Genomic DNA, 114,779 nt, shown 5'->3' on the forward strand with positions numbered 1-114,779 from the left:
ATACTGCGGCGAATGGCGACGCGGTCGTCAATGCGGTGCTGGCCACCCAGAAGTAACAGACTGAAAACTGGCGAAAAGAAAGGGCGCATAATCAGCGCCCTTTTTTCATGCCGTTACGGGCTCGATTGGCGACGCATCAAGATGGGTTCAAGAGCAATGGTCGCGGGGCCTGCCTGCGTGCCATCGAGAACATCAAGGATGAGCTCGGCCGCGCGCTTGCCGATTTCACGGGGCAGCGGGTTTATGGTGGTGAGCGACGGCACGCAGATCCCGGCGATCTCGTAGTCGCCGAAGCCGGCGACAGCGATCTGACCGGGGACATTCACACCGCGCCTCTGACATTCTGTGAGTGCGCCAAAGGCTGAAAGGTCGGACACGCAGATGACGGCTTGTGTGTCCGGCAGCGTGTCCAACAATCGGCCCATGGCGTCGGCGCCTTCCCGCATGGAGATGGGAGGTGTGCCTGCCGCGATCAGTCGATCGGGATCCAGACCGTGTGCCTGCATGGCCGCGATGAAGCCGGCCCGGCGATCCGTGCCACGGGTGTCGCGATCGGCATCGCCGCCGATGAAGGCAATTCGGGTAATCCCGACCGATACGAAGTGGTCGACCATGGAGCGAACCGCTGCCGCGTTGGAGAAGCCGACGACATGACCGACGGGATTATCGGGCAGATCCCATGTCTCGATGACAGGTATGCCTGCATTTTCCAGCAGACGCCGCGTCCGTGGGGTGTGGCGCCCGCCCGTCAGGACGATCGCTTCCGGGCGGCGGCGCAGCAGTTGTTCGACCAGTCGCTCTTCTTCCTGGATGTCATAATCCGTATAGCCGAGCAGGATCTGCAGGCCGCGCTCCTTCAGCCCCTCGGACAGGCCGCGCACGGTATCGGCGAAGTTGGCATTGTTGATCGAGGGGATCGTCACGGCAACGAAATCGGTGCGCTGCGAACGCAGGTTTGAAGCGGTGCTGTCGAAGACGTATCCGAGCGTGTCGGCGGCTTCTAGGATGGCACTGCGCGTCGCATCGCTCACCGAGGCGTCACGCTTGAACGCCCGGCTCACCGTCATGGGCGACACCCCCGCGAGACGGGCGACATCGGCCATGGTCGGTGTTTTGCGGGGCGTGCTCATACCATTTTGTTATCGTTATCTCTGGCGAAAATCCAGTCTCTGCAGGGTTAGCTCACAGGGGCGCGTATTCATGCGCCGTTGTGACGTGATGATGGATCGAGCCAGTGAAGAAGCGCGCCAGGACGGACTCGGTCGCGGCTCTCGCCTCGGTCCGAACGGGGCTGGCAAGGGCAGCGTCCACGCTTGGCAGGTCAGGATAGCTGATGGCGAGGATCATCGGATATTCCGGTGCGCCCTCATCGCGGCTTTCGGCAAAGGTGACGCGAACGGAGAGGGCGCCGGGGAACTGGCGCCACTTTGGCAGGATTTCGGCGAGGACGGCGGCGCGGAAAGCCTCCGTCTGTCCTTCATGGATCTTGCCATCGAACAGTGCGTAGCGGGTGATCATGGGGCAATCTCCTTGTTGGGTCCCTTGAAATATTCCATCAGTGCGGCCTGATCCTCGCCGCCGAGGCCGGCGGCCGTCAGCATGCGGTGGACTTCGGCGCAAATCGCCGTCAGTGGCATCGAGGTGTGGGTGAGCCGTGCCAGATCCTGTGCGGCGTTGAGGTCCTTGACCATGTTGTCGATCCGGCCAGTGCGGCGGTAATCCCTGTTGGCGAAGCGCGGCATATACTCCTGCAGCAGTGCGCTGTCGGCGCGGCCACCCTTGAGCGCCTGCGGGATCTTCTCGACATCGACGCCGGCTGCTTCGGCAAGGGCGGTTGCCTCGGCCACAGCGAGGAAGCCGAGCCCGCAAAGCACCTGGTTGATCATCTTGGTTGTCTGCCCCGCACCCGGGCCACCCATATGGGTCTGGTTGCCGGCAAGCTTTGACAGGATGCTTTGCGTTTCCTGCACATCGGTCTGTGTACCGCCCTGCATTAGGGTTAGCTGTCCAATGGCTGCCTTGGGGATACCACCGGACAGAGGGCTGTCCACCCAGCGCAAGCCACGGGTCGCGCCTTCGGTCGCGAGCGCCTTGGTCGTCTCCGGGTCGATCGACGACATGTCGATGATCAGCGTGCCAGGCTTAGCCCCTTCGGCAACGCCCTGTGGCCCGAAGACAGCGGCGCGGACGATGGCTGCGGAATTGAGCGACAGGATGACGGCCTTTGCCTGGCTTGCCGCATCTGCGGCGGACGAGGCCGCCACTGCGCCCTTGGCGACAAGGGCGGCGATTTTTTCGGGGTCACGATCGTAGACGATCAGATCCGTTCCCGTTTCGGCGAGGCGTGCGCCGATGGCACCGCCCATGGCACCGGCCCCGATCAGGGCGATCTTGTTTGTCACTGTGGGTTTCCTCCAAGATGGGACAGGACCTGTCCGACGATGGCGTCCATCGATTGGTCTATCGTCACTTCGATCGCTTCGTCCGGTCCCGGTCGCTCCAGGGTGGCGAACTGGCTGTCGAGCAGTGACAGGGGCATGTAATGGCCGGCTCGCGTTGCCATGCGAGAGGCGATGAGGTCGCGATCGCCTGCGAGGTGAACGAATGTCACGGGGCCGCCAGATCCTGCGCGGATGCGGTCTCGGTAGCTGCGGCGCAGTGCCGAGCATCCGATGATCAGCGGCGCGTCACTCTTGAGCGTATTGGCGATCCGATCCAGCCAAGGCCAGCGGTCGTCATCGTCAAGCGGAATACCTGCCCGCATCTTCTCGACGGCTTCGGCGCTGTGCAGATCGTCGCCGTCCCGGTAGGGAATTTGGAGCTGTTCGGACAGAGCCGCGCCGACGGTCGACTTGCCGCAGCCCGCGACGCCCATGATGACCAGACGCAAGCTCATAGCGATGCCGTGATCCCGCCGTCGACATAGAGGATATGTCCGTTGACGAAGCTGGATGCGTCGGAAGCGAGGAAGATGCAGGCGCCCTGCAGCTCCTCGACCTTGCCCCAGCGGCCGGCCGGCGTGCGTTTTTCGAGCCACGCGGAGAAGGTGGGGTCGGCAACCAGGGCGGCATTCAGCGGCGTGTCGAAGTAGCCGGGCGCAATCGCGTTGCAGTTCAGGCCGTGCTTGGCCCAGTCGGTGGCCATGCCCTTGGTCAGGTTGCCGACCGCGCCCTTGGTCGCGGTGTAAGGCGCAATCGAGGGGCGGGCGAGGGCAGTCTGCACGCTGGCGATATTGATGATCTTGCCGCGACCACGCGCGATCATGTGGCGGGCAACCGCCTGGCCGACATGGAAGACACTGGCGATATTCGTCTGCAGCAGACGCTCGAATGCATCGGCGGGGAAGTCTTCGAGCGGCGCGCGATGCTGCATGCCGGCATTGTTGACGAGGATGTCGATTGCCTTGCCGGAGGCCTCGTAGGCGTCGACAGCCGCGCGTACGGCTTCATGGTCGGTCGCGTCGAAGGCGAGCTGGTCTGTGCCCTCGATCCGTGCGGCCGCATCCTTGAGTTTCGTCGCGTCTCGACCGTTGAGGACGATCTCAGCACCGGCGGCCTTCAGACCCTCTGCCAGCGCAAAGCCGATCCCTTGCGAGGATCCCGTGATCAGGGCGCGCTTGCCCTTCAGGTCGAACAGGTTCAGTGCCACGGTTTACTCCCTTCAGTTTCGCTCTCGACAAGCGTCAGATGATTTGTATATGTTATCGATAACAATCGAAAGTCAAGCATCCCTGGGGAGAGACATCATGACCAAGCCCGACATCCTGCAGATGGGCCCGTATCCGGACTGGGATCAGGTGCCGCTGGAGCAAAGCTTCCATATGCATCGCTACTTTGAGGCCGCCGACAAGGCCGCATTCCTGGCTGATCTCGGTCCGAAGGTCCGGGGTATAGCAACCCGTGGCGAGCTTGGAGCGAACGCTTCTGTTATCGCTGCCTGCCCCAATCTTGAAGTCATCTCGGTCTATGGCGTCGGCTTCGATGCGGTTGATCTTGGCGCCTGCCGGGAGCGCGGCATCCGCGTCACCAACACGCCCGACGTGCTGACGAACGATGTCGCCGATCTCGGCGTCGCCATGATGCTCGTGCAGTCGCGTGGCATGATTGGTGCTGAAACCTGGGTGAAGGACGGGTCCTGGGCGGCCAAGGGGCTTTACCCCTTGAAGCGTAAAGTCTGGGGCCGCAGGGCAGGGGTGCTTGGCCTTGGGCGGATCGGTTTCGAGGTTGCCAAACGCCTTGCCGGCTTCGATATGGAGATCGCCTATAGCGATGTCTCGGCCAAGGATTTCGCCAAGGATTGGGAATTCATCGCCGATCCTGTGACGCTCGCTCAGCGTTCGGACTTCCTCTTTGTGACGCTGGCTGCTTCCGCTGCGACCCGGCATATCGTCGGTGCCAAGGTGATCGAGGCGCTGGGGCCCGAGGGCATGTTGATCAATATCAGCCGTGCCTCCAACATCGATGAGGAAGCCCTGCTGGAAGCGCTTGAGACGGGCAAGCTCGGCTCGGCTGCCCTCGATGTCTTCGAAGGTGAGCCCAATCTCAATCCGCGCTTCCTGTCGCTGCCGAATGTGCTGCTCCAGCCCCATCATGCCAGCGGCACCATCGAGACCCGCAAGGCGATGGGCAAGCTTGTCCGCGATAATCTCACCGCGCATTTTGCCGGTGAAGCTCTCCTCACTCCGGTGCTCTGATGAAAGCCATCGTCATCCATGCTGCCCGTGATCTGCGGATCGAAGACCGCCCGGTGGAAGATCCTCAAGCCGGCCAGCTGCGGCTCAGCCTTGCGACCGGCGGGATCTGCGGGTCGGACCTGCACTATTACAATCACGGCGGCTTCGGCGCGGTGCGGCTGAAGGAACCCATGATCCTTGGCCATGAAGTCTCGGCCCGGGTCGAGGCCATCGGGCCCGGTGTCTCGGGCTTCGAGATCGGTCAGCTTGTGGCCGTTTCGCCCTCTCGGCCCTGCGGTCAGTGCCGCTATTGCGGCGAGGGGCTGCAGAACCAGTGCCTCAACATGCGCTTTTACGGCAGTGCCATGCCCTTCCCTCATATCCAGGGCGCTTTCCGTGAAAGCCTGGTGGCAGAGGCGTATCAATGCGTCGACGCCACGGGACTGTCCGCTGGCGAGGCGGCGATGGCCGAACCACTGGCGGTAACCCTGCATGCCACGACGCGGGCGGGCAGCCTGTTCGGCAAGCGCGTTCTCGTCACCGGCTGCGGACCGATCGGCGTACTCTCGATCCTGTCGGCACGACGCGCCGGTGCTGCCGAGATCGTTGCCACCGATCTCTCTGATTTCACGCTGGCGCTCGCCGCAAAAGTCGGCGCTGACAGGGTGATCAACACGGCCAAGGAGCCGGATGCACTCGCGGCCTATGGGAGCGACAAGGGCACCTTCGATGTGCTCTATGAGTGCACGGGTGTTGCCGCAGCACTGGCCGGCGCCATTCCGGCGCTTAGGCCGCGTGGTATCATCCTGCAGCTCGGACTGGGCGGCGACATGACGCTGCCGATGATGGCGATCACGGCCAAGGAACTCGAACTCAGAGGCTCCTTCCGGTTCCATCAGGAATTTGCCATCGGGGTCGAATTGATGCGCAAGGGGCTAATCGACGTAAAGCCGCTGATCACGCATACCGTATCGCTGGCCGATGCCGAGAAGGGTTTCCTGCTCGCATCGGATCGGAGCCAGGCAATGAAGGCGCAGATCGCGTTTTCGGCCTGAGTGGCGCCACGGTTTTGGGAGGAGCCTTAAGCATGTCGTTTTTCGAAGTCATCGACCCGGTGTTCGCCACCTATGTGCTCGGCAATGCGCCGGTGAAGCGGCTGGCGACTGGGTTTGACTGGGCGGAAGGGCCGGTATGGTTCGGCGATGCCGGCTGCCTCCTGTTTTCCGACATTCCCAACAACCGCATCGTCCGCTGGAGCGAGGATGGCGTGACCACCTATCGCCAGCCCTCGAACTATGCGAACGGCCATACACGGGACCGGCAAGGTCGGCTCGTCACCTGTGAGCATGGAACGCGTCGGGTCACCCGCACCGAATGGGATGGATCGATCACGGTCATCGCCGACAGTTTTCAGGGCAAGCGCCTTAACAGTCCGAACGACGTCATCGTTGCGCCTGACGGTGCGATCTGGTTCAGCGATCCGCATTACGGGATCATGACGGATTACGAGGGGGCAAAGGCGGAGCAGGAGTTGCCGTGCTCTGTCTATCGCGTTTCGCCGGATGGTGGGATCGAGGCCGTCATCACCGACATGCAGGGACCGAATGGTCTCGCCTTCAGCCCGGATGGCAGCCACCTCTATGTTGCCGATACGGGGCGGATGTTCTCCGCCGATCCGCAGCATATCCGTGTTTTCGACATGGTCGATGGCTGGCCGGAGAATGGTCGGGTCTTCCACGTCATCACGCCCGGCTGCGCCGATGGCATGCGGGTCGATAGCGACGGGAACCTGTGGTCCTCAGCGGCCGATGGCGTTCACTGCATCGCGCCCGACGGGCATCTGATGGGCAAGATCCTGGTTCCGGAGATGGTGTCGAATATCTGCTTTGGTGACCACTCGAAGCATCGGTTGTTCATCACGGCGACCACGAGTGTCTATTCGGTCGTGCTGAATCGGCGCGGCATCCAGGCCCCTTGAGGCGGGCTTGGTGCCTTACACCGTCTCGCCGGGCACCAGGCGTGTCGGAACAAAGGTGACGGTCTGGACGGGCTCGCCCTTTAGCTTTGCGACAAGCGCTTCGGCGGCTGCCTTGCCGATGCTCGTCGTCGGCACGACGGTCGTCGTCAAACGCTTCTGCAGGATGGATGCTGCCTCCATCCCACCCCAGCCGGCGATGCCGATATCCTCGGGCACACTCAAGCCGCGCGACTGGCAGAAGGCCAGGCCGCCGATCGCCATCTCGTCATTGTGGAAATAGACGACATCGAAATCATTCTTTCGGCTGAGCAGGGTCTCCAGCCCATAATAGCCGGCATAGAAGCCCGGCGCGTCGTGCAGCATCTCGGCATCGACGAGCGGATGGCCGGCACGGGCGAGAGCGTCGCGGAACCCTTCGAACCGCGCTTGTCCCATCACGTCAGAGCGGGCGAGTGCGCCGACATAACCGGCCTTGCGACGGCCACGCGCGAGAAGATGCCGGGCCATCTCGGCGCCGCAATCGGCATGGGAAAAACCGACGGCCATATCGATCGGGCTCGTTGTCAGGTCCCAGATCTCGACAACTGGAATTGCCGCACTTCTGAGAAGCTCTATCGTGCCCGGCGTATGGTGGCGACCTGAGAGAATGAGGCCCGCCGGACGCCAGCTCACCACTTGCCGGATCCAGGCTTCCTCTTCGATCATCGAATGATCGTTGGCGCCGATGATCAACTGATAGCCGAGACGTCCAAGCGCCCGGTCGACGCCATCCAGCACATGGCCGAACAGGCCTGATGTCAGGCGCGGGACACACATGCCGACCAGCGTTTCTGCCTGATCCGAGCCGAAGGCGGCGGCAAGCCGGTTCGGGACATAGCCCAGTTGTGCGGCGATCTCCATGACCTTCCGGCGCGTCTGGTCGGAGAAGCCGGACCCGTCGCGCAGGACGCGACTGACCGTCATCTTTGATACGCCAGCGGCACGGGCGATGTCTTCGAGATTGGCCTTCATCGGGGCTTCTGCCCCAACGATACAGGGCGGTGAACACGCGGCATGTTATCGATAACTTTTTTCTTGACTCGGCAAATGATGCAAGTACGTTAGTTACGTTACCGGTAAACCTGACGCAAGATCTGGATCCGGCATGGGAGGAGACATAGTATGCAACCGTCCGCAGACGGCCTGCTTTTCGATCGCATCGTGAAGTCCTTTGGTGGCACGCAGGCCCTCAAAGGTGTTTCGCTGAAGGTCGAGCGTGGCGAAATCGTCGCCCTGCTCGGCGAGAACGGAGCCGGCAAATCGACGCTCATCAAGGTCCTCGGCGGCATCCACCGCCCCGGCGAGGGCGGCGTCTTCATCGATGGCGTGCCCTACGCCCATGAGGCCGGCAAGGCCGGCGGCCAGAAGGTCGCCTTCATTCACCAGGATCTCGGTCTGATCGAGTGGATGAGTGTTGCCGAAAACATTGCCCTTTCGCTTGGCTATGTGAAGAAGGGCCGTCGGATCGACTGGTCTGCGACCGAAGCTCTGGCCGACAAGGCGCTGGCATTGGTCGAAGCCGATTTTTCGGCAACCGCGCGGGTTTCCAGTCTCACCCGCACACAGAAGTCTCTTGTTGCCATCGCCCGTGCGCTTGCTGCGGATTGCGACTACCTCGTTCTCGACGAGCCGACCGCCAGCTTGCCCGCCGATGAGGTGGAGCGGCTGTTCGCCGCCCTTCGCCCGCTGAAGGCGCGTGGCGTCGGCATGATCTATGTCAGCCACCGGCTGGATGAGATTTTCCGCATCGCCGATCGGGTCGCCGTGTTGCGCGACGGACAAATGGTCGGGATGCGCGCAATCGAACATACGACGCCGGAGGAGCTGGTCGGTCTGATCGTCGGCCGAAAGGCGCGTGAAATTGCCCGGCCTGCCATTCTCGAGGGACCGGCGATCCTCAAAGTCTCAGGTCTCGCAACCGGTGCTGTCGGCCCTGTCAGCTTCGAGATCAAGCGCGGCGAGCTGCTCGGTCTCGCAGGACTTCGCGGGGCCGGTCACGAGGATGTCGGTCGAGCCCTTTTCGGCCTCATCCCGCATGCGGGCAAGATTGCGCTGAACGGGGTCGCGCCGGACTTGAAAGATGCTGGTGCCGCAATGCGGTCGGGCATCGGTCTTGTAGCACGCGATCGGGTCGCCGAAAGTGTCGCGCCCGGCCTCTCCATCCGAGAAAACGCGTTTCTTAATCCGTCGGCCACGGGGCGACGCCTTCTGAGCCTGCTTTCGCCGAAGGCGGAAGATGAACTTGCCCATGAACTCGGCCGCAGGGTGGGCTTGTCACCCAATGATCCGACACTCGCCATCGAGGCGCTTTCGGGTGGCAATCAGCAGAAGGTCGTCGTCGGACGCTGGCTTGATTCCGGCCGCCGCCTGCTGATTGCGGAAGATCCGACCGCCGGCGTCGATGTTGGTGCCAAGGCCGAGATCTACCATCTTCTCTACCAGGCTCTTGCAAGCGGCATGGGCGTCCTCGTGGTGTCCACCGATTTCGAAGAGACCGCCAATATCTGCCATCGCGCCATCGTCTTCAGCCGCGGCCTGCCAGTGGCCGAGCTGAGTGGCGTTGAACTGTCAACCGAATCCCTGATCCAGGCCGCATCGGCCGGTGAAGCCGCCTGAGGACCGCCATGCCCGGTATCCAATCCAACGCCGTCGAACCCACCAAGGACGAATTGCGGGGTCTGTCGCCCGGTCGCAAGATCGTGCGCCTCGCGCCGACCTATGGTCTCGTCATCCTGATGTTCGGCCTGATCCTGCTGTTCTCGATCCTGCTGCCGACCACATTCCCGACCATGCTCAATGTCAGGGCCATCCTGTCCGACAAGGCGATCATTGCGCTTCTGTCGCTCGCGGCGATGATCCCGATGGTCGCCGGCCGTATCGATCTGACGGTCGGTTACGGCATCGTGCTCTGGCATATTCTGGCGATCAGCCTGCAGACGCTCTACGGCTTCCCCTGGCCTGTGGCCGTTGCCATTGTGCTCGTGCTGGGTGTTCTGATCGGCGCGCTGAATGGTCTCCTGGTCGAAGTCGCCCGCATCGACAGCTTCATCGCAACCCTTGGCACCGGCACGATCCTGTACGCCCTCGCGCTCTGGCATACCGGCGGCCGACAGATGGTCGGCGCGCTTCCAGATGCGTTCTATGCGATCAACGGCACCTTCGTCTTCGGACTGCCGATCACCGCGATCTACGTGCTGGTCATCACTGTCGTGCTCTGGGTCGCGTTGGAATACACCCCGATCGGTCGGTATCTCTACGCGATCGGCGCCAATCAGCGGGCTGCCGAACTCAACGGTATTCCGACGCGAAAGTTCGTTATCGGCGCGTTTGTCACATCCGGCCTGATGACGGCACTCGCAGGTGTCCTGCTCGCTTCAAAACTGCGCATCGGCCAGGCCTCGGTCGGTCTGGAATTCCTGCTGCCGGCGCTTGTCGGCGCCTTCCTCGGCTCCACCACCATCAAACCCGGACGCGTCAATGTCTGGGGTACCATCGTCGGCGTGATGATCCTCGCCGTCGGTATTTCCGGCATCCAGCAATTCGGCGGCAGCTTCTGGGTCGAGCCCCTGTTCAACGGCACGACCTTGCTGATCGCCATCGGGATCGCCGGTTACGCGCAAAGAAAGAAAGGCGCGAAGTCCAAATAAGTGCATTCAGCTATTTTGGGAGGAAACCATGCTGAAAAGAGCCCTAGCCGTATCAATCCTGGCGCTGACGGCCGCCATGCCTGCCCATGCCGACGCGATTTCGGACGCAATGGCAGAAGTCCAGAAGTATGCCGGTGAAAAGACCACCTGGGATGGTCCGACCACTGGTCCGACTGCGGCCGCTGCCAAGAAGGTCGTCGTGCTTGCAGCCGACATGAAGAATGGCGGTATTCTCGGCGTCACCAACGGCATCCAGGAAGCTGCTGCCAAGATCGGTTGGGAGGTTACCGTTCTTGATGGCGCTGGTTCCGTGCAGAGCCGCGCCGGCGCCTTTGGCCAGGCGCTTGCGCTGAAGCCAGATGGCATCATCATCAATGGTTTCGATGCCGTCGAGCAGCAGGCCGCCTTGAAGCAGGCCTGCGATGCAGGGATCCCGATGGTGAGCTGGCATGCTGGTCCGGTCATCGGCCCCGATCCGGCCAATTGCCTGTTCGCCAATGTCTCGACCGATGCCATGGAAGTCTCGGCCGCTGCCGGGAAATGGGCCTTTGCGGACGCCGGTGGCAAGCCGGGCGTCGTGATCTTCACGGACTCGACCTATGCAATCGCGATTGCCAAGGCCGACAAGATCAAGGAGACGATCGAGAAGCTCGGCGGCACGGTGCTCGAATATGTCGACACCCCGATTGCCGACACCTCGAACCGCATGCCGACGCTGACGACGTCGCTTCTGCAGAAGTATGGTGCAAGCTGGACGCATGCGCTGGCGATCAACGACATCTACTTCGACTTCATGGGGCCGAGCTTGGCCGCAGCCGGCATTGCCGGTGACGGCGCACCGAAGGCTGTTGCTGCCGGCGACGGGTCCGAGTCCGCCTATCAGCGTATCCGTTCCGGCCAGTATCAGGCCGTCACTGTCGCCGAGCCCCTCAACCTGCAGGGTTGGCAGCTGATCGACGAACTGAACCGTGCCGTGAGCAAGGTCGAATGGTCGGGCTACACCTCGCCGCTGCATGTCGTCACCAAGGCGAACATCAGCTCCGACGGTGGTGACAAGAACATCTTCGATCCGGGCAATGGTTATCGCGACCAGTATGCTAAGATCTGGGGCAAATAAGACTTGCTCCTTCGCGGCCGGTGCAAACTCCTCCGCGCCGGCCGCGATTACTTCACAATGAGATCGGGAAAGAGCCCATGAGCAGCTTCTTTGAGCCTTCGGCGCAACTGACGGACAAGGGCGTGCTCGCCATGCTGCAGGCGTCGATCGATACGGCCTCGGCGATGGGCCAGCCGCAATGCATCGTTGTCGTCGACCAGAGCGGCGTCGTGCTCGGCTCCTTTCGGATGAAGGGGGCGCGCTTTCTTTCCTTGAAGAGTGCTCTTGCCAAGGCTCGGACCGCTGCGTCCATCAATGCACCTTCGACGGCTATTCCAGAACAGGCACGGCTTCTGATTTCTGGTGCGACCCAGGGCGAGGTGACAGGACTGAAGGGTGGTCTACCCATTCGCTTTGGCGGGGTGCTCGTCGGCGGTATTGGCGTTGGTTCGGGGAGTGGCGATCAGGACGAGGATGTGGCACATGCAGCGCTCAAAGCTATCGGAGCTGATGCAAACACGCCGTGATTTGGCTTCGCGAACGTCGCCGACCTTCAGTATAGATTAGACACAGAATGGTTGTGCCGGACACTGGATGCGCGGGCGGGATAGACTGCGCTGCTGGTTCTTCTAGGAGATTAATCTGGTTATGGGTACTCCTCGCCGCCTCCACCCCATTCCGTTGAAATGAAGAAACGCCGGCGATCGACTTTATCCGGCTAAGCGCTGTGTCACATATGATATGGACTTCACCAAGTGAGATCTCTTAAACGCGTGTTTTAAACCACCTATCTTTAGATGTTAAAACGAGCTGCTGGTAGTAGGCTCGCTTCTCCACAGGCGAAGACACTGACAAGACATACTTGAGCCAGCTTCTCTCACGCCGGTCCCTCCGCGAAAATTACGTGCTGCGGCGAAGCACGACCTTTGGCGGGAAGAGAACATGCTGCGCTTCTTCACGGCCTTCTATGCGACTAAGCAGCAATTCGCTTGCCCTGGCGCCGAGTTCCAACGGATCCTGGTTAACGCTGGAGAGGCTGACGGCCGGCTGTCCGGCGAGCGAACAGTCGTCGTAGCCGATGACGGCGAGTGTGCCGGGGACCTCGATCGCCAATTCGTGACAGGCCGCGAGAAGCGGAATGGCATCGAGATCGGACCAGGCGAAGATCGCCCGCGGCCTGTCTTCCGAAGAGAGCAAGGCTGCCAGTTCGTTCGTCCTTGATTCGCTCGGATGGGGATGGCGGATGATCCGCGTCTTGTCTTCCAATCCGATCGCAGCCATGGCCGCCTTGTAACCCGCCTCACGCTGCACCGCTACGACCGAACTGGGGCTGTCCGACCGGTCATAGCTCAGCATGGCGATGTCGCTGTAGCCCCGCGATGCCAGCGCTTCGACAGCCATCTGTGCCCCCGCGAAATCGTCCGAATTGACAGTGTCGTACAAGGTCGCCTGGGGTTCGTGATGGGCAATGGCGACGATGGGGATCTGTTTCGCATAGTGCGCTACCACGCTTCCCGAGATCTGCGGCCCGATCAGGACCAGGCCATCCATCCTGGTGTCTATCATCGACTCGATCATCGATGTCTCAAGCTTGGAGGCCGCGCGGCCGACGCCGACCATAGCCTTGTAATTGGCCTTCTCGAGCCCGGCGTCGATTCCTTCCAGCAGAACAGGGACGAACGGGTTGGTCAGTTCCACGACCAATATGCCAACGGTGTAAGTCCTGCCACGCATGGCGCGCGCTGCCGTCGACGGACGATACTTTAGAAGGTCGATGGCGTTTTCGACCTTGGTCCGCAGAGCCTCTGAGACCCCGTAGGCATTGCGCAGAACCTTGGATACGGCGGCCACCGAGACGCCTGCATGCTCGGCGACATGGCGGATCGTCACGCGATCCGTCGGTAGGCCAAGCTTCTGTTTTTCCATGGGTAATCCCGTCTGCGCATCATCCTTGCATCTACTATATGCAAAAAGCGCTTGCGCGGCAAACGAGTTTGTAGAATGATATACATAGAACGATACACAAAATGACCGGTGCGGCCTGATGGGTATGCGCCGGCGGGAGTAGAGACACCATGGACAGGCCCTCTCTGGCAGGCTCGATTTTAGCATCCAGCAGTCAACCGTTTGCGCGGGCTGAGATGATTGCTCCCGAGATCGACAAGGGGCAGGGGGCAGCCGGCACCTTCGTACAGACGTCCTGGCAGGTGGATGGCCTCCCCTCGACGGCAACCTTGAGGATTTCTGCGCTCGGTCTCTACCGCGCCTTCATCAACGGCAAGCGCGTCGGTGAGGATCTGCTGACACCCGGCTGGACCTGCTATGACGACCGGATCGCCTATCAGGCCTACGAGGTGTCCGAGCTTCTTCAGGTCGGTGAAAACAGAATTGAGATCTGGCTTGGCGATGGCTGGTATCGCAGCCAGCTTCTCTGGGCCTCCAACCCGATCTTCAATTGCTGGGGTGACCGCGTTGCGGCCATCGCCGAAATCGAGGCTGACGGCGCAGCACTGCTGATCACAGATACAAGTTGGAAGAGCGGTCTATCCCCGGTGACGCGCAACGGGATCTATTTCGGCGAAGACTATGATGCTCGGATTACGCCTCGCGCCGAAGCCGGCGTAGACCAGCTCGATTTCGACAAAGGCTTGCTTGTGCCGCACGAGGCGGACGCAGTGAAGGAACTCGCACCGATCGCGCCGATCGATCAGTGGCAGGATGCCGAAGGCAGACGCCTCTATGATTTCGGTCAGAATGCCGGTGCATACATTCGGCTCCGCGTCAGCGGAAAGCCGGGCGCTTCGGTCCGCGTCGAGCACTCGGAGATCCTTGGGCCGGACAAGGCCTTCGACAACCGAAACTATCGCAGCGCTCGCGCCGAGCTGCGTTACATCCTGTCTGGCAAAGGCGAGGAAACTTATGCCCCGCTTTTTACCTTCATGGGCTTTCGCTATGCCCGAGTGACGCTTGAAGGAGACGTCAGCCTCCTTTCCATCGAGATGGTGCCGATCAGCTCGGTACCGGTCGCTACCGGTGGATTCACCACAGGTGTTGCCGCGGTCAATCGGCTCGTCGAAAACACCATCTGGTCGCAGCGTTCGAACTTCATCGAAATTCCGACGGACTGCCCGCAGCGCGATGAACGCCTCGGCTGGACGGGGGACGCCCAGGTCTTCGCAGGCACCGCCTGCTGGCTTGCCGACAGCGAACGTTTCCTGATCAAGTATCTGCGTGATGTCATGCATGACCAGCGGGAGAATGGTGCGGTTCCGCACTTCTCGCCCGACCCGACGCGGCTGCATCCGATCGATGCGCGCGGCGACTGGGCCGGCTCGACCGGTTGGGGCGATGCGATCGTCATCATCCCCTGGCAGCTCTACCTGCATTACGGCAACCGGGAGGTCCTAGCGGAGTGCTTCCCGGCCATGATCAAATGGCTCGACTATCTCTGGGGCATTTCCAACGGCCCGATCATCCGCCCGCCGGCCGAGTGGGGCGCGCATGGCTTCACCTTCGGTGACTGGCTTCAGCCTGTCGGCGACAACCGTAAGCCGCGACCGACCGTCGCTGACGATTGTGCCGCCACGCTCTACCATTTCATCTCGACGCAGCTCGCGGCGCGTATCGCTCGCCTCCTCGGCCGTGACGAGGAGGCGCGCCGCCTGGACGAGCGTGTAAATGCAATCCGCGCCGCCTTCCGCACGGAGTTCTTTTCGCCCTCCGGTCGAATCGCGCACAACGATCAGACGTCCTGGGCGCTCGCCTTCCTGCATGATCTCGTTCCCGATGACTACAAGGAGGCGGGCAAGGTCTATTTCCGCCGCGTGGTCGAGGAAACCGATGGCGTCATCGGTACAGGCTTTATCGGCACGCCAGCACTTCTGCCGGCCCTCACGCAGCTCGGCATGGTCGAACTCGCCGAAAAGGTATTCCTCAATCGCAAGGTGCCGGGCTGGCTCTATCAGGTCGAACGTGGCGCGACCTCCATTTGGGAGCGCTGGGACGCGGTGGCCGAGGATGGCTCGATCTACGATCCGGACATGAACAGCTACAACCATTATGCCTATGGCGCCGTCTGCCAGTGGTTGTTTGAAGATGTTGCCGGCTTGAAGCTGACACCTGAAGGTGCGGGCTTCAAGCACCTCAAGCTCGATCCAGCCATCCTGCCCGCGCTGTCGCCCGTCAAGGCATGGCACGATGTCAGCCAGGGCCGCATTGAAGTCGAGTGGACAGTCGAAGGCGATCAGGTGACCTATCGTGTCGTCCTGCCCGAAGGTGTAACGGCTGATTTCCAAGCTACGCCAGCGCGCAAGAACGCCGTCGTAGACGGAAGGCAGGTCTCCGCAGGAGCCACGACGGAGATGGGGGCGGGGGAGCACCTCATCACCTTCCACATCTGAGTTTCCTCGGGAGAGGGGCCCGGGGGTCTGTGAAAATCGAATGGTCCAAACAGGAGGAAAAGACCATGAGAATGACGCATAAGCTTGCCTTGACTGCAACGCTCGCCACGCTGATGGCCAGCAGCGCTCTGGCAGACACCACGTTGAGCGTATTGCTCGACACCAATCCGGAAAGCATTGTGTCCTTCGAGGCGCTCATGGCGGCCTATAAGGAAAAGCGGCCGGATATTTCCTTTGATGTTGAAAACCGCCCGGGAGGTTCGGAGGGCGATAACATCGTCAAGACCCGCCTCGCCACGGGCGAAATGGCAGACATCTTTCAGTACAACTCGGGATCCCTTTTCCTGGCTCTGAAGCCTGAGCAGACGCTCGCCGACCTTTCCGATCTTCCTGGCAACGAAAACATCCTCGACAGTTACCGGCCGGTCGTCACTGCCACCGATGGCAGCCTGCGAGGCGTGCCCTTCGGGCCCGCGATGGGCGGTGGCATCTTCTACAACAGGAAGATCTATTCGGACCTTGGCCTTGAAGTTCCCAAGACATGGGCCGCGTTCATGGCCAACAACGAGAAGATCAAGGCTGCCGGTCAAGTAGCGATCGCCCAGACCTACGGCGATACCTGGACGTCACAGCTCTTCGTCCTGGCCGACTTTTACAACGTCAATGTCGCCGTGCCAGACTTCGCCAAGGACTACACCGAGAACAAGGCGAAGTATGCGACGACGCCTGCCGCCGCTAAAGGATTCGAGCGGCTTGAACAGGCTGCGAAGGCTCAAATATTCAACGCCGATTTCGGTGCCGCCAAGCTCGACGACGGCATGCGGATGGTCGCCACGGGTGAAGCTGCGCACTATCCGATGTTGACCTTCGCGATTGGCAACGTGGCACAGAACTACCCCGACAACCTTGACGATTTCGGGTTCTTTGCCCAACCCGGTGACGAAGAGGGCAAAAACGGTCTGACGACCTGGATGCCAACGGGTCTCTTTATCCCGGCTCAAGCTGAAAACATGGAAGAGGCACGCAAGTTCGTTGAGTGGATCGCGACCAAGGAAGCCTGCGAGATCATGGCGAAGGCCGTTCCCTCGGGTCCTTATCTGATCAAGGACTGCCAGCTCCCGGCGAACGTGCCGCAGGCTGTCAAGGACATGCTGCCCTATTTCGAAACGAGCGGTCGCACCGCCCCGGCGCTCGAATTCTTGTCGCCGATCAAAGGGCCGGCCCTGGAGCAGATCACTGTCGAGGTCGGTACCGGCATACGTTCTGCAGCAGAGGCAGTCGCTCTCTATGACCAGGATGTCGAAAAGCAGGCCAAGCAACTCGGCCTGCCGAACTGGTAACCTCCCGCCAGTCGAGCCCCGTCCGGTCTCCCAGGTCCGGGCGGGGTCAGCATCGGAGAAGAGACATGGTCACGCAGAAATCCCCCTATCCCTATTGGTTCGTGCTGCCGGCTGCCGTCGTGTTTTCAGTGCTGTTCCTCGCGCCGACATTCGCGTCCTTTTGGTTCAGTCTGACGCGGTGGGACCTGTTCTCGGCTGAATTCATCGGCTTGGAGAACTACCGGCAATTCCTGCGGGAGCCTTTCCTGATCCAAGGCACGGTCAACACGCTGATCTATGCGATCGCAACGTCGGCCACCAAATCCGTCCTGGGCTTGCTGCTCGCCGTACTTTTGACATCGGGAATATGGGCTCAGGGGTTCTTGCGAACTGTCGTCTTCTTTCCCGTCCTCGTATCGACGATCGGGATCGGGATCACCTTTGCAGTTCTGATGCATCCGACCAACGGCATGATCAATGTGGCGCTAAATGCCATCGGACTTCCAGGTCCTGGATGGCTGACCGATCCTTCGCTGGCGCTCTACTCGGTCATCCTTGTCGATCTCTGGAAAGGGGTCGGCCTTGCGACGCTGATCTATATTGCCGGTCTCGCAACAATCAGCCAGGACTACTACGAGGCTGCACGGATCGACGGCGCCACTCGAACGCAGATGTTTTTTCGCGTCACGGTGCCCCTGGTGCGCCCAGCGACCGTTACCGTGGTGACGCTGTCTCTGATCGGCGGCCTTCGCAGCTTCGATCTGATCTGGGCCATGACCCGGGGCGGCCCAGGCTTTTCCTCGGATGTGCTCGCAAGCGTTATCTACAAGCAGTACCAGGCCGGCTTCTATGGTCTTTCAACGGCGGGTAACGTGATCCTCTTCCTGCTGATTGCGCTGATCATCCTGCCGCTCACAGCGTGGTTCAATCGTCGGGAGGTGGATCTATGACCCGCCGTCAACTCTACTCAGGCATCGTCTCGCTCGCCCTTGCGTCCATCATCTTCATCCTGCCCTTCGTCTTCATTTTCCTGACGGCAGCAAAAAACCGTCAGGACGCCTCGCGCCTGACCTTCACCTGGCCTGTTGAATGGCAATTGTGGGAGAATTTCCTGCAAGTGCTGGAGACCCGCAACTATCTGCTGCTGCTCGCCTATTTCAATTCGACCGTCATCACGGTCTTTGCGGTGACACTGCTCGTTCTCTTCGGCGCAATGGTCGGCTATGTCCTGCAGCGCCGTCCCTCGCGCTGGAACAAGGTGATCTACGGTTTCGTGCTGGCCGGTCTGATGATCCCACCGGCAGTGGTGCCGACAATCTGGGTGCTGCAGTCGATAGGTCTCTTCAAGACGATCACCGGCATGATCTTCATCCAGGTTGCCTATGGCCTCGCTTTCTCGGTTCTCCTGTTCCGCAGCTTCATCGCGACCATCCCCCGCGACCTTGATGAGGCGGCGCTGATCGACGGGGCCACGCCCTTGCAGATCTTCTTCCGGGTCATCCTGCCACTCTTGAAGCCGGTAACCGTGACCGTCATCGTCGTGCAGTCGATCACCATCTTCAACGACTTCACCAACCCGCTCTACTATCTGCCGGGCCGGGAAAACGTGACGGTGCAGCTCACGCTCTATAACTTCCAGGGTCAGTTCCAGACGCAGTTCAATCTGCTCTTCATGAACATCCTGCTCGTCACCATCCCACCGCTTATCGTCTACATCTTCTTCAACCGACAGATCGTGGCCGGCATGACCGCCGGTGCCGTCAAAGGATAGTCGCATGACCAGTGTCGTTCTCAAGGACATCCGCAAGAGCTTCGGCAGCCTCGAGGTCATCAAGGGCATCGATCTGACGGTGGAGAAAGGCGAGTTCTGCGTCTTTGTCGGCCCTTCCGGCTGCGGCAAGTCCACGCTGCTCCGGATGATTTCGGGGCTGGAAACGTCGAGTTCGGGCCAGATCTTGATCGATGGTGAGGACGTAACCCATGCCGAGCCGTCGAAGCGCGGCATCGCCATGGTCTTCCAGTCCTATGCGCTCTATCCGCATCTGACGGTGCGGGAGAACATTGGCTTCGGCCTGTCGCTCGCAGGTCGTCCGAAGAGCGAGATCGCCGAGAAGGTCGAAAAGACGGCGGAAAGCCTGCAACTCACCCATCTCCTCGACCGTAAGCCGAAGGCTCTGTCAGGGGGGCAGCGTCAGCGGGTGGCGATCGGGCGTGCGATCATCCGCAATCCCAAGGTTTTCCTGTTCGACGAGCCGCTCTCCAACCTCGATGCAGCGCTTCGCTCACAGATGCGTATGGAGCTGACAGACCTGCACGCTAACCTCGGCGCCACCATGATCTACGTCACGCACGACCAGGTCGAGGCGATGACCATGGCCGACAAGATCGTCGTCCTGAATGCAGGACACATCGAGCAGGTCGGCTCGCCAATGGATCTCTACAACAATCCGGTCAGCCCATTCGTCGCTGGCTTCATCGGGTCACCGAAGATGAACCTCTACGATGGCGAGGTCGCCGCCGCAGAAGGCTGCGCCACCTACGGCATCCGCCCCGAGCACCTTGTCCTGTCGAAGAGCGATGGCAAATGGCAGGGGCAGGTCCGCCATATCGAGCGGCTTGGCGCAGACACCGTCGTCTACCTCGACCACCCCACGCTGAAGCAGATCGTCGCCCGCGTGCCCGGTGATTTCGAGATCGCATCCGGAGACCTTGTACGCGCGTCCCCGATGAGCGGCAAGGAGCACAGGTTCGACTAGGCGACATGTCTAATACTACTAATAGCAAATTCTAGCAGTCATCTGCGGCTTCCGCGTTAAAATGCTTTCTTTATTGATATCGGCAACGCTCCAAAATCCGCCTCTTCGGTTGAACCGGGCGCCGAGAAGCAGATGGGGCAGTTCCATAATCTAATCTTGCGTCTAGAACGCCCGTGTTCGCGCCACTAAAGCGAGTTTTGTACAAGTCTCTATGCAATCAGGCCGCCGCAACCAAGATCAGATCTAGAACGCTACAGTCGCTTCGACACAGTCGAGACAGTTATTGCATTCCTGGGCGCTGATCTGGCGGATGTACGGTTTGGATGTCTGTGCGGTGGCGGGCGGCCCTTGCGAGCCGCCTCGTTCTTGTCTCTGCGGCGACCGCTACTTCGAAAGCGTGGCCTTGATTTCTGACACTGCCTCGGATTCCATCTGGCCCACGGTCGTCACTTCTCCGTCGGTGATCTTCCAGAGGCGGAAGGGGCCGGTGATGTCGCCGTACTGGTCGAAGCTCACAGGGCCGATGACGCCTTCATATTTGATCGGCTTGCCGTCCTTGAGCAGGCCGAGCGCCTTCTCGAATTCCGCCTTGCCGGCGTAGATCGGCGTGCCGCCGGGTGCTGTGACTTCCGAAATCGCCGTCTTGATCGCGTCCTTGTCGGCCTTGCCAGCCTTGGCGATGGCGAGGGCGACGATGGCACCGGCATCGTAGGATCGATCGGCTGCCGGGGCCGACGGTTCAATGCCACCGGAGAATTCGGCGTAGTTGGCGTTGAAGTATTCGGTCGAGGCCGTCGGCGTGGTTCCGGACGAGGTGCCGTAGGCTTCGTTCAGATATTGCGGGCCAACGCTTGCGATGAAGTCCTTGGAGTTCATGCCGTCGTTGAACAGAAATTTCTGCACGCCGCCGCCAGAGATCCAGGCGCGGGCAATCGTTGCACCGTCGACCGGTGTCGAGACGAGGTAAAGCGCATCGGGTTCGCCTTCCATGGCGACCGATGCTTCGGAAGAATAGCTTGCCTGCTTCTCGTTATAGGGGGTCGTCGAGGTGATCGTTCCGCCGAGCTTGGTGTAGGCGGCCGTGAACTCCTGCATCAGATTGTTGCCGAAGTCGTTGTTGACGTGAATGATGGCGATCTTCTTCATGCCCTGGTCGAGCGCATATTTGGCGGCTGCCGTTCCCTGCAGCGCATCCGAGGTGATGGTGCGGAAGAAGACACCATTGGTCTTGCCGTCGCGGCCGAGTGCCGTCAGCGTCGGGGATGATGATGCCGGAGACACCTGAACGACGCCTGCCGGTGCCGTGACGGAGGTGAGGATCGGGATCGAGACCGACGAGATGATGCCGCCGATGATAACAGGCACCTTCTTGATGTTGACGAGCTGTGTTGCCTGATCGACGGCGACGTTGCCCTGGCTCTGGCTGTCGCGGGTGTCCATGACCAGCTTGCAGCCGCCGACGCCACCTGCGTCGTTGAAGTCACGGAAGGCCATTTCGACGGATTTCGCGCCGGCCTTACCATATTCGCCGGCGGGGCCGGTCAATTCCATCACCACACCGACGGTGATGTCGCATTCTTGCGCATAGGCAGGTGCGGCACCGATCGCAAATCCCGCGAGCATGGTCGAAGCCAGGACGAGGCGTTTCATCTGATATCCCTTGTTCATGTCATTCCCCTTTGTTGAGATTATATTTCATGATGCTGCCGTGCCGCCCGGTGCGGTCCCGCTCGAGCGTATAGACGTCGCCTTCCAGTTCGCGTGCACCAGCGAGGGCAGTCTCGATCTCCGCCAGGTCGGCGTCTGAGAGGACGACATTGGAGATGGCGAGGTTGGAGGCGAGGTGATCGCGATTGCGCGCGCCGACAATCACTGCCGTCACGCCTGGCCGGCGGAGCATGGCGGCGCTCGCGATCGTTGCGATGTCGGTTGCATGGCGGTCCGCCACCTTGCGAAGCGTTGCAAGCAATGCCTGGAACAGATCCCAGCCACCGAGGTCATCGATGATCAGCTTGTACTTGGTCAGCGAGCGGTTCTCGAGCGGATGCTCCGGTTCGGGTTTGCCGAGCCAGCGGTCGGAGAGGAAGCCGCCGGCGACCGTGCCGTAGCAGAACAGCGCGAAGTCGTGGCGAGCCGCCAGGTCGACCATGCGCTTTTCCGGGCGCCGGTCGAGCAGCGAATATTGCAGTTGCAGCGAGGTCAGCGGGATACCGCCGTCGAGGGTCGCCGTGATATGGTCGCTGTCGAAATTCGTTGCACTGATCTTGTCGATCTGACCATCTTGCTGAAGCTCCTTCAGCCAGCCGAGCGTCTCCAGCCAGGCAGGTATCTCATAGTCCCACCAGTGAAACTGAACGAGATCCAGCCGTTCCATGTTGAGCCGCTTGCGCGACGTGTCGATTACGCCTTCCACATAGGCCTTGGTGATCGTCGGCAGGACGCCGAGATCGGGTACGAACTTCGTATGGACGCGAATGCGATCGAGGGCCGCCTGGCCCTGCATGCCACGGTAACGTAGACGGAAGCGCCCGATCAGGTCCTCCACGCCGGTGTAGATGTCCGCGCAGTCGAAGGTGGTGATGCCGGCCTCGGCGAAGGCCACCATGTCTTCGATGGCCGTCTCTTCATCGATGGCGCCATGGCCGCCGGCAAGCTGCCATCCGCCGCGGATGACGCGGGAGATTTCGTAACCGGGGGCGATGGAGATGCGCTGCATGTTACTCTTTTCCTTCGAGGGGCACGGCTGTCGTTGCGGTATGGCTGAAGCGGCGAAGTCCTGTGCGCCGAATTCGCAATCGGGTGGAGCAGTTAGGATCCGGACAGGCGATGTCCGCATCCGTCGTCATCCAGTCATGCGCATGGGTCGGGCGCTGCTTGGCGGCCAGAAGGGGAAGGACGGAGGCGAGCGAGTAGATCGACAGTCCCTGTCCCGGCGGAAGATAGAGCATCTCACCCTGAAGCTCGAAATAGTCGCCGGGCTTGGCGCCGCAGTAGACGGCGCCATTTTCAGGGATCACCACCTCGACACGCAGGTCAAAGAGCTCGAATGTGTCGTCGTTACCGCTCATCGATGCTTTCCCTCACGCCGCTTGTTCGCCGGCGTCGAGACGCCCGCGCACGAGATCGAACGAGCGCCCGATGTCATTGGAAAGCGCGTTGACCGCAGCCTCTCCATCGCGCGCCTCGAGTGCGTCGATGAGCGTCCAGTGGTGGTTGGTTGCGGCAAGACCGCCTTGTTCGTCGTGGATATGGGCGGCGGCGCGGACCACCGGGCCGGACTGGAGCCAGAGGCTTTCGACCATCGGGATGAGGACACGCGAGGAGGCGGCCCGATAGATCTGGAAATGGAAACGATGATTGATTTCAGACGTGACGGGGCCGACGTCCTGGCCATGCCGCTCAAAAGCTGCCTCGCAATTCCGGTTGATCTGTTTCAGGCTTTCAATGTCTTCCGCCGTCAGTCGATGACAGGCGAGCGCCACCAGGCGCCCCTCGATCAGGATGCGGGCACGCTCCAGATCATCGAGGCGTTCGCGGGTGATCAGCGGCACGCGGACGGAGCGATTTGGCAGGGCCTCCAGCGCCTGTTCTGAGACAAGTCGTCCGAGCGCCTCTCGCACAGGCATGGTGCTCGTCTTCAGCCGATCGGCCATGTCGACGATCCGCAGCATGTCGCCTGCGGCAAAGCCGCCATTGATCAATGTGCGGCGCAACTGGTCATAGACGCGATCCTGCAAGGTTTCCCGGCCGACAGGCGTGAGGAAGTCGTCGGATTGGCCAATCGTGTCCGTCATCCCGCCTCCAAGCCTCCCGGAAATATCGGTTGATTTTCGCGTCCACGTAAAGTTTGATCAAACATCACGGATCAAATCAAGGCTCATTTTTGAAGATGGCTGCCGCCCATTCCCAACCATCACGATCGTTTCAGAGTGCCGCAGCACCGCCTGCCATCGAAGCACGGCATCTGACGAAACATTTCGATGGGCTGACCGTGGTCTCCGACATGTCGTTACAGCTCGCCCGTGGCGAGATCCTGGGCCTGATCGGCCCGAATGGTGCGGGCAAGACCACCATGTTCAATCTGCTGGCAGGCAGCCTCAAGCCCAGTTCCGGCGAGATCTGGGTCGAGGGACGGGAAGTCTCGAGCCAAGCGCCGGAAAAGCGGATCGCCCATGGGGTCGCTCGGACCTTTCAGATCCCACGGCCTTTTCTAGAAATGAGCGTGCTTGAGAACCTGCTGGTTGGGGCGCAAAAGCAGACGGGCGAAGGCCTGTTTGCCAATTTCCTGAAAGCTGGGCTGGTGCGCCGCGAAGAAAAGGCAGCGCTTGAGAAAGCGCATGCGATCCTGGAATTCGTCACGCTGTCGCAACTGGCCCATGAACCCGCACGCGTGCTGTCCGGTGGGCAGCGCAAGCTTCTGGAACTCGCGCGCGTGCTCATGGCGGACCCGCAAGTGATCCTGCTCGATGAGCCGGCGGCCGGGGTGAACCCGGCTTTGCTCGAAGTGATCATGGAGCGGGTGATGGCGTTGAATGCTGAGGGCAAGTCTATCCTGCTCATCGAGCACAACATGGACATGGTATCGAGGCTGTGCTCGCGGGTGGTGGCCATGGCGCTCGGCAAACTGCTTGCCGAGGGAGCGCCGGCAGATGTGGCCGCCAATCCTGCCGTCATCGAAGCCTATCTTGGCGGTGGCGCATGACCGATACCGTCCTTGCAACCTCTGCGCTGATCGCGGGCTATGAGCCGGACCTTCCGATTGTTCGCGGCGTGGATTTTTCCGTCGCACAGGGCGAACTCGTCATCCTCTTGGGTCCGAACGGCGCTGGCAAATCCACTTTCGTCAAGGCGATCGCCGGCATGGTGCCGGTGCATTCGGGTCGGATTCATCTGGCAGGCCGGGACATCACGGATGTCGCTCCTCACCGCAAACTGGCCGAAGGTCTGGCCTTTGTGCCGCAGACGGAGAATGTCTTTGCCAGCATGAGCATTCTGGAGAACCTCCAGATCGCCGTGGCGCTCCTGCCGAAATCGCAACGTAACCTCGCTATCGAGACGATGCTGACGCGCTTTCCGGATCTTGCCGTCAAGCCGAAGCGCCTAGCAGGCGCGCTTTCCGGCGGCCAGCGACAGATGCTGGCCGTGGCGCGCGCGCTGGCGCTCAATCCACCGGTGCTCATCCTTGACGAACCATCCGCCGGCCTGTCGCCAAAGATCGTTGGCGAGGTCTTTTCCATGCTCAAGCGCATCAATGGCGAGGGTGTGACGATCGTTCTGGTCGAGCAGAACGTCAAGGCGGCCATGGCGATTGCCGATCGCGCCGTCATTCTGGCCGAAGGGCAGATCCGCCACGAGGGGACGCCTGCCGATCTCGCCGATGATCCACTCATCGGCAAGATCTATCTTGGCACGACCGGGCGCGCAGCCAGTGAGGTGGTGCCATGAACCCGCAATTTCTGATGGACGGGCTGATTGCAGGCGCGATTATCGGACTGGGCGCGGTCGGCGTGACGCTCACCTATTCGATCCTGCGTTTCTCCAATTTTGCGCATGGTGAGCTTCTGTCCTGGGGCGCCTATCTTGCACTCGGCATCAGCAGTGCGCTTGGCGTTCTGGCAGCAGGGCTTACCACGCCGATTGGGCCGTTCTCCTTTGGGTGGTCGCTCCCGATCGCAGCGGTGCTCGCCGTCGCATTGACGGGGCTTCTGGCGCTGGCCGTGGATGCCGCGCTGTTTTCGAGCTTCCGGCGACGCGGCAGCGCGATCATCATCATGGTCATGGCAAGCTTCGGCGCATCGCTTGCACTGCGCAGTCTGCTCGAATTCCTGTTTACCTCGAAGCCTGCCTATTTCAGCCAGGCGCTGCAGATTGCGATGAAGCTGGGACTTGGTCTCAGAGCAACGCCCGACCAGTTGGCCATGCTGGCTGTCGCGCTGGTCTCTGTCGTCACCGTGCATCTCGTCATGACGCGGACGGATATCGGCCGGGCCATGCGCGCGGTCAGCGAAAACCCCGGACTTGCCGGTATCGCCGGCATCGATGTTCGCCGGGTCATCCGAACCGCCTGGTTTCTGGGCGCCGCACTCGCCTGCATCGCAGGCATCATGAGCGGCCTGATCATCCAGATCCGTCCCTATCTCGGGCACGACCTTCTGTTGCCCCTGTTTGCGGCCGCCATTCTCGGTGGCATCGGTTCGGTTCCGGGCGCCATGATCGCGGGCCTGTTCATCGGCCTTTCCGAAGCCTTCACGGTCCAGATAATTGGAGCCGAATGGCGGGCGGCGGTGTCCTTTGCCATCCTGATTGCGGTTCTTCTCGTCCGCCCCCGCGGCCTGTTCGGAAAAGCGACATGAGCATCGATCTTATCGCCTATGGCGCCTTCTTCCTCACCATGGCTTTCACCTACGCGATCATCTGCCTCGGTCTGAATGTTCAGTGGGGCATGACAGGACTGTTCAATGTCGGCATCGCCGCTTTCGTCGCGGTCGGCGCCTACACATCGGCGATCCTCACCACGCCGGAAACTGCGGAGCGCTTTGGCGGCTTCGACATGCCGATTGCGATTGGCTGGCTGGGGGCTGCTGTAGTCTCTGGATTGCTTTCCTGGGCCGTCGGCGCGCTGACGATCCGGCTGAGATCCGATTACCTTGCCATCGCAACCTTCGGCGTCGCCGTTACTGTCCAGCTCTGCATGCTCAACCTGCAGAGCATCACTGGCGGGGCCTTCGGGATCGGCTTCATTCCGCGCCCCTTCGCCGATCTGCAGGGTGATGCCTTGATTTTCAGTCTGGCGAATTGTGGTCTCATGGCCTTGGTCGTGCTGGTGCTCTATCTCGGACTCCAGCACCTGTCGCGCAGTCCCTGGGGACGTGTCTTGCGCGCGATCCGCGAAGATGAGGCCGCCGCGCAGGCACTCGGCAAACGGCCTGTCCGCTTTCGCCTGCAGGCCCTTACCCTCGGTGGCGCCATCATGGGCCTTGCAGGGGCCGCCCAGGCACACTTCATCGGCTTTATCGCGCCCGACAACTATATGCCGGTTCTGACTTTCCAGGTCTGGGCCATGTTGATCGTCGGCGGCTCCGGCAACAATCGCGGTGCGATCGCCGGCGCGATTCTTGTCTGGGGGCTCTGGGCTCTCACGGCCGCCGCCGTCTCCGCCTTCGTTCCGCCTGAGGAACAGGCGCGGGCGGCCGCTTTGCAGATTGTCGCCATTGGCGTCGGGCTCTGCCTCATGCTCCTGCTGCGTCCGCGTGGCCTCTTCGGCGAGGTGAGCCCACTCGCGCGCCTCAGCCGCAACAAACAATCCTGACCATCGAGGAATGATCTCCGTGTCCCAGCATCCTGAACGCATCAATCTAACCCCGGACCTGTCGATCAGCCGTCTCGTTTGCGGCCTCTGGCAGGTTGCCGACATCGAAAAGAACGGCGCCACGGTCGATCCGGAGCAGGGGGCTGATGCGCTTCAGGCTTACGCGGAGGCCGGGTTCGACAGTTTCGACATGGCCGATCACTATGGATCGGCAGAGATCATCACCGGCCATCTCCTGAAGCGTTATTCCGCTGGCGAAAAGCGACCGGTGGCCTTCACCAAATGGTGCCCTGAACCTGGTCCGATGACGCGCGATGTGGTGCGCCGTGGTGTGGAGGACAGACTTGCCCGCCTTGGCGTCGACAAGGTCGACCTTCTGCAATTCCATTGGTGGACATTCGAACATCCGGCCTGGCTCGATGCCCTGCATGAAATGCAGGCGATGAAGGAGGAGGGGCTGATCGGTGCCCTCGGCCTCACCAATTTCGATGCTGCCCATCTCAATCTTGCACTGTCAGACGGGATCGAGATCGCCAGCAACCAGGTCTCCTTCTCCCTGATCGACAGGCGCGCTGCTGGCGATTTGTCGTCCCTTTGCCTCAAGCGCGGCGTGAAGCTTCTGGCCTATGGCACGCTGTGCGGCGGCTTCCTGTCGGAGAAGTGGCTCGGTCAGCCGGAGCCTGCGTCGATCCCCGACTGGAGCCGCTCGAAATACAAACGCTTCATCGATACGGCCGGCGGATGGAGCGTCTATCAGGGTATTCTCAGGGCGGCATCCACCATCGCCCGCAAGCACGGGGTCTCGATCTCCAACGTCGCCAGCCGCTGGGTCCTCGAACATCCGGCCGTTGCCGCGACGATCATCGGGGCACGGCTCGGTGAAAACGAGCACCGCAACGACAACCTGAAGGTCTTTACCTTCGAACTGGATGCGGGTGATCAGGCTCTGCTCGACAACGCCTTTACTGAGGCCACACCCATTCCCGGCGATTGCGGCGATGAGTATCGCAAGCCGCCCTTCCTCACGGCATCCGGCGACCTCAGTCATCACCTCGATGCGATCCCGTCCGTCTACACGGCGGTGCCGGTGCCGGGGCGCGCAGATCGCCTGCAGGTCTCCTCCGGCAGCATCTGGGAGCCGCTGGCGGGTTACAGCCGAGCCGTGCGGGTCGGTGACCGGATCCTGGTATCCGGCACGACGGCGACCCACGGCAGTAACCGTTGTGTGGCACCCGGCGATCCGGGCGCGCAGGCGACATATATTCTCGACAAGATCGCAGCTTCCATCTCGGCTCTCGGAGGAAAGATGGAGGATGTCGTGCGCACCCGCATCTATCTCAAGGATGCATCACAGTGGGAGCCTGTCTCGCGTGCCCATGGCCGCTTCTTTTGCGAGGTCTTGCCGGCGAATACCTTGATCGAAGCCGGTGCCCTTGTCGGCGAGTATGAAGTCGAGATTGAAGCGGAAGCCGTGGTTTAGGTTTTCTTGGCGGGCTGCTTCAGAGCGCTGCCTGTCTCTCTAGGGCCTCGCTGAGGCGCCCGAATTGGTGTCCGCAATCAGGTTCGAGCGCTTGCGGCTCTGATACTGTCCTTGTCCGGCATCGACGACAGAGCCGCGTTCCATGATCGTCTGGCCGCGAACGAGCAGACGTACCGGCCAACCCTGAATTTCCTGGCCTTCATAGGGGGTGTAGTCGGCACCGTGCTGGAGGATCTCGTTGGTCAGGGTCACGCGCTCCCGCGGGTCCCAGAGCGCGATGTCTGCATCCGAACCGATCGCGATCGTGCCCTTTTGCGGGTACATGCCGTAGAGCTTCGCGTGGTTGGTCGATGTGACCGCGACGAAGCGGTTGATGTCGATCCGGCCCTTCATCACGCCTTCGGAAAAGAGGATCGGCAGGCGGGTTGCGACGCCCGGAATGCCGTTCGGAATCCAGCGGAAATGGCGTTTGCCCTTTTCGTTGAGCTTCCCCTCGGGATCGTCGAAGCGGAAGGGGCAGTGGTCCGAGGAGAAAAGGTCGAAGACACCCTGCTCGATGCCTTCCCAGCAGGCGTCCTGGCTCGCCTTGTCGCGCGGTGGGGGAGAGCAGACGAATTTCGCGCCATCCATGCCTTCAAGATCAAGGTCGTCGGCGGTCAGCATCAGATATTGCGGGCAGGTCTCGCCGGCGATCTTCTGGCCGCGCTGACGAGCTCTGCGGATTTCCTCCATCGCCTCGCGGTTCGAGACATGGACGATGACGATCGGCACATCGACGATTTCGGCGAGTGACAGCGCCCGGTGGGTTGCTTCGCGCTCAGCGGCCACGGGGCGGGTGGTGGCATGGTATTTCGGCGCGAACTTGCCCTCTTCCTCATGCCTGCCAATCAGGTAGCGGATTGCATCTTCGTTTTCGCAATGGACCATGACCAGGGCGCCGGTGCGACGCGCGGTATCGAGGGTTGCCAGGATCTCGTCGTCGCGCAGACGCAGGCCCTCATAGGTCATGAAGACCTTGAGCGAGGTGTAGCCGTCCTCCACCAGGGCCGGCAGTTCCTGGCCGAGCACTTCAGCCGTCGGATCCGTGATCACCAGGTGGAAGGAAACGTCGACATGGCATTTTCCGTCTGCCTTGGCGTGGTAGATCTTCAGTGCTTCGCGCAGGGACTGACCCTTTTCCTGCATGCAGAAGGCCAAGACAGTGCTGTTGCCGCCGATCGCGGCTGACCGCGTGCCGCTGTCGAAATCATCGGCCATGACGATGCCGTCGCCCGAGGGCTGGTCGAGATGCACATGGCTGTCGATGCCGCCGGGCAGTACAAACAGGCCGGTCGCGTCGATGACCTCATCGGCTTCTGTCAGGTCTGCTCCCAGCGCAACGATCCGGCCGTCCCGGATGCCGACATCGCTGACGAATGTGTCGCTTGCCGTCACCACTGTTCCGTTGCGGATCACCGTATCGAAGCGCATCAGTCAGTCCCTTTTCGTTTGGTTTCAGCTCGCCTTGGCGAGGCCGGCCTCACCGGCGAGGATGGTGTCGAGAGCGGTGGTGAAGCGGTCGACTTCCTCGATCGTGTTGTAATGCACCATCGAGACACGCAGCATGCCGCCATGGTCGGTCAGTCCAAGATATTCGGCAAGCCGACGTGAATGGAAGTCTCCGAAGCGCATGGCGATCTTCTCGGCATCCATGGCCTTGCAGAGGTCGGCCGCCTCGCGTCCATCGAAGCGGAAGGCGATGGTGGGGACGCGTTTGCTGTCGCGGTTCACGGACTGGCCGACGATCATGCAGTCGTTGCGTGACCGCAGATAGGTGAGCAGGCGTTCGGTCAGCGCGTCTTCCTGTGCGGTGATCGCGCCATAGGCCGCTTCGATCTTCTGCCGGATCGTTCCAGTTTCGCCGGCCTGTTCGCCGAGTGAGACGAGATAGTCGACGATGCCGCATGTGGAATAGGCGAGCTCATAGTTCGGATTGCCCGGCTCCAGTTTGCCCGGCACTTTGTCGCGGCCGTAGAAGTAGTGGTAGAGCGTGTCGAGCTCGAGCAGCAGGTCGTATTTGCCGTACATCAGCGCGTAATGCGGACCGTAGGTCTTGTAGAGGCTGAAGACATAGTAGTCGACGTCGAAGGCCTGAACGTCAACGGCCCGGTGGGGGGCGTAGGCGACCGCATCGACGCAGATCTTGGCGCCGCGGGCATGGACGAAATCGGCGATCTCGCGGATCGGGTTGATAGAGCCAAGGATGTTCGAGCAATGGGTGACGCAGACGAGCTTCGTGCGCTCGCTCATCAGGGGCGCCAGATCGGCGAGGTCGAGTGCCAGCGTTTCCTTGTTCAGCGGCCAGATCTTCAAGATCACGCCGCGTTCCTGCAGCCGGTCCCAAGGGCCGATGTTGGACTCGTGATCCGAGATGGTGATGATGATTTCGTCGCCCGCCGTCAGCTGGCTGTGCATGGCGCGGGCAAGATTCTGCAAGAGCGCCGTCGTTGAATTGCCGAACACGATCTCTTCCGGACGGTTCGCATTGACGAGATGCATGGCGGCGGTTCGCGACTCCAAGAGGGCTGCTGCGGCAGCTTGGGAGACCTCGTACGAGCCGCCGATCTGGACATTCTTGTCGAAGAGGAAGGTGTTGATCCGCTCGACGGCACTTTTGAGGATCTGGGAGCCGCCCGCATTGTCGAAGAAGGTCCAGCCGCGGGCGAGGCCCGGGAACTGGGTGCGCACATAGTCGAGATCAAGCGGCTTGGCGGAAGGGGCTGGCATTGCGGGGGTGTCCTCCAGTGTTTTTTCTTGTTCAGTGATTGAGGACTGCGCGAAGGAAGCCGCGCGTCCGCTCGTGTTTCGGGCCGTCGAAAATCTCCACCGGCGTGCCGCTTTCGACCAGGCGTCCGCCATCCATGAAGATCACACGGTCGGCAACCTGGCGGGCAAAGCCCATTTCATGCGTGACAACCACCATGGTGACGCCGGAGCCTGCCAGCTTGCGCATGACGTCCAGCACCTCGCCCACCATTTCCGGGTCGAGCGCTGAGGTTGGCTCGTCGAAGAGCAGGACGCGCGGCTCCATCGCAAGCGCCCTGGCGATCGCTACGCGCTGTTGCTGGCCGCCCGAGAGCTGGCCTGGAAACTTCTCGGCTTGCTCAGAGATGCCGACGCGGGCCAGCAGTTCGCGGGCTTTTCGCTCCGCTTCCGCCACGGATGTGCCGCGTACGCGCATCGGGGCGAGCATGACGTTCTTTAGAACGGTCATATGCGGAAAGAGGTTGAAGGACTGGAAGACCATGCCGACTTCGGCGCGCACCTTGGCAAGCGCCGGGCCGGGCTCGACGCGAATGCCGTCGACCGTGATCCGGCTTTCGGGTGCAAAGGCTTCGAGATGGTTGATGCACCGGATCAGCGTGGACTTGCCCGAACCAGAGGGGCCGATGACGCAGACCACTTCGCCTTCGGCAATGTCGAGGTCGATGTCGTGCAGAACGGTGAAGGTGCCATAGGCCTTGGTCAGCCCACGGATCGAGATGAGGGGCGCAGTGGTTCCGGTCATCAGCGCTTCCCCCGGCTGAAATGTTTCTCGAGGCGCGAGACGATCGCGACCATCGGCCAGAGGAGCGCGATGTAGATGAGCGCTGCGCCGATGAGGGGCGTGGGATTGGCTGCGAGTGCCTGGGCCTGGGTCGCCTGCTTCAAGAGGTCGGGCATTGCGACAACGGAAGCGAGCGCCGTATCCTTCATGACGTTGATGCAGTTGTTGGTGAGCGGTGGGATGACGATGCGGATCGCCTGGGGCAGGATCACGTCGACCATGGTGTGGCGATTGGAAAGTCCGAGCGCTGCGGAGGCCTCGAACTGGCCATGCGGGATGGCCTCGATGCCGGCGCGAAAGATCTCTGCCGTATAGGCTGCCGATACCAGGGACAGAGCCGTGACTGCCGAGAAGAAAGGCGAGAGCCGGATGCCAACGAAGGGCAGTGCGTAATAGACGACGATCAGAAGCACCAGAAGCGGGATCGACCGGAAGATGTCGATATAGACTCGTATCAGAACCTTGAAGAAACCCGGTGCGTAGAGGCGCGCAACTGCCAGGAAAAGGCCGCCGGCGAGGCCGACGAGAATGCTCGTCACCCCGATCTGTAGCGTGACCAGCAGCCCCCAGAGCAGAGCGGGAAGGCTGTCAGCGAGGACGTCGAGATTGAAGAAGGTATTGATGAGTGTCATGCCGCATCGGCTCCCGTGGCAGGCCGGCGGAACAAGGGTGTCCCGCCGGTTGCGTTTCGAGCTTTACATGGCCTTTGGCATGTCGAGCACCGTGACGGTCGAGGTGGTGTCCTCGGCCTTCGCGCCGAACCAGGTTTCATGCAGCTTTGCGATGAAGCCTTCCTGCTTTAGCGCGGTGATGACGGTGTTGACCTCGGTTGCGAGCGGATCGTTCTTGTTGAACATGATCGAGTATTTCTCGCCGGTCGGGATGCGCTCGACCACTTTCAGTTCCGGCTTGTCCTTCACGTAGTAGAGAAGGGCCGGAATGTCGGAGATGTAGCCGTCGACGCGGCCGGCGACGAGGTCGAGCATGGCCGGCTGCAGGCCTTCGAAGCGGCGGATCTCGCCGAGCTTGTATTCACCCTTGTTGGCATCGGCCCACATGTCGCCGGTCGAGCCGGTGTCGACACCGACGACCTTCTCGCCCATGTCCTTCAAGCCCGTGATGCCGGAGGCGGCGGTCACGGTCAGGGACTGGTCGCTGTCATAATAGGGCTGCGCGAAAGAGACGGATTCGAGGCGCTTCTCGGTGATGGTGATCGACGAGATCGCCATGTTGATGCGGCCCGACTGGACCGCCGGGAAGAGGCCGTTGAACGGCGTGTTGACGAATTCGACAGTCTTGCCGAGGCGCTTGGCGATCTCGTTGACGAGATCGACCTCGAAGCCCGCGACCTTGCCGCTGGCGTCTTCGAATTCCCACGGGACGTTGCCGATATTGGCGCCGACGGTCAGGTCTGCGGCATGGGCGGAGGTGCCGAATGCGGCAAGCAGGCCCGCGAAGATGGATGCTTTAAATGTGGTTGAACGTGTCATGAGAGTTCCCCTTGTTTTTTGAACATGACTCAATCTACATTGGTCTAACTGGTCAGACCAGTCAGACCAAACAAGCATGCTGCTTTGTGCTTGGCAAGAGGATGGCGAAAAAAATAGATTGCGCGTTGAAGTACGCCGCCAGGGAAGGGACTGCATGTTCAACAAGACGCTCGTTCCGCAGTCCGTGGCACGCGAAATCCAGGGTATGATTCAGTCCGGACAGCTGAAGCCGGGCGAGAAGATCCCCTCCCAGCGGGAGTTTTCCCAGAAGTTCGGCATTAGCCGGGCCTCGCTGCGCGAAGCACTGCTGACGCTGGAAACGCTGGGGCTTTTGAAGACCGAAGCTGGGCGAGGCACCTTCGTTGCAAACCCTTCTGCGCCCAGCTCGGGTGCGGCCGGTCACATGGCGCCCTGGCGCTATTCCGACAGCTATTCCGTCTTCGATGTCTTCCAGACGCGCATCCTGCTGGAGGGGGAGATCGCCCGGCTGGCGGCGGGCCGTCTGACCCAGTTGCAGCTCGACAAGATGGAGCAGGCGACCCGGACGATGGAAGAGTGCTGGGCGAACCAGGATCTGCTCGCGAATGTCGAGGCGGACCTTGAGTTTCACGGCACCATCGTGTCTGCCTGCTCGAACGCCATGCTGAAGGCGCTGTATCAGACGGTGCGTGACCAGGTGACCGAGACGCAACGTCAGCCGATCCCGATCACCGACCCGGAGCGTATGCGGGAATCGATCGGCGAGCACCGCAAGATCATCGCGGCGCTCAGGGCCAATGACGGGGCACGGGCGAAACTCGAGATGGAGACCCATATCCGCAACACCGCGCGCTGCGCCGGGTTGGAACCGTAAGGCGCGGCTGCCAGTCAACTTGTCAGGCAGACCTTACGGCACCGCCATCCACGCGGATCTTGGCCCCCGTCAGTCGTTGCCCCCCCTCGACTCAGGATGCTCCTGCGATGAGCCGCGCTTGATCGCGATATTGCCTTGGATCCGGAACGGGGACTGCTGCCATTAGCGCCCGGGTATAGTCATCGCTCGCATTTTCGAAGACCGCGCGGCGGGTGCCGATCTCGACGATCTCGCCGCCTCGCATGACGGCGACATGGTGTGACATCTTTTCGATGACGGCCATGTCGTGGGAGATGAACAGATAGGCGAGCCCCATCTGTTCCTGCAATTCGAGCATCAGGTCGAGAACTCTGGCGCGCACGGAGACATCAAGCGCTGCGACGCTTTCATCCGCCACGATCAGCTTTGGCTCAAGGGCAAGCGCCCGGGCGATGCAGATGCGTTGCCGCTGGCCACCTGAGAACTCGTGGGGATAGCGTTCGGCGGCATCCGGCGTGAGGCCGACGCGTTTGAGCAACTCCGCAACGCGATCTCGGTGTTCGGTGCTGTCGCCGATACCGTGGATGACCAGGGGTTCGGCGATTGCGGCCCCAATGCTCATGCGTGGGTCAAGCGACGCATAGGGATCCTGGAAGATCATCTGGGCGGCGCGGCGGATCGGGCGCATGATGGCGCTTGATGAGGGCATGACCTCCTGGCCTGCGATCCGGACGCTTCCCTCAAAGGGGATGAGCCCGAGGACGGCCTTGCCGGTGGTGGACTTGCCGGAGCCGCTTTCACCAACGAGCCCCAGCGTTTCCCCGGCCTTGAGCTTGAAGCTCACATTCTTGACCGTCGGCTCCGGTTGTGGCCCGCGCCGGAGCCAACCGGTTTTCCGGCCGTAGGTCACGCTGAGGTCGGCAACGTCCAGAATGGGGCTTGGTACAGCAGGGGCCACCTGGGAGACCGCGGTTACCCGCGGTGGTATGTCCGTGCCGGCATGGGCTCCTAGGCGGGGGACGGCCGCCAGCAATTGTTGGGTATAGGGATCGGAAGGACGTTCGAAGATATCGATCGATGTCCCCTGCTCGACAATCCTGCCTGACTTCATGATCGCCACGCGGTCGGCCATTTCCGCGACCACGCCCATGTCATGGGTGATCATCAGGATCGAGGTCTGAAACTCGTGGCGCAGTTCGCGCATCAGTTTCAGGATCTGCGCCTGGACGGTCACATCGAGCGCGGTGGTGGGTTCGTCGGCGATCAGCACTTTCGGGCGGCATGAGAGTGCCATGGCGATCATCACGCGCTGGCGCATGCCGCCGGAGAGTTCATGCGGATATTGCGTCAGTCGGCGGGCCGGATCGCTCATCTGCACGGCATCGAGCATCTGGCGGGCAAGGCTTTCAGGACTTTCGGTCAGATTTTTCCGGTGTTCCCGGATCGCTTCCGTCAGTTGGGCGCCGACAGTCATCACCGGATTGAGGGATGTCATCGGCTCCTGGAAGATCATCGCGATATCGCCGCCTCGGATGCTGCGCATCATCCTCTCGGACTTGCGGGTCAACTCCGACCGGCCAAGAAGGATTTCGCCTGAGGTGACGCGCAGCGACGCCTTGGGCAAGAGGCCCATGATGGCGAGCGAGGTCACCGACTTGCCGGAACCGGACTCTCCGGCCAGGCACAGCGTTTCCCCGGCAGCCAGATCGAAGGACACCCGGTCGAGGATGCGCTTCAGGCCGGTTGGGGTCCGGGCGTCGACCGAGAGTTCCTTGACGGAGATGACCGGACCCTGGTCCTGACTTTGCTCGGTCACGAAAGAACGATCCTCGGGAAGTAGAAGGAGACAACCCAGTTGGGCATGTCGACGATTTCGCTGATCCTGAGGTCTCCGCAGACCGAGCAGAGCATGTAGGCGTCGACCGGGTTCATGCCGTGTTCGGCCGTGAGCAGATCGATCATCCGCATGACCGCTTCCTGCGCACCGGTCATCAGGTCGGGGCCGATGCCGGTGGTCACTTCGTAGCCAGCGCCATCGAGATGGCGGGTGACGGGTTCGGTCGTCGTGAAGCGCGGTGACTTCAGATTGGCGCCTTTGACCAGATCAAGCGTCAGTTCGACGTTCATCTGGCTTTCGATTGCGGTTCCGCAGACTTCGCCATCGCCCTGGGCGGCATGCGTGTCGCCGACCGAAAAGAGTGCGCCCTGCACTTCGATCGGAAGATAGAGCGTCACGCCCGAGGTCAGGTCGCGGATGTCCATGTTGCCGCCAACGCGACGGGGCGGGACGACCGAGTGAAGCCCTGCCTCTGCCGGTGCGACGCCGATCGTGCCGGTGAAGGGCTTGAGCGGCACCTTGCCGCCGGGGCCATAGGCGGCCGGGGCCATCGAGGCGGTGTCGTAGGACCAGACATGCAGCGCCGGATCCTTGAACTGGTCTGCAAGAAGACCGAAGCCCGGGATATTCGCAGTCCAGCCATGGCCGGATGGATGGAATTTGCGGATCGTCACCTTCAGGGCGTCGCCCGGCTCTGCGCCCTCGACATAGACGGGACCCGAAACCGGATTGATCTTGCCGAAATCCAGGTTGGCGAGCGTGTCGAGTGTCGCGTCGGCTCCGAGCTGTCCGCCGGAGGAATCCAGGCATTCGAACAGGATTGTTTCGCCCGGCTTGGCGACGAGGGCAGGGGAGAAGTCCTTGTTCCAGCCAAAGTTATGCTGGGCCCGGTGAATGGTGTGGTTGCAGGCGACGCACATGATGATGCCTCAAGTGTTTTTCGTGTGTTTCCTCAGGCGCTGCCCCCTCGATCAGGAGGGGGCAGCAAGGGCAGTTGCGTTACTGCTTCACGAAGATCGCGTCGTAATTGATGACGCGGGTCGGATCGATGTAGATGTTGTCAGGGCCGCCCATGCGTGCCGACTTGGCAACGACACGGCGTTCGTTGATGACTGGCACCCAGGGCGCATCCGCCATGATGTCGGTGAAGATCTTGCCCCAGGCCGCCTGACGTTCGGCAACCTTGGCCGGATCGGACATCGAGTCGGCTTCGATCGCCCGCTTGTCGAGCGCCTCGTTGCAATACCAGGACCAGTTCCAGCCGCCCTGGACCGCGCCACCGCAGCCGAGGATCGGGCCGTAGAAGTTGGACGGATCCGGGAAGTCGGCGATCCATGCCATGCCGCCGGACCAGATCATCGGGGCTTCGCCTTCGGTGCCGCCGGCCGCGATGACATTGCCCTGCGCCAGTGCACGGACTTCTGCCTTGACGCCGATGGCCGCCAGATCCTGCTGGATCGCCTGAGCGATACGGGGCTGCGGATCGGTGTTGGTGGAGTAGAGCACCGTTTCGAAGCCGTCGGGGAAGCCGGCTTCGGCCAGCAGGGCCTTTGCCTTCTCAACGTCGAAGGCATAGCCGGTGAAGGCCTTGTCATAACCCGGCATCAGCGGCGGCAGGGGCTGGTTTGCCGGTGTCGCGCGACCGTTCAGGATGCGGGTGATGCGCTCCTTGTTGACGGCCATGTTGATCGCCTGGCGGACCTTCACGTCGTCGAGTGGCTTGATCTTGGTGTTGAGCGTCAGATAGCCGGTATGCAGCTGTTCGCCGTCGACGATCATCTGCGCGCCTTCAGCCGAGTTCTTGATCTCGAGGAACTTGGCCGGCGGAATACCGTCGCCGGCAATGTCTATCTCGCCCTGCTGCAGACGCAGGAGAGCGACGAGCGGCTCCTGGCCGACTTCGACGGTCACCTTGTCGATGTAGGGCAGATCCTTGTTGAAGTAGTCAGGATTGCGGTCGAAGACGAGCCGCTGGCCGATTGTCCAGTCCTTCAGAATGAAGGTGCCGGATCCGACCGGCTTCTTGCCGAAGTCGCCGGCTGCCGCTTCCACGGCTTCCTTCGGTACGACCGAGGCGAAGTTGATCGCCAGCACGTGCAGGAAGGTGGCATCCGGACGGGACAGCTTGAAGACCACCGTCATGTCATCAGGCGTTTCGATGCCCGACAGGGTTTCGGACGTACCGCCGGACACCGCATCAAAGCCGGTGATGGCACCGAAGAAGCCGGCGCCCGGGCCTTGCGTCTTCGGATTGACGGCACGTTCGATCGAATACTTGACGTCGGAGGCAATAACGGCGCGGCCGTTGGAGAACTTGACGCCCGGACGGAGCTTGAAGGTGTAGGTCAGGCCATCGGCAGAGACGTCGAAGCTTTCAGCGAGCGACGGCACGAGATTGGCGGTGCCAGGCTCATAATCCATGAGGCGGGAATAGAGGCTCTTGATCATCGACCAGTTAACCCAGTCATAGCCGATCGCCGGGTCGAGCGTCGTGATGTCGTCCTTGTAGGTGACGACGATGTCACCACCCTTTGCGGGCGTATCCTGGGCGCTGGCCGAAAACGGCATCAGCGCCATAAGGGCGGCGGCGGTTGAGTTGAGAAGCATACTTCTGAACATTGAACGTTCCCCTTTTGTCGTTAGGCTTCAGTGTGAGCGGATACGCGGGTCGATGACCGGCGCAATCAGGTCGGCAATCAGATTGCCGGTGATGATGGCGAGAGCGGAGGTGAGCGTGACGCCCATGATGATCGGGATGTCCACCTGCTGGATGGCCTGCCAGGCGAGCTGGCCGATGCCGGGCCAGCCATAGACGGCCTCGACCACCACCACGCCGCCCATGAACTGGCCGATATCGATGCCGATCATGGCGATGATCGGCAGGATGGCATTGGGCAGGACATGGCGGAGGATCACGCGGGCTCCGGACAGTCCCTTGGCGCGTGCGGTGCGGATATAGTCCTGGTTCAGCACGTCGATCATCGCCGAGCGCACCATGCGGGCATACCAGCCGGCTCCGAGCATGCCGAGCGTGACGGCCGGCAGGACCACATGGGCGGCGGTGCCATAGCCGGACATCGGAAACCAGCCGAGCGTGGCGGCAAAGACGTAGAGGAGCAGCAGGGCGACCACGAATTGCGGGGCCGACACCCCGACAAAGGCGGACATCATGACCGTACGGTCGAGAAGGCCGCCGCGATTGAGGGCTGCAATCGAGCCAAGGATCACGCCAAGCAATACCTCGAGGAATATGCCAGCGGCCATCAGTGTGAGCGTTGCCGGCAACCGGGCTGCAATGAGTGTCACCACCTCGGTCTTCTGGGCATAGGAACGGCCAAGATCTCCCTGGACCAAGCCGCCGACATATTGGGCAAACTGGACGGGCAGCGGCTGGTCGAGGCCGAGTTCGCGCCGGATGTTTTCGACCGTCTGGGCCGTGGCGCTCCGCCCGGCGAGCATGCGCGCGGGGTCTGCCGGGAGAGCGTAAAGCAGCACGAAGGTGATCGCTGCCACGCCGAACAGGATCAGCACGGATTGGACCAGACGTTGTCCCAAGACAGCCAACATCAGCCTCTTCCTCTCTGCGTCGGATCGAGGATGTCGCGCAGGGCGTCACCCACCAGATTGAAGGCGAGTGCCGTCATCAGGATCACGGCGCCTGGGAAGAAGACCAGCCAGGGGGCTGCCTGGAAATAGCTCTGGCTCTCGAAGATGATGTTGCCCCAGGACGGATCAGGCGGCTGAACGCCGATGCCGAGGAAGGAGAGCGTGGCCTCGAGAAGCACTGTCGTCGCGATCCCGAGCGTTCCCCAGACGATGGCAGTCGGCACCAGATGGGGCAGGATGTGCAGGAAGAGAATGCGGGCGTGACCGGCGCCCAGCGACCGTTCGGCCAGAATGAAGTCACGCTCCACCAGTCCGCGGGTCTCGGTGTAGACGATGCGCGCGACCTGAACCCAATTGACGAGCGCGATCACCAAAGCGACGATCCAGAGGCTGGGTTTCAGAAGGGCTGCGAGGACGATGGCGAGCAGCAGCGCCGGGAAGGCCATCATCAGATCGGTGAAGCGCATGATGAGATTGCCGGCCCAGCCGCGGAGATAGCCGGCCATGATGCCCACGAGAAGTCCGATCGAGACCGCGACGCCATTGGCAACGAGGCCGATGATCAGTGATGTCCGCGCGCCGAACAGCATGCGGGAGAGGAGATCGCGACCGAGCGTATCGGTCCCGAGCACGAACGGACCGCCAGGCGGCATGGGTGCGCCCTCGAGGGTCAGGCCGTCAAACATCTGCTCATTGGGGTCGAATGGGGCAAAGAGCGGTGCGCCGAGCGCCGCCAGGATAACCAGGGCGATGACGATCAGGCCGAACAGGGCCGCGGGCTGGCGACCGATTTCCTTGAAGATCCGCATCAGCCTGCCTCGCACAGTGTTTCGAGCCCGCCGACGAGGAGCGCTGCCAGTTGTTCAAGGGGAATGCGGCGTCGCATGGCGCAGGTTCTGAGCAGGACATAAGCCTGCTCGTCGTCGATCTGCCGTTCGGTCTTCAGGCGATTGACCGCTGCAAAGACAATGGGGCGCAGCTTCAGGCGCTCTTCAAGCCGGGCGATCCGCGCCTCATCCTCGAGGCGCTGCTCGTAAGCGCTGACGGCAAGCACGAGAGCCGGGTAAATGGTCGAGGCTGAAACGGGCTTTGGAATGAAGGAAGTCGCTCCGCAGTCGATTGCCCAGGCAATCCGTCCTGGTGCTTCCGAGCCCAGGAGGGCCGCAACCGGGCGGGCGGGTTTGCGCCGTGCCCAGGGCAGGAGTTCGTCCCAGCCGCGATCGGCGTCGACGATCACGAGATCGGGCAGATGCTCCTCCGCCAGAGGCAGCCACTGGAGAGACGAGGAAATCCCCAGCAGAGCAAGCTGCCGGCGCAGCTTTTCGGTGTTCGTGTCGTCCTCTGCGAGGATCACGACGCGCCAGCCTGTGAAGTTCGGCGTCTTGGCGATCATGACACCACCCTCAACAGAGGTTCACGACGCGTGCTGCCGCCGGTGAGGTAGGGATCGGCGGCCAAGGGTGGTCGCGAGGCAATCACGTCAAACCCGCGCTCGGCATTGATGCGGCCGAGCAGGAAGGGGAGGGCAGCGTGATTGGTGGCTGGATCGACGGTCATTGCGCCGAAGAGGCCCGGCCACGTCCGGCCGTGAACCTGTCGACGCACGGTCGCCGGGTCGCTGGCGGCCGATGCCTCGATGGCGGCGATGCACATGGTGACCGCCGTATAGGCGCTGGCGAAGATGCTGGAGACGCGCCGCGTCTCGGGCTTGAAGGCGCGAAGGTGTGCCTTGAAATCGCGGTTCTCGGCGCTGTCGAGCGTGTCGAAATAGGAGGCGGCGCAAAGCTGGCCGGTCGCAGCACCCGCTGCAACTTCATCCAGTTCGCTTTCCTGCAGGTCGCAGCTGGCCACGGGGCAATTCTCGGGCAGAAAGGCCGGGTCGCGTTTGCCGAGTTCGTGCATGGCCTCCAGGAAGGCATAGCTCGACGGGCCGATGAGATTGTTGAGGATGAAGCTCGGGCGCTTTTCCGCGATGTCGGCGATGATGCGCTCAACTGCCGTTTCCTCAAGCGGCAGGTAGCGCTCGCCGAGCACCGTGCCGCCGGCATTGGCGACAAGTTCGCGCGCCAGCCGGTTCATTTCCCAGCCCCAGACATAGTTTGCCCCAACGAGGTAGGGGCGGGTGCCGTAGCGGGGGACAAGATGTTCGAAGAGGGGGATCAGATGCTGGTTCGGACAGCCGCCGATATAGATGACGTTCTCATTGGCCTCGAAGCCTTCATAGGGGCACATGTACCACAAGAGGCCGTCGTGTTTCTCGACCAGTGGCAGCACTTCCTTGCGCGCGGCGGAGGTAATGGTGCCGATGATGTGTCGGCATCCGCTGTCGCGGATCAGGCTGCGTGCGCCTTCCAGATAAGCGGCAAGATCTGCATGGGGATCGAAGAAGACCGGCTGGACGCGCGTGCCGCCGGCATTTCTGTATTCATGGAAGGCGAATTCCACGCCGTCGAAAGCATCGCGGCCCATGGCCCCGTAAGGCCCGGTCGTCGAATAGAGTATGCCGATCTTCACTGGGTCCAGCATGTGCTTTCCAAACGCAAAAAAACCCACAACGCGGGTCCCGGCGATCGGGGCGTTGTGGGGCGATATTGCCCATTGACGGATGTCGTCGATTTGAGAATTCTTGGGCTCAATGCCCATATGGTGTGCATGATTAAAATATGCCCACCCGATCTTTGTCAAGCAGAGACAGGGCGCGCAAACTTGAAAATGCAGAGAGGCGCTGATTTGTCTCCCAGTGCCCCTGGTTTCCGCAGGATGTGGGGCGTTTGACTTTTCTTGGAGTAGGCGCCGTCATGCTGAGGCGGGTCGGTACGGCCTACGATACACGTCCGATACAGCGCTGGATCCGAGCGTCCCACACCATGCCGAGCAGAGCCTCAGGCGCTGGCAGAGGCGACTGGGTCAGGTAGAGCTGCCGATATCGCCTCACTCCTTTGCTGTCGGTCGTGCCATTCTCCTCCCCGGGGTGACTATTCAGATGGCCTTCGACCGCAGTTCCTCATCTGCGGCGAAGTGTGGCGTCCGTCTGTTTTCAGGCGGCTCGGTCAAGCTTGTGATCATGGGGATCAGCCCGGCTATCGAGTGCACCGGTTCGATCGCGGCGACATAGCGGTCGCGGCGCAGCAGGAGTGCCGTGTCGAGGCAATCGCGGAAAGGTTTTTCCGAAAAGAAGCGGCTGCTGTCGCGAACGATGGGGAATGGGGCCGAAGCAGGGTTCGTCCATTCTGGCGTCAGGCCGATGACCGCGCAGCCCAGCTTTTGCATGCGGTCCAGCATTTCCGGGTCGAGCCAGCGCTCGGGGGCTTCGGAAAAGATCAACATCACGGGTCGATCAGGAAGCAGCGTGTCGAGCAAGATCTGCTGGCGATCGATGGCGGTCACGAGCGGCTGCGGGATCATCCTGCCAATAGCCGCAGCGCCTGCAGCGTTCGGGCTCGGTCGGATCAGTCCGGCCGAAAATCTCGGCTTCGGCTTGTATTTCATCTGGGCAAAGTAGTCCCGGGCCGGGCCGTAGAGCCCGAGAAAACGGAAGCCCATACGGATCAGTCTGCCCCGTTGGACCGAGGCCGGCATCATGATCTTGCCCATACGAAGCGCCAGTTCGATCATCGACCACGCATGCGGTTTGCGTTCGGCCTCGTAGCTCTCCAGGAGATCTTCCGGGTCTGCCATTCGCAGCGCTTCATCCAGCTTCCAGGCAAGATTGTGCGCGTCGCGCAGGCCGCTGTTCATCCCCTGTCCGGCAAAGGGTGGCGTGAGATGCGCGGCATCGCCTGCCAGGAAGATGCGCCCCTGTCGCCAGCGGGCAGCGATCCGGGCGTGGAAGGTGTAGACCTTCTGGCGCCTGATGGGCTCGTCGCCATCTGGGCCGACTTCGGCCAGAAGCCTGCGGGCAAAGCTCTCTTCCTCGGCCTCCTCTGTGGTTTCGCCGGGGTTGAGCTTGAATTCGTAGCGGCGGATGCCGCCTGGGCCTGGCAGGGTGATGACCGAGCGGCGCGGATCGCAGAACACTTCCGTGTGGAAGCAGCGATTACGTGTCGAGTGCAGATCGACGATCAGCCAGGGTTCCTGGAAGGTCGAACCTTCGAGCTGTATGTTCAGTGCCTTGCGCACTGCGGATCGTCCGCCGTCGGCGGCCACCATATAGCGGGCCCGCAATTTTTGCGTCTGCCCGCCTGTCGTAATCTCGGCAAGCACATGGTCGCTGTCCTGATGGAAGGCTGACAACTCTGCCCCGAAGACGGCTGTCACGCTCGGGTGCCGCGTCAGGGCTTGTCGCAGCGTCGCTTCAAAGACTGGCTGTTCGAAGGCGTTGCGCTTGTCGAAGCCGTATTCCTTGACGTGCGGCTTTACCTCCGCAAAACGGCGTCCGTCCGGGCCGAGATAGATCGAGCCGTATCCCTTGACCGTAATGGCAGCGACCGTCTCTGCCAGTCCTGCCGCCTGCAGCGCGCGCAAGGACTCGTCGTCGATCGAGACGGCGCGGGGTTCCTGCACCGTCGTTTCGTTGCGTTCGACGAGCGTGGTCCTGACGCCCATGGAGCCGAGCAGGTTGGAGAGCAGAAGGCCTGTTGGACCTGCCCCGACCACCAGGACATCCGTCTCCTCCGGGATGCGCGCCATCACAAGAGGGCCGTTTCTGCGACGACGGTGTTGACCAGCCGGCCAAGTCGGCTGATTTCGACCTCGATCACGTCGCCTACCTTCATGTAGAGCGGTGGCTCGCGGCGGTCACCGACGCCGCCGGGGGTGCCGGTCAGAATGACATCGCCGGCTGAGAGCGGGGTGTAGGTTGAGATATAGGCAATGAGCCGCTCCACGGAGAAGATCAGGTCTGCCAGTGTTGCATCCTGCATGACCACGCCGTTCAGCCGTGTCTGGATTGTCAGGCGGCTGTAGTTTCCGACCTCATCCGGCGTGACCATGAAGGGGCCGAAGCCGCCGGTGCCGGGAAAGGTCTTGCCGGGGCCGAACTGGTGGGTGTGGCGCTGCCAGTCTCTGATTGTGCCGTCATTGTAGCAGGCATAACCTGCGACATGCTCCAGTGCCTGCTCCTCGGGGATGCAGCGTCCGCCACGGCCGATGATGACCGCCATCTCGCCCTCGAAGTCGAGCTTGTCCGACACGGCAGGCAGCAGCATCGGTTGCCCATGGGCAATCTGGCTGTCGGCATATCGCGAGAACATGGTCGGATGCTTGTTGTCGGGCCGCTTCGTCTCGGCACGGTGCGTCTCGTAGTTGAGGCCGACGCAGAGGATCTTTCCTGCATCCGGCACCACCGGCAGCAGCGTCACGTCCGAGAGCGCGAAGTCCGCAGGTCTTCCCCGTGCGAAGCTTGCTGCCGCCTTAAGCATGTCGGCTGCAATCAAGGCCTTGAGACTTGCCAATCCGGGGGCAAGCCGTTCCGTCAGATCGACGATGCCGTCATCCGCCAGAATACCGAAGCCGCATTTCCCAAGCCGCACAAAACTGATGAATTTCATGATCTCTCTCCCTTTTCCCGGCTCAGGATCGCAGAATTGCGTTGCCCCACTTGTTCAGCGTCCGGGGATGTTGCGGCCAGTCGATGACGTCGCGATCGTAGATCGTCTCCAGTTCAGCCGAGATCTCGATCCAGTTGCCGTCGGGGTCGGTGTAGAAGACGAAGAGATTGTTGCCCGGGCCATGACGCCCCGGGCCCCAGGTCAACAGCACGCCGTTGGCTGCGAAGCGGTCGCAGAACTTCTTGATGTTGTCGAAGGTGCCAGCCTCGTAGGAATGGTGATCGACACCCGTGCGGTCCGACTTGAAGCAGGCGATCGTGTGATGCTCGTTGTTCGTCGTCGTGAAGACCGTGGCGAGATCGCCATTGTCGTGAATGACGCGGTCGGACAGGAAGAAGCCGAGCTTGTCGACATAGAATTCCTTGAAGCCGGCGAGGTCCTGCGTGGCAAATGTCAGGTGCTGTGTCGGCGCATGGATGCCTTCGATGGCAGGCCGATAGGAGATGGTCGGCCTAAGCGCTACTCCGAAGCAGATGAGATGGCCGTCATTGTCCCGGACGCCGAAAGCGCCATCGGCAAAATAGGGCGAAACGCTCGGAAGAATGGGAACGCCGTTTGCAATGGCGCGTTGCCGCATGCCTTCCAAGACCTCTGAATTGCTGCAGGCAAGACCCGCATAGGCAAGCTTTTTGTTTTCGCCCTTGATGGCCACGAAGTGGCGGAGTGGGCCTTCGCACCGGAATTCATCCGGTGAGACTTCACTCACCTGCATGTCCATGTTGGCCGCGTAAAACTGAGCCAGCCGCTGAGGATCTTCGCTCTCGAAAGCGACGTGATGCAGGTAGGCGCCTGCGTGAACCGCAAAATTACTCATATGGATCCTCCACTGATTGTTTTCCGGTATAATTGCCGACAATCAAAAATTTGCAAGATATAAAATACATAAAATTATCGAATACCGATAAAAAGTGATAATTGCGACCGGTGGCGGCTTCTGCGGATCGTGAGTCTCGCGCAATTCAGTGGCCTGCGATCATGAGCTGCGATGTTTATCGCCATCCGGTAAGCGGTTGCAGCGGTCGGGATCTTTTTGCTACCACGTGGCAGCACGGCCTGGAGAATGCCCATGATGGGAATTACGCGTTACATTCGTATCCTGAAGCTCTTTGACGCGGACAAACCAAACTGGACGGTTGCGGAGATGGCCGAGGCGCTGGAGACTTCGGCCAGCACCTTGTATCGGCTCGTACGAGAGATGGTTGCGGTAGAGCTGCTCGAGAGCACGGTGGAATCGCGGTATCGGCTCGGTCCGATGTTCGTCGAGTACTACCGTCGGATCACGATGACCGATCCGCTGATCCGCTCAGGCGCGAAGTTCTTGGGTCCTCTCGCCGAGCAGGCGAGCATTCCTTGCGTGACCATTCTGGCACGACTGTATGGCAAGGACGTCATGTGCGTTGCAGAGCATCGCGGGCAGAATGCTCATTTCAAGACCAGCTACGAACTCGGGCGTCCCATGCCCCTGTTGCGGGGCGCAACGTCTCGGGCGGTTTTGTCAAACCTGACAAAACGAAACCTGATGTCACTCCTCAACGAGGAGCTCGGCGCGGATGCTGATCGCAAAGGTCAGCTGACCTCGGAGCTGGCAAGCCTGCGAAAGCTCGGCATTTGCGAAACCCGCGGTGAAGTCGATCAGGATCTCGTCGGGATCTCCGCGCCACTTCGAAATGCGTCGCTCGGGATCAGCGCTTCGGTTTCGGTCATCGTGGAGGCTCGCCTGCTGAACGACGACCTACGCCCTCGGATCTACGCAGCCGTCACTGCGACCGGCCGGATGATCGAAAGCTTCATGGCTGAAGTCTAGACCCACAGCGGAGCCGAGCAGGCCCGTGCATTCAGGGGCGATGGCTCTTGAGAAAGATGGCGCAAGCTGGCTCCACATTTTCCAGGATTTCAGTGTCGGTTGCTCCACTGCGGATCCCCCACAGGCACTGCTCGAATAAGCGCGCTTCGCAAAGCGATTTGAACCGCCACGCTTCCGCAATGGGGTCTTCGATCGTGAGTTCGCCCGTTTCTGCCGACTGTTGCAGGGTCGATGCGATGACGCCGATCACGCTTTTCGGGCCATTGTCGTAAAAGATCCTGCCGAGCTCGGGGAAACGACCGGCCTCGGCTATCACCAGCCGGTTGACCGACATGATTTCGCTGGAGAGCAGGAGCCGCAGGTAGCGACAGCCAAGGGCAACGAGTCTCGCCTCTATGCCGTTTGGCTGCTCTTCGAGGGCGATGAATTCCTGCCATCGTTGCTGTCCCGCGCTGACGACAAAAGCGGCAAACACCTCCTCCTTGGACGAGAAGTAGCCATAGAGCGTGCCTTTCGAGCCGCCGACAGCCGCGGCGATCGTTGCCATGGACACGGTGCCATAGCCTTGCGAGAGAAACAGTTCGCCGGCGATGGTAATGATTTCGTTTTTCTTTTTTTCGGTCTTTACGCGCATGGCGCCTTATAACCGTAAAGGTCCGTACTGTTAAGTTGACCGATCGCAATTCTCATAATAGTACTTATGTGTACGGTTATGAGGAGGTAATCGATGACCAGACTTTTCCCAGCGACGGCAGACTTCACGGGTGGACTCTACAAACCTGCGCGGTTTGAGGGCGAGATTTACGACCTTGAGGTCGATGGTACCGTGCCGGACGAGATTGATGGCACCTTCTTTCAGGTGGCTCCGGATCCGCAATATCCGCCGATGCTCGGCGACGACATCTTCTTCAATGGCGACGGCGCAATCACCGCTTTCACCTTCAAGAATGGGCATGTCGACTTCAAGCGACGCTATGTGATGACGGAGCGTCTCAAGGCGCAGCGGGCGGCCCGAGCGTCGCTTCACGGGATATATCGCAATCGCTACACAAACGATCCGAGTGTCAGCGAACTGAACAACAGCACGGCAAACACCAATGTCGTCGTGCATGGCGGCAAGCTGCTGGCGCTGAAGGAAGACAGTGTGCCCTATGCGCTTGATCCCGTGACGATGGAAACGATCGGGTTGTGGGATTTCAATGGCCAGCTGACCAGCGCGACCTTTACCGCCCATCCCAAGATCGATCCCGCCAACGGAGATCTGCTCTGTTTCGGCTACGAGGCGAGAGGCGAGGCGACGCCTGACATCGTCTATTACGAGATCGATGCCTCCGGTCGGAAGAAGCGCGAGACATGGATTGTCGCGCCCTATGCGGCGATGATTCACGATTTCGCGGTGACCGAAAACTACGTGATCTTCCCGTTGATGCCGCTGACCTCGGATCTTGATCGCATGAAGAATGGTGGGCGGCATTTCGAATGGCAGCCAGGGCTCGACCAGCTGTTCGGTGTGCTTCGCCGCGATGGTGATGGCCGGGATGTCCGGTGGTTCAAGGCGCCGAACGGTTTCCAGGGGCATACGCTCAACGCTTTTGATGACCGGGGCCGGATCTTTATCGACATGCCGATCACCAGCGGCAACATCTTCTATTTCTTCCCCCAGGCAGACGGGACTGTGCCGCCACCGGAAACGCTGGCGTCCAACATGATGCGTCTGACCATCGATATGAATTCCACCGCGAACGGTCTGGACATGACGCCCCTGACGCAGTTCCCTTGCGAATTCCCGCGGAGTGACGATCGCTATATGGGCCGGCATTACAGCCATGGATTTGTCATCGCCATGGACCCGAGCAAGCCCTTTAATGAAGCGCAGATCGGGCCGCGCCCGTTTCAGTTCTTCAATCAGCTGGCGCATATCAATGTTTCGACGGGGCGGATCAAGACGTGGTTTGCGGATGATCAGTCCTGCTTCCAGGAGCCGATCTTCGTCCCGAAAAGTGCCGATGCGGCCGAAGGGGAGGGCTATGTCATCGCCCTTCGCAACCGTCTGCTGGAGCAGGCGACCGACCTATTGATCCTTGATGCGCAGCACCTGGATGAGGGCCCAATCGCCACGGTGAAGCTGCCGATCCGGCTGCGCATGTCGCTGCATGGGAACTGGGTGCCAAGCTCTGCTTTGCGGGCCGGCTAAGATCCAAATATCCCGATTTCGCTCCGTCGGAGCAGATGACGGCAGGCGATCTGATGGTCGCGTAACCCCGCGGGCAGTGGCTTGCGGGGTTAAAGCGTCTTGATGCCGAAATAACGCACGAGCGCCAAATATCTTTTATCCAAATTATCATTTAACGATAATTTCGTCTTGAAGATCTGCAAATTTGTAGATTAGGCTTTTGTCCACGAGGAGGCGCGTCTGTCGCTGTGCCCATCCGCATCGAGAGATAATCGGTGACGGAGCGGGCGATGCCAGATGCCGCGAGAGGAGACCAAACCATGCAGCACCCAGTCGATCATTCCGTCTTCGTCCCGCGTCCCTATGACGGGTTCGCCGGACAGTTCATCGCCGGTCGTTGGCTGGCCGGCACGGCGGGTAAGACCGTTGTCGACCGTAACCCCTATGATGGTTCGGTTCTTGCGGAGATCGCCCAGGCAAGCATCAGCGATCTCGACCAGGCCTTCGATGTAGCCAAGGGCGCGCAGGTCGAATGGGCCTCCACGCTGCCGTCGGAGCGCACTGCCCTGTTCTTCCGGGCCGTCGCCATTCTCGATGCGCGCAAGGAAGAAATCATCCAATGGCTGATCCGGGAATCCGGCAGCACACGCATTAAGGCCGGGATAGAATGGGGTGCGGTGCGGGCCGGCATGCTGGAGGCCGCGACAATGCCCGCAGCCGCGCAGGGGCACATCATTCCCGTCGACAGACCCGGCAAGGAAGCGCGTGTCTACAAGAAGCCTGTCGGCGTCGTCGGCGTCATCAGCCCATGGAATTTTCCGCTGCATCTCTCCAACCGCTCGGTGGCACCAGCGCTCGCACTCGGCAATGCCGTCGTGCTGAAGCCATCGAACGACACGCCGGTCATGGGTGGATTGCTTCTGGCTAAAATCTATGAGGAGGCTGGCCTGCCGCCGGGTGTTCTCAATGTCGTGGTTGGCAGTTCCGACGTGATCGGGGACGCATTCTCGCGTCATCCCGTGCCGCGCGTGCTGACGTTTACGGGGTCCACGCCGGTCGGCCGCCACATCGCCCGCGTGGCAGCTGAATCGTCACTGCTGAAGCGCGTCGGGCTGGAGCTCGGCGGCAATGCGCCTCTCGTCGTGCTGGATGATGCCGATCTGGAAAAGGCTGTCGGAGCAGCGCTGATTGGACGGTTCATGCATCAGGGCCAGATCTGCATGAGCACCAACCGCATCATCGTCGATGCATCTCTCTATGATAGGTTTGTCGAGGCTTACACAGAGGCTGCAAAAGCCGTGAAGTTCGGAGATCCGAACGAGCCGGACACGCTGGTCGGGCCGCTCTGCAACGATAGCCAGGTGGGCAGCGTCTTGAGGAGCATCGCACTTGCCCGCGAAAGCGGCTTCCGGGAGTGCTTGTCCGGCGCAATCGAGGGCCGCGTCGTGCCTCCGCATGTCTTTGCGGACGTCGACAATGGTTCCGAGTTCGCCCGCAACGAGATCTTCGGACCCGTCGCTCCGATCATCCGGGCGGCCAATGAAAACGAGGCTCTCGCCTTTGCCAATGATACGGAATTCGGCTTGTCCAGCGCCGTGTTCACCCGCGACGAGGCAAGAGGCCTCGCCTTTGCCCAGCGCATCGAGGCGGGCATGACGCATATCAACGACATCACCATCCACGATTATCCTCATGTGATGTTCGGGGGTGAGAAAAACTCGGGGCTCGGCCGCTTCAACGGGAAGTGGATCATCGAAGAATTCACCACGGATCATTTCATATCGATCCAGAGGTAACGGCACTGGCGCTGCTCGAGGAGGGGCGCGCCATTCGATTTTGAAAGCAGGCGTGCCTCCGGTCGGGTTGGGCCGGTGGATGGATCATATCAGCAAAATCAAGGGAGCCACGGCACGTCTCGCGCGTGATCGCCGACGTGTGCCTGGAGGAGGAGGATGAAATGCAAACTATGACAGCGGGTACCCGTCACGGGCTGCTGCTGGTGGCGGCCGCATGGCTCGCCCCGATCGGGTCGACCCTGTTCGCGCCCGTCTTACCGCACATGATCGAGCATTTCGCGGATGTGCCGCACGCGTCCTTGCTGGCGCCGCTTGCGCTGGTCACGCCCGCTCTTTTCGTGGCGCTGCTGGCACCCGTTGCCGGTTTGCTCACCGACCGTTTCGGCCGGCGGAGCGTGTTGGTCTGGGCGCTCGGGCTTTATGCTGCCGCAGGCATCGCACCGTTCTGGCTCGACAATCTCTACGCCATCATCGCGACCCGCGCGGTCGTCGGTATCGCCGAGGCGGGCGTGATGACGGCGAGCACGGCGCTGATCTGCGATTACTTCACCGGGCAGCGGCGGGCTCACTGGCTTTCGGTACAGTTCGGTTCCGCAGCCCTCGTGGCAACGGTGTGCTTCGTCCTGGCTGGGTTTCTCGGCAACTACAACTGGCGCGCGCCCTTCCTCGTCTACGGTGCAACGGCGCTTTTCATTCCGCTGATCCTGGCGATCATCTTCGAGCCGGCACGTGGTGCCGTGGGCAAAGCTGCTGAGCCCGATGTTGCCGATAGCATTCGGAGCATCGTGGATCTTCGCTTTGTCGGCACACTCTCGGCGACGCTCATCTGCGGTGCGCTGTTCTACATCACGCCCGTGCATATCTCGCTGGTCCTCAGCGAACGCGGCTATTCCGACCCGAGCATGCTGGGGCTTGCCAGCGCCACGGGCTCCGTCGGTGTTGTCGCCGGCGCCGCGCTCTTTCGCTTTCAGTCAAGGCGGCCCGTCGGGGCACTGCTCGCCGGAGCGATGCTGACGCAAGCGGTTGGCTTTGCCGTTCTCTACACCCAGTCGTCGCTGGCCGGGGGTGTCGTGGGCATGTTCATCAACAATGTCGGGTGCGGCATTTCCCTGCCGCTCGTACTGGCCTTCACCATGAGCAAGCTGCCGGAAGGCTTCCGGGGCCGTGTCTCCGGTCTGTGGACGTCGATGTTCTTCATCGGCCAGTTCGTCTGCCCCATCGTGGTTGCCGGTGTCGCGGCACTTGGCGGGGGCATGGTTGCCGCAATGGCGGTCTTTGCCGGGTTTACGGCGCTGTGCGGGCTGCTTCTGCTGGCTGGATTTGCCTTCGGCCGAGCGCTTCGAGAGCCCGCCACGACGGGGAGCCCGGTCGTTCCGGTGCACTGAAATTCATCAAAGGGGGACTGAAATGGAGATTTCGATTTCGAATGGCAGGCTGGCATGGCTTGCGCTTGCTGGACTGACCTTTCTGCCGGACAATGCGGCACAGGCTGCAGAATTCTACCAGACCGTGACGCCTGGGGCGACGTCCGACATCAGGGCTGCCGAACTGCCGCCGGAGCCGGGCTTCTACGCGATCGGTGGGCTGTGGGGTAACCGGCGTGACCGCCTTAGCGATGCTCATGGTGGCGCGAAGTTTTCGGATACGGACGAGCAACTTCTTCAGGGCCAGTTGGGAGGGCTTTACGTCTATCCGGGCGAGCTGTTCGGCGGCCGAATGGCCTCGTCGCTGATCTTCGCATATGGCAAACACGACCTGACAATCACCGATACCTTGCCGGCGGATCTGAGCAGCAAGCATACCGGCCTCTTTGATGCTTATTCCGACCTCTTCTTCTGGTCGAAGAGCTGGTATGACGGTCCGCCGCCGGCAGCAGAAGGGCAGCCAAAGCCAACGGCCGACTTCGTGCCTCCGATGCCCGTCGGCTTTACGCTTGGCCTTGGCCTCGGCGTGACCATCCCGATCGGCAGCTACGATAACACTGCTGTCGGAAACCCGGGCTTCAACAGCTGGGTTCTGTCGCCGAATGTCGCCTTCACCTACCGGACGAAACCGATCTTCCTGGACGCGACCGAATTTTCCGGAAGGGTGTTCTATAACCACAACTTCGAACGGGAGGATGCGACGGGCGGCTTCACTTACCGTGACGGCGACTATCTCTCCGCCAACTTCGCGGTCACGGAGCGCTATAACCGTTTCCAGTTCGGCCTCGCAGGCAATATCAGCTGGCAGATCGAGGACGATACCGGCTCGCCTGCGGTGGCAGCCACCGACGGACAGAGGCACAAGTCGATCCGGCTCGGGCCGATTATTGCAGTCGATTTCCCCGACCAGCGCACGACGGTTTCCCTCAAATACCTGACCGATGTGTATAGCCGCAACGCATTCGATGGCGACTATCTGCAGCTCAGCTTCATCCGGAAGATCTGGTGACGCTGGGGTTGCTGCCACAGCCTGCTAAACGCCAGGTTCAGGCGGCCCCATAGCTAACCAGCAAGGCGTCGAACAAGCGTGCGACGGCACGATAGGCCGATCGTCAGGGTGCCGGCGTGGTGAATTGCGAAGAAAGGTGGGCGCTGCGAGCGGCCACCTTGATCCCACATACGGGTTTATGGGTTCGCTTGCGGCCCCGCGTGGGATCATTCGGCGTTTGATGCTTTTGTGTCCCGCGATCGAAACGCCTGATCGCAGAGCGGAGGGGTTACTCTGAGCGCAAGTAGCTCAGGACCGCATCGGCGATCATCTGTTGGTGGCGGGCGTAGAGAGAAGGTTCTGACAGGTCCCGCTCGAAGATTGTCCCGAAGGTATAGCGGTTGGAGACGCGGAAGAAGCAGAAGGCGCTGATCAGCATGTGCAGGTCAATCGCATCGACGCGGCGCTTGAAATGGTTGCCTTGCAGGCCGCGATCGATGATGTCCTGAAGCGTCCGGATGACCGATATGTTGAGGTCGGCGATCTCGCTCGAGCGTTTCATATGCATGGCGTGATGAATATTCTCGATGCTGACCAGGCGGACGAAGTCCGGGTTCTGTTCGTCGTGATCGAAGGTCGTATTGATCAGCCGCCGCAGAGCCTCGTCCGGTGGCAGTTCGGCAAGTTGAAGGTCTGCTTCCAAGGAGCGGATCTTGCGATAGGCGCGCTCGAGCACTGCAAGGTAAAGCCCTTCCTTGCTGCCATAGTAATAGTAGATCATCCGCTTGGATGTGCGCGTCTTTTCCGCGATCGAATCGACCCGCGCCCCGGACAGGCCGAATTCGGAAAATTCCTGGGTCGCCACCTCGAGGATGTTCTCCTTGGTGCCCTCAGGATCATTCCTGCGCGTGTCCCCGGCCGTCTTTGCCATGCTCCTCCCCCGTCGCGGCGCCTTTGAGTCCATTCCCTCGCCTGCCGAGCCTTCTGTTCATAATGCCGTCGAAAGGGCGCATCAACCTGTTTGACGTTGACACTAACTAGTTAGTACATTATTGATCATTGCCAGGTTGGGAGGCCTGCAGCGCAAGTGGATCTTGTGCTAGGGAAATGGGAGTGGTCATGCCCACGAAGCGGGACATCAGGCGAGCCGGATTGATCGGATTTGGGATCCAGCGATCGCTGACGCCTGCCATGCACATGCGTGAAGGGGCAGCGCTTGGGCTTGATTACCGTTACGAGCTGATCGATCTCAACGAGAGGAAGCTCACGCCCGATGCTCTGGAGAGCCTCGTCTTGGAGGCGGAAGAGCAGGGCCTTTGCGGCCTCAACATCACCTATCCCTGCAAGCAGAAGATCATCCCCCTGTTGTCCGACCTGTCGGATGATGCGCGCAAGCTGGGCGCCGTGAATACCGTGGTCCTTCGGGATGGCAAGCGGGTCGGCCACAATACCGACTGGTGGGGTTTTGCCGAGGGACTGCAGCGCCAGCTGCCGAATGCCGACTTGATGGATGTCGTCCAGATCGGTGCGGGTGGGGCCGGTGCAGCCACAGCCTTTGCCGTTTTGCAGCTCGGGGCGAAGGCGCTGACGATTTTCGATATTGATGAGGCACGCTCGGCAGAGCTTGCTTCCCTGATGGGCGAACTTTTTCCGCAGGCAGTTGTCCGTGCCGGACACGAGCTTGAGGGTGCCATGGCGAAGGCGACCGGTCTCGTGCATGCCACGCCCATGGGAATGGACAAGCATCCGGGCATGCCTTTGTCGGCAGATCTGCTGCATCCCTCTCTCTGGGTGGCCGAGATCGTGTATTTCCCGCTGGAGACCGCACTCGTGCAGGCGGCGCAGCAGCGTGGCTGCCGGGTTGCCAATGGCGGAGGCATGGCTGTCTTTCAGGCTGTCGGTGCGTTTTCGCTTTTCACCGGACTTCAGCCGGATGCAAGGCGCATGCTCGCGCATTTCCAGGAGCTTACGGGCTCGACGGTGAATGATCTGGCCCGACGGGCCTGAGAAGGAAAATGCAGGCCGGCACGGTGGGCCGGCAGCACAGGGTTTTTGGTCGATCGGCTCTGGCCGGTCAGGGAGAAGAAAGTTCCCAAGCCCGAGGAGGGGCGGGGACAAGAGGAGGAAGACATGATGATGGAATTCACACGCCGTATGTTTCTCGCAGGATCCGTCGCACTCGGAGCCGTGGCAGCCGTTTCAATTCCGGCCTATGCCCAGGAACCGGTCACGCTCAAGCTGTCGGCCGTGTTCTCCGAGCAGGACATTCGCGCAGGCATGGTCAAGATGTTCGCCGATGAGTTGAAGGACGGCTTCACGGTCGAGCCCTTCTTCGGCGGCACGCTGTTCAAGCAGGGCACGGAACTCGTGGCGCTCCAGCGCGGCAATCTGCAGATGGGCAATATCGCGCCGCAGGATATCGCCAAGCAGGTGCCTGAATGGTCGGTCCTGACCTCGGCCTATCTGTTCCGGGATGCCGCCCATGTCCGCGCCTTCTTCGCAAGCGACGTCGGCGCCGAGTTCAAGAAGATGGCCGAAGAAAAGGCTGGGGTCTACATCCTCGGACCGACCTATTTCGGCGCCCGCCAGGTGGGCCTGAAGAGCGACAAGAAGATTGCGACACCGGCCGATCTCTCGGGCGTGAAGCTGCGCATGCCGGGTGGCGATGCCTGGCAGTTCCTTGGCGAGGCGCTCGGTGCCAACCCGGTGCCGATGGCCTATGCCGAGGTCTATACCGGCCTCCAGACCGGTGCGATCGATGGTCAGGACAATCCACTGCCGAACGTCAAGAACATGAAGTTCTACGAAGTGATGTCGCAGATCGTCATGACCTCCCATCTGATCGGCTACGACCTGCTGACCATCTCTGCCGAAACCTGGAAGGCGCTCTCGCCGGAGCAGCAGGCCAAGGTGCAGGCAGCCGCCGACAAGGCGATGCAGTGGAGCGAAGAGCAGCATCTCGCACAGGAAAAGACACTGGTCGAGGAATTCAAGGCTGCCGGCCTTGAGATCTACGAACCGGATGTTGCAGCCTTCCGCAAGTTCGCCCAGGAAAAGTATCTGGCCTCCGATCTGGCGAAGTCCTGGCCCGAGGGTATCCTCGAAAAGGTCGGCGCACTCTGAGCCCATCCCCATGAGACCCGGGAGCCGGACAATCTCCGGCTCCCGGCCCATCAGAAAAGGCTCAGCCTATGGACAATCGATTTGCCACGATCGGGAGCTGGCTCAGGCATCGGGCAGAAAACCTGCTCGCCATGATGCTGCTGGCGATGTTCGTCATCTTCCTGCTGCAGATCTTCTCCCGCTATCTCTTCAATCTCTCGATTGGCTGGACACACGAAGCGAGCGTCGCTTTGTGGATCTGGATGGTGCTGTTCGGGTCTGCCTTCGTCGTGCGCGAAGTCGATGAGATCCGCTTCGACCTGTTCTGGGGGGCGGCGACCGCCCGAGGGCTGCGCGTGATGCAGGTCATCGGTTCCGCCAGCCTCGTCGTGCTGTTCACCTGGTCGCTTCCGGCGGTCATCGATTACGTGACCTTCATGCGCGTCGAGAGCACCGCCTATCTGAAGATCCGTTTCGACGTTCTCTATTCCATCTATGTCGTCTTCGCGATTGCCATGATCGTGCGCCACCTCTGGCTTTGCACGCTGGCGATCCGCGGCAAGGCGCCCGAGGGCTTCGACCCGACCAAAGCGAGTTCCGGCGTATGAACCTGGCCAGCCCCTTTTCCCTGTCGCTCGTGGTGATCACGGCGCTCGCCTTCCTCGGCCTGCCCATTGGCTTGTCGATGATCTGCGGGTCGATCCTCTACCTTCTGCTGTCCGGTGCGGACATGGGGATCGTCGCCGAGCAGTTCTTGAACGGCATGTATTCCAACTACGTGATCCTCGCCGTCCCGCTGTTCATTCTGGCTGCCGAGCTGATGAATATCGGCTCGATGACCGAACGGCTCCTGTCGTTCTGCAATGTGCTGGTCGGACGCTTTCGCGGCGGCCTGGCCCAGGTCAATGTCGTCCAGAGCATCATCTTTGCCGGCATGTCCGGCTCGGCGATTGCCGATGCCGCCGGAACCGGTAGCATGATGCAGAAGTTGATGACGGATGGGGGTCGCTATACGCCGAGCTTTGCGGCTGCCCTGACGGCTGTCACTTCGGTGATCGGCCCGATCATTCCGCCTTCCATCCCGATGATCATCTATGCGCTCGTTTCGGATGCCTCGATCGGCTATCTCTTCCTGGCCGGCATGGTTCCGGGGCTCTTGATGGCCGTCCTGCAGATGGTGCAGGTCGCGATCACGGCGCGCCGGCAGAATTTCCCGGTCGAGGCGCCGGTGCCGTTGCGGGAGATCCCCGGCGTCACCTGGCGCGCGCTTCCCGCATTGTTCATGCCGGTGCTGCTGCTCGGCTGCATCTATTCGGGGGTGACGACACCGACGGAGGCCGCAGCGCTGGCGGCGGCTTATGCCCTGCTGGTCTCGGCCGTGCTTTATCGCAGCATCCGCTGGAGCGCTCTTTACAGCGCGCTTCTTACGAGCGGGAAGACCACCGCCTCGATCGGCATGCTGATCGCCGGTGCGCTCGTCTTCAACTATGTCATCACCATCGAGAACATTCCGGAAAGCATCAAGGGCATCCTGACCAGCTGGGATATGTCGCCGGTCGTCTTCCTGATCTTCGTCAATATCCTGCTTCTTCTGCTCGGCTGCTTCCTTGAAGGCACGACAATCCTGTTGATCGTCGTCCCCGTGCTCATCCCGACCGCGCAGGCGCTGGGCATCGACCTTGTCCATTTCGGCGTGGTCGTCGTGGTCAACATCATGCTGGGACTGGTGACGCCGCCCTATGGGTTGCTGCTGTTCATCGTCGCGAAGATCTCGGGCGCACCGCTCAGAGATATCGTTCGCGATGCCTGGCCTTTCATTCTGTGGATGGTGCTGTGCCTTGTCGTGATCACCTTCATCCCCGAGACGGTGCTCTGGCTGCCGCGCCTCCTCGGCTATCAGGGATGAGGACAGGACCATGACGCAGCACAAGCCGCTCTTCATCCTCAACGGACCAAACCTCAACCGGCTTGGTCGGCGTGAACCCGAGATCTACGGCCATCATACGCTATCCGACGTGGAATTCTGGTGCCGGGAGGCGGCGGGGGAATGGCCGGTCGTCTTCCGCCAGACCAATAGCGAGGAGATGTTGATCGAGTCGGTGCACGAGGCGATCGACGAAGGATCCGGCATCCTGATCAATCCGGCGGCCTTTACCTTCACGTCGCTGGCGCTGCTCGATGCGCTCAAGATGTTCAAGGGACCGATCATCGAGTTCCACATCAGCAATGTGCATCGGCGCGAGCAGATCTATCACAAATCCCTCGTCTCGATGACGGCCACGGCCGTCATGGCGGGCCTCGGGGCGACGGGATACCCCCATGCTGTGCGGGCATTGAAGCTGCTCGTCGCAGAAGGAAAACGGTGAAAAGCCATCGGGCGAAACAGAGGATGCGGCGATGAAAACCTCGATTGCGACGGTGTCGATCAGCGGCGAATTCGAAGAGAAGCTCTCGGCGATCGCCCGTACCGGTTTCGACGGGATCGAGATCTTCGAAAACGACTTCCTGGCGTTCGACCGATCACCCGCCGAAGTGGGGCAGATGGTTCGCGATCACGGACTGACTGTCTCGCTTTTCCAGCCTTTCCGCGACTTCGAAGGCATGCCGGAGCCCTTCCGCAGCCGCAATTTCGACCGTGCCGAACGCAAGTTCGACCTGATGGCGGAGCTCGGCACTGATCTGATGCTGATCTGCTCAAACGCCTCGCCGGTGTCACTTGGCGGGATCGACCGCGCAGCAGCCGATTTTCACGAACTCGGCGAGCGGGCGGCTAAACGGGGCCTGCGCGTCGGTTATGAGGCGCTCGCCTGGGGTCGCCACATCAATGACCACAGGGATGCCTGGGAAATCGTCCGCAGGGCCGATCATCCGAGTATCGGGCTGATCCTCGACAGTTTTCACACCCTCGCGCGCAAGATCGAGGTCAATTCGATCCGGTCCATTCCGGGTGACCGCATCTTTATCGTTCAGCTCGCCGACGCGCCGCTGATCGAGATGGATCTTCTTTACTGGTCGCGTCACTTCCGCAACATGCCTGGGGAAGGCGACCTTGCCGTGACACCCTTCATGCAGGCGATCGCCGCGACGGGTTACAATGGCTATCTGTCGCTGGAGATCTTCAACGACCAGTTCCGCGGTGGATCGCCCGAGGCGATATCGAGGGATGGCCGACGCTCTCTCGTCTATCTCATGGACCAGGTCCGGCGCGTCGAACCAGATATGCGTATCCCGGTTCCTGCCATGCCAGATCGCAGCAAGGTCTCCGGCATTGCTTTCGTCGAGTTTGCCGTCGGTGACAATGATGGGCGCGAGCTCGAGGCCTTGCTGGAGATCCTGGGTTTTCGCGCTGTCGGCCGCCATCGCAGCAAGGCCGTCACCGTGATGCGGCAGGGCGAGATCAACCTTGTCCTCAACCGAGAGGAAAAGGGGTTCGCCAACGCCTCCTACCTCGTCCATGGCGCTAACGCCTATGCCTTCGGGCTGATGGTGGACGATGCCTATGCCGCGCATGCCCGCGCCCTGCAGTTGGGATCGGAGGATTTTCGCCAGCCGGTCGGGCCCGGCGAGATACAGGTCCCTGCGATCCGGGGTGTAGGCGGCGGGATCGTCTATTTTCTCGATCGCAAGACTTCGCTTGGCGACATCTGGGACGTCGAATTTGAACCGATTGCCGAGGATCTCAGCACTGCGTCTTCTGTCGGGCTGACGCGGATCGACCATCTGGCCCAGACAACCCGCTATGAGGAGATGCTGACCTGGCTTCTCTTTTACACCTCGCAGTTCGCGACCCGGAAGACCCCCATGGTCGACATCATCGATCCGGCCGGGGTGGTCCGCAGTCAGGTGGTCGAGACGCAAGACGGCCGCCTGCGGATCACGCTGAACGGGGCCGAGAACCGCAATACGCTGGCGGGCCGTTTCATCGCGGAGACCTTCGGTTCGGGTATCCAGCACATTGCCTTTGAAACCGACGACATCTTCGCGACGGCAGAAGCCCTGGCGCACAATGGCTTCAAGTCCCTGGTGATCTCGCCGAATTATTACGATGATGTCGAAGTCCGCTTCGGGCTCGATCCCGATCTGGTTGAGCGGATGAAGGCGGCGAATATCCTCTACGACCGGGATGACGCGGGAGAGTATTTCCAGCTTTATTCTCCGACCTATGGAGAAGGCTTCTTCTTCGAAATCGTCGAGCGCCGGGGCTATGCCGGCTACGGCGCCCCCAATGCCATCTTCCGTATCGCAGCCCTGAAACGTCATCTGCGACCGAGCGGCATGCCGCGTTAGGCCTGTGCCTTGCGAGCAAATCTATCCTGCCGCCGAAAACGGTGCATAGTATGCGCGTGGAGCGATGGGAGGCATTGTGACCGGCAATCTGAGTTCGGCGTTACCGGTGGGTTCTGGCGCTCATGGGCCGAAGCGCGTGTGCCTGCTGGGCGCTACCGGGACGATCGGTCGGGCGACGGCTGCTGCGCTTATGCGGCGAGGGTATGAGGTGGTCTGTCTCGTGAGGCCAGCTGCTGAAATCGCCGCAGGTTCCTCGAACGCGAAAGCTGATCGCCTCGTTGAGGGGGCAACGGTGAGGGTCGTGGATTTCGGCGATCCGGAATCGGTGCTGCGCGACGGGTTTTCAGCCGACCGCTTCGATGCTGTGGTTTCGTGCATGGCTTCGCGCACAGGCTCGCCGAAAGACGCCTGGGCCATCGACCATCAGGCACATCTGAACGTGCTGGAGGCTGCGCAGCGCTCAGGCGTTGGTCACTTCGTCCTCCTGTCGGCTATCTGTGTTCAGAAGCCGCTGCTTGCCTTTCAACAGGCAAAGCTGGCATTTGAAACCGCGCTTGTGGCGTCCGGCCTGCGCTATTCGATCGTCCGGCCGACCGCTTTCTTCAAGTCCCTGTCAGGCCAGATCGAGCGTGTCCGCAAGGGCGCGCCCTTCCTGATATTCGGTGACGGGACACTGACATCCTGCAAGCCGATCAGCGATGGCGATCTGGCCGACTATCTTGTCCGTTGCCTGGAGGAGGAGGCGTCCTGGAACCGCATCCTGCCGATCGGCGGCCCGGGTGAGGCGATTACACCGCGTCAGCAGGGCGAAGCGCTCTTTGCGCTTCTTGGGCGTCCGCCGAAGTTCAGGTCCGTTCCGATCGCCCTGCTCGATGTCATCATCGCTGGCCTCGGAGCCTTTGGTCGTCTTTCACCATCGCTGCGCGAGAAGGCGGAGCTTGCCAGGATCGGCCGCTATTATGCCACCGAATCCATGCTCGTGCTCAATCAGCAGACCGGTCGATACGACGCAGATGCCACACCGTCGACCGGCACCGAGACACTGTTCGATTTCTATCGATCTGTCCTGGCTGGTGGCGCGCCACCTGATAGAGGAGATCACGCCGTCTTTTAGAGTTTGCCGGGCGAAGGGGATGCATGCCTCAGCATCGGCCATGGTTTGAGTTGATTTGATCGCTTTCAGGAGAGCAGCATTGGCCAGAAGAGGGAAACGGATGGTAACGATCTTCGCCTGGCTGGCCGGGACAATTGCGCTCGGGATGATCGCTTTGGCCGCCTGGCTCTATGAACCCGACAAGCCGCTTGCTGCGCTGGAGGAGACCTATCCTGGGGAGTATCGCATCATCGACGGCGTTCGCTTGCGGCTGCGCGACAGCGGCCCGCGCGACGGCGAGGCCATCTTCATGCTCCATGGTTTCGGTGCCAGTCTGGATACCTGGGAGAAATGGGCTGAGGCCTTGTCGGCACGCTACCGGGTCATTCGGTTCGACTTGCCGGGATTTGGGCTGACCGGACCCGATCCGACCGGGGACTATACGGACGTGCGCAGCATGCAGATCCTGGCTGCATTGATGGACCAGCTGGGTATCGACCGCGCCAGCCTGATCGGCAATTCGCTCGGGGGACGCATCGCCTGGAACTTCGCTGCCATGTTCCCTGAACGGGTCAACAAGCTCGTCCTGGTCTCGCCCGATGGGTTCGCGAGTCCGGGCTTTGACTATGGCGTGGCGCCAAAGGTGCCGCTGATCATGCGTGCTTTGCCCTATACGGCACCGCGCAGCATGTTGAAGGCCAATCTGGCAGCCGCCTATGGAAATCCGGCAGCCTTGAGCGACGCCGATGTCACCCGCTATCATGATCTGATGCTCGCACCTGGCGTGCGGCGTGCGATCCTGGAGCGGATGGGACAGGTGATCCTGCGCGAACCGGGGCCGATACTCGCTCAAATACAGGCGCCGACGCTGCTTGTCTGGGGTGAACTAGACGGGATGATTCCGGTCAGCAATGCGCAGGACTATCTGCGCTTAATGCCGAATGCCACGCTGGCGCGATTGCCGGGCCTCGGACATGTTCCTTTTGAGGAAGACCCGGTTGCGTCGCTGGTTCCCGTCGAGGGCTTCCTGTCAGGCGTGGCGCGGTAGAGCCGATGAGATGGTTTCGACTGGCGGACGAGCCTAACAACGACTGTCATCCGATGGTCTGCGGCTCAGTAGAAAGCCACCTCGCGCACGCTGATGTCGGCGTCATGGTTGCGACCGAAGGCGACAATACCGATCGATGTCAGGCTGTCGGCGCGCGGGACTTTGCGCAACAGTGCGCCTGAAGCCTTAAAGTCGGTGAAGGGAAGCCGGACTTCGGTCCAGGTGTTCGTTGCCTCAAATCCGGCCTGGTAATATTGCCAGGGCAGGATCGTGCCCCTCGTGCGCAAATGCACGAAGTAACGCTGATCATTGCCACGGATGACCAAGCGAACGCCGAGCGTGCCTTCTGGAGGCGGGCTGGGGAGAGCCATGCGCATCTGGATGAAGCCGCCATTGTTCTCGATGCTGACGCGGCCGGCCATCTGAGCGTGCTTGCGGTCGCCTTCGGTGACGAAGCGGATCTGTCCTGATGATACGCCTCCCATCACCGTATCCGCAAAGAACTTCCAGCGCGTCTCAGGCTGAACCTTGAAATCCTCGATCATCATGTCCCCCGCAAGCGCCTGGGATACACCCCAGAGCGCAAGCATTGCCATCGTGGCAAGCCTTTTCAAAACACGCATCGGTTTTCCTGACTGGTTAAGTGGGCCGCTTTGATGACCATCCACTCTCAACGAAACGCTGCGGCGGAAGTTGCCATGAGATTGGATATTTTTGTGCCGGCAACAGGCGTTCAAGGTAGCACGGACGCAGCGTGTGGTCACTCGAGTCAGCAACGGGGTACATGGGCTGACGTGCCGGCGGAATTCGTCAACCGGGCGCGTGGCTCTCCAGCAGCCAATCCAGGAAGTGCTGGAGTGCGCGGCTCTGTTTGCGGTTTGCGGGCACGACGACATAGTAGGCGCCGTCTGGAGTGACGGACGCTTCTCCGAGCCGGATCAGGCGCTTCTGGTCGAGAAGGTCGCCGACGAGCCGGTTCCAGCCGAGGCTGATGCCCTGGCCGTTCAGGGTCGCGTAGATGGCTTCGGTGTAGAAGCTGCAGCGCATGCCTTTCAGCTTGCCGGTGGTAGAAACTCCGAAGTTCGCCAGCCAGGCGTTCCAGCCGATCCACATGGGGTCATCGGCCTCGTTGGAGATCAGCGGTTGCCGGATCAAGCCGGCTGGCGACGGATCCGAACCAAGCGACTGCGCAAATTCCGGGCTGCAGACCGGGAAGACCAGGTCGTCGAACAGTTTCTCCGCTTGGCCGGTCGGCCAGTTTCCGTTGCCGAAGCGGATCGCGACGTCCACTTCCCCTTGATCGAGCGCCGGCATGGCGTCCTGGCTGACGATCCGCAGCGTCGTCTCCGGATGGCGGCGGGAGAATTCGGAGATCCGGGGCAGCAACCAGAAATGCGAGAAGGCGACCGTGGCCGCGATCGTCAGGTCGTCGCCATTTGTTTCCTGCCGCAATTCCGATGTTGTCTCGGCGATCAGGTTGAAGGCGTTGCTGGCCGCTGCCGCGAGCGATCGTCCCTGTGCGGTCAGGGTCACTTTCCTATGTAGGCGGTTGAACAGCGGAAAGCCGAAGTCCTCTTCGAGCGCCCGGATTTGGCGGCTGACAGCCGCCTGGGTGACCCCCAGTTCTTCGGCAGCCCTGGTGAAGCTTGCCAGACGCGCCGCAGCCTCGAAGGCAGTGAGTGCCGTCATTGGTGGCAGTTGTCGTCTCAAGCTTTTCATGGTGCCTCGCTGGCCCAAGTCTTTCATTACCTGAGGTTATGTCAAGGCTGATGATTTGTGCCGTTGAAGGCCCGCTCATTCCTGCCAAGATCCTGATATCATCAGATGAGGTTGCGTTATGCTCAACAGGTTTGCCTCCTCCATTTCCGCGCTTCTCGACATGCGCGCAAATGGCCATTCGCTTCCGGCCGGGCTCTATACCCGTGAGGACGTCTTCGAGGCAGATCTCGACGTCTTCTTTTCGCGCCACTGGATCTATGTCGGACTGGAATGCGAGGTGCCTGAGGCGGGTGATGCCGTTGTCATCGACATCGGCAAGATCAGCGTGATCCTCCTGCGGGACGACGACAATGAGATCCGAGTGGTTCGCAATGTCTGTCGCCACCGTGGCTCCCGTCTTCTGGATGCTGGGGCCACCGTCGTATCGAAGCTCGTCTGTCCCTATCACCAGTGGACCTATGAGCTGGATGGCGCGCTGTCCTATGCCCCGCATATGGGCAAGGATTTCGACAAGAGCTGCCGCAGCCTGAAGCCGGTTCATTTCAGGTCGATCGGCGGGCTGATCTACATTTGTCTCGCGGACAACCCGCCCGAGGATATCCGGACCCTCGAAGAGGTTATGCGTGAGCGCCTTGCGCCTTACGACCTCAAAAACACGAAGGTTGCGCATCAGGTCGATGTCATCGAGGACGGCAACTGGAAGCTCACGATGGAGAACAATCGCGAGTGTTACCACTGTTCGGCCAACCATCCGGAACTCTGCATTTCCTTCGTCGATCTCGACTTCGGTTTCGACCCCGAGAGCCTGAGCGCGGAGGATCGCGAGCAGGCGGAAGCGCATTTCGCGATGTATGCGGACAGGACGAAGAGCTGGGAAGCCGATGGATTTCCGTCTGCGACGGTCGAGCGTGTCAGGGACTGCGAGACGAATTTCCGCACCCAGCGCCTGATCATCGCTGGCGCCGGGGAATCCCAGACCGAGGATGCGACGGCTGCCTCTTCCAGGCTGCTCGGAACCATGACCCGCAAGGATCTGGGCGACACGCATCTGTGGGGTCACAATAGCTGGAACCATTTCATGGGCGATCACGCGGTCACCTCCATGGTCATCCCGCTGTCCGCCGACAAGACGCTCGTGCGGACGAAATGGCTCGTGCACAAGGATGCGGTCGAGGGTGCGGACTACGACCTGCAGAAGCTGACGCATGTCTGGATCGAGACCACCAATCAGGATTCCGAACTTGTCGCCCGTTCGCAGGCCGGCGTGAGCGATCCGGCCTATGAGCCGGGTGTCTATTCGACCTTCACCGAACGCGCCCTCGACGATTTCGCGACATGGTATGTCGACCGGATGCGCGCTCATGGCTACTGACACCGGAGTGACATCAGACCCGCGCGTGCCCGGGTTCTGGGATCCCGAGACCGACAACAGCCTGGTCTGCATCGACGTTCATGACGAGACCCATGACGTCAAGAGCTTCACCCTGGCATCGCCTCAGGGCAAAACCATTTCGTTCGAGGCGGGGCAATACTTTCTCTTCGAGCCTGAGATAGACGACGAAGAGAATGGCCGTTGCTACAGCATCTCATCGTCTCCGCTGCGGCAGAATGCCATCACGGTTACCGTCAAACGCGTGGCGGGTGGCAAGGTCTCGAACTGGCTACACGACAACCTGAAGCCGGGGATGGAATTGCGGGCCTCTGGACCGATGGGCAAGTTCATTCGGCCGAGCGTGCAGAAATACCTGATGTTGTCAGGCGGCTCGGGGATCACGCCCGTGATGGCTATGGTGCGGGAGATGGCGGACAAAGCGGAACCCGTCGATGTCGTCTTCCTGCATGCAGGGCGCTCGCCGCTCGATCTTCTGTTTCGGGAGGAACTTTCGGTCCTCGCGCGGCGCATGAAGGGGTTGCGGCTGATCTTCCTGCCCGAGGCACTCTCCGGCGATCCGGCTTGGTCGGGACTGAGTGGCCGCATTTCGACGGCGCTGCTGGGGCTTGTCGTCCCTGATATCGCAGAGCGAAGTGTTCTTTGCTGCGGCCCGGCGCAATTCATGGCGGCCGCCCGGACGATCAGCGCGGAGCTTGGGGTTCTCCCGGAGCGCTATCTCGAGGAAAGCTTTGACGCTGTTGTGATCGATGAGCTTCCGGCGCCTGCAGAGGTGCAGGCGGTCGCGGTGACGTATAAGGTGCAGTTTGCGAAGCAGGGAAAGGTGCTGGATGTCGGCGCCGACCAGACGGTCTTGTCCTGCGCGAAGAAGATGGGCGTGCGTCTACCCTCGTCCTGCGCCAACGGGATCTGTGGCACCTGCAAGTCCAAGCTCATCAGCGGGTCGGTCGATATGAAATACGATGGCGGCATTCGTCAGCGCGAGATCGATGCCGGCTTCTTTCTGCCCTGTTGCTCGAAGCCGCTCAGCGACCTCGTGATCGATCGCTGAGATCAACTGCTCCTCCCCGGACATGCGGATGCATGTCCAACTTCAAACGCCCGCTTAATGCGGGCGTCTTTTTGTCGGCCGAAAGGTCGAGGGTCTACAGATCCTTCACCAGCCGCAAAGCGTCGTGGATGGCCGCATGCGTGTTGCGTGCCGAGATCGCATCGCCGATCCGGAAGAGCTGGAACGAGCCTTCCGGATTGCGCAGCACGTGCTGTGGCTGGCCGGCGATCAGATCGTCGTATGAGACTTCGCCGCCATTGGAGGACAGGCCCTTCAGCTCGAAATAGAGATCGTCGAGCGGGATGGTGCCATTGTTGATGACGACCTGATCGACCAAACGGGTCTGCGTGACGCCACCGTAATCGCTGCCGACCTTCGCCACCAATCCATTGCCCTGGCGTGCAACGGCCTCCAGCCGGAATGTCACCGTGAAAGTCACATCCTTCTGCTGCAGCGAGCGCATATAGGGCACCAGGTTCATGGCCATGACTTCAGGCGCAAAGGATCGATCCGGCGTCATGATCTCGACCTTCGCTCCGGTCGCCGCGATGATTTCGGCTGCCTGCAGGCCCGAGTGGTCGCCGGCATCGTCGAAGATGAGCACGTTGGTGCCGGGCTTCACGTCACCCGAGATGATGTCCCAGGCGGAGACGACGAGGTCGTTGCCGTCTTCCAGGACCTCCGTATGCGCCATGCCGCCAGTGGCGATGATGACGACATCCGGGGCCTCGGCCAGCACGGTGTCCGCGTCCGCCCATGTGTTGAAGCGGAAGGTAACGCCGTGCTTTTCACATTGCGCCATACGCCAGTCGATGATGCTGATCATCTCGCGGCGTCGCGGGCTCTGCGCGGTCAGGCGGATCTGGCCGCCCGGTTTGTCGGCGGCCTCGAAGACCACAACATCGTGACCGCGTTCACCGGCGACACGGGCCGCTTCCATGCCGGCTGGCCCTGTGCCGATCACCACGATCTTGCGGCGCTTCTCGGCCTTCGGAATATCATGTGGCAGGGTCAGTTCTCGCCCGGTGGCCGGGTTGTGAATGCAATAGGCGGCACCGCCCTGATAGATGCGGTCGAGACAGTAGTTTGCGCCGACGCAGGGGCGTATCTCCTCCTCGCGCTTTTCCATGATCTTGCGGACGATGTGCGGGTCCGTCATGTGGGCGCGCGTCATGCCGACCATGTCGACCTTGCCGGAGGCGATGGCATGACGGGCGGTCGCCACGTCGGGGATCTTCGCCGCATGGAAGGTCGGGAAGTTCGTCGCAGCACGGATTTCTCCGGCAAAATCCAGATGCGGAGAATTGGCCATGCCCTGGATCGGAATGAGATCGGTCAGGCCGGCATCGGTATCGATATGACCGCGCACGACGTTCAGGTAGTCGATCAGACCGCTGTCGCGCAGAAGGCGGGAGATCTCCAGGCCCTCGGCCTTGCTGGTGCCGCCCTTCAGCTGTTCGTCGGCCGTATAGCGGACGCCCAGGATGAAATCCTCGCCCACCCGTTTTCGGATGGCCGAGAACACGTCGAAACAGAACTTCATCCGGTTTTCCAGGGAGCCGCCATAGGGGGCGTCGAGCTCGTTGGTCAGCGGTGAAGCGAACTGGTCGATCAGGTGGCCATAGGCTTCGAGTTCGACGCCGTCCATGCCGCCGGCTTTCATGCGCTCGGCCGCATCGGCGAAATCCTTGATGATGCGTTCGATATCCCAGTCTTCGATCTTCTTGGGATAGGCGCGGTGCGACGGCTCGCGCAGATGCGACGGAGCGACAACGGGCAGCCAGTCGCCCTTGTCCCAACGCGTGCGCCGTCCAAGGTGGGTGAGCTGGATCATGATGGTCGACCCGGCTTCATGAACCGCATCGGTCATCTCGCGGATCCACGGCACGATCTCGTCCTTGTAGGCGAGCAGGTTGTTAAAGACCGGAGGGCTGTCCTTGGCGACGGCTGCCGAGCCTGCCGTCATCGTCAGCGCCACGCCGCCCTTGGCGCGTTCCACAGTATAGGCGCGGTAGCGTTCCTTGGGCATGCCGTCTTCCGGATAGGCCGGCTCGTGCGAGGTCACGATGATCCGGTTCTTCAAGATGAGGTGCTTGAGCTGGAAGGGTTGCAGCAGGGGATCGTTGGACATGGCGCGCTCCATTCTGAATGGTGTCCGATGCTAATCTCAAATGTACACTTGTGTCAATTTTGAAGACGACGGTGTACAATTCGTGATGCGCAGCGTTGCGAAGCCTGTCGGGCTGCTCTAGGAGAAGGACATGGACGAGACTTCAAGCGACACCGGCTGGCGTGGATCGATGGATGGGTGGCTGGAGGCCGCCTATGACGCTCTGCTTGAAGGGGGTGTCGATGCGGTCAAAATCCTGCCACTTGCCAAGAAGCTGAAGCTCTCGCGCACCAGTTTCTACTGGTTCTTTAGGGATCGTGAGGAGCTGCTGGCGGCACTGATCGCCAGATGGCGGGACAAGAATACTGGCAATCTTGTGCGCCGGGCCGAGGCCTATGCCGAGAGCATTGCGGAAGCGACGCTCAATGTCTTCGACTGCTGGCTGGACACGGCGCTCTTCGATTCTAAGTTCGAGTTTGCGATCCGCAGTTGGGCACTGCAATCCGAAGAGATCCTCGGCGAGGTTCAGGCCGCGGACAATGCGCGGCTCGAAGCGCTCGGCCGCATGTTCGAGCGCTTTGGTCATGAGCCGGTTGCCGCGGATGTCAGGGCCAGAACTCTCTATCTCGTTCAGATTGGCTATATCTCGATGCAGACCGAGGAGGAGCTCGAGCTTCGCCTCAAGCGCATTCCGGAATATGTCGCGATCTTCACGGGTACGGTGCCAGAGCAGCGGGAGATCGACCGCTTTCTGTCTCGTCACAAGCCGGGCTAAATCCCCGGGGTGAGAGGATCTGCCCAGACCGCACTTCAGTCGTCGGCGTGTTTTCCTTCTTCCCAGTACCAGGCCGCATATTGTCGTTTGCGGTCGTGTCCGCGCCCCGCCAGATATGCCTTGACGTTGCGCATGACCGACTTCTCTGCGGCAAACCAGACGAAGGTGCCGGCTTCCATGCTGTCGATTGCCGCCTTGGTGCGCTCGGCAAGCTGGCTTGTGGTTCCTTCCGAGAGGGATGAGCGGTGCAGCCATTCGATCGAGATGCGGGCCTTACTGGAGATCGGTTGCTCCTCTGCCTTATCCTCCGCCTCGATGATGGCCTTGATCTCGGTCTCGGGAGAGGCTTCCTCGATCATGCGGGCGATCGCGGGAAGAGCGGTTTCGTCGCCGGCAAAGAGGATCCGTTCTGCTTGCGGCAGGCCGCCGCCACCTGGGCCCATGATCCCGACGCGGGTACCCGGCAGGGCGTCGCGGGCGAAGTCGGCGCCCGGCGTGCTGATGCCCTCAGCCGGATGCTGGAAGATATCCATGGTGATCTGACCTTTGTCTGCGTCCACGGAGCGGATCGTGTAGACGCGGACCAAGAGCTTGTCCTCGCCCTTCGGCCAATCGATGCGTCCGTCGGCCCGCAGCGTTGGCCAGACTGGCGGGCGTACCCCTTGGGGGACGAGCAGCCGGACGTGGAGATCGCCTGACACGAATGGGGTCATATCCTCAGGTGCCAGGGTGACCCGTAGCATTCTGGGCGTTACTTCCGACGTCGAGATGACCACGGCTTGCTGAAGGTTTGCCGGCTTCACCTTGGGTGCCGGCTTTGACCAGTCGAGCGAAAATGGTTCTTCGCCGGCAAAATAATAGAGGTGTTCGGCAAACATGGTCCGGGTGGATTCCAGCTCCTCGTCGCTGTCGCAGGCAATGCGGATTTCGAGATGATTCCGCTTTGTCAGAAGCTCGATCATGGCGTGGGACGAGGTGAACACGGCCTTGTCCTCGGTGCGGGAGACTTCCGCATGTTCGACGAAGTGCTCGCAGATCTCGTCCAGCATGGCTTCCACATTCACGGGGCGCGCGATGCCGGACAGCTCGAAGGAATGGGCAGCGTTCATGGTTCAGACTCCGGAGGCGGGTTGTTCTAGGCGTGCATGGTGACGACCGATGGGCAGCATCATCGGGCGTTGCGAGGTGGGATCGATTATGATGCGGCTTTCGATGCCGAAGACATCGCGCACCATGTCTTCGCTCAATACGAGCTCTGGCGCCCCGGTCAGATGAGGTCGGCCGGCCAGCATGGCAACCAGGTGATCGGCATAGCGCGCGGCGAGGTTCAGGTCGTGAAGCACCATCACGATCGTCGTGCCGCGTCTGTGGTTGAGATCGGTCAGCAGATCGAGAACCTCGACCTGATGGTTGATGTCGAGGAAGGTCGTGGGTTCGTCGAGCAGCAGGATCTCGGTCTCCTGCGCAAGCGCCATGGCGATCCAGACGCGCTGGCGTTGTCCGCCCGATAGTTCGTCGACCGGACGGTCGGCCAGTGTCAGGGTCTGCGTTGCTTCGAGAGCGGAGGCGACCGCCTCGTCATCGGTGCTGGTCCAGCGGGCAAAAAGGCCATGATGGGGATGACGGCCTCGGCTGACGAGATCTGCGACCGTGATCCCTTCCGGCGTGACGGGAGACTGCGGCAAAACACCGAGCTTGCGCGCAAGCTCGCGCGTCGGCAGCCGATGGATCGCCTGTCCATCGAGAAAAACCTGGCCATTCCGTGGCGCTATCAGTCGCGACATGGCCTTCAGCAATGTGGACTTGCCGCAGGCATTGGCGCCGACGATGGCCGTGATCTTGCCGGTTGGTATTTGGAGATTGAGTTCCTCCAGCACCAGATGTTTTCCGTAGCCGGCTGACAGCTTGAGGGCTTCGAGACGTGTATCGGTCACGCCGTTCCTCCCGTGCGATTGACGCTGATGATCAGCAGAATGAGGTAAGGCGCGCCGAGGGCGCCGGTGACCACGCCGACGGGGTAGCGGCCAGGCAGGAGGAACTGACCGACGAGATCGCCAATCAGGACGAGGCCGGCGCCGACAAGGGCTGCCGGCAAGAGGATCGATTCACGCCTGCCGATGGTGCGGGCCGTAATCGGACCGGCGAGAAAGGCGACGAAGGCGATCGGGCCGGTGACAGCGGTGGCGGTTGCGATCAGGCCGACAGCGGAGACGATGACGAGGATCCGGGTCAGGCCGACATTCACGCCGAGGGATGCTGCAACATCCTCGCCGGCCCTGATCGCTTCGAGGTCCCGGGCTCGGGCAAGCAGGATCCCGCCGAAGACGACCAGCGCGAGGAGCAGGGGCGCGGCCTGTTCGATCTGTGCGCCGTTGAGGCTGCCGGTCAGCCAGCGCATCGCCTCCTGCAGGGTGAAGCCGGGGGCGCGGGCGAGCATATAGGCGATGAGACTTTCCAGCATTGCGGAGACGCCGATACCGACCAGGATGAGACGCGGGCCGGCAACACCGTCTCTTGCCGAAAGGCCATAGACGAGGATCGCTACCCCGAGGCCGGCTGCGATGGCCAGCACCGAAACCGCGGGCCCGCTCATTGACAGGACGACGATCGCAAAGACGGCTGCGGCACTGGCGCCGGAACTGATGCCGATGATGTCGGGGCTCGCCAGCGGATTGCGCAGCATGGTCTGGAACGCCGCCCCGGCAAGACCGAAGCTCATGCCGGCTGCCAACCCCATCAGCGCCCGGGGGAGCCGCAACTGGTTGACGGTGAAGCTTGCGCCCGGGATTGTTTCGCCGAGGAGAACACGGAACACGTCCCCAAGCGGAGTCACAGATCGACCGATCATCAGGGTGGCGACAAAGGTCGCGAGGATGACCAGGACCAGTCCACCGAGCAAAAGGAGGCGCTTGCGCTGATCGCGTCGGCGCGATGCGGCGAACCTTGCTGTCGAGTGGGGGTGAGATGCGATCGAAGCTGTGGTCACAGATCTCTCACCTTCTGGCGGCGCACGATGGAGATGAAGAACGGGCCGCCGATCAGGGCCGTGACGATGCCGACATCCAGTTCGGAGGGGCGCGCGGCGATGCGGCCGGCGATGTCGCTTGCGGTGAGGAGAGCTGCGCCACCGAGGGCCGAAAACGGCAGCAGCCACCGATGATCGGGACCGACCAGAAGACGACAGGCATGCGGCACGACGAGGCCGACAAAGCCGATCGGACCGCATAGCGCAGTCGTTGCGCCGCAAAGCAGGATCGCGCCGAGGGTGGCGCTGGCGCGGGCGAAAGCCACACGCTCACCGAGCCCTGCCGCCAGTTCGTCACCCAGGGCAAGCGAGTTCAGGCGGCGTGCGGAGAGAAGGCAAATGAGGAAGCCGACCGCGAAGAAGGCAAGCACCGGAAGCATGCGCTCGAAGGTGGCGCCGCCGACGCCACCGATCTGCCAGGAGCGGATGCCGCCTGCGATGTCGGCCCGTGGTAGGACAACTGCGATGACCAGCGACGAAAAGGCGATCGAGGTTGCCGCGCCCGCAAGGGCGAGCTTGAGCGGGGTCGCGCCGCCGCGGCCTAGGGAAGCGATGAGATAGACGAAGACGGCAGTCGTGCCAGCGCCTGATATCGCGGCCCAGACGAAGGCCTGGGAGGAACTGATGCCGAACCACGCGACCGCGATGACGACGGCGAGCGAGGCGCCGATATTGACGCCGAGAATGCCGGGATCGGCCAGCGGGTTGCGGGTGACGCCCTGCATCACGGCGCCAGCCAGTCCCAGCGCTGCGCCGGCCAGAAGGGCGAGCGCCGTGCGCGGGATGCGGGCCGACACCGCGGCCTGGGCAATCGTCAGGCTATCTCCCCGAAGTGCTGCAAGAACCTCGGACAAGGGCACATCACGCGTGCCGATCATGAGCGAGGCGAAGGCGAGGATGATCGCGACGGCGAGAACAGCCAGCAGCCACAAGAGGCGGCTTCCGGCGGCTTCGGCGCGCGAAAAGCTCGGTGGCGCAACGGAGGTCTTCGCAGTGCTCATTCGGTCTTCCGGGCCGCCTCGGCGAGCAGGCGCACATAGTCCGGCAGAACCCAGGTGACCGACAGGGGTGTCGGGTTGGCAGCGGTGCCGACCGGATCGCGTCCGAGCAGAACAATGGCTTCCCGGCGGACGGCCGGCATGTGGGCCAGGAGCGGATTGGCCTTCATCGCCTCAAGCAGGGTTCGATCACCATAGGTGACCAGAATGTCGACATCGTCGAAATCGTCGACCCGCTCCGCGCTGATCGAGCCGGCAAAGCTCCCGGTCGATGATGCACGGGTCACGCTCTTCGGCATGGCAAGGCCAAGGTCCTGAAAGAAGCGGACGCGGGTGTCCTGGGTGGTGTAGAAGTTGACTAGGCTGAGGTCGCTCGCATCGAGATGCGTGACGAACATGGCGGTCTTGCCCTTGAGTTCGGGATATTTCGCCACTTCGGCAGCGATTTCGCCTTCGATCTCTGTGATCAAGGCCTCGCCTTCACCGCTCATGCCAAGGCCTGCGCTGTTCATGCGGATCGTCTCGCGCCAGTCCGTCGACCAAGGGGCTTGCGGGTAGGCGACAACCGGCGCGATCTGGCTGAGGGTGTCATATTCGGCCTGGCTCAGGCCGGAATAGGCGGCGAGGATGACATCCGGTTCCGTGGCCGCAACCGCCTCGAAGTCAATGCCATCGCCTTCGTCGAACAGAGCCGGCGTCTCGGCCCCAAGTTCCTTCAGGCGTTCTGCGACCCAGGGCAGGACACCGTCACCATCGTCATCGCCGAAATTGGCGGCCGCCATGCCCACGGGCACGATGCCGAGCGCCAGCGGCACCTCGTGATTGGCCCAGGCGACGGTTGCCACACGGACCGGCTTCTCGCTGATGACGGTGGTCCCGAAGGCGTGTGTGATTTCGACCGGAAAGGCTGGCTTGTCCTCGGCCGAGGCCGGGATGCCCATCAGGCCGTGCAGAAGCAGGATTGGCAGGAGGGCGAGTTGGCGCGCGCTGATCCGCATGGGAAGGCTCCCTCTATCGTCTAAAACTTGAACGTCCGTCTCAGCTTCAAGCCGGAACGTCAAGCGCCAAGATGCGCGGTGTCACCCGAGCCCTTGGATTTTCCGGGGAATCCTACAAAGGCGCGAAAACTACAATACTGGATTTGAATTCTCCAGTTAAAGGGGGCAAACCGGATTGTACGGATACGATTGCGCGCTGGAGGGAGCCGATCGACATCGAGCGAGGTGGGCAAACCCCGCATCGAGGTGAACGGACGGCCGGTCGATCAGTGGGACACATTTATTGGAAAGAAACATGGTCACGACCAAGATAACCGGTTCCGGTGCAAAGGCTTCCATCCGCTATCGCACGGCGATCCTCCTCGGCTGCACCGCGCTCGTCGCGTTTGCGCCTGTCCGGTCTCAGGCGCAGGATGCAGAGGCCGATGCTGGCTCTACCGTGCTGCAGACGATCACAGTGGAAGGCGCCGGCAAGGCTGACGACGACTCGAAGACGATTGTTGCGAACGAGACGACTGCCGTCGGTAAGATGCCAGGCGAGATCCTGACCACGCCTGCGACCGTTTCCGTCATCACGTCGAAGGAACTCCAGCAGCGCGCTGCTGATACCGTCGAGAAGGCTGTGCAGTATACGGCCGGCGTCGTGACCGACTATTACGGCTCGGACGATCGCTTCGATTACGTCAAGATCCGCGGTTTCACACCTTTCACCTATCGTGACGGGCTCATGGTCGGCAGAACCTGGAGTGGCTTGAAGGAAGAGCCCTACGCCTTCGAGCGGCTCGACGTGCTGAAGGGGGCCAATTCCACTGGTTACGGCGTGTCGGATCCGGGCGGTGCCATCAACTACGTCACCAAGACGCCGCGCAGCGAGCGCTTCGGCGAGGTTTATGCGACCACCGGGTCGTTCGCACACAAGGAAACCGGTGTTGATTTCGGTGACAACCTGACGGAAGACGGGACGCTCTCCTATCGCCTGACGGGCAAGGTGCAGCGCGCCGATGGCGAGTATGATTTCTCGGAGAACGACGAGAATTTCATCATGGGTGGCCTGACCTGGCGTCCGACCGACATGACCAGCCTGAGCTTCGTGTTCGATCATCTGGATCGCAACGCCACCCCGAGCGGTGGGGGGCATCCGCGCTTCACCGATTTCGACCGCGACCGCTTCTTTGGTGAGCCGGGCTTCAATTATGACAACACGAACCGGAATACCTACAGTGTCATGTTCGATCATGACTTCGGGAACGGTCTGACACTCGGGTCGAATGCACGCTATTCCAAGGCGAGCAATGCGTTTGGATTCGCTTATATCTATGACAGCTCTGGGGCCTCGGATTCGTCCGATACGACCGCGGATCGCATCTTCTTCGCCGGAGACGGTGGAACCGAGCAGTTCATGATCGATGCCCATTTGCTCTATGAGGCAAATTTCGATCAGGTCGAGAGCAAAACGCTTGTCGGCGTGGACTACAACAGCATCAACTCCAGCACCAATAACTCTGCTCTCTACCCAGCCATCTGGGGTGGGACTGCACCGGGTATTGATTGGCAAAACCCGGTTTATGGTGCTTCGGCATCCCTCAACGCGACCGTGAGCCGCACCAACGACCAGTCGACCAAGGCGATCTATCTTCAACAGGATCTGATCTTCTCCGACCGGCTGACTGCGAGCGTTGGCCTGCGGAATGACTGGTTGGATCTGGAAGAGACGAACCGTCTGACGAGCAGCACATCCAGCGCCACCTATAGCGAGATGAGCAAGCGGGTCGGGCTGAGCTACAAGGTGACGGAAGAGCTGGCGGCCTATGTCAGCTATGCCGAGTCCGTCGCCCCTCCGAGCACCGGCAATGAGCCGACCTATGGCAAACAGTATGAAGCTGGGATCAAGTACCGGCCGGATGCCTTCCCGGCGCTGTTCACCGCGTCTGTCTATGATCTTACGCTCGAAAACATTACGACCAGAGAAGCACCGCTCTATTTGGAGGCTACGGTCGACAAGATACGCCACCGCGGTCTGGATCTCGAAGCCAAGATGGAACTGACGCCCAGCATCGAGCTGATCGCCGCCTACGGCTACATCGACTCAAACATCGTCGACACCAGCACGGCATCGGGTTCTGTCGACGGCAATCGCTTTGCGCAGGTTCCAAAGCACACGGCTTCACTCTGGGGAACCTACACTCTTGAGGGAGACGGCGAGCGTGGCGACATGACCTTCTGTGCCGGCGCGCGCTTCATCGGCTCCTACTATTTCGACAACGCCAACACCCGCAAGTCGGACGACGCAGTGATCTTTGATGCGGCCTTCAGCTACAACATCAAGGAGAACACGACATTCCAGCTGAATGTCAGCAACCTGTTCGACGAGAAGCACATCGCCAATGATGACGGCGGGGCTTACTATTACAACCCCGGTCGCGCGATCTACGCGACGATCCGCCAGACCTGGTAAGCTCAAAGTGCCCGGTCGGATCCGATCCGGCCGGGCGCTTCCTCAACTGCGGTCGCGGCGTTTGCGCCAGGCAGCCGGGGTGTCGCCAGTGAACTGGCGGAAGACCTTGGTGAAATGGGCCTGGTCCGCGAAGCCGTATTGTGCGGCGATCTCGGCTATGCTGAGCGCCTCGTCATCCAGAAGCTGCCGGGCTGCTTCGATCCGGCGCGACAATTGCCATTGAAGCGGTGTCTTGCCGGTTGTCTGACGAAAGACGGTGGCGAACCAGCTTTCGGACAAACCGACCAAGGCTGCCATCTCCGACACACTCAGCCGTTGTTCGCCGTTCACCGAGAAATGCGCCGAAAGGCGGTTCATCTGCGCCTGGGTCAATCGGCCCGTTTGTGCCGCGCTTTCGCTCGCATCGACCGTCATGTCCATGAGGCCGGTCACGATGCTGCCGATCAGGTTTTCGGCGAAAGCCGGATGGCGTGTGGCGGTCGATAGTTCGTCCGCAACCAGACCGCCGAGCGTTGCGACCGGCCCCGGATCCTGCAGTTCGACTGACTGGCGCAGCGCCGTGCGGGCTGCCGAACTGCCGAGTGCCGGTGCCAGGAAACGCATCAGGCGATCCTGATGCAGATGCAGGTCGAGATGGCGAAAGCGATGGCGCTTCGTGAACCGCGTCCACATGGGGACGCCTGCCGGAACGTAGATCGCGCGGCACAAGCCGCGATCGCCCCGCCCCAGATCGACTTCCCGGTCCGCGACCTTGATCTGCTCGGAAACATCACTGAAAAACAGCATGATGCGCGGATCCGGCGAGAGGTAGTAGCCACTCGCGCCGGCATGACCTTCCGCGTCCCAATGGACACCGACGATGCCGTCCAGGGATCGCCATCGGGCTGGCACCAGCGCATGGATGCCGTTGATCTCGGTCTGCATGGAGTGAAGAAAGGTCAAGGTTTCGGGTCCTGCGCTCGTCGGTTTGCGGACAGGTTTGCTCGTTTGCGACGCCGGCACCATTGGGCAGAATGGTCGCCGCGTCAAGAAAGATGATCGCTTGTGTCAGGTTAACGCTTCTGCGGAGGCGTCTTTCGAGTGAGGTTCGCGTCGTCGTGCCGAGGTTGTGCGCAACAAGAAAACTTGATACGCGCGTTCATCTTTGGTCCTTCGGTTTGTGAGGACTAGGCCGAAACAAGCTCTGGTGCCCCATGTCCATCCTGCGTTTTTTACCCGTTTTGCCTCTGCTCTTGGTATGTGGCGTCTGCTTCGCCGCCGAGGCCCAGTGGGATCCGCGGCTGAGGACGCGGCAGCTTCCCAACGGCCTGACCTATGTGCTGCATGACAGCGGCAGGGATGGTGACCCCTTCAATATCCGGCTGATCGTCCATGCCGGCTCGATCGATGAGGATCGGCCGAGTGGGGTCGCGCATATTCTGGAGCACATGGTTTTCCAGACCAATCATGCCTATGGCCGGAGCATGCATCTGCACTTCCAGGATCTCGGCTGGCGAACGGGGTTGCAGATCAATGCCGTGACGCGGGAGACGGAAACGCAGTTCATGGTGCGGACCCGCCCCGACGACGCGCTGGATCTCCAGCAATCGGTCGACCTGATGGCCAACCTCGTCTTCCAGCCAGCATTTCTGGCTGACGACTGGGAGAAGGAACGGTTCGTCATTCTCGAAGAATTGCGGCAGACGGAAAGCCTTGTCGATCGCCTCAGCCGACAGAAGAAAGCGGCGCTGCGACCGCTCTCCCGTTTTGTTGGTCGTGCGCCGATCGGCACGCGTGCGGGCATCGAGGCTGTCACCATTTCAGACATCCAAGCTTTTCATGAGCGCTTCTATCGGGCTTCGAACATGACCCTGATCATCTCCGGCCGCATCGACCAGGACGCGACCGAGGGTTTCATCAGGCAGTCGTTCGGCCAGGCGCCGTCGCTGCCCGCCCCGGACCGGGGCTATCGCATTCTGCCGCTGAAGGATGGTCTGAACGTCGCCCTGGTGCAGGAACCGGGCGGAACGAGCTCCCAGGTGACCTATGCGTTTCGAATGGCCATGCCGCCGCGCCGCAGCGAGGAAGGTCAACGTGCCTATCTGCACAAGTATATTCTGAACCAGGTGTTGCGAAGCGCCGTTCGGCGTCTGGAACCTCACTACACATCACGCGTCGAAAGCGCTTCGGCAGTCATGCAGGAACCGACAGAAGAGCGGCTTATCCTCGCCTTTAATGCCCGCTCGCTTGATCATGATCGCGCAAAGAGCGTGCTCCTCGATCTCGTCGAGCGCATTCGCCGGGATGGGGTATCCCGCGACGATTTCGAACAGGCAATGCGGGATGCAAGGCGGATCAACGGCAACAATCCGGAGGCTGCCGGAGGGCGGACTTTTGCCGACTGGGAAGACCGCATTGCGAGTGCCGTGCTTATGGGTTCAGTCCTTGACGATCCCAAGGCGAAGCAGGCGCGAACCGGGGCGCTTCTCGATGAGATCAGCTTCGAGAAGATCAATGCCGATCTTCAAGCCTATCTCGGCAGCCCAGACCAGGTGATGTTCTATCAGGTGCCCGGCGCTCATCGTGCCGAGTTGCCGGAAGCGGCCGCTCTGGTCGCCGAGCGTGAGGCGTTGAAGGCCGTGGCCGTCTTGCCGAAGCTGGACCAAGCGCCCGCTCCAGCAGAGGTCGCCGAGTTGCCGATCTGGCCTTCTGATGCTGTCATTCCTGATACTGGACGTATTGTCTCGGAAACCCAACAAGCGGCGCCTGAGGTGACGGAGTGGAGCTTGTCGAATGGTGATCGGGTCGTCTGGCTGGCGCGCCCGACGTCGGACGGGCGCCTTTATATCTCCGGCCAGGCGGCACCCGGTTACATGAACGGGCAGATCGATAACCGCGTTTCGCAAGCCGCACTGCAGCTTTACACGCAAAGCGGTCTCGGCTTCTGGAGCGAGGACGAGTGGAGCCGTTGGTCGGCCGCACGGCCGCAGCACTGGAGCATTGTGCTTCATGACGGCGTGCTGGATGCCGGGATCGTGGTTGCCCCGAAAGACCTGCGCAACGCCCTGCAGGACTATGCCGCCACGATTGCCTTCGGCACCATCCGCGAGGAAGCCGTCGAAGCGTTTCGCGAGGATCTGGAAGCCGGGGGGCAGGGGCTGGCTGACGCCAAGGGGCAATTGCTCTACGGCCGTGATCATCGGTCGCTCGCCAGGCTGGAACCTCAGTCGGTGGAGGCACCGCTTTTGCTTGATGCCGCCAAGGCGCATCTTCGCCAGCCGGTCACCTGGTTTGTCGTCGGACCCGCGCCCGATGCGGCCGAGCGGCAGACCTTTGCCGGTATCATTGGTGCCGTTCCGCGTCAGGCAGACCTGACCCCGGATCCCGCCCTGCAGTTGCCCGGGCACCATCATAGCTCTCAGGCCGTGTTCGAGGATGAGCGCGCCCGCGTCGAGATCTCCTTCTTCGCGCCCATGAACTGGACGCCCGAGGCAAGCTTCATTGTCTCGGCGCTGAACCCGATCGCCCAGCAGGCGCTGAAGAACGAATTGCGCAATGCGCTCGGCGGTGTCTACTCGGTGGAATTCGAGGTCAAGGTCGACCCTGATACGGACCGGGCGCTCGGGTCGCTTGCCTTCAACTGCGCCCCGGAGCGGGCAGAGGAACTCACTGCTGCGGCGCTGCGGGTCTTCGAACGGATGCCGGAGACCGTCCTCGGCACGAATGTCGAGCGGTTGAAGGCCGATATCGGCTTTGCCGAAAAGGCGCGTCTTGAGGATCCTAACACCTGGGTGAGACGCCTTGCCCTCAGCTATCGGCGCTATGGAAATGCCGGCTATCTCGATCGGATGGACAGCCTCGGTTCGCGCATCACGAGCAAAATGCTTGCGGCGCATGCGCGACACATCTTCGAGACCGAAAACGTCGCCGTCTTTACCAAGACACCTCTCACTGCCGGTCGTCCCTGACGAAAGCGCGGGCCTGAAGGGCTGAAATGGGCACTGAGACCGAGCATCTGGACCGTGTTTTCCTCACCATGAGGCCGGATCTCTACCGGAAGATCCTCGGCATCGTGCGCAACAGCGCCGAGGCGGAGGAGTTGACGCAGGACGCATATCTCAGGGTTCGGCGGTCGCTTGATCGCGCGGTCCCCGGCAATCTCGAAGGCTTTCTCTGGCAGACGGCCCGCAATCTTGCGCTCGACCATGTGCGCCGCAGAAAGGTGCGGTCCGCGCATGAAGACGAGAATTTCGACGGTGGCCAGGTGCACGCGGTTGCCGACCCGCAGCCCTCGATCGAGGAGCAGGCGATCGGCAAGGATCTGGTGCGCGCCTTCAATCGCGCGCTGCTCGGCCTGCCGCCCCGTGCCCGTTCCGTGTGGTGCCTTAGCCGTCTTCAGGGGCTGTCCTATCCGGAAATCGCCCAGAGGCTCGGCGTATCACCCAACACCGTCTTCAACGACATGAAGCTCGCCATGGCCGTGCTGCTTGAGGTTCGGGAGAGGCTGGAGCGATGAGCTGCTGGCGGACGAAGGACGACAACCTGAAATTTTGGGATGTGACGCCGGTTGAAACGTCATCTATCCGGAGAGCACGCGCATGCGGAGGATGGCCATGGTGACACGATGGGAGGAGAGGGGCGTGGCTGAATTTCGGCATGCGGATCCAGCCATGGATCAGGCGCTCGAGTGGTTCTTGAGATTGCAGGCCGGGGAGGGCGATCGCCGCTTATTCGATGTATGGCTCGCTGGTCGCGCCGAGCATCGTGACGCTTATGATCGTGTCCGGAAGCTCTGGAACTGTCCCGAGCTTTCGGTCGCGACAGCGCAGCTGCCGCAAACAGCAGTTATCTCCCAATCGCGTCCACCTGTCGTTCCGATCGCACAGCGTGCCGTCGTGCGCTTCGGGGCGCCGCTTGCGCTTGCCGCGACTGTGCTTGGTGCCGCTGTCCTGGTCGAGGTGTCACCCGACTGGGTGGCGCGATGGACGGCAGACTATCAAACGGCCGCGGGCGAGATCCGCGACGTCGCCCTGCCGGACGGTTCGCGCATGCAGTTGAATAGCCGTTCGATCGTTGCACTCGATTTCGAAAGCGATCGGCGCGGGGTGCGCTTGCTCGAGGGAGAGGCCTGGTTCGATATTGCCCATGATGCCTCTAGACCCTTCACGGTCACGGCGGGGCATGGGACGGTTCTGGTGACGGGAACGAGTTTCAATGTCGAGCGGCTGGACGAGGCCGATGTCGTGGTTCTCCGTTCGGGGCGGATCTCGCTCGGCCGTCGTGGAAATGCGGAACAGGCGCTGGTGCTGAGCCCCGGGGATGCGGCAGAGGTGGATGCTGACGGCGTATCCCGTTTGTCCGAAGCGGCGGTGGAGGATCGACTGGCCTGGCGGGACGGCTGGGTTCTGCTCGCAGGCGTTCCGCTGCGCGAGGCGCTTTCCAGGATCGGACGCTACAGCCAGACGCGTATTCTGACGCTCGGTGGCGAAGCGCTGGAAATACCGGTGAGCGGCAGCTTCCGGATCGAGGAGGCGGATGCGGCGATCGAGAGCGTCGCCACGGCTGCGGGAGCCAAATTCGAACGGCTGCCCGGTGGCTTCATAATCATTCACTAGTTTCTCAAGTTATTTTTGTGAGATGGGACACGCTCGCCCGTCATCTCCTGCAGAACCGTATGGCATGAGGCCTTGCGGTGGGGTGACAACAGGGTGACAGGCCGCTTCAGGCCTGGATGAGTATGGCATTGCGTACAGTTTCGATCCGCAGGCGTCGGCTTGCGATATTCATGGTTTCCACGGCGCTGGCTTCTTCGATGGGGGCAATGGGCACCGGTCATGCACAAGAGGCCGCTGCCGCGCCGGCCGCCAGTGCCACTTCCAGTATCGACATTCCCGCCCAGCCGCTCGATCAAGCGCTGCGCGCCTTCACCCGCCTCACCGGCTGGCAGGTCGGTTATGCCTCGGCGCTTGTTTCCGGGCGGACATCTTCCGCGGTTGCCGGTGAGACCAACCCGCTCTCGGCCCTCAGGGCTCTGGTTGTCGGTTCCGGAATCGAGGTCCGCGTCACGGGCGCCCGCACGGTGTCGCTGGTTGCCGCCGGGGTTGTCGACGAGGCTGCCGCTGCCGGAACCACTGTACTCGAGGAAATCACCGTTTCGTCTTCCGGCGGTGGCGTGAAGCTCGGCACGGAGAGTGCGGCGGACACCGGAACGACCGTGATGGATTCGACCCAGGTTGGGGTCCGCACCAGCAGCGCGGACGCCAACAGCTTCCTGCGCGGGTTGCCGAATGTGCAGTATCAGGATGATACGAATGACAACGCCGGCGTCGAGGGGCAGGCGATCCTGAATACGAAGCCGCAGGAAGTCTCGATCTCAGGTGGTCGGACCTATGAAAACAACTTTATTCTGAACGGCATCGGCATCAACACGATCACGGGGACGGAGGAGCCCTATAACACAGGCAACCGCGGAGAGCTTTCCGACGACGATGCCGCCTACAATGCTGATCGCATCTATGGCCTGCACTCGCAGACGGTGTTTGTCCCGACAGATTTTGTCGAATCCGCAACGGTCATCGACAGCAATGCGTCCGCCCGGTACGGCTCCTTCCAGGGGGGTGTCGTTGAATACAAGCTGATGGAGCCGGCAACCGACAGGTTGAAGGCAACTGCGTCGGTAGAATATGAGAGCGACGACCTGGTGGAATACAATCTGGCGACCGACGACGGTCAGAACCCGAATGACGTGAAAGAGCCGGAATTCTACAAGAAGAAGAAGGCCTTCTCCGTTACCGGCCCGATCACGGACAATATTGCTGTCATTGGCCAGTACAGCGTGACGGATGCCTGGACCAACAAGGCGAAGAACTACATTTACGGCGACGAGCTTGTGGAGTCAGAATCCAAGAACGAGTTCTATCGGCTGCAGGCCAATGCAGAGACAGATTGGGGCCTGTTCAAGCTGGAAGGCATCCACGCTGACTACTATCAGGATTTCGAGTCGGACAATTACCGGGACCTTGAGATCGATACATCGACCCAGACTTATGCGGGGAAGCTGGAAAACACCTATGAGTTCGAGGACTTCTCGCTCGGGGGCATTCCGCTCTCCAATGTCACGCTCACCAGTAAGGTTACTGCATCGAAATCCGATGCGCTCAATCTTGGCGGCGACGACATAATCCGCAACTGGAGGCAGACATATTTTCGCACCGTTTCAGGCGTCTACCAGAAGGTATTCCAGTCTCAGATGCTGGACTGGTGCCGCGTGGACCCCACCTCGACATCGAGCACAAATTGCCGCGAAGGCGGCATGGGAACTGAGCGCGGACAGGGACAGGAGCGCTATACCTGGTCTCAGGATCTCGCCGGCGACATCTGGAACGGTACATTCCGCACCGGCTACGAATTTGGCTATACCCAGGCGCATCGCTGGCGCGCCAAGGATTACGTGAGCTACAACGGCTACAATGTCATCCAGCAATATGCCGCCCTGAGAACCGCCAATATCACCGGCTTCACCTGCAATACGACAGAGGAATGCTACTCAGAGCAGTTTTCTAATAGCAAATCCGTATTTAAGGCGTACGACATCACAGCCCAGATCATGCAGGCCAACAGCTATCTGGAGCTCGAGCAGACCTTTGACTGGCTGAATATCCGCCCCGGCATTCGCCTCGACTATGACGATTACCAGAAGAACCTCAACATCGCGCCGCGTTTTGTTGCAACCGTGACGCCGATCGAGGATTTCAGCATCACCGGCGGCTATAATCGCTATTATGACGCGGCCAATCTCGCCTATGCCATTCGCGACCAGCAGCCACGAAGCATCACCTATACAAGGGAGCCAGACAATTCGGGTGTCGTCGGCGACTTCACCACGACGCCTACACAGACCTATTATTCCTTCGACGCTTCGGACCTGAAGACCCCCTACACGGACGAGTTCACAGTTGGGATCGACTTTGTCGATCCGCTGACCGAGGGCAATTGGCGCCTGCGCTACATGCATCGCAGTTCGCGCGACCAATATGCCTCCGCGACACCTACGAATTCGTCCTATGTTCTGACGAACGGAGCAGAGGGCTCGTATGATTCCCTCACAGCGGAATACACCAAGGAGTTGCCGACGGCCGCCTGGAATCCGGCGGAAAATTCCGTGCTTTCCGCGTCGATCACATGGGCGGACCGTAATGTTTCAGCGAACAGCTATTTCGTAGACGAGGATGATCTGGAGAACCGGATCTCATACAAGGGCATGTCCTATACCCAGGCTGGCTTCAACGCGGTTACCGGTAACATGGACATTCCCCTGCGCGCCCAGGTCGGTCTCACTGGCAGCTTTTTCGACGAGCGCCTGACACTCGGTCTCTCCGCCAACTACAACTTTGCCTATGACGGCGTGGCTGACTCAGGTGACGACGAGGATATCGACGGTATCCAGCATGACATCTGGGAGGACAAGGCGTTCGATGGCGTGCTGACCGTTGACCTTTCCGGCTCCTATAAGGTGGCTGCGATCGACGATCACGGTCTGACCCTGAACTTTAAGGTGGTCAACCTGTTCAATGAGCTGGGCAATGCCACAGCCGAGGATGGGCAGCCCTGGGTCATCGGTCGCACCCTCTGGGTCGGAGCCTCTGCCGAATTCTGAAATCCTCCAGCTAGAGACTTCCAGACACCCGCGACCGGTTCATCGACCGGTGGCGGGCGTCTTGCCATGTCCAGCGAAGCGGTTGTATCCATGGTGCGACTGGCCTAGTAAATATTTTCTGGAGGTTTACTACTTCCTTCGGAAATGCAGGTGGAGGAGGACAGGCCGCCGTGGTGACGATCAAGGAAATTGCGAAGGCCGTTGGCGTTTCGTCAGGCACTGTTTCCCGCGTTTTGAATTATGACCAGACGCTGTCCATCTCCGAGATCAAGCGGCAGGCGATCATCGAGACAGCGGAAGCGCTGAACTATGCGACCCCGCGGGCGCGCAAGAATGCGCTTTCGCCGCCATTTTCCATTCCCATGGGCATGCATTCGGAGGTTTCCGCCAATATTGCGGTCATCCATTTTCTGGCGCCGAATGAGGAACTCGTCGACCCCTATTATGTCGGCGTGCGCCTCGGGATCGAGGCACGCTGTCGCGCCTACAAGATCGAGATCGCGCGGGTGTTCAACCCCGATGTTCCCGTGGATCTCGCAATGTTGACCGGCATATCCGCAGCCATTGTGGTCGGGCATCATCCCAAGGCTGAGATCGAAGCTATGGCCAAGGTTTGCCCGCAGCTGGTCATGGCCGATTACAATCCGCGCATGCCGCAGTTTGATTGCGTGCGGGCGGATCTGGGCGAGGCAACGGTCACGATCCTCGACAGTCTCGATAGCGCTGGATACCAGCGGATCGGCTTTGTCGGTGGCTACGAGCTGATGGATAATGATGCACTGATGCATGGCGAGCAGCGCTGCAAGGCCTTCATCGAATGGCACGAGGCGCGCGGGCGCTACCAGCCCGAGCTTCTGGCTCTCGGGCAGAGCGAGCGCTTCGGCCAGAATCTCAGGCTCGAGACGGGCTACCAGCAGGCAAAGTCGCTGCTGGCGCTCGAGACCCAGCCCGATGCGATCGTGGCTGCGAATGACAACATGGCCATCGGCACCTACCGCGCGATCCAGGAAGCGGGCCTGTCGATCCCTGATGACATCGCGGTTGTCGCGTTCAACGATATTCCGGTGGCGCAGTTTCTGACGCCGCCGCTCTCGACCATGCGCATTCCGGGCGAACTCATCGGCGAGGCGGCGGTCGATCTGCTCGTTGAGCGTTTGAATGGACGCGACTACTCCAAGCACGTGACGTTGCCGACCGAGATGGTGTGGCGGGGCAGTGCGAAGAACCCATCGCTCAGCTGACGGTTTTCGAGGAAAGGTTGTGGAATCCACGGCACTTACCGCAGCGCACAAAATATTTAGTAAAAATTTTCTTGGCTGTCCTCCGATTTTCGGAAATAGTGGCGATGAGGCAGGGGATGAGGCTGCCGCGTTCAACGTCATAATGGGAGGAACACATGGATTATTCTCGCGTGCTCAAGCGCTCCGTTTCGGCAGCGCTGACGGGTGCCGCACTTCTTTGCAGCACGGCCGCCTTTGCCGGCGAAGTCACCATCTGGTGCTGGGACCCGAACTTCAACGTCGCGATCATGAAGGAAGCCGCTGCGCGCTATACCGCGAAGCATCCTGACACGACCTTCAACATCGTCGATTTCGCCAAGGCCGATGTCGAGCAGAAGCTGCAGACGGGTCTTGCCTCCGGCATGACGGACACGCTGCCGGATATCGTGCTGATCGAGGATTACGGCGCGCAGAAATACCTGCAGTCCTTCCCGGGCTCGTTTGCCGCGCTGACCGACAAGATCAACTATTCCGGCTTTGCCAAATACAAGGTCGACCTGATGACGCTGGAAGGCCAGGTTTATGGCGTTCCCTTCGATTCCGGCGTCACCGGCCTCTACTATCGCACGGATTATCTGGAGCAGGCCGGCTACAAGGCCTCCGATATGGAGAACCTGACCTGGGATCGCTTCATCGAGATCGGCAAGGATGTGAAGGCCAAGACCGGCCATGAGATGATGGCGCTCGATGCCAATGATGGCGGTCTGATCCGCATCATGATGCAGTCCGGTGGGCAGTGGTATTTCAACGATGACGGCAGCCTCAACATCACCGGCAATGCCGCGCTGAAGGCTGCACTCGAAACCCAGGCCCGCATCGTCAACGAGGGTGTCGCCAAGCCGACCAGTGGCTGGAACGATGGTATCAGTGCGCTGACCTCGGGTGATGTCGCCTCTGTCCTGATGGGCGTGTGGATCACCGGCACCGTCAAGTCGCAGGCCGACCAGGCCGGCAAATGGGCACTGACCGCCATTCCGAAGCTTGGCATCGATGGCGCGACGGCTGCCTCCAACCTTGGTGGTTCCAGCTGGTATGTTCTTGAGGCTTCTGCGGAGAAGGACGAAGCGATCGACTTCCTCAATGAGGTCTATGCCAAGGATCTCGACTTCTATCAGAAGATCCTGACCGAGCGTGGTGCCGTTGGTTCGCTGCTCGCCGCCCGCACGGGTGAAGCCTACCAGAAGCCTGACGACTTCTTCGGTGGCCAGACGGTCTGGCAGAACTTCGCCGATTGGCTCGTCCAGGTGCCTGCCGTCAACTACGGCATCTTCACCAACGAGCTCGACACGGCTGTCACGGCGAACTTCCCGGCCCTGGTCAAGGGTACGCCGGTCGATGAGGTCCTGAAGGCCATCGAAGATCAGGCTGCCGGCCAGATCCAGTAAACCCATTCCACAGGGGCTCGGCCTTTGGGCCCGGTCCCTGTCCTCCCGGAGACGTGCGGCGGAAACGCCGCGCGGCTTCCCTTCCGTATACAAATGTTCAGTGACCACTGATCGGGTTCGGGGACACCGCATGGCCACCACATCCAGATCCAGCTTGAAGCGCTATTACGACGTGAACGGATGGCTGTTCGTGGCGCCCGCGATCGCGCTGATTTCGCTGTTCATGCTCTATCCGATTGTCCGCTCGCTCATCCTTTCCTTCTATTCGGGACGTGGGATGATGCTGAAATTCTCGGGCGGCGGAAACCTCGTGCGTCTCTGGAACGACCCGGTCTTCTGGCAGGCGTTGCAAAATACCGTCATCTTCTTCGTCGTGCAGGTGCCGATCATGATCACCATGGCGCTGATCCTGGCGGCCATGCTGAACAATCCGAAGCTGCGCTATTCCGGCCTGTTCCGGACGATGATCTTCCTGCCCTGCGTTTCCTCACTGGTCGCCTATTCCATCCTGTTCAAGAGCATGTTCTCGCTCGATGGGGTCGTGAACAACGTGCTGCTCGCCATCGGCATCATCGGGGAACCGATCGGTTGGCTCACGGACCCTTTCTGGGCCAAGGTCCTGATCATCATCGCCATTACCTGGCGCTGGACCGGCTACAACATGATCTTCTATCTGGCGGCGCTGCAGAACATCGATCGCTCGATCTATGAGGCGGCGAAGATCGACGGTGTGCCGTCCTGGGGGCGGTTCGCCTTCCTCACCATTCCGATGCTGAAGCCGGTGATCCTGTTCACCACGATCACCTCGACGATCGGCACGCTGCAGCTGTTCGACGAGGTCTATAACTTTACCGAAGGCACAGGCGGACCGGCGAATTCGACGCTGACGCTTTCACTCTACATCTACAACCTGACCTTCCGCTTCATGCCGAGCTTCGGTTATGCGGCGACCGTTTCCTATGTCATCGTGCTGATGGTGGCGGTTCTCTCCTTCCTGCAATTCTATGCCGCGAGGGAACGCACATGATGACCACGCTTCGTCGCCGCCTGCCTGATATCGTGCAGTATAGCGTGTTGTCGCTTGCCGCCTTTCTCTCGATCTTCCCCTTCATCTGGATGGTGATCGGGGCGACCAATACGACAAGTCAGATCATCCGCGGGAAGGTTACCTTCGGTACGGCACTCTTCGACAACATCGCATCCTTCTTCGCGCAGGTGGATGTGCCGCTGGTATTCTGGAATTCGGTGAAGATCGCGCTTGTCGGCACGGCTCTGACGCTGCTCGTCTCCTCGCTTGCCGGCTATGGTTTCGAGATGTTCCGCTCGAAGCTCCGCGAGCGGGTCTATACCGTGATCCTCTTGACGCTGATGGTGCCGTTTGCGGCGCTTATGATCCCGCTCTTCATGCTGATGGGGCAGGCGGGGCTGCTGAACACGCATATCGCCATCATGCTGCCGATGATCGCGTCTGCCTTCATCATCTTTTATTTCCGCCAGGCCTCGAAGGCCTTCCCGACCGAGCTTCGGGATGCGGCCAAGGTGGACGGGCTGAAGGAGTGGCAGATCTTCTTCTACATCTATGTGCCGGTCATGCGCTCCACCTATGCGGCGGCCTTCGTCATCGTCTTCATGCTGAACTGGAACAACTATCTCTGGCCGCTGATCGTGCTGCAGTCGAATGACACGAAGACGATCACGCTCGTCGTGTCCTCGCTGGCTTCCGCCTATTCGCCCGAATACGGCACCGTGATGATCGGCACGATCCTCGCCACCCTTCCAACCCTCCTCGTCTTCTTCGCCATGCAACGACAATTCGTTCAGGGCATGCTCGGCTCCGTGAAATAGGACTTTGAAATGCGCATTATCGAGAATTTCAACCGGGACTGGACCTTTCGCGCCGGATTTGAACCGGCTTTCGCCTCGGCTTCGCAGCCGGGTGAAGAGGTCCAGCTTCCCCATACGGCGGTCGAACTGCCCTACAATTATTTCGACGAGAAGAGCTACCAGAAGGCCTTTACCTATCAGAAGGTCATTGCCTGGGATCCGCGTTTCGAGGGTCGCGAAGTGTCGCTGGTGTTCGATGCCGCCATGGCGGACAGCGTTGTCTATCTCAACGGTCTGGAGATCACCTCGTATAAGGATGGCTACACCCCGTTCGAAGCCCGGCTTACGCCGCATCTGAAGGCTGGCGACAACCTGCTGACGGTCAAGATCGACGGCTCGGAAAACCCCGAGATTCCGCCCTTCGGCGGCGTGATCGACTATCTCACCTATGCCGGCATCTATCGCGACGTCTGGCTGAAGGTGACGGCGCCGGTTTCGATCAAGAACGTCAAGATCGAGACGCCGGATGTGCTTGCTGAAACCAAGCAGGTGACGGCGAAGGTCTGGATTTCCAATCCGACGGATCGGGCGCTTTCCGGCAAGGTCACGGCTGTTCTGAAAGATGGCGCGGGTCAGGAAATTGCGCGGACCGAGGTGAGTGTTTCCGGCGGTGAGGCCTCGCTCGGCTTTTCCGGACTTCAGGGCATCACGCTCTGGGATATCGACAATCCCGCTCTCTATCACCTCACGGTGACGCTTGAGACGGCTGCCGGTGCCGACGCTGTCACGAGCCGTTTCGGCTTCCGCTCGGCGGAATATACGATCGAGGGCTTCAAGCTGAACGGTCGCGTGGTGAAACTTCGGGGCCTCAACCGTCACCAGGCCTGGCCGCATCTCGGCTACGCCATGGGTCGTCGCGGTCAGGAGAAGGATGCCGACATCCTGAAATTCGATCTTGCCTGCAACATCGCTCGCACCTCGCATTATCCGCAGTCGAAGTACTTCCTCGATCGCTGCGACGAGATCGGCCTGCTTGTGTTCGAGGAAATCCCCGGCTGGCAGCACATCGGCGGCGATACCTGGAAGGCGGAGAGCGTTCAGAATGTGCGCCGGATGATCGAGCGCGACTGGAACCACCCCTCTGTTATCATCTGGGGCGTGCGCATCAACGAGAGCCAGGACGCCCATGACTTCTATGTCGAGACGAATGCCATGGCGCGTTCGCTCGATACGACCCGTCAGACCGGCGGCGTGCGCTACATCACCGACAGCGAGCTGCTCGAAGACGTCTATACGATGAACGATTTCATCCTCGGCATGGAGGAACTGCCGGGCCATAATCGCGAGCGGCTGGTGCTGCGCGATCAGCGCGAGGTGACCGGGCTCGACCGCAAGGTGCCCTACATGATCACCGAATATGGCGGGCACATGTATCCCACCAAGCGCTTCGATCAGGAACAGCGGCAGGCAGAGCATGTCGGCCGGCATCTGGCGATCCTGAATGCAGCCGCTGGCGATCCTTCGATTTCGGGCTCCACCGGCTGGTGCATGTTCGATTACAACACCCACAAGGATTTCGGCTCCGGCGACCGCATCTGCTATCACGGCGTCACGGACATGTATCGCGAGCCGAAATTCGCCGGCTACGCCTATGCCGCGCAGGGCGATCCCAAGGATGGTGTGGTCTTGCAGCCGGTCAGCTTCTGGGCGCGCGGCGAGCGCAATATCGGCGGCGTGCTGCCGCTGATCGTGCTGACCAATTGCGACTATGTCGAAATCCGCATGGGCCATATCGTCAAGCGGATCGAGCCTGACATCAAGACCTATCCGCATCTGCCGCATCCGCCGTGCATTCTCGACCACAGCATGGTGACGCCGGAGGAATTCGGCGAATGGGGCATGACCTGGCGGGATGGCGAACTTGTCGGCTTTATCAACGGCGAGGAAGTGGTTCGCCGTCATCTGCCGGCCGATCCGCTGCCGACGACACTCGAGATTGCGGCCGATGATAGAGAGCTCAGGGCAGGCGAGAAGGACACGGTTCGCGTGATCCTGCGGGCGCTCGATCAGGGCGATAATGTCCTCGGCTTCTTCGACGATCCGGTCGAAGTATTGCTTGAGGGCCCGGGCCGTATCGTTGGTCCGACGCTTCTGTCCTTCAAGGGTGGCGCCGTGGGCGTCTATGTCGAAGCCGGAAACCAAGCCGGTCACTTGACGCTGTCCGCGACTTGCCGTCCCTTCGGGACCCAGCGCATCACCTTCAACGTCACCTGAGCGAGGCTTAAATGGCAGAGGTCCGGCTCACCGATATCCGCAAGTCCTACGGCTCGCTCGAGGTCATCAAGGGGGTTAATCTCGAGGTTTCCTCAGGGGAATTCGTCGTCTTCGTCGGTCCCTCCGGCTGCGGCAAGTCCACGCTGCTCCGGATGATCGCGGGGCTTGAGGATATCTCCTCCGGGGAGCTGACCATCGGCGGCACCGTGATGAACGATGTCGACCCATCGAAGCGCGGGATCGCCATGGTGTTCCAGACCTATGCGCTTTATCCGCATATGACCGTCCGGGAAAACATGGGGTTCGCGCTTCGGTTTGCCGGCATGGCGAAGGACGAGATCGAGCAGCGCGTCAATGCGGCCGCGAAGATCCTCGAACTCGATGCGCTGATGGATCGCAAGCCCAAGGCTCTGTCCGGCGGTCAGCGCCAGCGCGTCGCCATCGGGCGGGCGATCGTGCGCCAGCCGGATGTTTTCCTGTTCGACGAGCCGCTCTCCAACCTCGACGCGGAACTGCGCGTGCATATGCGTGTCGAGATCGCCCGGCTGCACAAGGAGCTCAATGCCACGATCGTCTATGTCACGCATGATCAGGTCGAGGCGATGACGCTGGCCGACAAGATCGTCGTGATGCGCGGCGGCATTGTCGAGCAGGTCGGTGCGCCGCTGGCACTCTACGACGATCCCGACAACATGTTCGTCGCCGGCTTTATCGGCTCGCCTCGGATGAACTTTCTGCCAGCGGTGGTGATCGGTCAGGCGGAGGGTGGACAGGTGACGGTAGCGCTTAAGGCGCGGCCGGATACGCAGCTGACCGTTTCCTGCGCGACCCCGCCAAAGGTGGGCGATGCCGTGACGGTCGGGGTGCGGCCGGAGCACTTTTTACCGGCTGGCAGCGGCGAGACGCAGCTGACGGCCCATGTCGATGTGGTCGAGCATCTCGGCAATACCAGCTATGTCTATGCCCATACGGTGCCCGGGGAGCAGATCATCATCGAGCAGGAAGAGCGGCGTCACGGGGGGCGCTACGGCGACGAGATGGCGGTGGGGCTTGCTGCGAAGACCAGCTTTCTCTTCGATGCCTCGGGGCGGCGTATTCGCTAGGCGAAAGGCCCGGATTTGTAAGGTCAAAAGGCGTGTGGAGGCATGCTTTTTCCTTTCGCAGACGGGCTCGCCGCGTTAGGCTCAAGTTCATGAAAAAGGTCTTCAATCCCCCTTCCGTCCGCCGTCCCTTCGGGCATTACAATCACGGTCTGCTCGTGCCGCCGGGTGGGAGCCTGCTCGTTACTTCCGGCCAGCTCGGCATCCGCCCCGATGACACAGTTCCATCTGATGTCACCGGTCAGGCTGAGCTGTGCTTCGAGGCGATCAAGGCGATCCTGGAAGAGGCTGAGATGACGTTCGCGGATGTGATCCGTGTCTCCGGCTTCGTGACGCGGCGGGAGGATTTTCCTGACTATATGGCGGTGCGCGATCGCTACACGCTCGACCCGAAGCCGGTCTCAACGCTGCTGGTGGTGGGGGGCTTCACGCGACCGGAATTCCTGGTCGAAGTCGAGGTGACGGCGGCCAAGGTCGTCTGACCGCCGGCTTAACCTTCAGAAGTTTTCCATCTCGCGGCGCACCTTGGCCATGAACGCAGCGCGGGTTTCTTCCGTGCAGTTGTTCATGTCGTAATGGGCGAGGTATTTCACCGGTGCACCGATCTTGATCTGGGCGCGGAGGACGCGATTGACGATCTTCTTCGGCGGGTTGCCAACAAGGAAGGCGCGCATCGGGGTGGCGCCATAGGTCATGACGGCCGCGAGCTTCCTGATGTGGCTGAGCGTCGGCGTCAGCTTGCCGTCTACCAAATCGAACGAGACGCCGGGCAGCCAGACGCGGTCGAAATAGCCCTTCAGCATGGCCGGAAAGCCGAAGTTCCAGACGGGGGTGACGATGACAAGCGCTTCCGCCTTCTTCAGGCGGTCGACATAGGGCTGCACCAGGGAGAGGTTGTCGGGAATGTCGTGATAGACGCGGCGGTCATGGGCCGAGAGCACCGGGTCGAAACCCTCCTCGTAGAGATTGCAGCCGTCGACTTCGTGGCCTGCCTTTTCCAGGCTCTCGCAGGTGAGCTTGTAAAGCGCCCGGCCGAAGCTTTCATCGAGGGGGTGGGAGTGAAGGACGAGTACGCGCATGTCAAAAGCTCCAAGTCGTTGCCCGCCGCTTTCGCAGTCGGGGTCCAGTTGAACTTCCGCGCCGTTTGTCCCAGCATCCCAGTCCTTCGCCGCCTGATGCCGAGGGATGGGGGATGCCATGTCTGATGTTGCATGGGCCGGAGTGATCCGGCCGGGAGTACCTTCGGAATAAGTTCGTTCCGGCGGTTCTTCGTTGCGACTCCGGAACGGGAAGCCGCAACGCATCTGGTGGGCCTTACGAGGCTTCGGAAAACACCTCCAGGCCCGGGAACAGGTAGTTCTTGCCCGCAGCGAAATCGAAGTCGGGGTTCTCCCAGGCGATCATCTTGCCGGGGTTCAGTAGGCCCTTCGGATCGGTTTCCTTCTTGAAGGCAAGTTGGACCTGGTCGGTCTGCTTCATGCCGCCTTCCTCGAGCGTATAGCGGTGGGGGTTGAAGATCGGGCAGCCGTTTTCTTCGTGGATGCGGATGATCTCTTCCAGCCGCTCCTTGGTGGTGTAACGCACCAGTGGCAGGCCGGCGCACTGGATCTGGCCGTCGAACTTGATGAATTCGAGATGGCCGATGACCTCGTCCGGGAAGAGTTCGGTCATCACGCGGACCTTCTCGACATGATCGGGGCCGGCATACTGGACCTGGAGATAGGTGATGTTGGTGTCGAGCTTCAGCGCCCGCAGCGTCGTGTGGTTCCAGGTGAGCTCATAGGCATGCGGGATGCCCTTCATGCTTTCGACCTGATCGGAGCGGAAGCGCACATCCCCCTTCATCCGCTCGGCGAGCGCCAGGAAGGGTTCCATCGAATGCGGCGCCACCATCAACACGACCACTGACTGGCCTTCCTTCAGCCAGGGCTTGTGGCGGGTGAAATAGTCGAAGGGAATGGGGGCGGCGATCGGGGCGACTTCCTTCAGGAGGATGCCGTTTTTGTGGGAGAGCGCATCGGCGAATTTGACCGCGTCCATGAACTCGTCATAGCCGACGATGACGTCGACCCAGTCGTAAGCCGGGGCAAGCGGCATCTCAACTTCGGTGATGATGCCGTTGGTGCCATAGGCATGGGAGACCTTCTGCAGGTCCCAGGCGGAAAGTTCTAGCACGCGCGGCTCGGCTTCCATGGTGACGACGCGCAGGCGCAGGATATTGCCGAGGTCACGCAGGCCGCCCCAGGTGATCGAGCCGACGCCGCCGGAGCCGCCGGCGATGAAACCGGCGACCGAGGCGGTCTGCTTGGTCGAGGGGTGGAAGCGCAATTCCTGGCCGGAATGTTCCTTGGTCTGGCGGTCGAGCTCGGAGATGATGATTCCTGGCTCGCAGATGACGCGGCCGGGCAGGATCTCCTTCACCTTGTTCATGTTGATGAGGTTCAACACGATGCCGCCCGAGAGCGGCATGGCCTGGCCGTAATTGCCCGTGCCGCCGCCACGCGGGGTGACCGGCACGCCATGCGCATAGGCCACTTTCAGCGTTCGGATGACCTCTTCTTCCGTCGTCGGGGAAACGACGAGGTCACCGACGACATTGTCGAGTTCCTCCTTCAGGATCGGCGAATACCAGTAGAAATCGCGGCTTTTCTGTTTGACCAGAGCCGGATTGTCCTCGACGGCGATGCCTCCCAGCTCTTCGATGATTTTGGCGTAGTCGGCCATGTCTAAACTCCAAGCAACGGGTCAAGTTCGCGGTAATCCGGCAGGCTGCGGTCGATGCCCATGCCATTCCGCATCACGATGCGGTCGGCCTGCGGACGGGAAAGGAATTCGCTCCAGCGGCGGGCGCTGAAGAGGACGAGATCCGCCTTGCCACCCACGGCGATGCGGCCATGGTCGGGGCGCTTCAGGATGTCGGCGGGCGTGCGGGTGACGACCCTCGCTGCGGTATCCAGCGGATGGTCGAGATGGATGATACGCACCGCTTCGCGGAAGACTTCGACGGGGTCGAGATCGCCATAGGCATAGAATGGGTCGCGGGTGTTGTCGGAGGAGACGGCAGTGGCGACGCCGGCGGCTGACAGTTCGTGGAAGAGGGTGACGCCGCGCTGGCGGGGCGTGCGGCCCGGATGACGGTCCTGCAGATACATGTTGCACATCGGCAGCGAGACGACCGAGAGGCCGGCCTCTGCCACCAGATCGATGGTGTGCTTGGCCAAGTCGTCGTCCTGGCGGGCGAGCGAGCAGCAATGGCCGACGGTTACAGAACCCTCGAAGCTGTTGCGGAGTTTGGCTTCCGCAATGGTCTTCAGCGTCAGGGTTTCCTTGTCCTGCGTCTCGTCGACATGCAGGTCGATGTCGAGGCCATTCTCGGAGGCTGCGCGGAAGAGGATGTCGAGCTTTTCGTCGAGGCCCGGCATCAGATAGGTGACGCCGCCGAGCAGGCCCTTGTTGGCAACGATGACCTCGACCAGATCCTTGAAGAAGGCCTCGTCGGTGATCTGGTCGAAGGGGAAGAGGGCGGCGGCCTGCAGATCGATCTTGCCGGCCCAGGTGTCGCGGACTTCGGCGAAGACCTCGAACGAGATGCGGTGCTGGGGCGCCAGGCTGTCGAGATGGGTGCGGATCAGGCTGGTGCCGTGGGCGTAAGCCGTGCGCAACGAGAATTCCATGCGGGCCTTGACGTCGGAAGCCGTCCAGCGGGCCTCGCGATCGGTCTTCACGGCTTCGAGCGCGCCGATGAAATCGCCTGAGGGGTTCGGCCGGCGGTCCCAGATATGGCCCTTGTCGAGATGGGTGTGCATGTCGACGAAGGTCGGCCAGACCATGCCATGGCGCAGATCCGTGGAGGGCAGGCCTGATGGGGCGGTGCCGGGTTTCAGGATCGCCTCGACCTTGCCATCCGCGACGATGATGTCGGCGCTGATCAGGCCCTCGCATGCGGGGGCCTCGACGCCATCAACGCAAATCTCGGGGAGCGTCGCATTGGCAAGGACGAAGCGCTTGGCGGCGGGAAGGTTGGCAATCGGGTTCGACATCAATTCTCTCGTTTCAGGCTGCTCTCGTGCCAGCGATGCAGCGCCAGCCAGGAAATAAAGGAGGTAATGGCGAAGATCACCACACCGAGGCAGGAGAGCAGGAAGAGGGCGGCGAAGAGGCGCGGAATGTTCAGACGGAACTGGGCCTCGAGCAGGCGGAAGGCAAGGCCTGAACCGGCGCCAGCCGAGCCTGCAGCAAATTCTGCGACGACGGCAGCGATGAGGGCGAGGCCGCCACCGATCCGGAGACCCGTCATGAAATAGGGGAGGGAGGCTGGGAGCTTCAGATAGAGCAGCGTCTGCCAGCGCGAGGCGCCGTAGAGGTCGAAGAGATTGAGCAAGTTATGATCGACGCTCTTCAGGCCCTGGACCATGTTGGAGAGGATGGGGAAGAAGGCGACGAGGAAAGCGCAGATCAGGAGCGCAACTTGCGTCGAGGGCGAATAGATCAGGATCAGCGGTGCAATGGCCACGATCGGCGTCACCTGCAGGATGACGGTGATCGGATAGAAGGCGATCTCGATCCATTTCGACTGGACAAGCGCAACGGCGATGCCGACACCGCCGAGAAGCGCGAGGCCCAGCGACATCAGCGTAATCTTGGTGGTGACCCAGAGCGCCGGCGACAACGTGCCCCAGTCCTTGAACAGGGCGCCGGCGACCGCGATCGGGCCGGGCAGGATGTATTGCGGGACACCGGAAACCCAGACGCCGACCTGCCAGACAATGATCAACAGACAGACGACGAGAATAGGAACGAGGATTTTCGCAAGCGTTTCGGCCGGTCCGGTCATCAGTGATGCTCCCCGCCCATGGCTTCGATCAGTGTCTTGGAGACGGTTTCACAAGCTTGCCGATACTCCTCGGACGTCCGGTAGAAGGCGTCGCGGTCGAGGCTGGTCTGCAGCGGGAAATCGGCATGCACCCGGCCGGGGCGCGCCTTCATTACGACGATGCGGCTTGAGAGGTAGGCGCTTTCGAAGACGGAATGGGTGACGAAGATGACCGTGATGCCGGTCTCCTTCCAGAGCGCCAGCACATCGTCGTTCAGCTTCTGCCGGGTGATCTCGTCGAGGGCGGCGAAGGGTTCGTCCATCAACAGCAGCTTCGGCTTGGTGACCAGCGCGCGGGCGATCGAGACGCGCATCTTCATGCCGCCGGAGAGTTCGCGGGGGTAGGCGTCGGTGAAATCCTTGAGGCCGACGCGGTCGAGGGCGGCGAGGATATCGGCCTTGGCGGCCGACTTGGAGATGCCGCGCAGTTTCAAAGGCAGGTAGACATTGCCGAAGACGGTCGCCCAGGGCATCAGCGTCGGCTCCTGGAAGACGAAGGAGATATCGCCTTCAGGCAGGCCCTTCGAATTGATGCGGGAACTCGGCCAGTCGATGGTGCCGGTCGTGGTGTCGCCGAGGCCGGCGATGATGCGCAGTGCTGTCGACTTGCCGCAGCCGGAGGGGCCGAGGAGGGAGACGAATTCACCGCCGTTGACGGTGAGCGACATGCCGGTCAGCGCTACCGTGCCGCTGGAGAAGACCTTTGATACGTTCTTCATCACCACAAGCGCCCGGCGCTGTTCGGGAGGGGGCGGGATGATGGGGTCTTCGGTGGCTGGCGAACTGGTCATTCTGTCTCGCGATACATCCGCGTTGCATTCTGGTGTTGCGGCAGGGGTGGCGTTGCGAGGAGGGGTACCCACCTCTGTCCGGCCGGACATCTCCCCCTCAAGGGGGAGATAGGATCGTGGTGGGCGTCTACCCTCCCCTTGAGGGGGAGGGTCGGCACGCAGTGCCGGGGTGGGGTGATTTCAGCGTGAGACGGCCGATCACCCCCACCCGCAGCTTTGCTGCGACCTCCCCCCTCAAGGGGGAGGTGGAGATTACTTCTTCAGCGCCATGCCGACGCCCTTGCAGACGAACTGGGTGGTGTAGGCCTTCTTGTAATCGAGGTCGGCTGGCTGGACGCTGATCTGGACCATGGCGTCGAAGAAGGCCTTGTACTTTTCGTCGGTCATGCAGCCGATGCCCTTGTCCATCGCTTCGGCCGATTCGACGATGCCGTATTCCTTCATCTTGGCGATCGAGTATTCGATCTGGCCATCCGTCATTTCCGGATTGTCCTTCTTGATGAGGTCGTTGGCGGCCTTGTTGTCGCCGTAGAGGTAGTTGTACCAGCCCTCGATCGAAGCATCGACGAAGCGCTGCACGACATCAGGCTTGCTCTCGACCATGGTCGTCGTGGTCGTGATCATCGTCGAATAGGGATTGTAGCCGTTATCGGCGAGAAGGAAGACCTTCGGTGCCCAGCCGGCCTGCTTCTCGATCTCATAGGGTTCCGAGGTCAGATAGCCCTGCTGGGCTGACTTCGGATCGGCGATGAAGGGGGCCGGGTTGAAGGTGTAGGGCTTGTACTTCTCGTCGGTGAAGCCCTCGAAGTTCTTCTTCATCCACTCGTAATAGGTGACGTAGCCGTCCTTGCCCATGAAGATCGAGTCGAGCTTGGCGAGGTCGGCGAAGGTCTCGATGCCCTGGTCGGGATGGGCGAGCAGGACCTGCGGGTCCTTCTGGAAGATGGCTGCCACGTCGATCAGCGGGATGCCTTCCTTGACGGCGTCCATTTCGCCGAGCGGGCTGCCCATGTAGAAATCGACCTTGCCGGCGATCAGCAGCGCACGGTTGGCGGCCTGCGGACCGCCCTGGATCACGGTGACCTTGAGGCCATATTTCTCATAGGTGCCGTCGGCCACGGCCTGATAGAAGCCGCCATGTTCGGCCTGGGCCAGCCAGTTCGTGCCGTAGCTGACCTCATCGAGGGCGAGGGCGGCGGAGGTGGAAGCCAGCGAAGCTGCAAGGCCCATCAGGGCAAAGAGGCTGGTCTTGGTGAGCGTGTCGCGCATAAATCGTTCCCCTGTTCGTTCCAGGGCCCGTTTTCGGGCTCCCCTTTCCGGCATTTGATCGGCTGGCATGCGTCTTGAAAAGCATCAAAATTCGTCCGCATCGATGCTTTTTTTGCACTGCTCTCAGGATTGATGCATAGTGATGCGGCATGACTAATTTTTGCGCAGCGGAGGCCTCGTGCTGCATTCCCGAAAGCTCGTCTATATCAACGAAATCGTTCGCTGCGGGTCGATCCGAAAAGCCGCGGCCCGGCTGAATGTCGCATCTTCCGCGGTTAACCGCCAGATCCTCGCGCTGGAGGAGGAACTCGGCGCGCCGATCTTCGAGCGGCTGCCGAAAGGCCTGCGATTGACGGCGGCTGGTGAGCTCTGTGTCGAGCACATCCGCGATGTTCTGAAGAATTACGAGCGTCTGGAAGGCCGGATCCGTGGCCTGAAGACCCCGCAGGCCGGCAAGGTATCGCTGGTCACCACCGTCGGTCTCGCCTCCGGACCGCTGCCGGAGATCCTGGCAGGCTTTGTTGCCGCGCATCCCCGCGTCCAGATCAAACTGCGCAACGACGGCGGGTCCACCACCATCAACCCTGTGCTCACCGGTGAGGTGGATCTCGGCCTCGGCTTCAACATCCCGGCGACGCCAGGCATCCGAACGCTCGCAAATTTCGACGTACCCGTCGGCGTGGTGTTGCCGCCGGGACACCGGCTGGCCGGTGAGCAGGGGCCGATCGATCTGGTCGAAGTGGTGCAGGAACCGCTGATCCTGGCGCAATCCGGCACCAGCCTGCGCAACATCATCGATCTGGCGCTTGCGCCTCTGCCTTTGCTGGTCGAGCCTGTCGTCGAGACCAATTCGTCGGAGTTGATGAAGCAGCTGGTCAAGGCCGGTACGGGGCTCACCATGCTCAACCCGCTCGATGCGGTTGCCGAATGTCGGCGCGGCGAGCTCATCTTCCGGCCGCTGACCGAGGCGCATGTCCGTCATCAGCCCATGAAGCTGTTTGCCCGGGCGCGGGCGCCGCTCGATTCAGCGACGAGCCTTTTCGTCGAATACCTGATGCAGGAGATGTTGCTGTTGGTTCAGGATCTGAAGGCGCGTGGGCACATCCCCGAGACCATACGCGGCCAGGCGTGAGCCATCTTCAGCCGGGTGTGTAGAGGTTCGACAGCGGGTAGGCCGTAACGTCGCGCAGGAGCTCGATGAAACCTGCGACCTGATGCCGGCAGATCGCGGCCCCCTTTTCCGCCGTGCCCTTGGATGCGTCGCCGACCACGCCATGCGGGTTGAGATCATGGGCGATCCAGGCAAGCGAATGCGGCGGGAGCGGCGTCAGGAACTTCGAATTGGAGCGCATTTCCTCAGCCTTCGAGACGAAGTTCTGAGCCTTGTCCATACGGACCAGTTCGGGCCGGAAATGCAGCATCAGCGAGGTCTCGACCTCGCCGCCATGAATGCCGTAACGGCTTTCGTTTTCCGAGATCATCCCGTCCGGATTGCCGAAGCGGCCCCATTGGGTCGATACGACGACCATCTGGTGGCGGACGCGCAGTTCGCGGGCGACGATGCTCATGACATCGACATTGCCGCCGTGGGAATTGACGATGACGAGCTTGCGCAGGCCGGCTTCAGCCACCTTGGCACCGATCGCCGTCCAGGCGGGGATCAGGATTTCCGGACCGAAGGAGAGGCTGCCTGGGCCATAGACGTGCTCGTTGGCCTTGCCGATTTCCTGGGTCGGCAGAACGAGAATGTCGAGATCGTCGGGGCGCTGGACCTTCAGTTCTGCCAGCATGCCGTTTGCGATGGCGACATCGGTTGCGATCGGCAGATGGGGGCCGTGCTGTTCCGTGGACGCGATCGGCAGGATGGCGATCGTTTTGTCTGGCGACAGGCCGGCAAAATCCGTTGTCGTCAACTCGTTCCAGAAGAATGGTCTGGTCATCACCGCAGGTCCCGTTTTTTGTCTATTCCCGTTCGATAAGACAAAAGTGCAGGACCCGAAAAGCACCATATTGCGCTCGCGGCGATGCCAAATTGCGCTCGCCTGTGTCTGAGAAGTCTGCTCGGTCCAGGATCGGATGCGGCACGACTGATTTGCCGGCCCTTTTGGCCAGCGGCGTCCGGACGCATTGCCGGAATGCATGTCGAGGCCCAGATTGATGGGACGACGTCCTTTGGTAAAGTGGTCCCATGTCTCCGCAAGTCACCGTTTGGTTCGATAGCAGTTGTCCGCTCTGCCTGCGGGAGATTGCGCTGATGCGCCGTCTCGATCGACGCGGGGCAATCCACTTTGTCGATGCCTGCGACCCAAGTGGTGCCTGTCCTATCGATCGCGCCGAGCTGCTTTCGCGGTTTCATGCCGAAGAAAGTGGGAAGCTGCTTTCGGGCGCGCAGGCGTTTGCCGCCATGTGGCGTGCCATCCCGCTTCTGCGTCCTCTCGGACTTCTGGCCGGCTGGGCGCCTGCGACCCCGATTTTCGAGGCTGCCTATCGTCGTTTCCTGCGTATCCGGCCACGCCTGCAGCGGTTGTTTCGCTGAAGGCTTGTGGCTCTGCGAGGGCTGGTCACGTATTGGCTCTTTCAAAGCCAGACGATGGGAATGACATGCCCCTTGTGCAGCCGCGCTAAGTCGCTGGAATGACTTGATGGGCTGAGGTGCCTTGTCATCATATCGCTTTGGCGAATGGGCGCATTTCCAAACTTCGCAAACCAACATGGTTGCTTAACGGTTAAGCTTTCCTGCTCCGAGTCACTCTCAACTGGCCGCTGCGCCACCCAATCCTGCGATCGGTCCGTCCTGCGACTAACGGAGAATGTACGTTCTCCGGCGGATTCGTTAATCCTAAACAATTGTCTATTCCGCCGTGGGACATGGAATGGCGGGACAGACTTGGAGGAATGACGTTCCAGGGGGACGTCTCATCGAGGAAAGGGAGGAGTACTCGTGACGGATAAATCTTCGTCTAACGCTTACTGGTCTGCAAACGTTCGCGTCATCTACATCTGCCTGGCGATCTGGGCCGTCGTATCCTACGGGTTCGGCATCCTGCTTCGCCCCGCTCTGTCGGGTATTGCCGTCGGTGGAAGTGATCTTGGCTTCTGGTTCGCCCAGCAAGGCTCGATCGTGGTCTTCATCATCCTGATTTTCGGCTACTCGGTTTATATGAACAAGATCGACCGCGAATTCGGCGTCGACGAGCAGTAAGGCGGAGCAACAATGGATCAGTATACACTCAACCTGCTGATCGTAGGCGCGTCCTTCGCGCTCTACATCGGCATTGCCATCTGGGCTCGCGCCGGAACCACGGCCGAGTTCTACGCTGCAAACCGCGGCGTCAATCCTGTCATGAACGGCATGGCAACTGCGGCTGACTGGATGTCGGCTGCCTCCTTCATCTCGATGGCTGGCCTCATCGCCACTGTCGGCTACGGCAACTCCACCTACCTCATGGGCTGGACCGGCGGCTACGTGCTGCTCGCGCTCCTGCTTGCTCCCTACCTGCGCAAGTTCGGCAAATACACCGTCCCGCAGTTCATCGGTGACCGCTTCTACAGCCAGGGCGCTCGCCTGACGGCTGTCGTCTGCCTGATCATCATCTCGGTTACCTACGTTATCGGCCAGATGACCGGTGCAGGCGTCGCCTTCTCTCGTTTCCTCGAAGTCGAAGTCTCGACCGGTCTCTGGATCGCTGCTGCCGTCGTTTTCTGCTACGCGGTTCTCGGCGGTATGAAGGGCATCACCTACACGCAGGTGGCTCAGTACATCGTTCTGATCATCGCCTACACCATCCCGGCGGTCTTCATTTCGCTGCAGCTGACCGGCAACCCGATCCCGTGGTTCGGCCTCTTCGGCACGCACACGGAATCCGCACTGCCGCTGCTCCAGAAGCTCGACCAGGTCGTCACCGACCTTGGCTTCAATGCCTACACCGCTCAAGGCTCCATGCTGAACATGACCCTGTTCACGCTGTCGCTCATGATCGGTACAGCTGGTCTGCCGCACGTCATCATCCGCTTCTTCACCGTTCCGAAGGTGTCTGATGCTCGCTGGTCGGCAGGCTGGGCGCTGATTTTCATCGCGTTGCTCTATCTGACGGCTCCGGCTGTTGGCGCTATGGCACGCCTGAACATCATCGACACCATCTTCCCCGGTGGCACGCAGCAGGAAGCGGTTCTCTATGAGGAGCGTCCGGACTGGATGCGCAACTGGGAAGTCACCGGTCTGCTGAAGTTCGAAGACAAGAATGGCGATGGCCGTATCCAGTATTATAACGATGCTGCTGCGGGCTTCACCGAAACCGCCACGCAGCGTGGCTGGGCTGGTAACGAGCTGACGATCAACAACGACATCCTCGTTCTCGCCAACCCGGAAATTGCACAGCTGCCGGGCTGGGTTATCGCACTCATCGCCGCCGGTGGTCTCGCAGCCGCTCTGTCGACTGCGGCCGGCCTTCTGCTTGCTATCTCGTCAGCAATCAGCCACGACCTGATCAAGGACTTCCTGAAGCCGGACATCTCTGAAAAGGGCGAGCTGATGGCCGCGCGTATCTCGATGGCAGGCGCGATCTTGGTTGCAACATTGCTGGGCATCAACCCTCCGGGCTTCGCGGCACAGACGGTTGCTCTCGCTTTCGGTCTTGCGGCTGCAACGATCTTCCCGGCTCTGATGATGGGCATCTTCTCGAAGCGCATCAACTCGGTCGGTGCCACGCTCGGCATGATCGTCGGCCTCGTGGTTACCTGCTTGTACCTGTTCACCTATCTGGGCTGGTTCTTCATCGCAGGTACCAACATGGTCGAAAACGTTCCGGCCAACTACATCTTCGGCATCCCGCCGACGGCGTTCGGCCCGATCGGTGCGCTGCTCAACTTCGCCACGGCCTATATCGTGTCGATGATGACCCAGGCTCCGCCGAAGCATGTCCAGGATCTCGTCGAATCCATCCGCGTTCCGCGCGGTGCGGGTCAGGCGACCGGTCACTGATAGAGACAATCGGGAGGGGCGGCCCTGTGTCGCCCCTCCTGTCCCTCAGTCATTCGCGGCTCGATAGCGCCAAATGAGGGCAAACAGGATGTCGCAAGCACAATCCGACGTGCTGATGTTTCTCGAGACCGTTCATCCGTATGACAGTCTTCCGAGAGACGAGATCGAGCGGGTTTCCACCCGGTTCGCACCCCTTACCTTTTCCGCAGGATCCGAAATCTATCACCGCGGCAACGTATTGCCGGGCATCTATCTCATCATGGATGGTGCCGTAGAGATCCTGGATGCCGCCAGCACGGTGGTCTCCGAGCTTGCCGCTCGAAACTCCTTCGGCGAACGTGGCCTGCTGTCCGACGGTTTTGCAGCGACCACGGCAATTGCGCGCTCCGACTGCACCCTGCTCATGTTGCCGAAAGACGAGTTCCATCGGTTGATGCAGGAACAGGCGGTCTTTTCCCGCTTCTTCACCCGCGGGCGCTTTGCCGATACCCGGCGTGGCGATATGGCGATCCAGAAGGTCAGCGAACTGATGTCGCGACCTCCGATCGTTTGTGCCCCATCCGATACGGTCCGTTCTGCCGCCACCCTGATGCGTGAACGGCACGTCTCTAGTCTCGGTGTTGTCGACGCCGGGCGCTTTCTCGGTATTCTCACGACCCGCGACCTGACAGGGCGCGTGCTTGCCGAGGGCTTGAACCCCGACACGACCCCGGTTTCTGCGGTGATGACGCCTGATCCGGTTGGGCTGCCGGGGGAGGCTTTGGGCTCCGACATCCTGCATCTGATGCTGGAGCGCCGTGTCGGTCATCTTCCGGTCGTCGAAGGCGACAGGCTGGTGGGGATGATTACCCAGACTGATCTCATTCGCTTCCACGCGATCAGCTCTGCGCAGTTGATCCGCGACATCGCGTCGGCCGAGCGGGCGGAGGATATGCGCGCGATCACGGCGCGTATCCCGCAATTGCTCGTGCAGCTCGTCGGTAGCAACAATGCCCATGAAGTCGTTACCCGGCTGATCACTGATATCGCGGACAGCGTGACCCGCCGGTTGATCATGCTCGCCGAGCGTGAGCTTGGGCCGCCGCCGGTGCCCTATGTCTGGCTTGCCTGCGGCAGCCAGGGGCGGCAGGAGCAAAGCGGCGTCAGCGATCAGGACAACTGCATTTTTATCGAAGATGGCGTGGAGCCGGAGGAGATGCCCTGGTTCCAGCAGCTCGCTGCCAAGGTCAGCCGGGGCCTCGACATCTGCGGCTATTTCTACTGCCCGGGCGACATGATGGCGACCAATCCGCGCTGGTGCCAGCCGGTTTCCGTCTGGCGCAGCTATTTCCGGGACTGGATCTACAAGGCGGATCCGACAGCGCAAATGCTGGCGAGCGTGATGTTTGACCTCAGGCCGATCTGCGGAGCCTCTTCGCTCTATCAGGATCTCCAGGCTGAGATCCTGGAAGAGGCGAGCCGCAACTCGATCTTCACGGCCCATATGATCAGCAACTCGCTGAAGCATGCTCCGCCTCTCGGGCTGCTTCGCGGGTTTGCCACCATCCGCAGCGGCGAACATCGCAACCAGATCGACATGAAGCACAACGGCGTGGTTCCGGTGATCGATCTCGGGCGGGTCTATGCCCTGATGGGACGGCTTGCACCGGTCAACACGCGCGCACGGCTGCTGGCCGCCGAGGAGGCGGGCATCATTTCCGGCGCCGGTGCACGCGATCTGATCGCGGCTTACGACCTGATCGCCGATATGAGGCTTCGCAATCAGGTGAGGCAGGTGCGGGATGGGCGAAAGCCGGATAACTTCCTCGCACCGTATGATTTCGGAGACTTCGAACGGTCCCATTTGCGCGACGCCTTTGTCGTCGTGCGCACCATGCAATCGGCGCTCGCCAATGGCGGCCGGGCGCCCGTCTGAAGGAATGAAGAATGCTGTTTGAGTTGATCGCTGCGGTCGTCGCCGGTGTTGCTCTGGCCGGTGTCGCGATGTTGCTGCGCTGGTTGAGCCGTGGGTTGCTGCCGAAATGGATCGTCCCAACGATGGCTGGTCTCGGAATGCTGGGGTACTCGATCTGGAGCGAATACAGCTGGTTCGACCGGATGAATCTTGCGCTGCCGGGTATCGAGGTGTCCTGGAAAAATGCGCAGACGGCCTTCTGGCGTCCGTGGTCGTATATCGAACCTGTCACCACCCGCTTCAGCGCCGTCGACATGAAGACCGCAAGGCGTCATCCGAACCAGCCGGGTCTCGTCATGGTCGATATCCTGCTCGTGGCGCGCTGGCAGCCGGTCAAGCCGGTGAAGGTGGTCTACGACTGCCCGAATATGCAGCGGGCGGATCTGGTCGATGCCAATGTGAGCATCGCCGACGACGGCAGTCTGGTCGGTGCCGACTGGGTCAAGCTCGATGCAGAGGACGCGGCGATGAAAATCGCGTGTACGACAAGGTGAGGACATGCTGATCAAGATCGGGCTGCGCGCACGCATCCTTCTGTTCTTCGTGGCACTGGCTGCCGGCGCCGTTGCGGCGCTCGCGGTCGGGCTGTGGTTCGGTTACCACCGCGAAGGCAGCCCCGATATGTTTGACGCCTTCATGCAAGGGGCAATCGCTGCCGGTTTCCTGATCCTGGCACTCATCACCTGGATCTGGTTTCTCTTCGATACGCATGTCGCCCGCCCCATAGACAAGGTCGCGTCTGCCATGCGTGCCCGGGCGCATGCGGATGTCGCTCACGAGCTCCCGACGGATGACGCACGCTATCTCGGTGATCTCGCAGCTGCGGCCTCGGCAACCGCTGCGACACTTGCCCAGACCCGCGGTGCCCTTGCCGAATCCGTCCAGCGCGAGACATCGCGCCTTGCCGCCGACAAGAACAAGCTCGAGCAGTTGCTTGCCGATGTGCCGCCCGCGGTTCTGCTCTGCACCGGTCGCCATCACCTGGTGTTCTACAACGGCGTCGCGAAACAGTTCCTTGCCGGTTCGCAGCGTCCCGTCTGTCTCGACCGCAATGTCTTCGACTATCTGAGCGAAGGCCCGATCCGGGATGCACATCACAGGCTTCTGGAGAATGCGGATCCCGATGCCGTCGTGGAGTTCATCTGTCTCAGCCCTTGTGGCGAGCGGCGTCTTGCCGGTCGCATGCGGCTTGCGAGTGACAATGGCGGCGATGGCGGGGCCTATGTGATGACCTTGCGCGATGTCACCACGGAGGTCGCGGCCTATGGGAGGCGGGATGTGCTTCTGGGGGATGTCTTCCTGCAGATCCGCCCGGCTGTCTCGGAGCTCCGGCGACGTGCCGCGGATCAGTCAGGTGGGCCGCTCGAAGATAGTGATATCCGCCCGCAGATCGAGGCGCTCGACACGATGCTGGATGCGCTCGAAGGCCGCTTCGAGATCTGTCGTTCCGATGGCTGGCCGATGGCGGCCACCGATGCGCGCGAGCTTGCCAGCCAGTTGCGGCGAGAGTTGGTGGGGCTCGGATTGTCGCTCGAGATTGCCGCAGACGAGGTTGCCGTCCGCTGCAATGCCTTCGACATCGTGAGCCTCCTGGGACACATCGCATCGCGGGTAAACGGTGCGACGTCCGCCGGGCAATTCCGGTTGGCGATCTCGGCCGTCGGTGACGCCGCTGAGCTCGCCGTCTCCTGGTCTGGCGGGTCGATCACGCAAGAGGCGCTGCAGGGCTGGCTCGGGGAACCCGTCTATGAAGGCGGCGTGGCATGCGAGACGATCCTTCGTGCGCATGGCAATACACTTTCGGTCGCTTCCATCGGCGATCACCCGGCGATCCTGACGCGGTTGCGGCCTATCGAGCGCCTTCGGCCCGTAGGAGCGGACCTGTCTCGGCACGTGGTCTATGATTTCGACCTTCTGTCCCGGATGCATTACGACAAGATCTCCGACGCCCGTCTTGATGCACTGACCTATGTCGTCTTCGATACCGAGACGACAGGGCTTTTGCCCGAGCAGGGCGACGAGATCGTGCAGATCGCGGCGGTGCGGATCGTTAATGGCAAGCGGGTGAAGAGCGAGGTTTTCAACCTGCTGGTCAATCCGGGCCGTCCGATCCCGGCCTCGGCCACGGCGATCCATGGAGTCAGCGATGCGATGGTTGCCGATGCCATAAGCGTCCAGGAGGCCGTGCGGCAATTCCATCGTTTCGCCGAGGGCGCAGTGCTCGTGGCACATAACGCTCCCTTCGACATGGAGTTTCTCTATCGGCGGGAGAAGGAGGTGGGGCTGCGGTTCCTGCATCCCATTCTCGATACCGTCCTTGTCTCGGCCACGGCCTTCGGTCGTGCCGAAACGCACACGCTCGATGCGCTGGCCAGCCGCTTAGGCGTCCATATCGAGGATGCTGACCGCCACACGGCACTTGGTGATGCGATCGCGACGGCTGACGTCTTCATCAAGCTCAAGGACATGCTCGCAGGCCAGGGCCTCGTGCGGTTCGGCGAGGTGCTCGCCAGCGTGCGCACGCATCAGCGGCTCGTTCGTGATCTGAACGACCATCAGGTGCAGGCCTCTTAAGCCGTCGCGGTCGCTTTTCAGTTGATTTCTCTCGCGGGGTTCTCCCGCATGTCTGTCACGGCGGTGACAGGTGCGTGACAGGTTATGCTGTTAGGCCTATGGTCACATCGTCCCGTGGAGGCGGGGCAGATGGGACATGGGAGGAGCAGGCTTTGCCTGGAACGGTTCACGCCGTATTGCGGGTACCCGCATTCTCCCCACAGATCAGTTGAAAGCGGCAAGAGCCGCGTTGATGGTGGAGGACTATCTTGAAGCACTTTTTCCTGGCATCTTTTCTCGCAGGCGCTCTGGCCCTTCCGGCCGTTGCTGCCGACTACACGATCATGGCTCCGGCAGCGCCTGGCGGCGGCTGGGACCAGACGGCCCGCTCGCTGCAGGCCGTCATGCAGTCTGAAGGTATCTCCGGCAATGTTCAGGTCGTGAACGTGCCGGGCGCCGGTGGCACCATCGGTCTCGCCCAGTTCGCCAGCCAGCAGAAGGGCAATCCGAACGCCCTGATCGTCGGCGGCTACGTCATGGTCGGCGCGATCCTCACCAACCAGTCGCCGGTGACGCTGGCCGACGTTACGCCGATCGCACGCCTGACCGGCGAATACGAAGCCATCGTCGTTCCTGCCAATTCCGAGATCCAGAATATCGGCCAGCTCGTCGAAAAGCTGAAGGCTGATCCGGGTTCTGTTTCCTGGGCTGGTGGCTCGGCAGGCGGTACTGACCATATCGGCGCTGGCCTGATCGCCAAGGCTGCCGGCGTTGATCCGACCAAGATCAACTACATCGCCTATTCTGGCGGTGGCGAAGCACTTGCTGCCATCCTCGGCGGCCAGGTCACTGTCGGCATTTCCAGCTACGGCGAATTCCAGGCACAGGTTGCTGCCGGAACGCTACGTCTGCTCGCTGTCTCCAGCGCCGAACGCATCGCCGGTGCAGATGCCCCGACGCTGAAGGAAATCGGCCTTGATGTCGTGCTGCAGAACTGGCGCATGGTTGCCGCTGCTCCGGGCCTGACCGACGAGCAGAAGGCTGCTGTTACGGCTGACGTCGAAAAGCTTGCGAAGTCTGCCGGCTGGCAGGAAACGCTGAAGACCAAGAACTGGCAGGACACCTATCTCGTTGGTGCGGCCTTCGAAGAGCAGCTCGCCAAGGATATCGCTGCTACTGAAGCCATCCTCAAAGACATCGGTCTCGTGAAATGAGCATGGAAGAGCACTCTTCCGGACAACGCACGCGCCGCCCTGATTGGGCGGCGCTGGCCATCGCGATGGTGATGTTCGCGATTGCCGGCCTGATCTTTTACGATGTCGCGCGTCTGCAAGGCGGAAACCTCTATTCCGGTATTGGTCCCGCAACCGTGCCGAAGGGCATCGCCATCGGTCTGATCGGGCTGGGCATCTGGACGGTCTTCGCTGCGCTGCGCCGCGACTTTCCTGAGCGGGAGCACCAGGAGCTTCCCCCCGTCTTGTTCATCGTCGCGGGACTTGCCGCGCAGATGCTGCTTTTGAAGACCGCCGGTTTCTCGATTGCCACCGGTATTCTGTTTGCCATGACCGCTGCCGGATTCGGCAAGAGAAAGTTCTGGATTTCGCTGCCTGCGGGCATCGCACTCTCCTTCGTCGTGTGGATCATTTTCGCGCGCTTCCTGCAACTGTCCTTGCCGGCGGGTCCACTCGAGCGGCTGTTCTTCTGAGGGGAACCCCGTGAATACGTTTGATTTCCTTCTCCAGGGGCTGGCGATTGCCGCTCAGCCGATCAACCTGTTCTACGCGCTGATCGGCGTCACGCTCGGCACGCTCGTCGGCGTCCTGCCGGGCATCGGTCCGGCACTCACCGTGGCGCTGCTCTTGCCGGTCACCTACCAACTCGATCCTGCCGGCTCGCTGATCATGTTCGCCGGCATCTATTACGGCGGCATGTATGGTGGGTCGACGACATCGATCCTGCTGAATACGCCGGGCGAGAGCGCGTCCATTGTTACTGCGCTCGAGGGCAACAAGATGGCCCGAGCCGGACGCGGTGGACCAGCACTTGCCACTGCCGCCATCGGCTCCTTCGTCGCGGGTCTGCTGGCGACGATCTCGCTTGCCTTCATTGCTCCGTTTGTCGTGAAATTCGCGCTTTCCTTCGGGCCGCGTGAATATTTCGCGCTCATGGTGCTCGCGTTCGTGACCGTCTCGGCAGCATTTGGCGATTCCACGCTGCGCGGTCTGACTGCTCTCTTCATCGGCCTTGCGTTTTCGATCGTCGGCATCGACCAGCTCACCGGTCAGACCCGTCTCAGCTTCGGCGTGCCGGACCTGCTGGACGGCCTCGAAGTGACGACTCTCGCGGTTGCGATGTTCGCCATCGGTGAGACGCTTTATGTGGCGGCGCAAGGTGCCCGAGCTCCGGAAAAGGTCGAGGCCGTGCGCGGTTCGCTCTGGATGAACAAATCCGACTGGAAGCGTTCCTGGAAACCCTGGCTGCGCGGCACGGCGATCGGGTTCCCGATCGGGGCCATGCCGGCCGGCGGCGCTGATGTCTCGAGCTTCCTGTCCTATTCGGCAGAGAAGAATTTCTCGAAGCATCCCGAGGAATTCGGTCACGGTGCCATCGAAGGTGTTGCCGGTCCGGAAGCCGCGAACAATGCGTCGGCTGCCGGCACGTTGGTGCCGCTGCTGACGCTCGGCCTGCCGACCACGGCCACCGCCGCGATCATGCTTGCCGGTTTCCAGCAGTTTGGCTTGCAGCCGGGACCGCTACTGTTCGCGACCAATCCACAGCTGGTCTGGGGTCTGATTGCTTCGCTTCTGATCGCCAACTTCATGCTGCTGGTGTTGAACCTGCCGCTGATCGGTCTGTGGGTCCGTCTGCTGACAATCCCGAAGCCCTGGCTCTATTCCGGCATCCTGGTCTTTGCGACACTGGGCACGATCGGCGCCAATCCGTCGGTGTTCGAGCTCGGGCTCCTGCTGACCTTTGGCGTGCTGGGTTACATCATGCGGGTCTTTGGCTATCCGATCGCGCCTGTGATCGTCGGCCTGATCCTCGGGCCCATGGCAGAGCAGCAGCTGCGTCGTGCCCTGTCGATCAGCCAGGGGGATGCAACCGTGCTCGTCACCTCGCCGATTGCTGCCATCCTGCTGGCGCTGGCAGCCATTGCGCTCTTCGTTCCGATGTTCCTTCGGGCGCGGGGCAAGGGGCAGGTGCTGGCCCAGGTTGCGGGTAGCGAAGACTAAAGCCTAAATTACCATGTGCCGATGCAGGATCTGATTAACTCGGCCTGCATCGGCTGCATGGCTGGCGTGACTTTCCGTCCATTGTAATTTGACCGTCGGAGTATCATCTTCTGCTTGCAAACGAAGAAAGCGAGCAAAGAAATGTCTAGCCTCCGCAAGTCCATCCAGCAGGGTTTCCTCGGTCGTGCGATCGCCGTTATCGGCGCAGCAAGCTCCGCAGCGGCCGCTGTCGAGGGACATCGTCGTCCGAAGGATCATCACCTGAAGACGCTCGGTATCAACCCGGCCGATTTCCCGCGCTACTGATCCCGATAGAAATGATGACGGGCACTCATTGAGTGCCCGGATAGCTGGTCTCAAGGCCGGTTCTATAAGACAACACGAGCGCTCACTTCGGGCGCTCTTTTTGTTTCAGCAAGACAGTCGATCCATCCCGCCCCTCTGAGCTTCACTTGCTCAGTCGATCCGTCGCCGCCGTCAGGGCTATGTTGACCCCACCGGGAAGCCATTCGAAGTCGATGCTGCCGCCGAGCTGGTGGGTCGCACTGGTGCGCGCCAGCTTGCTGCCGAAGCCCTCCTGCTTCGGTGCCCTGATTTCCGAACGTGACACCGTTTCCCGCCATTCCAGGCTGAGCGATGAACCTTCCATCTGCCAGCGCACGTCGAGGCGGCCGACGGGTTCTCGAAATGGGCCGTATTTTGCGGCATTCGTCGCAAGCTCGTGGAAGATCAGGGCGAAACTCGTTGACGCGTTCGGGCCGAGCCTGAGTTCAGGTCCAGTCAGCGACACCTGGC

General features: G+C 61.2%; 103 protein-coding genes (2 of these 103 cut by a window edge). 58 read left to right on the plus strand and 45 right to left on the minus strand.

Annotated elements, in window-relative coordinates; translation table 11 throughout:
* On the plus strand, window positions 1-56 hold the 3' portion of the coding sequence (locus AC02Y0_RS21655) for a TRAP transporter substrate-binding protein (protein ID WP_476381221.1). 919 nt of this gene lie to the left of the window's left edge; only the last 56 of its 975 coding nucleotides appear in the window; the start codon falls outside the window, past its left edge; the stop codon is at window positions 54-56.
* Window positions 57-113: 57 nt separating this feature from the next.
* Here the strand turns inward: AC02Y0_RS21655 and AC02Y0_RS21660 are convergent, their stop codons facing one another.
* From AC02Y0_RS21660 to AC02Y0_RS21680, 5 genes are read right to left on the minus strand one after another with little or no spacing between them, the layout of a single operon-like run.
* Window positions 114-1,130: a LacI family DNA-binding transcriptional regulator gene (locus AC02Y0_RS21660; protein ID WP_476381223.1), complete on the minus strand. Its 1,017-nt coding sequence runs from the start codon at window positions 1,128-1,130 to the stop codon at window positions 114-116.
* Window positions 1,131-1,182: 52 nt separating this feature from the next.
* Window positions 1,183-1,518 (minus strand): hypothetical protein, encoded by a 336-nt coding sequence (locus AC02Y0_RS21665; RefSeq protein WP_062284603.1) that lies wholly within the window; start codon window positions 1,516-1,518, stop codon window positions 1,183-1,185.
* On the minus strand, window positions 1,515-2,402 hold the full coding sequence (locus AC02Y0_RS21670; protein ID WP_476381225.1) for an NAD(P)-dependent oxidoreductase: 888 nt from the start codon (window positions 2,400-2,402) through the stop codon (window positions 1,515-1,517). Before AC02Y0_RS21670 ends, AC02Y0_RS21665 begins: the two co-directional genes overlap by 4 nt.
* Window positions 2,399-2,896, minus strand: a complete 498-nt coding sequence (locus AC02Y0_RS21675; protein WP_476381226.1) for a gluconokinase — start codon at window positions 2,894-2,896, stop codon at window positions 2,399-2,401. Before AC02Y0_RS21675 ends, AC02Y0_RS21670 begins: the two co-directional genes overlap by 4 nt.
* Window positions 2,893-3,648 (minus strand): SDR family oxidoreductase, encoded by a 756-nt coding sequence (locus AC02Y0_RS21680; protein ID WP_476381228.1) that lies wholly within the window; start codon window positions 3,646-3,648, stop codon window positions 2,893-2,895. The genes AC02Y0_RS21675 and AC02Y0_RS21680 overlap by 4 nt, the downstream gene beginning before the upstream one ends.
* A gap of 97 nt (window positions 3,649-3,745) precedes the next feature.
* Between AC02Y0_RS21680 and AC02Y0_RS21685 the strand changes: the two genes are divergently transcribed.
* Genes AC02Y0_RS21685 through AC02Y0_RS21695 form a run of 3 tightly spaced genes read left to right on the plus strand, consistent with a single transcriptional unit; the run spans window position 3,746 to window position 6,650 of the window.
* Window positions 3,746-4,693: a 2-hydroxyacid dehydrogenase gene (locus AC02Y0_RS21685; RefSeq protein ID WP_476381229.1), complete on the plus strand. Its 948-nt coding sequence runs from the start codon at window positions 3,746-3,748 to the stop codon at window positions 4,691-4,693.
* A complete protein-coding gene (locus AC02Y0_RS21690) occupies window positions 4,693-5,727 on the plus strand; it encodes an L-idonate 5-dehydrogenase (protein WP_476381231.1) in 1,035 nt (344 codons plus the stop codon). The genes AC02Y0_RS21685 and AC02Y0_RS21690 overlap by 1 nt, the downstream gene beginning before the upstream one ends.
* A gap of 32 nt (window positions 5,728-5,759) precedes the next feature.
* Window positions 5,760-6,650: an SMP-30/gluconolactonase/LRE family protein gene (locus AC02Y0_RS21695; RefSeq protein WP_476381233.1), complete on the plus strand. Its 891-nt coding sequence runs from the start codon at window positions 5,760-5,762 to the stop codon at window positions 6,648-6,650.
* Window positions 6,651-6,665: 15 nt separating this feature from the next.
* Here the strand turns inward: AC02Y0_RS21695 and AC02Y0_RS21700 are convergent, their stop codons facing one another.
* Window positions 6,666-7,661 carry a LacI family DNA-binding transcriptional regulator gene (locus AC02Y0_RS21700; RefSeq protein WP_476381235.1) on the minus strand — a complete coding sequence of 332 codons (996 nt, stop codon included), beginning with the start codon at window positions 7,659-7,661 and terminating at the stop codon, window positions 6,666-6,668.
* A gap of 150 nt (window positions 7,662-7,811) precedes the next feature.
* Between AC02Y0_RS21700 and AC02Y0_RS21705 the strand changes: the two genes are divergently transcribed.
* From AC02Y0_RS21705 to AC02Y0_RS21720, 4 genes are all read left to right on the plus strand, one after another.
* Window positions 7,812-9,305 carry a sugar ABC transporter ATP-binding protein gene (locus tag AC02Y0_RS21705; protein ID WP_476381237.1) on the plus strand — a complete coding sequence of 498 codons (1,494 nt, stop codon included), beginning with the start codon at window positions 7,812-7,814 and terminating at the stop codon, window positions 9,303-9,305.
* A gap of 8 nt (window positions 9,306-9,313) precedes the next feature.
* A complete protein-coding gene (locus tag AC02Y0_RS21710; RefSeq protein ID WP_476381239.1) occupies window positions 9,314-10,336 on the plus strand; it encodes an ABC transporter permease in 1,023 nt (340 codons plus the stop codon).
* A 28-nt stretch (window positions 10,337-10,364) separates the two neighbouring features.
* Entirely contained in the window at window positions 10,365-11,453 is a 1,089-nt protein-coding gene (locus AC02Y0_RS21715; protein ID WP_476381240.1) for a substrate-binding domain-containing protein, read from the plus strand.
* A 77-nt stretch (window positions 11,454-11,530) separates the two neighbouring features.
* A complete protein-coding gene (locus AC02Y0_RS21720) occupies window positions 11,531-11,959 on the plus strand; it encodes a GlcG/HbpS family heme-binding protein (protein ID WP_476381241.1) in 429 nt (142 codons plus the stop codon).
* A 373-nt stretch (window positions 11,960-12,332) separates the two neighbouring features.
* Here the strand turns inward: AC02Y0_RS21720 and AC02Y0_RS21725 are convergent, their stop codons facing one another.
* A complete protein-coding gene (locus tag AC02Y0_RS21725; protein WP_476381243.1) occupies window positions 12,333-13,358 on the minus strand; it encodes a LacI family DNA-binding transcriptional regulator in 1,026 nt (341 codons plus the stop codon).
* A gap of 215 nt (window positions 13,359-13,573) precedes the next feature.
* On the opposite strand from AC02Y0_RS21725, the gene AC02Y0_RS21730 reads away from it, so the two are divergent.
* The 5 genes from AC02Y0_RS21730 to AC02Y0_RS21750 all read left to right on the plus strand — a co-directional run bounded on the left by AC02Y0_RS21730 (window position 13,574) and on the right by AC02Y0_RS21750 (window position 19,907).
* The gene (locus tag AC02Y0_RS21730; protein ID WP_476384106.1) at window positions 13,574-15,832 is read left to right on the plus strand and encodes a family 78 glycoside hydrolase catalytic domain; all 2,259 of its coding nucleotides are present in this window, start codon (window positions 13,574-13,576) and stop codon (window positions 15,830-15,832) included.
* Window positions 15,833-15,903: 71 nt separating this feature from the next.
* The gene (locus AC02Y0_RS21735) at window positions 15,904-17,172 is read left to right on the plus strand and encodes an ABC transporter substrate-binding protein (RefSeq protein ID WP_476384107.1); all 1,269 of its coding nucleotides are present in this window, start codon (window positions 15,904-15,906) and stop codon (window positions 17,170-17,172) included.
* Between the two features lie 65 nt (window positions 17,173-17,237).
* Window positions 17,238-18,101, plus strand: a complete 864-nt coding sequence (locus AC02Y0_RS21740) for a carbohydrate ABC transporter permease (RefSeq protein ID WP_476381244.1) — start codon at window positions 17,238-17,240, stop codon at window positions 18,099-18,101.
* Window positions 18,098-18,922: a carbohydrate ABC transporter permease gene (locus tag AC02Y0_RS21745; protein WP_476381246.1), complete on the plus strand. Its 825-nt coding sequence runs from the start codon at window positions 18,098-18,100 to the stop codon at window positions 18,920-18,922. The genes AC02Y0_RS21740 and AC02Y0_RS21745 overlap by 4 nt, the downstream gene beginning before the upstream one ends.
* A gap of 4 nt (window positions 18,923-18,926) precedes the next feature.
* On the plus strand, window positions 18,927-19,907 hold the full coding sequence (locus tag AC02Y0_RS21750) for an ABC transporter ATP-binding protein (RefSeq protein WP_476381248.1): 981 nt from the start codon (window positions 18,927-18,929) through the stop codon (window positions 19,905-19,907).
* 384 nt (window positions 19,908-20,291) lie between these two features.
* Here the strand turns inward: AC02Y0_RS21750 and AC02Y0_RS21755 are convergent, their stop codons facing one another.
* From AC02Y0_RS21755 to AC02Y0_RS21770, 4 genes are read right to left on the minus strand one after another with little or no spacing between them, the layout of a single operon-like run.
* Window positions 20,292-21,530 carry an ABC transporter substrate-binding protein gene (locus AC02Y0_RS21755; protein ID WP_476384108.1) on the minus strand — a complete coding sequence of 413 codons (1,239 nt, stop codon included), beginning with the start codon at window positions 21,528-21,530 and terminating at the stop codon, window positions 20,292-20,294.
* 46 nt (window positions 21,531-21,576) lie between these two features.
* Window positions 21,577-22,623 (minus strand): aldo/keto reductase, encoded by a 1,047-nt coding sequence (locus tag AC02Y0_RS21760; RefSeq protein ID WP_476381249.1) that lies wholly within the window; start codon window positions 22,621-22,623, stop codon window positions 21,577-21,579.
* Between the two features lies 1 nt (window position 22,624).
* Window positions 22,625-22,975, minus strand: coding sequence for a TIGR04076 family protein (locus AC02Y0_RS21765; RefSeq protein WP_476381251.1), 351 nt, complete (start codon window positions 22,973-22,975; stop codon window positions 22,625-22,627).
* 12 nt (window positions 22,976-22,987) lie between these two features.
* Complete coding sequence (locus tag AC02Y0_RS21770) at window positions 22,988-23,701, minus strand: GntR family transcriptional regulator (RefSeq protein WP_476381253.1); 714 nt, start codon at window positions 23,699-23,701, stop codon at window positions 22,988-22,990.
* A 95-nt stretch (window positions 23,702-23,796) separates the two neighbouring features.
* Between AC02Y0_RS21770 and AC02Y0_RS21775 the strand changes: the two genes are divergently transcribed.
* Genes AC02Y0_RS21775 through AC02Y0_RS21795 form a run of 5 tightly spaced genes read left to right on the plus strand, consistent with a single transcriptional unit; the run spans window position 23,797 to window position 28,696 of the window.
* Window positions 23,797-24,609 carry an ABC transporter ATP-binding protein gene (locus AC02Y0_RS21775; protein WP_476381254.1) on the plus strand — a complete coding sequence of 271 codons (813 nt, stop codon included), beginning with the start codon at window positions 23,797-23,799 and terminating at the stop codon, window positions 24,607-24,609.
* Window positions 24,606-25,352, plus strand: coding sequence for an ABC transporter ATP-binding protein (locus AC02Y0_RS21780; protein WP_476381256.1), 747 nt, complete (start codon window positions 24,606-24,608; stop codon window positions 25,350-25,352). The genes AC02Y0_RS21775 and AC02Y0_RS21780 overlap by 4 nt, the downstream gene beginning before the upstream one ends.
* The gene (locus tag AC02Y0_RS21785) at window positions 25,349-26,260 is read left to right on the plus strand and encodes a branched-chain amino acid ABC transporter permease (RefSeq protein ID WP_476381258.1); all 912 of its coding nucleotides are present in this window, start codon (window positions 25,349-25,351) and stop codon (window positions 26,258-26,260) included. The genes AC02Y0_RS21780 and AC02Y0_RS21785 overlap by 4 nt, the downstream gene beginning before the upstream one ends.
* Window positions 26,257-27,216, plus strand: a complete 960-nt coding sequence (locus AC02Y0_RS21790; protein WP_476381260.1) for a branched-chain amino acid ABC transporter permease — start codon at window positions 26,257-26,259, stop codon at window positions 27,214-27,216. Before AC02Y0_RS21785 ends, AC02Y0_RS21790 begins: the two co-directional genes overlap by 4 nt.
* A gap of 10 nt (window positions 27,217-27,226) precedes the next feature.
* Complete coding sequence (locus tag AC02Y0_RS21795; RefSeq protein ID WP_476381262.1) at window positions 27,227-28,696, plus strand: aldo/keto reductase; 1,470 nt, start codon at window positions 27,227-27,229, stop codon at window positions 28,694-28,696.
* 39 nt (window positions 28,697-28,735) lie between these two features.
* Here AC02Y0_RS21795 and hydA read toward each other — a convergent pair whose 3' ends face one another.
* The 5 genes from hydA to AC02Y0_RS21820 form a co-directional block, all read right to left on the minus strand.
* Window positions 28,736-30,166, minus strand: coding sequence for a dihydropyrimidinase (hydA, locus tag AC02Y0_RS21800; protein WP_476381264.1), 1,431 nt, complete (start codon window positions 30,164-30,166; stop codon window positions 28,736-28,738).
* A gap of 24 nt (window positions 30,167-30,190) precedes the next feature.
* Complete coding sequence (locus AC02Y0_RS21805; protein WP_476381266.1) at window positions 30,191-31,462, minus strand: cysteine desulfurase-like protein; 1,272 nt, start codon at window positions 31,460-31,462, stop codon at window positions 30,191-30,193.
* A 31-nt stretch (window positions 31,463-31,493) separates the two neighbouring features.
* On the minus strand, window positions 31,494-32,243 hold the full coding sequence (locus AC02Y0_RS21810; protein ID WP_476381268.1) for an amino acid ABC transporter ATP-binding protein: 750 nt from the start codon (window positions 32,241-32,243) through the stop codon (window positions 31,494-31,496).
* A complete protein-coding gene (locus AC02Y0_RS21815; protein ID WP_476381270.1) occupies window positions 32,243-32,914 on the minus strand; it encodes an amino acid ABC transporter permease in 672 nt (223 codons plus the stop codon). Before AC02Y0_RS21815 ends, AC02Y0_RS21810 begins: the two co-directional genes overlap by 1 nt.
* A 63-nt stretch (window positions 32,915-32,977) precedes the next feature.
* Complete coding sequence (locus AC02Y0_RS21820) at window positions 32,978-33,772, minus strand: ABC transporter substrate-binding protein (protein ID WP_476381272.1); 795 nt, start codon at window positions 33,770-33,772, stop codon at window positions 32,978-32,980.
* Between the two features lie 154 nt (window positions 33,773-33,926).
* Between AC02Y0_RS21820 and AC02Y0_RS21825 the strand changes: the two genes are divergently transcribed.
* Window positions 33,927-34,625 (plus strand): FadR/GntR family transcriptional regulator, encoded by a 699-nt coding sequence (locus AC02Y0_RS21825; protein ID WP_476381274.1) that lies wholly within the window; start codon window positions 33,927-33,929, stop codon window positions 34,623-34,625.
* A 91-nt stretch (window positions 34,626-34,716) separates the two neighbouring features.
* Here the strand turns inward: AC02Y0_RS21825 and AC02Y0_RS21830 are convergent, their stop codons facing one another.
* The 10 genes from AC02Y0_RS21830 to AC02Y0_RS21875 form a co-directional block, all read right to left on the minus strand.
* Window positions 34,717-36,420, minus strand: a complete 1,704-nt coding sequence (locus AC02Y0_RS21830; protein WP_476381276.1) for an ABC transporter ATP-binding protein — start codon at window positions 36,418-36,420, stop codon at window positions 34,717-34,719.
* Window positions 36,417-37,361 carry an acetamidase/formamidase family protein gene (locus tag AC02Y0_RS21835; RefSeq protein WP_102021865.1) on the minus strand — a complete coding sequence of 315 codons (945 nt, stop codon included), beginning with the start codon at window positions 37,359-37,361 and terminating at the stop codon, window positions 36,417-36,419. The genes AC02Y0_RS21830 and AC02Y0_RS21835 overlap by 4 nt, the downstream gene beginning before the upstream one ends.
* A 79-nt stretch (window positions 37,362-37,440) precedes the next feature.
* Complete coding sequence (locus AC02Y0_RS21840) at window positions 37,441-39,060, minus strand: ABC transporter substrate-binding protein (protein ID WP_476381278.1); 1,620 nt, start codon at window positions 39,058-39,060, stop codon at window positions 37,441-37,443.
* Window positions 39,061-39,087: 27 nt separating this feature from the next.
* Entirely contained in the window at window positions 39,088-40,008 is a 921-nt protein-coding gene (locus AC02Y0_RS21845; protein WP_102021863.1) for an ABC transporter permease, read from the minus strand.
* Window positions 40,008-40,856 carry an ABC transporter permease gene (locus AC02Y0_RS21850; protein WP_476381281.1) on the minus strand — a complete coding sequence of 283 codons (849 nt, stop codon included), beginning with the start codon at window positions 40,854-40,856 and terminating at the stop codon, window positions 40,008-40,010. Before AC02Y0_RS21850 ends, AC02Y0_RS21845 begins: the two co-directional genes overlap by 1 nt.
* A complete protein-coding gene (locus tag AC02Y0_RS21855) occupies window positions 40,856-41,437 on the minus strand; it encodes an ANTAR domain-containing response regulator (protein ID WP_102021992.1) in 582 nt (193 codons plus the stop codon). Before AC02Y0_RS21855 ends, AC02Y0_RS21850 begins: the two co-directional genes overlap by 1 nt.
* Window positions 41,437-42,573, minus strand: a complete 1,137-nt coding sequence (locus tag AC02Y0_RS21860) for a transporter substrate-binding protein (protein ID WP_476381283.1) — start codon at window positions 42,571-42,573, stop codon at window positions 41,437-41,439. Before AC02Y0_RS21860 ends, AC02Y0_RS21855 begins: the two co-directional genes overlap by 1 nt.
* A gap of 453 nt (window positions 42,574-43,026) precedes the next feature.
* On the minus strand, window positions 43,027-44,676 hold the full coding sequence (locus AC02Y0_RS21865; RefSeq protein ID WP_476381284.1) for a bifunctional 3-(3-hydroxy-phenyl)propionate/3-hydroxycinnamic acid hydroxylase: 1,650 nt from the start codon (window positions 44,674-44,676) through the stop codon (window positions 43,027-43,029).
* Window positions 44,676-45,536, minus strand: coding sequence for a fumarylacetoacetate hydrolase family protein (locus AC02Y0_RS21870; protein WP_476381286.1), 861 nt, complete (start codon window positions 45,534-45,536; stop codon window positions 44,676-44,678). Before AC02Y0_RS21870 ends, AC02Y0_RS21865 begins: the two co-directional genes overlap by 1 nt.
* A 22-nt stretch (window positions 45,537-45,558) precedes the next feature.
* Window positions 45,559-46,410, minus strand: coding sequence for a VOC family protein (locus AC02Y0_RS21875; RefSeq protein WP_476381288.1), 852 nt, complete (start codon window positions 46,408-46,410; stop codon window positions 45,559-45,561).
* 252 nt (window positions 46,411-46,662) lie between these two features.
* Here AC02Y0_RS21875 and AC02Y0_RS21880 point away from each other — a divergent pair, with 252 nt between their 5' ends.
* Window positions 46,663-47,400, plus strand: a complete 738-nt coding sequence (locus AC02Y0_RS21880; protein ID WP_280776638.1) for an IclR family transcriptional regulator — start codon at window positions 46,663-46,665, stop codon at window positions 47,398-47,400.
* A 31-nt stretch (window positions 47,401-47,431) separates the two neighbouring features.
* Here AC02Y0_RS21880 and AC02Y0_RS21885 read toward each other — a convergent pair whose 3' ends face one another.
* Window positions 47,432-48,034: a TetR/AcrR family transcriptional regulator gene (locus tag AC02Y0_RS21885; RefSeq protein ID WP_476381289.1), complete on the minus strand. Its 603-nt coding sequence runs from the start codon at window positions 48,032-48,034 to the stop codon at window positions 47,432-47,434.
* A gap of 93 nt (window positions 48,035-48,127) precedes the next feature.
* Here AC02Y0_RS21885 and AC02Y0_RS21890 point away from each other — a divergent pair, with 93 nt between their 5' ends.
* The 4 genes from AC02Y0_RS21890 (at window position 48,128) to AC02Y0_RS21905 (ending at window position 53,802) form a co-directional block, all read left to right on the plus strand.
* A complete protein-coding gene (locus tag AC02Y0_RS21890; protein WP_476381290.1) occupies window positions 48,128-49,594 on the plus strand; it encodes a carotenoid oxygenase family protein in 1,467 nt (488 codons plus the stop codon).
* A gap of 299 nt (window positions 49,595-49,893) precedes the next feature.
* Window positions 49,894-51,369, plus strand: a complete 1,476-nt coding sequence (locus AC02Y0_RS21895; protein ID WP_476381292.1) for an aldehyde dehydrogenase family protein — start codon at window positions 49,894-49,896, stop codon at window positions 51,367-51,369.
* Between the two features lie 161 nt (window positions 51,370-51,530).
* A complete protein-coding gene (locus tag AC02Y0_RS21900; protein WP_476381294.1) occupies window positions 51,531-52,754 on the plus strand; it encodes an MFS transporter in 1,224 nt (407 codons plus the stop codon).
* Window positions 52,755-52,776: 22 nt separating this feature from the next.
* Window positions 52,777-53,802, plus strand: a complete 1,026-nt coding sequence (locus AC02Y0_RS21905; protein ID WP_476381296.1) for a SphA family protein — start codon at window positions 52,777-52,779, stop codon at window positions 53,800-53,802.
* Between the two features lie 268 nt (window positions 53,803-54,070).
* On the opposite strand, the gene AC02Y0_RS21910 is transcribed toward AC02Y0_RS21905, so the two are convergent.
* Window positions 54,071-54,712 carry a TetR/AcrR family transcriptional regulator gene (locus AC02Y0_RS21910; protein ID WP_476381298.1) on the minus strand — a complete coding sequence of 214 codons (642 nt, stop codon included), beginning with the start codon at window positions 54,710-54,712 and terminating at the stop codon, window positions 54,071-54,073.
* Window positions 54,713-54,900: 188 nt separating this feature from the next.
* Between AC02Y0_RS21910 and AC02Y0_RS21915 the strand changes: the two genes are divergently transcribed.
* The 8 genes from AC02Y0_RS21915 to AC02Y0_RS21950 all read left to right on the plus strand — a co-directional run bounded on the left by AC02Y0_RS21915 (window position 54,901) and on the right by AC02Y0_RS21950 (window position 63,311).
* Window positions 54,901-55,788, plus strand: coding sequence for a shikimate dehydrogenase (locus AC02Y0_RS21915; RefSeq protein WP_476381300.1), 888 nt, complete (start codon window positions 54,901-54,903; stop codon window positions 55,786-55,788).
* 123 nt (window positions 55,789-55,911) lie between these two features.
* On the plus strand, window positions 55,912-56,904 hold the full coding sequence (dctP, locus tag AC02Y0_RS21920; RefSeq protein ID WP_476381302.1) for a TRAP transporter substrate-binding protein DctP: 993 nt from the start codon (window positions 55,912-55,914) through the stop codon (window positions 56,902-56,904).
* Between the two features lie 68 nt (window positions 56,905-56,972).
* Window positions 56,973-57,491 (plus strand): TRAP transporter small permease subunit, encoded by a 519-nt coding sequence (locus tag AC02Y0_RS21925; RefSeq protein WP_104105060.1) that lies wholly within the window; start codon window positions 56,973-56,975, stop codon window positions 57,489-57,491.
* Complete coding sequence (locus AC02Y0_RS21930; protein ID WP_476381304.1) at window positions 57,488-58,789, plus strand: TRAP transporter large permease; 1,302 nt, start codon at window positions 57,488-57,490, stop codon at window positions 58,787-58,789. The genes AC02Y0_RS21925 and AC02Y0_RS21930 overlap by 4 nt, the downstream gene beginning before the upstream one ends.
* A 10-nt stretch (window positions 58,790-58,799) precedes the next feature.
* Window positions 58,800-59,249: a type II 3-dehydroquinate dehydratase gene (locus AC02Y0_RS21935; RefSeq protein WP_444558014.1), complete on the plus strand. Its 450-nt coding sequence runs from the start codon at window positions 58,800-58,802 to the stop codon at window positions 59,247-59,249.
* Window positions 59,250-59,280: 31 nt separating this feature from the next.
* A complete protein-coding gene (locus AC02Y0_RS21940) occupies window positions 59,281-61,170 on the plus strand; it encodes a bifunctional sugar phosphate isomerase/epimerase/4-hydroxyphenylpyruvate dioxygenase family protein (RefSeq protein WP_476381307.1) in 1,890 nt (629 codons plus the stop codon).
* 142 nt (window positions 61,171-61,312) lie between these two features.
* Window positions 61,313-62,284, plus strand: a complete 972-nt coding sequence (locus tag AC02Y0_RS21945) for an NAD(P)H-binding protein (RefSeq protein WP_476384109.1) — start codon at window positions 61,313-61,315, stop codon at window positions 62,282-62,284.
* Between the two features lie 100 nt (window positions 62,285-62,384).
* A complete protein-coding gene (locus tag AC02Y0_RS21950) occupies window positions 62,385-63,311 on the plus strand; it encodes an alpha/beta fold hydrolase (protein WP_476381309.1) in 927 nt (308 codons plus the stop codon).
* 65 nt (window positions 63,312-63,376) lie between these two features.
* Here the strand turns inward: AC02Y0_RS21950 and AC02Y0_RS21955 are convergent, their stop codons facing one another.
* Both AC02Y0_RS21955 and AC02Y0_RS21960 read right to left on the minus strand, forming a co-directional pair.
* A complete protein-coding gene (locus AC02Y0_RS21955; protein WP_476381311.1) occupies window positions 63,377-63,934 on the minus strand; it encodes a CIA30 family protein in 558 nt (185 codons plus the stop codon).
* Between the two features lie 187 nt (window positions 63,935-64,121).
* On the minus strand, window positions 64,122-65,000 hold the full coding sequence (locus tag AC02Y0_RS21960; protein ID WP_476381313.1) for a LysR substrate-binding domain-containing protein: 879 nt from the start codon (window positions 64,998-65,000) through the stop codon (window positions 64,122-64,124).
* A gap of 148 nt (window positions 65,001-65,148) precedes the next feature.
* Here AC02Y0_RS21960 and AC02Y0_RS21965 point away from each other — a divergent pair, with 148 nt between their 5' ends.
* Window positions 65,149-66,402: an aromatic ring-hydroxylating oxygenase subunit alpha gene (locus tag AC02Y0_RS21965; protein ID WP_476381315.1), complete on the plus strand. Its 1,254-nt coding sequence runs from the start codon at window positions 65,149-65,151 to the stop codon at window positions 66,400-66,402.
* Complete coding sequence (locus tag AC02Y0_RS21970; protein WP_476381317.1) at window positions 66,392-67,471, plus strand: FAD-binding oxidoreductase; 1,080 nt, start codon at window positions 66,392-66,394, stop codon at window positions 67,469-67,471. Before AC02Y0_RS21965 ends, AC02Y0_RS21970 begins: the two co-directional genes overlap by 11 nt.
* A 94-nt stretch (window positions 67,472-67,565) precedes the next feature.
* On the opposite strand, the gene AC02Y0_RS21975 is transcribed toward AC02Y0_RS21970, so the two are convergent.
* Entirely contained in the window at window positions 67,566-69,602 is a 2,037-nt protein-coding gene (locus AC02Y0_RS21975; protein WP_476381320.1) for an oxidoreductase, read from the minus strand.
* Between the two features lie 130 nt (window positions 69,603-69,732).
* On the opposite strand from AC02Y0_RS21975, the gene AC02Y0_RS21980 reads away from it, so the two are divergent.
* Window positions 69,733-70,356, plus strand: a complete 624-nt coding sequence (locus AC02Y0_RS21980; protein ID WP_476381322.1) for a TetR/AcrR family transcriptional regulator — start codon at window positions 69,733-69,735, stop codon at window positions 70,354-70,356.
* A gap of 35 nt (window positions 70,357-70,391) precedes the next feature.
* On the opposite strand, the gene AC02Y0_RS21985 is transcribed toward AC02Y0_RS21980, so the two are convergent.
* From AC02Y0_RS21985 to AC02Y0_RS22005, 5 genes are read right to left on the minus strand one after another with little or no spacing between them, the layout of a single operon-like run.
* The gene (locus tag AC02Y0_RS21985) at window positions 70,392-71,465 is read right to left on the minus strand and encodes a DUF2218 domain-containing protein (protein ID WP_476381324.1); all 1,074 of its coding nucleotides are present in this window, start codon (window positions 71,463-71,465) and stop codon (window positions 70,392-70,394) included.
* Window positions 71,466-71,468: 3 nt separating this feature from the next.
* A complete protein-coding gene (locus AC02Y0_RS21990) occupies window positions 71,469-72,290 on the minus strand; it encodes an ABC transporter ATP-binding protein (protein WP_476381326.1) in 822 nt (273 codons plus the stop codon).
* Entirely contained in the window at window positions 72,287-73,342 is a 1,056-nt protein-coding gene (locus tag AC02Y0_RS21995) for a FecCD family ABC transporter permease (RefSeq protein WP_476381328.1), read from the minus strand. Before AC02Y0_RS21995 ends, AC02Y0_RS21990 begins: the two co-directional genes overlap by 4 nt.
* The gene (locus tag AC02Y0_RS22000; RefSeq protein ID WP_476381330.1) at window positions 73,339-74,382 is read right to left on the minus strand and encodes a FecCD family ABC transporter permease; all 1,044 of its coding nucleotides are present in this window, start codon (window positions 74,380-74,382) and stop codon (window positions 73,339-73,341) included. Before AC02Y0_RS22000 ends, AC02Y0_RS21995 begins: the two co-directional genes overlap by 4 nt.
* The gene (locus AC02Y0_RS22005; protein WP_476384110.1) at window positions 74,379-75,320 is read right to left on the minus strand and encodes an iron-siderophore ABC transporter substrate-binding protein; all 942 of its coding nucleotides are present in this window, start codon (window positions 75,318-75,320) and stop codon (window positions 74,379-74,381) included. Before AC02Y0_RS22005 ends, AC02Y0_RS22000 begins: the two co-directional genes overlap by 4 nt.
* A 352-nt stretch (window positions 75,321-75,672) precedes the next feature.
* Here AC02Y0_RS22005 and AC02Y0_RS22010 point away from each other — a divergent pair, with 352 nt between their 5' ends.
* Window positions 75,673-77,832, plus strand: coding sequence for a TonB-dependent siderophore receptor (locus tag AC02Y0_RS22010; protein ID WP_476381332.1), 2,160 nt, complete (start codon window positions 75,673-75,675; stop codon window positions 77,830-77,832).
* 42 nt (window positions 77,833-77,874) lie between these two features.
* Here the strand turns inward: AC02Y0_RS22010 and AC02Y0_RS22015 are convergent, their stop codons facing one another.
* The gene (locus tag AC02Y0_RS22015) at window positions 77,875-78,774 is read right to left on the minus strand and encodes a helix-turn-helix transcriptional regulator (protein ID WP_476381334.1); all 900 of its coding nucleotides are present in this window, start codon (window positions 78,772-78,774) and stop codon (window positions 77,875-77,877) included.
* Window positions 78,775-79,025: 251 nt separating this feature from the next.
* On the opposite strand from AC02Y0_RS22015, the gene AC02Y0_RS22020 reads away from it, so the two are divergent.
* From AC02Y0_RS22020 to AC02Y0_RS22070, 11 genes are all read left to right on the plus strand, one after another.
* Window positions 79,026-81,779: a M16 family metallopeptidase gene (locus tag AC02Y0_RS22020; protein ID WP_476381336.1), complete on the plus strand. Its 2,754-nt coding sequence runs from the start codon at window positions 79,026-79,028 to the stop codon at window positions 81,777-81,779.
* 26 nt (window positions 81,780-81,805) lie between these two features.
* Window positions 81,806-82,327: an RNA polymerase sigma factor gene (locus AC02Y0_RS22025; protein ID WP_476381338.1), complete on the plus strand. Its 522-nt coding sequence runs from the start codon at window positions 81,806-81,808 to the stop codon at window positions 82,325-82,327.
* A gap of 124 nt (window positions 82,328-82,451) precedes the next feature.
* Window positions 82,452-83,426: a FecR family protein gene (locus AC02Y0_RS22030; protein ID WP_476381340.1), complete on the plus strand. Its 975-nt coding sequence runs from the start codon at window positions 82,452-82,454 to the stop codon at window positions 83,424-83,426.
* 122 nt (window positions 83,427-83,548) lie between these two features.
* On the plus strand, window positions 83,549-86,467 hold the full coding sequence (locus tag AC02Y0_RS22035) for a hypothetical protein (RefSeq protein ID WP_476381342.1): 2,919 nt from the start codon (window positions 83,549-83,551) through the stop codon (window positions 86,465-86,467).
* 170 nt (window positions 86,468-86,637) lie between these two features.
* Window positions 86,638-87,708: a LacI family DNA-binding transcriptional regulator gene (locus AC02Y0_RS22040; protein ID WP_476381344.1), complete on the plus strand. Its 1,071-nt coding sequence runs from the start codon at window positions 86,638-86,640 to the stop codon at window positions 87,706-87,708.
* Between the two features lie 155 nt (window positions 87,709-87,863).
* The gene (locus AC02Y0_RS22045) at window positions 87,864-89,132 is read left to right on the plus strand and encodes an ABC transporter substrate-binding protein (RefSeq protein ID WP_476381346.1); all 1,269 of its coding nucleotides are present in this window, start codon (window positions 87,864-87,866) and stop codon (window positions 89,130-89,132) included.
* A 130-nt stretch (window positions 89,133-89,262) separates the two neighbouring features.
* Window positions 89,263-90,159 (plus strand): carbohydrate ABC transporter permease, encoded by an 897-nt coding sequence (locus AC02Y0_RS22050; RefSeq protein WP_476381348.1) that lies wholly within the window; start codon window positions 89,263-89,265, stop codon window positions 90,157-90,159.
* Entirely contained in the window at window positions 90,156-90,977 is an 822-nt protein-coding gene (locus AC02Y0_RS22055; protein WP_083697668.1) for a carbohydrate ABC transporter permease, read from the plus strand. Before AC02Y0_RS22050 ends, AC02Y0_RS22055 begins: the two co-directional genes overlap by 4 nt.
* A 9-nt stretch (window positions 90,978-90,986) precedes the next feature.
* Window positions 90,987-93,230, plus strand: a complete 2,244-nt coding sequence (locus AC02Y0_RS22060) for a glycoside hydrolase family 2 protein (RefSeq protein ID WP_476381350.1) — start codon at window positions 90,987-90,989, stop codon at window positions 93,228-93,230.
* Between the two features lie 11 nt (window positions 93,231-93,241).
* Window positions 93,242-94,333 (plus strand): ABC transporter ATP-binding protein, encoded by a 1,092-nt coding sequence (locus AC02Y0_RS22065; RefSeq protein ID WP_476381352.1) that lies wholly within the window; start codon window positions 93,242-93,244, stop codon window positions 94,331-94,333.
* 89 nt (window positions 94,334-94,422) lie between these two features.
* A complete protein-coding gene (locus tag AC02Y0_RS22070) occupies window positions 94,423-94,812 on the plus strand; it encodes a RidA family protein (RefSeq protein WP_476381354.1) in 390 nt (129 codons plus the stop codon).
* A gap of 15 nt (window positions 94,813-94,827) precedes the next feature.
* On the opposite strand, the gene AC02Y0_RS22075 is transcribed toward AC02Y0_RS22070, so the two are convergent.
* The 6 genes from AC02Y0_RS22075 to AC02Y0_RS22100 form a co-directional block, all read right to left on the minus strand.
* Window positions 94,828-95,409 (minus strand): NAD(P)H-dependent oxidoreductase, encoded by a 582-nt coding sequence (locus AC02Y0_RS22075; RefSeq protein ID WP_476381356.1) that lies wholly within the window; start codon window positions 95,407-95,409, stop codon window positions 94,828-94,830.
* 235 nt (window positions 95,410-95,644) lie between these two features.
* Window positions 95,645-97,054 (minus strand): FAD-binding oxidoreductase, encoded by a 1,410-nt coding sequence (locus AC02Y0_RS22080; RefSeq protein ID WP_476381358.1) that lies wholly within the window; start codon window positions 97,052-97,054, stop codon window positions 95,645-95,647.
* Window positions 97,055-97,056: 2 nt separating this feature from the next.
* Window positions 97,057-98,370: a cytosine deaminase gene (locus AC02Y0_RS22085; RefSeq protein WP_476381360.1), complete on the minus strand. Its 1,314-nt coding sequence runs from the start codon at window positions 98,368-98,370 to the stop codon at window positions 97,057-97,059.
* Window positions 98,370-99,164 carry an ABC transporter permease gene (locus tag AC02Y0_RS22090; RefSeq protein WP_444558042.1) on the minus strand — a complete coding sequence of 265 codons (795 nt, stop codon included), beginning with the start codon at window positions 99,162-99,164 and terminating at the stop codon, window positions 98,370-98,372. The genes AC02Y0_RS22085 and AC02Y0_RS22090 overlap by 1 nt, the downstream gene beginning before the upstream one ends.
* Complete coding sequence (locus tag AC02Y0_RS22095; RefSeq protein WP_476381362.1) at window positions 99,164-99,994, minus strand: ABC transporter ATP-binding protein; 831 nt, start codon at window positions 99,992-99,994, stop codon at window positions 99,164-99,166. Before AC02Y0_RS22095 ends, AC02Y0_RS22090 begins: the two co-directional genes overlap by 1 nt.
* 252 nt (window positions 99,995-100,246) lie before the next feature.
* Window positions 100,247-101,263, minus strand: coding sequence for an ABC transporter substrate-binding protein (locus AC02Y0_RS22100; RefSeq protein ID WP_102021826.1), 1,017 nt, complete (start codon window positions 101,261-101,263; stop codon window positions 100,247-100,249).
* A 178-nt stretch (window positions 101,264-101,441) separates the two neighbouring features.
* Here AC02Y0_RS22100 and AC02Y0_RS22105 point away from each other — a divergent pair, with 178 nt between their 5' ends.
* On the plus strand, window positions 101,442-102,395 hold the full coding sequence (locus AC02Y0_RS22105) for a LysR family transcriptional regulator (RefSeq protein ID WP_476381364.1): 954 nt from the start codon (window positions 101,442-101,444) through the stop codon (window positions 102,393-102,395).
* A 7-nt stretch (window positions 102,396-102,402) separates the two neighbouring features.
* Here AC02Y0_RS22105 and AC02Y0_RS22110 read toward each other — a convergent pair whose 3' ends face one another.
* Window positions 102,403-103,203, minus strand: a complete 801-nt coding sequence (locus AC02Y0_RS22110; RefSeq protein ID WP_476381367.1) for a creatininase family protein — start codon at window positions 103,201-103,203, stop codon at window positions 102,403-102,405.
* Between the two features lie 314 nt (window positions 103,204-103,517).
* Between AC02Y0_RS22110 and AC02Y0_RS22115 the strand changes: the two genes are divergently transcribed.
* The 10 genes from AC02Y0_RS22115 (at window position 103,518) to AC02Y0_RS22160 (ending at window position 114,290) form a co-directional block, all read left to right on the plus strand.
* Window positions 103,518-103,799: a thiol-disulfide oxidoreductase DCC family protein gene (locus AC02Y0_RS22115; RefSeq protein WP_476381369.1), complete on the plus strand. Its 282-nt coding sequence runs from the start codon at window positions 103,518-103,520 to the stop codon at window positions 103,797-103,799.
* Window positions 103,800-104,204: 405 nt separating this feature from the next.
* Window positions 104,205-104,465: a DUF4212 domain-containing protein gene (locus tag AC02Y0_RS22120; protein ID WP_102021822.1), complete on the plus strand. Its 261-nt coding sequence runs from the start codon at window positions 104,205-104,207 to the stop codon at window positions 104,463-104,465.
* 12 nt (window positions 104,466-104,477) lie between these two features.
* On the plus strand, window positions 104,478-106,244 hold the full coding sequence (locus tag AC02Y0_RS22125; RefSeq protein ID WP_476381371.1) for a sodium:solute symporter family protein: 1,767 nt from the start codon (window positions 104,478-104,480) through the stop codon (window positions 106,242-106,244).
* Between the two features lie 88 nt (window positions 106,245-106,332).
* A complete protein-coding gene (locus AC02Y0_RS22130) occupies window positions 106,333-108,159 on the plus strand; it encodes a DUF294 nucleotidyltransferase-like domain-containing protein (RefSeq protein ID WP_476381373.1) in 1,827 nt (608 codons plus the stop codon).
* Window positions 108,160-108,170: 11 nt separating this feature from the next.
* Entirely contained in the window at window positions 108,171-108,692 is a 522-nt protein-coding gene (locus AC02Y0_RS22135; protein WP_476381375.1) for a hypothetical protein, read from the plus strand.
* 4 nt (window positions 108,693-108,696) lie between these two features.
* Window positions 108,697-110,772, plus strand: coding sequence for a 3'-5' exonuclease (locus AC02Y0_RS22140; RefSeq protein WP_476381377.1), 2,076 nt, complete (start codon window positions 108,697-108,699; stop codon window positions 110,770-110,772).
* A 248-nt stretch (window positions 110,773-111,020) separates the two neighbouring features.
* Window positions 111,021-111,965 carry a Bug family tripartite tricarboxylate transporter substrate binding protein gene (locus AC02Y0_RS22145; RefSeq protein ID WP_476381379.1) on the plus strand — a complete coding sequence of 315 codons (945 nt, stop codon included), beginning with the start codon at window positions 111,021-111,023 and terminating at the stop codon, window positions 111,963-111,965.
* Window positions 111,962-112,456, plus strand: coding sequence for a tripartite tricarboxylate transporter TctB family protein (locus AC02Y0_RS22150; protein WP_476381381.1), 495 nt, complete (start codon window positions 111,962-111,964; stop codon window positions 112,454-112,456). The genes AC02Y0_RS22145 and AC02Y0_RS22150 overlap by 4 nt, the downstream gene beginning before the upstream one ends.
* A gap of 10 nt (window positions 112,457-112,466) precedes the next feature.
* A complete protein-coding gene (locus tag AC02Y0_RS22155) occupies window positions 112,467-113,984 on the plus strand; it encodes a tripartite tricarboxylate transporter permease (RefSeq protein ID WP_476381383.1) in 1,518 nt (505 codons plus the stop codon).
* Window positions 113,985-114,125: 141 nt separating this feature from the next.
* On the plus strand, window positions 114,126-114,290 hold the full coding sequence (locus tag AC02Y0_RS22160) for a hypothetical protein (protein ID WP_172450246.1): 165 nt from the start codon (window positions 114,126-114,128) through the stop codon (window positions 114,288-114,290).
* Between the two features lie 142 nt (window positions 114,291-114,432).
* On the opposite strand, the gene AC02Y0_RS22165 is transcribed toward AC02Y0_RS22160, so the two are convergent.
* Window positions 114,433-114,779, minus strand: partial view of a sensor histidine kinase gene (locus AC02Y0_RS22165; protein WP_476381386.1) — the end only. The gene runs 1,528 nt beyond the window's last position; only the last 347 of its 1,875 coding nucleotides appear in the window; the start codon falls outside the window, past its right edge; the stop codon is at window positions 114,433-114,435.

Source organism: Allorhizobium sp. nf9_anc, from assembly GCF_056323085.1.

Bases quoted from the DNA above. Each gene is read 5' to 3' on its own strand.
- AC02Y0_RS21660 (WP_476381223.1), bottom strand. From the start codon at position 1,130: ATGAGCACGCCCCGCAAAACACCGACCATGGCCGATGTCGCCCGTCTC.
- AC02Y0_RS21665 (WP_062284603.1), bottom strand. From the start codon at position 1,518: ATGATCACCCGCTACGCACTGTTCGATGGCAAGATCCATGAAGGACAG.
- AC02Y0_RS21675 (WP_476381226.1), bottom strand. From the start codon at position 2,896: ATGAGCTTGCGTCTGGTCATCATGGGCGTCGCGGGCTGCGGCAAGTCG.
- AC02Y0_RS21685 (WP_476381229.1), top strand. From the start codon at position 3,746: ATGACCAAGCCCGACATCCTGCAGATGGGCCCGTATCCGGACTGGGAT.
- AC02Y0_RS21690 (WP_476381231.1), top strand. From the start codon at position 4,693: ATGAAAGCCATCGTCATCCATGCTGCCCGTGATCTGCGGATCGAAGAC.
- AC02Y0_RS21695 (WP_476381233.1), top strand. From the start codon at position 5,760: ATGTCGTTTTTCGAAGTCATCGACCCGGTGTTCGCCACCTATGTGCTC.
- AC02Y0_RS21700 (WP_476381235.1), bottom strand. From the start codon at position 7,661: ATGAAGGCCAATCTCGAAGACATCGCCCGTGCCGCTGGCGTATCAAAG.
- AC02Y0_RS21705 (WP_476381237.1), top strand. From the start codon at position 7,812: ATGCAACCGTCCGCAGACGGCCTGCTTTTCGATCGCATCGTGAAGTCC.
- AC02Y0_RS21710 (WP_476381239.1), top strand. From the start codon at position 9,314: ATGCCCGGTATCCAATCCAACGCCGTCGAACCCACCAAGGACGAATTG.
- AC02Y0_RS21715 (WP_476381240.1), top strand. From the start codon at position 10,365: ATGCTGAAAAGAGCCCTAGCCGTATCAATCCTGGCGCTGACGGCCGCC.
- AC02Y0_RS21720 (WP_476381241.1), top strand. From the start codon at position 11,531: ATGAGCAGCTTCTTTGAGCCTTCGGCGCAACTGACGGACAAGGGCGTG.
- AC02Y0_RS21725 (WP_476381243.1), bottom strand. From the start codon at position 13,358: ATGGAAAAACAGAAGCTTGGCCTACCGACGGATCGCGTGACGATCCGC.
- AC02Y0_RS21730 (WP_476384106.1), top strand. From the start codon at position 13,574: ATGATTGCTCCCGAGATCGACAAGGGGCAGGGGGCAGCCGGCACCTTC.
- AC02Y0_RS21735 (WP_476384107.1), top strand. From the start codon at position 15,904: ATGACGCATAAGCTTGCCTTGACTGCAACGCTCGCCACGCTGATGGCC.
- AC02Y0_RS21740 (WP_476381244.1), top strand. From the start codon at position 17,238: ATGGTCACGCAGAAATCCCCCTATCCCTATTGGTTCGTGCTGCCGGCT.
- AC02Y0_RS21745 (WP_476381246.1), top strand. From the start codon at position 18,098: ATGACCCGCCGTCAACTCTACTCAGGCATCGTCTCGCTCGCCCTTGCG.
- AC02Y0_RS21750 (WP_476381248.1), top strand. From the start codon at position 18,927: ATGACCAGTGTCGTTCTCAAGGACATCCGCAAGAGCTTCGGCAGCCTC.
- AC02Y0_RS21755 (WP_476384108.1), bottom strand. From the start codon at position 21,530: ATGCTCGCGGGATTTGCGATCGGTGCCGCACCTGCCTATGCGCAAGAA.
- AC02Y0_RS21760 (WP_476381249.1), bottom strand. From the start codon at position 22,623: ATGCAGCGCATCTCCATCGCCCCCGGTTACGAAATCTCCCGCGTCATC.
- AC02Y0_RS21765 (WP_476381251.1), bottom strand. From the start codon at position 22,975: ATGAGCGGTAACGACGACACATTCGAGCTCTTTGACCTGCGTGTCGAG.
- AC02Y0_RS21770 (WP_476381253.1), bottom strand. From the start codon at position 23,701: ATGACGGACACGATTGGCCAATCCGACGACTTCCTCACGCCTGTCGGC.
- AC02Y0_RS21775 (WP_476381254.1), top strand. From the start codon at position 23,797: ATGGCTGCCGCCCATTCCCAACCATCACGATCGTTTCAGAGTGCCGCA.
- AC02Y0_RS21780 (WP_476381256.1), top strand. From the start codon at position 24,606: ATGACCGATACCGTCCTTGCAACCTCTGCGCTGATCGCGGGCTATGAG.
- AC02Y0_RS21785 (WP_476381258.1), top strand. From the start codon at position 25,349: ATGAACCCGCAATTTCTGATGGACGGGCTGATTGCAGGCGCGATTATC.
- AC02Y0_RS21790 (WP_476381260.1), top strand. From the start codon at position 26,257: ATGAGCATCGATCTTATCGCCTATGGCGCCTTCTTCCTCACCATGGCT.
- AC02Y0_RS21795 (WP_476381262.1), top strand. From the start codon at position 27,227: ATGATCTCCGTGTCCCAGCATCCTGAACGCATCAATCTAACCCCGGAC.
- hydA (WP_476381264.1), bottom strand. From the start codon at position 30,166: ATGCGCTTCGATACGGTGATCCGCAACGGAACAGTGGTGACGGCAAGC.
- AC02Y0_RS21805 (WP_476381266.1), bottom strand. From the start codon at position 31,462: ATGCCAGCCCCTTCCGCCAAGCCGCTTGATCTCGACTATGTGCGCACC.
- AC02Y0_RS21810 (WP_476381268.1), bottom strand. From the start codon at position 32,243: ATGACCGGAACCACTGCGCCCCTCATCTCGATCCGTGGGCTGACCAAG.
- AC02Y0_RS21815 (WP_476381270.1), bottom strand. From the start codon at position 32,914: ATGACACTCATCAATACCTTCTTCAATCTCGACGTCCTCGCTGACAGC.
- AC02Y0_RS21820 (WP_476381272.1), bottom strand. From the start codon at position 33,772: ATGACACGTTCAACCACATTTAAAGCATCCATCTTCGCGGGCCTGCTT.
- AC02Y0_RS21825 (WP_476381274.1), top strand. From the start codon at position 33,927: ATGTTCAACAAGACGCTCGTTCCGCAGTCCGTGGCACGCGAAATCCAG.
- AC02Y0_RS21835 (WP_102021865.1), bottom strand. From the start codon at position 37,361: ATGTGCGTCGCCTGCAACCACACCATTCACCGGGCCCAGCATAACTTT.
- AC02Y0_RS21840 (WP_476381278.1), bottom strand. From the start codon at position 39,060: ATGTTCAGAAGTATGCTTCTCAACTCAACCGCCGCCGCCCTTATGGCG.
- AC02Y0_RS21845 (WP_102021863.1), bottom strand. From the start codon at position 40,008: ATGTTGGCTGTCTTGGGACAACGTCTGGTCCAATCCGTGCTGATCCTG.
- AC02Y0_RS21850 (WP_476381281.1), bottom strand. From the start codon at position 40,856: ATGCGGATCTTCAAGGAAATCGGTCGCCAGCCCGCGGCCCTGTTCGGC.
- AC02Y0_RS21860 (WP_476381283.1), bottom strand. From the start codon at position 42,573: ATGCTGGACCCAGTGAAGATCGGCATACTCTATTCGACGACCGGGCCT.
- AC02Y0_RS21865 (WP_476381284.1), bottom strand. From the start codon at position 44,676: ATGGCGCGCATCCCGGAGGAGACGGATGTCCTGGTGGTCGGGGCAGGT.
- AC02Y0_RS21870 (WP_476381286.1), bottom strand. From the start codon at position 45,536: ATGAAATTCATCAGTTTTGTGCGGCTTGGGAAATGCGGCTTCGGTATT.
- AC02Y0_RS21875 (WP_476381288.1), bottom strand. From the start codon at position 46,410: ATGAGTAATTTTGCGGTTCACGCAGGCGCCTACCTGCATCACGTCGCT.
- AC02Y0_RS21880 (WP_280776638.1), top strand. From the start codon at position 46,663: ATGATGGGAATTACGCGTTACATTCGTATCCTGAAGCTCTTTGACGCG.
- AC02Y0_RS21885 (WP_476381289.1), bottom strand. From the start codon at position 48,034: ATGCGCGTAAAGACCGAAAAAAAGAAAAACGAAATCATTACCATCGCC.
- AC02Y0_RS21890 (WP_476381290.1), top strand. From the start codon at position 48,128: ATGACCAGACTTTTCCCAGCGACGGCAGACTTCACGGGTGGACTCTAC.
- AC02Y0_RS21895 (WP_476381292.1), top strand. From the start codon at position 49,894: ATGCAGCACCCAGTCGATCATTCCGTCTTCGTCCCGCGTCCCTATGAC.
- AC02Y0_RS21900 (WP_476381294.1), top strand. From the start codon at position 51,531: ATGCAAACTATGACAGCGGGTACCCGTCACGGGCTGCTGCTGGTGGCG.
- AC02Y0_RS21905 (WP_476381296.1), top strand. From the start codon at position 52,777: ATGGAGATTTCGATTTCGAATGGCAGGCTGGCATGGCTTGCGCTTGCT.
- AC02Y0_RS21910 (WP_476381298.1), bottom strand. From the start codon at position 54,712: ATGGCAAAGACGGCCGGGGACACGCGCAGGAATGATCCTGAGGGCACC.
- AC02Y0_RS21915 (WP_476381300.1), top strand. From the start codon at position 54,901: ATGCCCACGAAGCGGGACATCAGGCGAGCCGGATTGATCGGATTTGGG.
- dctP (WP_476381302.1), top strand. From the start codon at position 55,912: ATGATGATGGAATTCACACGCCGTATGTTTCTCGCAGGATCCGTCGCA.
- AC02Y0_RS21925 (WP_104105060.1), top strand. From the start codon at position 56,973: ATGGACAATCGATTTGCCACGATCGGGAGCTGGCTCAGGCATCGGGCA.
- AC02Y0_RS21930 (WP_476381304.1), top strand. From the start codon at position 57,488: ATGAACCTGGCCAGCCCCTTTTCCCTGTCGCTCGTGGTGATCACGGCG.
- AC02Y0_RS21935 (WP_444558014.1), top strand. From the start codon at position 58,800: ATGACGCAGCACAAGCCGCTCTTCATCCTCAACGGACCAAACCTCAAC.
- AC02Y0_RS21940 (WP_476381307.1), top strand. From the start codon at position 59,281: ATGAAAACCTCGATTGCGACGGTGTCGATCAGCGGCGAATTCGAAGAG.
- AC02Y0_RS21950 (WP_476381309.1), top strand. From the start codon at position 62,385: ATGGTAACGATCTTCGCCTGGCTGGCCGGGACAATTGCGCTCGGGATG.
- AC02Y0_RS21955 (WP_476381311.1), bottom strand. From the start codon at position 63,934: ATGCGTGTTTTGAAAAGGCTTGCCACGATGGCAATGCTTGCGCTCTGG.
- AC02Y0_RS21960 (WP_476381313.1), bottom strand. From the start codon at position 65,000: ATGACGGCACTCACTGCCTTCGAGGCTGCGGCGCGTCTGGCAAGCTTC.
- AC02Y0_RS21965 (WP_476381315.1), top strand. From the start codon at position 65,149: ATGCTCAACAGGTTTGCCTCCTCCATTTCCGCGCTTCTCGACATGCGC.
- AC02Y0_RS21970 (WP_476381317.1), top strand. From the start codon at position 66,392: ATGGCTACTGACACCGGAGTGACATCAGACCCGCGCGTGCCCGGGTTC.
- AC02Y0_RS21975 (WP_476381320.1), bottom strand. From the start codon at position 69,602: ATGTCCAACGATCCCCTGCTGCAACCCTTCCAGCTCAAGCACCTCATC.
- AC02Y0_RS21980 (WP_476381322.1), top strand. From the start codon at position 69,733: ATGGACGAGACTTCAAGCGACACCGGCTGGCGTGGATCGATGGATGGG.
- AC02Y0_RS21985 (WP_476381324.1), bottom strand. From the start codon at position 71,465: ATGAACGCTGCCCATTCCTTCGAGCTGTCCGGCATCGCGCGCCCCGTG.
- AC02Y0_RS22000 (WP_476381330.1), bottom strand. From the start codon at position 74,382: ATGAGCACTGCGAAGACCTCCGTTGCGCCACCGAGCTTTTCGCGCGCC.
- AC02Y0_RS22005 (WP_476384110.1), bottom strand. From the start codon at position 75,320: ATGGGCATCCCGGCCTCGGCCGAGGACAAGCCAGCCTTTCCGGTCGAA.
- AC02Y0_RS22010 (WP_476381332.1), top strand. From the start codon at position 75,673: ATGGTCACGACCAAGATAACCGGTTCCGGTGCAAAGGCTTCCATCCGC.
- AC02Y0_RS22020 (WP_476381336.1), top strand. From the start codon at position 79,026: ATGTCCATCCTGCGTTTTTTACCCGTTTTGCCTCTGCTCTTGGTATGT.
- AC02Y0_RS22025 (WP_476381338.1), top strand. From the start codon at position 81,806: ATGGGCACTGAGACCGAGCATCTGGACCGTGTTTTCCTCACCATGAGG.
- AC02Y0_RS22035 (WP_476381342.1), top strand. From the start codon at position 83,549: ATGGCATTGCGTACAGTTTCGATCCGCAGGCGTCGGCTTGCGATATTC.
- AC02Y0_RS22045 (WP_476381346.1), top strand. From the start codon at position 87,864: ATGGATTATTCTCGCGTGCTCAAGCGCTCCGTTTCGGCAGCGCTGACG.
- AC02Y0_RS22050 (WP_476381348.1), top strand. From the start codon at position 89,263: ATGGCCACCACATCCAGATCCAGCTTGAAGCGCTATTACGACGTGAAC.
- AC02Y0_RS22055 (WP_083697668.1), top strand. From the start codon at position 90,156: ATGATGACCACGCTTCGTCGCCGCCTGCCTGATATCGTGCAGTATAGC.
- AC02Y0_RS22060 (WP_476381350.1), top strand. From the start codon at position 90,987: ATGCGCATTATCGAGAATTTCAACCGGGACTGGACCTTTCGCGCCGGA.
- AC02Y0_RS22065 (WP_476381352.1), top strand. From the start codon at position 93,242: ATGGCAGAGGTCCGGCTCACCGATATCCGCAAGTCCTACGGCTCGCTC.
- AC02Y0_RS22070 (WP_476381354.1), top strand. From the start codon at position 94,423: ATGAAAAAGGTCTTCAATCCCCCTTCCGTCCGCCGTCCCTTCGGGCAT.
- AC02Y0_RS22075 (WP_476381356.1), bottom strand. From the start codon at position 95,409: ATGCGCGTACTCGTCCTTCACTCCCACCCCCTCGATGAAAGCTTCGGC.
- AC02Y0_RS22080 (WP_476381358.1), bottom strand. From the start codon at position 97,054: ATGGCCGACTACGCCAAAATCATCGAAGAGCTGGGAGGCATCGCCGTC.
- AC02Y0_RS22085 (WP_476381360.1), bottom strand. From the start codon at position 98,370: ATGTCGAACCCGATTGCCAACCTTCCCGCCGCCAAGCGCTTCGTCCTT.
- AC02Y0_RS22090 (WP_444558042.1), bottom strand. From the start codon at position 99,164: ATGACCGGACCGGCCGAAACGCTTGCGAAAATCCTCGTTCCTATTCTC.
- AC02Y0_RS22095 (WP_476381362.1), bottom strand. From the start codon at position 99,994: ATGACCAGTTCGCCAGCCACCGAAGACCCCATCATCCCGCCCCCTCCC.
- AC02Y0_RS22100 (WP_102021826.1), bottom strand. From the start codon at position 101,263: ATGCGCGACACGCTCACCAAGACCAGCCTCTTTGCCCTGATGGGCCTT.
- AC02Y0_RS22110 (WP_476381367.1), bottom strand. From the start codon at position 103,203: ATGACCAGACCATTCTTCTGGAACGAGTTGACGACAACGGATTTTGCC.
- AC02Y0_RS22115 (WP_476381369.1), top strand. From the start codon at position 103,518: ATGCGCCGTCTCGATCGACGCGGGGCAATCCACTTTGTCGATGCCTGC.
- AC02Y0_RS22125 (WP_476381371.1), top strand. From the start codon at position 104,478: ATGGATCAGTATACACTCAACCTGCTGATCGTAGGCGCGTCCTTCGCG.
- AC02Y0_RS22130 (WP_476381373.1), top strand. From the start codon at position 106,333: ATGTCGCAAGCACAATCCGACGTGCTGATGTTTCTCGAGACCGTTCAT.
- AC02Y0_RS22135 (WP_476381375.1), top strand. From the start codon at position 108,171: ATGCTGTTTGAGTTGATCGCTGCGGTCGTCGCCGGTGTTGCTCTGGCC.
- AC02Y0_RS22140 (WP_476381377.1), top strand. From the start codon at position 108,697: ATGCTGATCAAGATCGGGCTGCGCGCACGCATCCTTCTGTTCTTCGTG.
- AC02Y0_RS22150 (WP_476381381.1), top strand. From the start codon at position 111,962: ATGAGCATGGAAGAGCACTCTTCCGGACAACGCACGCGCCGCCCTGAT.
- AC02Y0_RS22160 (WP_172450246.1), top strand. From the start codon at position 114,126: ATGTCTAGCCTCCGCAAGTCCATCCAGCAGGGTTTCCTCGGTCGTGCG.